The sequence below is a fragment of the Azospirillum terrae genome (assembly GCF_053470425.1).
In genome coordinates this window covers 246148-354919 of sequence record NZ_JBPXMR010000006.1, presented here as the reverse complement: position 1 = coordinate 354919, position 108772 = coordinate 246148, and the positions used below count along the sequence as shown (strand labels likewise).

General features: G+C 68.8%; 112 protein-coding genes (2 of these 112 running past the window's edge). 49 read left to right on the top strand and 63 right to left on the bottom strand.

Annotation, left to right across the window (positions count from 1 at the left end):
- On the bottom strand, positions 1-423 hold the 5' portion of the coding sequence (locus tag ACSVDD_RS18400; RefSeq protein WP_448190833.1) for a hypothetical protein. 63 nt of this gene lie to the left of the window's left edge; only the first 423 of its 486 coding nucleotides appear in the window; the start codon lies at positions 421-423; its stop codon lies off the left edge, out of view.
- Positions 424-508: 85 nt separating this feature from the next.
- Between ACSVDD_RS18400 and ACSVDD_RS18395 the strand changes: the two genes are divergently transcribed.
- The 3 genes from ACSVDD_RS18395 to ACSVDD_RS18385 all read left to right on the top strand — a co-directional run bounded on the left by ACSVDD_RS18395 (position 509) and on the right by ACSVDD_RS18385 (position 2158).
- Entirely contained in the window at positions 509-976 is a 468-nt protein-coding gene (locus ACSVDD_RS18395) for a flavodoxin family protein (RefSeq protein WP_448190832.1), read from the top strand.
- A gap of 150 nt (positions 977-1126) precedes the next feature.
- Positions 1127-1411: a hypothetical protein gene (locus ACSVDD_RS18390; protein WP_448190831.1), complete on the top strand. Its 285-nt coding sequence runs from the start codon at positions 1127-1129 to the stop codon at positions 1409-1411.
- Positions 1412-1501: 90 nt separating this feature from the next.
- Positions 1502-2158 (top strand): DUF47 domain-containing protein, encoded by a 657-nt coding sequence (locus ACSVDD_RS18385; protein WP_448190830.1) that lies wholly within the window; start codon positions 1502-1504, stop codon positions 2156-2158.
- 18 nt (positions 2159-2176) lie between these two features.
- Here ACSVDD_RS18385 and ACSVDD_RS18380 read toward each other — a convergent pair whose 3' ends face one another.
- From ACSVDD_RS18380 to ACSVDD_RS18365, 4 genes are read right to left on the bottom strand one after another with little or no spacing between them, the layout of a single operon-like run.
- A complete protein-coding gene (locus ACSVDD_RS18380; RefSeq protein ID WP_448190829.1) occupies positions 2177-2929 on the bottom strand; it encodes an ABC transporter ATP-binding protein in 753 nt (250 codons plus the stop codon).
- Complete coding sequence (locus tag ACSVDD_RS18375; protein WP_448190828.1) at positions 2917-3669, bottom strand: ABC transporter permease; 753 nt, start codon at positions 3667-3669, stop codon at positions 2917-2919. The genes ACSVDD_RS18380 and ACSVDD_RS18375 overlap by 13 nt, the downstream gene beginning before the upstream one ends.
- Complete coding sequence (locus ACSVDD_RS18370; protein WP_448190827.1) at positions 3666-4679, bottom strand: ABC transporter substrate-binding protein; 1014 nt, start codon at positions 4677-4679, stop codon at positions 3666-3668. The genes ACSVDD_RS18375 and ACSVDD_RS18370 overlap by 4 nt, the downstream gene beginning before the upstream one ends.
- Positions 4680-4717: 38 nt before the next feature.
- Positions 4718-5455 carry a phosphoadenylyl-sulfate reductase gene (locus ACSVDD_RS18365; RefSeq protein ID WP_448190826.1) on the bottom strand — a complete coding sequence of 246 codons (738 nt, stop codon included), beginning with the start codon at positions 5453-5455 and terminating at the stop codon, positions 4718-4720.
- Positions 5456-5674: 219 nt separating this feature from the next.
- On the opposite strand from ACSVDD_RS18365, the gene ACSVDD_RS18360 reads away from it, so the two are divergent.
- Genes ACSVDD_RS18360 through ACSVDD_RS18350 form a run of 3 tightly spaced genes read left to right on the top strand, consistent with a single transcriptional unit; the run spans position 5675 to position 8170 of the window.
- The gene (locus tag ACSVDD_RS18360; protein WP_448190825.1) at positions 5675-5983 is read left to right on the top strand and encodes a DUF2849 domain-containing protein; all 309 of its coding nucleotides are present in this window, start codon (positions 5675-5677) and stop codon (positions 5981-5983) included.
- 11 nt (positions 5984-5994) lie between these two features.
- A complete protein-coding gene (locus tag ACSVDD_RS18355; protein ID WP_448190824.1) occupies positions 5995-7683 on the top strand; it encodes a nitrite/sulfite reductase in 1689 nt (562 codons plus the stop codon).
- On the top strand, positions 7670-8170 hold the full coding sequence (locus tag ACSVDD_RS18350) for a DUF934 domain-containing protein (RefSeq protein ID WP_448190823.1): 501 nt from the start codon (positions 7670-7672) through the stop codon (positions 8168-8170). Before ACSVDD_RS18355 ends, ACSVDD_RS18350 begins: the two co-directional genes overlap by 14 nt.
- A 140-nt stretch (positions 8171-8310) precedes the next feature.
- On the opposite strand, the gene ACSVDD_RS18345 is transcribed toward ACSVDD_RS18350, so the two are convergent.
- The 8 genes from ACSVDD_RS18345 to ACSVDD_RS18310 form a co-directional block, all read right to left on the bottom strand.
- Positions 8311-9036: an ABC transporter ATP-binding protein gene (locus ACSVDD_RS18345; RefSeq protein WP_448190822.1), complete on the bottom strand. Its 726-nt coding sequence runs from the start codon at positions 9034-9036 to the stop codon at positions 8311-8313.
- Entirely contained in the window at positions 9033-9788 is a 756-nt protein-coding gene (locus ACSVDD_RS18340) for an ABC transporter ATP-binding protein (RefSeq protein ID WP_448190821.1), read from the bottom strand. Before ACSVDD_RS18340 ends, ACSVDD_RS18345 begins: the two co-directional genes overlap by 4 nt.
- Entirely contained in the window at positions 9785-10801 is a 1017-nt protein-coding gene (locus ACSVDD_RS18335; protein WP_448190820.1) for a branched-chain amino acid ABC transporter permease, read from the bottom strand. Before ACSVDD_RS18335 ends, ACSVDD_RS18340 begins: the two co-directional genes overlap by 4 nt.
- Positions 10788-11714 (bottom strand): branched-chain amino acid ABC transporter permease, encoded by a 927-nt coding sequence (locus ACSVDD_RS18330; RefSeq protein ID WP_448190819.1) that lies wholly within the window; start codon positions 11712-11714, stop codon positions 10788-10790. The genes ACSVDD_RS18335 and ACSVDD_RS18330 overlap by 14 nt, the downstream gene beginning before the upstream one ends.
- 159 nt (positions 11715-11873) lie before the next feature.
- Positions 11874-12983: an ABC transporter substrate-binding protein gene (locus ACSVDD_RS18325; protein ID WP_448190818.1), complete on the bottom strand. Its 1110-nt coding sequence runs from the start codon at positions 12981-12983 to the stop codon at positions 11874-11876.
- Positions 12984-13023: 40 nt separating this feature from the next.
- Positions 13024-13524, bottom strand: coding sequence for an L-2-amino-thiazoline-4-carboxylic acid hydrolase (locus ACSVDD_RS18320; RefSeq protein WP_448190817.1), 501 nt, complete (start codon positions 13522-13524; stop codon positions 13024-13026).
- A 6-nt stretch (positions 13525-13530) separates the two neighbouring features.
- Positions 13531-14850, bottom strand: coding sequence for an NAD(P)/FAD-dependent oxidoreductase (locus ACSVDD_RS18315; RefSeq protein WP_448190816.1), 1320 nt, complete (start codon positions 14848-14850; stop codon positions 13531-13533).
- Positions 14851-14972: 122 nt separating this feature from the next.
- Entirely contained in the window at positions 14973-16145 is a 1173-nt protein-coding gene (locus ACSVDD_RS18310) for a M20 aminoacylase family protein (RefSeq protein WP_448190815.1), read from the bottom strand.
- Between the two features lie 168 nt (positions 16146-16313).
- On the opposite strand from ACSVDD_RS18310, the gene ACSVDD_RS18305 reads away from it, so the two are divergent.
- The gene (locus ACSVDD_RS18305; protein ID WP_448190814.1) at positions 16314-16646 is read left to right on the top strand and encodes a MoaD/ThiS family protein; all 333 of its coding nucleotides are present in this window, start codon (positions 16314-16316) and stop codon (positions 16644-16646) included.
- 4 nt (positions 16647-16650) lie between these two features.
- Here the strand turns inward: ACSVDD_RS18305 and ACSVDD_RS18300 are convergent, their stop codons facing one another.
- The 6 genes from ACSVDD_RS18300 to ACSVDD_RS18275 form a co-directional block, all read right to left on the bottom strand.
- A complete protein-coding gene (locus ACSVDD_RS18300) occupies positions 16651-17901 on the bottom strand; it encodes a serine hydrolase domain-containing protein (RefSeq protein WP_448190813.1) in 1251 nt (416 codons plus the stop codon).
- Between the two features lie 73 nt (positions 17902-17974).
- Positions 17975-18274 carry a hypothetical protein gene (locus tag ACSVDD_RS18295; protein ID WP_448190812.1) on the bottom strand — a complete coding sequence of 100 codons (300 nt, stop codon included), beginning with the start codon at positions 18272-18274 and terminating at the stop codon, positions 17975-17977.
- The gene (locus ACSVDD_RS18290; protein ID WP_448190811.1) at positions 18271-18522 is read right to left on the bottom strand and encodes a MoaD/ThiS family protein; all 252 of its coding nucleotides are present in this window, start codon (positions 18520-18522) and stop codon (positions 18271-18273) included. Before ACSVDD_RS18290 ends, ACSVDD_RS18295 begins: the two co-directional genes overlap by 4 nt.
- 23 nt (positions 18523-18545) lie before the next feature.
- Positions 18546-19847, bottom strand: coding sequence for an NAD(P)/FAD-dependent oxidoreductase (locus tag ACSVDD_RS18285; protein WP_448190810.1), 1302 nt, complete (start codon positions 19845-19847; stop codon positions 18546-18548).
- A 55-nt stretch (positions 19848-19902) separates the two neighbouring features.
- Positions 19903-21750 carry an aldehyde ferredoxin oxidoreductase family protein gene (locus ACSVDD_RS18280; protein ID WP_448190809.1) on the bottom strand — a complete coding sequence of 616 codons (1848 nt, stop codon included), beginning with the start codon at positions 21748-21750 and terminating at the stop codon, positions 19903-19905.
- 12 nt (positions 21751-21762) lie between these two features.
- Positions 21763-22236, bottom strand: a complete 474-nt coding sequence (locus ACSVDD_RS18275; RefSeq protein WP_448190808.1) for a 4Fe-4S dicluster domain-containing protein — start codon at positions 22234-22236, stop codon at positions 21763-21765.
- A 253-nt stretch (positions 22237-22489) separates the two neighbouring features.
- Here ACSVDD_RS18275 and hppD point away from each other — a divergent pair, with 253 nt between their 5' ends.
- Positions 22490-23578, top strand: a complete 1089-nt coding sequence (gene hppD / locus ACSVDD_RS18270; protein ID WP_448190807.1) for a 4-hydroxyphenylpyruvate dioxygenase — start codon at positions 22490-22492, stop codon at positions 23576-23578.
- Here hppD and eutC read toward each other — a convergent pair.
- Both eutC and ACSVDD_RS18260 read right to left on the bottom strand, forming a co-directional pair.
- The gene (gene eutC, locus ACSVDD_RS18265) at positions 23550-24284 is read right to left on the bottom strand and encodes an ethanolamine ammonia-lyase subunit EutC (protein WP_448190806.1); all 735 of its coding nucleotides are present in this window, start codon (positions 24282-24284) and stop codon (positions 23550-23552) included. The genes hppD and eutC overlap by 29 nt on opposite strands.
- Entirely contained in the window at positions 24281-25669 is a 1389-nt protein-coding gene (locus ACSVDD_RS18260) for an ethanolamine ammonia-lyase subunit EutB (RefSeq protein ID WP_448190805.1), read from the bottom strand. The genes eutC and ACSVDD_RS18260 overlap by 4 nt, the downstream gene beginning before the upstream one ends.
- A gap of 221 nt (positions 25670-25890) precedes the next feature.
- Between ACSVDD_RS18260 and ACSVDD_RS18255 the strand changes: the two genes are divergently transcribed.
- The 9 genes from ACSVDD_RS18255 to ACSVDD_RS18215 all read left to right on the top strand — a co-directional run bounded on the left by ACSVDD_RS18255 (position 25891) and on the right by ACSVDD_RS18215 (position 35381).
- Complete coding sequence (locus ACSVDD_RS18255) at positions 25891-26319, top strand: response regulator transcription factor (protein ID WP_448190876.1); 429 nt, start codon at positions 25891-25893, stop codon at positions 26317-26319.
- Positions 26320-26398: 79 nt separating this feature from the next.
- Positions 26399-28336, top strand: coding sequence for a methyl-accepting chemotaxis protein (locus ACSVDD_RS18250; protein WP_448190804.1), 1938 nt, complete (start codon positions 26399-26401; stop codon positions 28334-28336).
- Complete coding sequence (locus ACSVDD_RS18245) at positions 28336-29862, top strand: chemotaxis protein CheW (RefSeq protein ID WP_448190803.1); 1527 nt, start codon at positions 28336-28338, stop codon at positions 29860-29862. The genes ACSVDD_RS18250 and ACSVDD_RS18245 overlap by 1 nt, the downstream gene beginning before the upstream one ends.
- 10 nt (positions 29863-29872) lie before the next feature.
- Positions 29873-31012, top strand: a complete 1140-nt coding sequence (gene cheB / locus ACSVDD_RS18240) for a chemotaxis-specific protein-glutamate methyltransferase CheB (protein ID WP_448190802.1) — start codon at positions 29873-29875, stop codon at positions 31010-31012.
- The gene (locus ACSVDD_RS18235) at positions 31003-31611 is read left to right on the top strand and encodes a HEAT repeat domain-containing protein (protein WP_448190801.1); all 609 of its coding nucleotides are present in this window, start codon (positions 31003-31005) and stop codon (positions 31609-31611) included. Before cheB ends, ACSVDD_RS18235 begins: the two co-directional genes overlap by 10 nt.
- A 5-nt stretch (positions 31612-31616) precedes the next feature.
- Positions 31617-32504, top strand: a complete 888-nt coding sequence (locus ACSVDD_RS18230; protein ID WP_448190800.1) for a CheR family methyltransferase — start codon at positions 31617-31619, stop codon at positions 32502-32504.
- Positions 32501-32914, top strand: coding sequence for a response regulator (locus ACSVDD_RS18225; RefSeq protein WP_448190799.1), 414 nt, complete (start codon positions 32501-32503; stop codon positions 32912-32914). Before ACSVDD_RS18230 ends, ACSVDD_RS18225 begins: the two co-directional genes overlap by 4 nt.
- On the top strand, positions 32911-35133 hold the full coding sequence (locus ACSVDD_RS18220; RefSeq protein WP_448190798.1) for a chemotaxis protein CheA: 2223 nt from the start codon (positions 32911-32913) through the stop codon (positions 35131-35133). Before ACSVDD_RS18225 ends, ACSVDD_RS18220 begins: the two co-directional genes overlap by 4 nt.
- Positions 35133-35381 carry a hypothetical protein gene (locus tag ACSVDD_RS18215; protein WP_448190797.1) on the top strand — a complete coding sequence of 83 codons (249 nt, stop codon included), beginning with the start codon at positions 35133-35135 and terminating at the stop codon, positions 35379-35381. The genes ACSVDD_RS18220 and ACSVDD_RS18215 overlap by 1 nt, the downstream gene beginning before the upstream one ends.
- Positions 35382-35466: 85 nt before the next feature.
- Here ACSVDD_RS18215 and maiA read toward each other — a convergent pair whose 3' ends face one another.
- On the bottom strand, positions 35467-36108 hold the full coding sequence (gene maiA, locus ACSVDD_RS18210; RefSeq protein WP_448190796.1) for a maleylacetoacetate isomerase: 642 nt from the start codon (positions 36106-36108) through the stop codon (positions 35467-35469).
- Positions 36109-36274: 166 nt separating this feature from the next.
- Between maiA and ACSVDD_RS18205 the strand changes: the two genes are divergently transcribed.
- The 4 genes from ACSVDD_RS18205 to ACSVDD_RS18190 are packed head-to-tail and all read left to right on the top strand — an operon-like array spanning position 36275 to position 40387.
- Positions 36275-37420, top strand: coding sequence for a homogentisate 1,2-dioxygenase (locus tag ACSVDD_RS18205; RefSeq protein WP_448190795.1), 1146 nt, complete (start codon positions 36275-36277; stop codon positions 37418-37420).
- 4 nt (positions 37421-37424) lie between these two features.
- Entirely contained in the window at positions 37425-38450 is a 1026-nt protein-coding gene (locus tag ACSVDD_RS18200) for a fumarylacetoacetate hydrolase family protein (RefSeq protein ID WP_448190794.1), read from the top strand.
- A gap of 27 nt (positions 38451-38477) precedes the next feature.
- Positions 38478-40199: an FAD-dependent oxidoreductase gene (locus tag ACSVDD_RS18195; protein ID WP_448190793.1), complete on the top strand. Its 1722-nt coding sequence runs from the start codon at positions 38478-38480 to the stop codon at positions 40197-40199.
- Positions 40196-40387 (top strand): DUF2783 domain-containing protein, encoded by a 192-nt coding sequence (locus ACSVDD_RS18190; RefSeq protein WP_448190792.1) that lies wholly within the window; start codon positions 40196-40198, stop codon positions 40385-40387. Before ACSVDD_RS18195 ends, ACSVDD_RS18190 begins: the two co-directional genes overlap by 4 nt.
- 11 nt (positions 40388-40398) lie before the next feature.
- Here ACSVDD_RS18190 and ACSVDD_RS18185 read toward each other — a convergent pair whose 3' ends face one another.
- Positions 40399-40956 carry a hypothetical protein gene (locus ACSVDD_RS18185; protein ID WP_448190791.1) on the bottom strand — a complete coding sequence of 186 codons (558 nt, stop codon included), beginning with the start codon at positions 40954-40956 and terminating at the stop codon, positions 40399-40401.
- Positions 40957-41376: 420 nt separating this feature from the next.
- Between ACSVDD_RS18185 and ACSVDD_RS18180 the strand changes: the two genes are divergently transcribed.
- The 7 genes from ACSVDD_RS18180 (at position 41377) to ACSVDD_RS18150 (ending at position 45367) form a co-directional block, all read left to right on the top strand.
- Positions 41377-41538 carry a hypothetical protein gene (locus ACSVDD_RS18180; RefSeq protein WP_448190790.1) on the top strand — a complete coding sequence of 54 codons (162 nt, stop codon included), beginning with the start codon at positions 41377-41379 and terminating at the stop codon, positions 41536-41538.
- A 79-nt stretch (positions 41539-41617) separates the two neighbouring features.
- Positions 41618-42151, top strand: coding sequence for a hypoxanthine phosphoribosyltransferase (hpt, locus tag ACSVDD_RS18175; protein WP_448190789.1), 534 nt, complete (start codon positions 41618-41620; stop codon positions 42149-42151).
- A 190-nt stretch (positions 42152-42341) separates the two neighbouring features.
- On the top strand, positions 42342-42689 hold the full coding sequence (locus tag ACSVDD_RS18170) for an HPF/RaiA family ribosome-associated protein (protein WP_448190788.1): 348 nt from the start codon (positions 42342-42344) through the stop codon (positions 42687-42689).
- 82 nt (positions 42690-42771) lie between these two features.
- Positions 42772-43665: a bile acid:sodium symporter family protein gene (locus ACSVDD_RS18165; protein ID WP_448190787.1), complete on the top strand. Its 894-nt coding sequence runs from the start codon at positions 42772-42774 to the stop codon at positions 43663-43665.
- Positions 43666-43675: 10 nt separating this feature from the next.
- Complete coding sequence (locus tag ACSVDD_RS18160; RefSeq protein WP_448190875.1) at positions 43676-44236, top strand: SCO family protein; 561 nt, start codon at positions 43676-43678, stop codon at positions 44234-44236.
- The gene (locus ACSVDD_RS18155; RefSeq protein ID WP_448190786.1) at positions 44233-44958 is read left to right on the top strand and encodes a class I SAM-dependent methyltransferase; all 726 of its coding nucleotides are present in this window, start codon (positions 44233-44235) and stop codon (positions 44956-44958) included. The genes ACSVDD_RS18160 and ACSVDD_RS18155 overlap by 4 nt, the downstream gene beginning before the upstream one ends.
- 97 nt (positions 44959-45055) lie before the next feature.
- Positions 45056-45367: a DUF1330 domain-containing protein gene (locus ACSVDD_RS18150; protein ID WP_448190785.1), complete on the top strand. Its 312-nt coding sequence runs from the start codon at positions 45056-45058 to the stop codon at positions 45365-45367.
- A gap of 26 nt (positions 45368-45393) precedes the next feature.
- Here the strand turns inward: ACSVDD_RS18150 and ACSVDD_RS18145 are convergent, their stop codons facing one another.
- The 13 genes from ACSVDD_RS18145 to nosZ all read right to left on the bottom strand — a co-directional run bounded on the left by ACSVDD_RS18145 (position 45394) and on the right by nosZ (position 57261).
- The gene (locus ACSVDD_RS18145; RefSeq protein WP_448190784.1) at positions 45394-45906 is read right to left on the bottom strand and encodes a TlpA family protein disulfide reductase; all 513 of its coding nucleotides are present in this window, start codon (positions 45904-45906) and stop codon (positions 45394-45396) included.
- The gene (locus ACSVDD_RS18140; protein WP_448190783.1) at positions 45903-46802 is read right to left on the bottom strand and encodes a 1,4-dihydroxy-2-naphthoate polyprenyltransferase; all 900 of its coding nucleotides are present in this window, start codon (positions 46800-46802) and stop codon (positions 45903-45905) included. The genes ACSVDD_RS18145 and ACSVDD_RS18140 overlap by 4 nt, the downstream gene beginning before the upstream one ends.
- The gene (locus ACSVDD_RS18135; protein WP_448190782.1) at positions 46799-47257 is read right to left on the bottom strand and encodes a type II toxin-antitoxin system RatA family toxin; all 459 of its coding nucleotides are present in this window, start codon (positions 47255-47257) and stop codon (positions 46799-46801) included. Before ACSVDD_RS18135 ends, ACSVDD_RS18140 begins: the two co-directional genes overlap by 4 nt.
- Positions 47254-48081 (bottom strand): ABC transporter permease, encoded by an 828-nt coding sequence (locus ACSVDD_RS18130; protein WP_448190781.1) that lies wholly within the window; start codon positions 48079-48081, stop codon positions 47254-47256. Before ACSVDD_RS18130 ends, ACSVDD_RS18135 begins: the two co-directional genes overlap by 4 nt.
- Positions 48078-48578, bottom strand: a complete 501-nt coding sequence (locus ACSVDD_RS18125; RefSeq protein WP_448190780.1) for a hypothetical protein — start codon at positions 48576-48578, stop codon at positions 48078-48080. The genes ACSVDD_RS18130 and ACSVDD_RS18125 overlap by 4 nt, the downstream gene beginning before the upstream one ends.
- Positions 48575-49429, bottom strand: a complete 855-nt coding sequence (locus tag ACSVDD_RS18120; RefSeq protein WP_448190779.1) for an ABC transporter ATP-binding protein — start codon at positions 49427-49429, stop codon at positions 48575-48577. The genes ACSVDD_RS18125 and ACSVDD_RS18120 overlap by 4 nt, the downstream gene beginning before the upstream one ends.
- A gap of 100 nt (positions 49430-49529) precedes the next feature.
- Positions 49530-50507, bottom strand: a complete 978-nt coding sequence (locus tag ACSVDD_RS18115; RefSeq protein WP_448190778.1) for a NapH/MauN family ferredoxin-type protein — start codon at positions 50505-50507, stop codon at positions 49530-49532.
- Positions 50504-51226, bottom strand: coding sequence for a 4Fe-4S dicluster domain-containing protein (locus ACSVDD_RS18110; RefSeq protein ID WP_448190777.1), 723 nt, complete (start codon positions 51224-51226; stop codon positions 50504-50506). Before ACSVDD_RS18110 ends, ACSVDD_RS18115 begins: the two co-directional genes overlap by 4 nt.
- A 14-nt stretch (positions 51227-51240) precedes the next feature.
- Entirely contained in the window at positions 51241-52503 is a 1263-nt protein-coding gene (gene nosD / locus ACSVDD_RS18105; protein ID WP_448190776.1) for a nitrous oxide reductase family maturation protein NosD, read from the bottom strand.
- Positions 52504-52512: 9 nt separating this feature from the next.
- Positions 52513-53208: a hypothetical protein gene (locus tag ACSVDD_RS18100; RefSeq protein WP_448190775.1), complete on the bottom strand. Its 696-nt coding sequence runs from the start codon at positions 53206-53208 to the stop codon at positions 52513-52515.
- Positions 53209-53422: 214 nt separating this feature from the next.
- Positions 53423-54160 (bottom strand): c-type cytochrome, encoded by a 738-nt coding sequence (locus tag ACSVDD_RS18095; RefSeq protein WP_448190774.1) that lies wholly within the window; start codon positions 54158-54160, stop codon positions 53423-53425.
- Between the two features lie 35 nt (positions 54161-54195).
- A complete protein-coding gene (locus ACSVDD_RS18090; protein ID WP_448190773.1) occupies positions 54196-54876 on the bottom strand; it encodes a c-type cytochrome in 681 nt (226 codons plus the stop codon).
- Positions 54877-54969: 93 nt separating this feature from the next.
- Entirely contained in the window at positions 54970-57261 is a 2292-nt protein-coding gene (gene nosZ, locus ACSVDD_RS18085; RefSeq protein WP_448190772.1) for a Sec-dependent nitrous-oxide reductase, read from the bottom strand.
- Between the two features lie 387 nt (positions 57262-57648).
- On the opposite strand from nosZ, the gene ACSVDD_RS18080 reads away from it, so the two are divergent.
- Positions 57649-58347, top strand: coding sequence for a Crp/Fnr family transcriptional regulator (locus ACSVDD_RS18080; RefSeq protein ID WP_448190771.1), 699 nt, complete (start codon positions 57649-57651; stop codon positions 58345-58347).
- A gap of 23 nt (positions 58348-58370) precedes the next feature.
- On the opposite strand, the gene ACSVDD_RS18075 is transcribed toward ACSVDD_RS18080, so the two are convergent.
- Both ACSVDD_RS18075 and rimO read right to left on the bottom strand, forming a co-directional pair.
- Positions 58371-58709: an HNH endonuclease gene (locus ACSVDD_RS18075; protein WP_448190770.1), complete on the bottom strand. Its 339-nt coding sequence runs from the start codon at positions 58707-58709 to the stop codon at positions 58371-58373.
- Positions 58710-58792: 83 nt separating this feature from the next.
- Entirely contained in the window at positions 58793-60115 is a 1323-nt protein-coding gene (gene rimO / locus ACSVDD_RS18070) for a 30S ribosomal protein S12 methylthiotransferase RimO (RefSeq protein ID WP_448190769.1), read from the bottom strand.
- A 349-nt stretch (positions 60116-60464) separates the two neighbouring features.
- Here rimO and ACSVDD_RS18065 point away from each other — a divergent pair, with 349 nt between their 5' ends.
- Positions 60465-60908, top strand: coding sequence for a MarR family winged helix-turn-helix transcriptional regulator (locus ACSVDD_RS18065; RefSeq protein ID WP_448190768.1), 444 nt, complete (start codon positions 60465-60467; stop codon positions 60906-60908).
- Positions 60909-60912: 4 nt separating this feature from the next.
- Here ACSVDD_RS18065 and ACSVDD_RS18060 read toward each other — a convergent pair whose 3' ends face one another.
- The 7 genes from ACSVDD_RS18060 to ACSVDD_RS18030 form a co-directional block, all read right to left on the bottom strand.
- A complete protein-coding gene (locus tag ACSVDD_RS18060) occupies positions 60913-61281 on the bottom strand; it encodes a response regulator (protein ID WP_448190767.1) in 369 nt (122 codons plus the stop codon).
- Positions 61259-63313: an MASE3 domain-containing protein gene (locus tag ACSVDD_RS18055; protein WP_448190766.1), complete on the bottom strand. Its 2055-nt coding sequence runs from the start codon at positions 63311-63313 to the stop codon at positions 61259-61261. Before ACSVDD_RS18055 ends, ACSVDD_RS18060 begins: the two co-directional genes overlap by 23 nt.
- 157 nt (positions 63314-63470) lie before the next feature.
- Positions 63471-63773 carry a ribbon-helix-helix domain-containing protein gene (locus ACSVDD_RS18050; protein ID WP_448190765.1) on the bottom strand — a complete coding sequence of 101 codons (303 nt, stop codon included), beginning with the start codon at positions 63771-63773 and terminating at the stop codon, positions 63471-63473.
- A gap of 184 nt (positions 63774-63957) precedes the next feature.
- Positions 63958-64671 carry a Crp/Fnr family transcriptional regulator gene (locus tag ACSVDD_RS18045; protein WP_448190764.1) on the bottom strand — a complete coding sequence of 238 codons (714 nt, stop codon included), beginning with the start codon at positions 64669-64671 and terminating at the stop codon, positions 63958-63960.
- Positions 64672-64784: 113 nt separating this feature from the next.
- Positions 64785-65528: a TfuA-like protein gene (locus ACSVDD_RS18040; protein ID WP_448190763.1), complete on the bottom strand. Its 744-nt coding sequence runs from the start codon at positions 65526-65528 to the stop codon at positions 64785-64787.
- Positions 65525-66778 carry a YcaO-like family protein gene (locus tag ACSVDD_RS18035; protein ID WP_448190762.1) on the bottom strand — a complete coding sequence of 418 codons (1254 nt, stop codon included), beginning with the start codon at positions 66776-66778 and terminating at the stop codon, positions 65525-65527. The genes ACSVDD_RS18040 and ACSVDD_RS18035 overlap by 4 nt, the downstream gene beginning before the upstream one ends.
- A gap of 107 nt (positions 66779-66885) precedes the next feature.
- A complete protein-coding gene (locus ACSVDD_RS18030) occupies positions 66886-67077 on the bottom strand; it encodes a hypothetical protein (RefSeq protein WP_448190761.1) in 192 nt (63 codons plus the stop codon).
- Between the two features lie 152 nt (positions 67078-67229).
- On the opposite strand from ACSVDD_RS18030, the gene ACSVDD_RS18025 reads away from it, so the two are divergent.
- On the top strand, positions 67230-67520 hold the full coding sequence (locus ACSVDD_RS18025; protein ID WP_448190760.1) for a ribbon-helix-helix domain-containing protein: 291 nt from the start codon (positions 67230-67232) through the stop codon (positions 67518-67520).
- Positions 67521-67548: 28 nt separating this feature from the next.
- Here the strand turns inward: ACSVDD_RS18025 and ACSVDD_RS18020 are convergent, their stop codons facing one another.
- The 6 genes from ACSVDD_RS18020 to ACSVDD_RS17995 all read right to left on the bottom strand — a co-directional run bounded on the left by ACSVDD_RS18020 (position 67549) and on the right by ACSVDD_RS17995 (position 76319).
- The gene (locus ACSVDD_RS18020) at positions 67549-70506 is read right to left on the bottom strand and encodes an ATP-binding protein (RefSeq protein ID WP_448190759.1); all 2958 of its coding nucleotides are present in this window, start codon (positions 70504-70506) and stop codon (positions 67549-67551) included.
- A 347-nt stretch (positions 70507-70853) separates the two neighbouring features.
- The gene (gene ilvD, locus ACSVDD_RS18015; protein WP_448190758.1) at positions 70854-72722 is read right to left on the bottom strand and encodes a dihydroxy-acid dehydratase; all 1869 of its coding nucleotides are present in this window, start codon (positions 72720-72722) and stop codon (positions 70854-70856) included.
- 175 nt (positions 72723-72897) lie between these two features.
- On the bottom strand, positions 72898-73269 hold the full coding sequence (locus ACSVDD_RS18010; RefSeq protein WP_448190757.1) for a DUF2934 domain-containing protein: 372 nt from the start codon (positions 73267-73269) through the stop codon (positions 72898-72900).
- A 227-nt stretch (positions 73270-73496) separates the two neighbouring features.
- Positions 73497-74141, bottom strand: a complete 645-nt coding sequence (locus tag ACSVDD_RS18005) for a c-type cytochrome (protein ID WP_448190756.1) — start codon at positions 74139-74141, stop codon at positions 73497-73499.
- 49 nt (positions 74142-74190) lie between these two features.
- Entirely contained in the window at positions 74191-75105 is a 915-nt protein-coding gene (locus ACSVDD_RS18000; RefSeq protein ID WP_448190755.1) for a glycosyltransferase family 9 protein, read from the bottom strand.
- Complete coding sequence (locus ACSVDD_RS17995; protein ID WP_448190754.1) at positions 75102-76319, bottom strand: O-antigen ligase family protein; 1218 nt, start codon at positions 76317-76319, stop codon at positions 75102-75104. Before ACSVDD_RS17995 ends, ACSVDD_RS18000 begins: the two co-directional genes overlap by 4 nt.
- Positions 76320-76470: 151 nt before the next feature.
- Here ACSVDD_RS17995 and ACSVDD_RS17990 point away from each other — a divergent pair, with 151 nt between their 5' ends.
- Genes ACSVDD_RS17990 through ACSVDD_RS17980 form a run of 3 tightly spaced genes read left to right on the top strand, consistent with a single transcriptional unit; the run spans position 76471 to position 80166 of the window.
- Positions 76471-77841, top strand: coding sequence for an MBOAT family O-acyltransferase (locus tag ACSVDD_RS17990; protein WP_448190753.1), 1371 nt, complete (start codon positions 76471-76473; stop codon positions 77839-77841).
- A 13-nt stretch (positions 77842-77854) separates the two neighbouring features.
- On the top strand, positions 77855-78955 hold the full coding sequence (locus tag ACSVDD_RS17985) for a hypothetical protein (RefSeq protein ID WP_448190752.1): 1101 nt from the start codon (positions 77855-77857) through the stop codon (positions 78953-78955).
- A 59-nt stretch (positions 78956-79014) separates the two neighbouring features.
- A complete protein-coding gene (locus ACSVDD_RS17980) occupies positions 79015-80166 on the top strand; it encodes a BMP family ABC transporter substrate-binding protein (RefSeq protein ID WP_448190751.1) in 1152 nt (383 codons plus the stop codon).
- A gap of 7 nt (positions 80167-80173) precedes the next feature.
- On the opposite strand, the gene ACSVDD_RS17975 is transcribed toward ACSVDD_RS17980, so the two are convergent.
- Entirely contained in the window at positions 80174-80743 is a 570-nt protein-coding gene (locus ACSVDD_RS17975; protein ID WP_448190750.1) for an Ntn hydrolase family protein, read from the bottom strand.
- A gap of 54 nt (positions 80744-80797) precedes the next feature.
- Positions 80798-81508: an RluA family pseudouridine synthase gene (locus ACSVDD_RS17970; RefSeq protein WP_448190749.1), complete on the bottom strand. Its 711-nt coding sequence runs from the start codon at positions 81506-81508 to the stop codon at positions 80798-80800.
- A gap of 132 nt (positions 81509-81640) precedes the next feature.
- Here ACSVDD_RS17970 and ACSVDD_RS17965 point away from each other — a divergent pair, with 132 nt between their 5' ends.
- The 5 genes from ACSVDD_RS17965 to pgmG all read left to right on the top strand — a co-directional run bounded on the left by ACSVDD_RS17965 (position 81641) and on the right by pgmG (position 86909).
- A complete protein-coding gene (locus ACSVDD_RS17965; protein WP_448190748.1) occupies positions 81641-82363 on the top strand; it encodes a VWA domain-containing protein in 723 nt (240 codons plus the stop codon).
- Positions 82364-82366: 3 nt separating this feature from the next.
- The gene (locus ACSVDD_RS17960; protein ID WP_448190747.1) at positions 82367-83068 is read left to right on the top strand and encodes a DnaJ domain-containing protein; all 702 of its coding nucleotides are present in this window, start codon (positions 82367-82369) and stop codon (positions 83066-83068) included.
- A 125-nt stretch (positions 83069-83193) separates the two neighbouring features.
- Entirely contained in the window at positions 83194-84063 is an 870-nt protein-coding gene (gene galU / locus ACSVDD_RS17955; protein WP_448190746.1) for a UTP--glucose-1-phosphate uridylyltransferase GalU, read from the top strand.
- Between the two features lie 108 nt (positions 84064-84171).
- Positions 84172-85515 carry a UDP-glucose dehydrogenase family protein gene (locus tag ACSVDD_RS17950; RefSeq protein WP_448190745.1) on the top strand — a complete coding sequence of 448 codons (1344 nt, stop codon included), beginning with the start codon at positions 84172-84174 and terminating at the stop codon, positions 85513-85515.
- Positions 85512-86909, top strand: a complete 1398-nt coding sequence (pgmG, locus tag ACSVDD_RS17945; RefSeq protein WP_448190744.1) for a phosphoglucomutase/phosphomannomutase PgmG — start codon at positions 85512-85514, stop codon at positions 86907-86909. Before ACSVDD_RS17950 ends, pgmG begins: the two co-directional genes overlap by 4 nt.
- Positions 86910-86990: 81 nt before the next feature.
- On the opposite strand, the gene ACSVDD_RS17940 is transcribed toward pgmG, so the two are convergent.
- From ACSVDD_RS17940 to msrB, 5 genes are all read right to left on the bottom strand, one after another.
- A complete protein-coding gene (locus tag ACSVDD_RS17940; RefSeq protein WP_448190743.1) occupies positions 86991-87158 on the bottom strand; it encodes a YdcH family protein in 168 nt (55 codons plus the stop codon).
- Between the two features lie 66 nt (positions 87159-87224).
- Positions 87225-88142 (bottom strand): alpha/beta hydrolase, encoded by a 918-nt coding sequence (locus ACSVDD_RS17935; RefSeq protein WP_448190742.1) that lies wholly within the window; start codon positions 88140-88142, stop codon positions 87225-87227.
- A gap of 43 nt (positions 88143-88185) precedes the next feature.
- Positions 88186-88815 carry a hypothetical protein gene (locus ACSVDD_RS17930; RefSeq protein WP_448190741.1) on the bottom strand — a complete coding sequence of 210 codons (630 nt, stop codon included), beginning with the start codon at positions 88813-88815 and terminating at the stop codon, positions 88186-88188.
- A complete protein-coding gene (locus ACSVDD_RS17925; protein ID WP_448190740.1) occupies positions 88812-89378 on the bottom strand; it encodes a hypothetical protein in 567 nt (188 codons plus the stop codon). Before ACSVDD_RS17925 ends, ACSVDD_RS17930 begins: the two co-directional genes overlap by 4 nt.
- Positions 89379-89577: 199 nt before the next feature.
- Complete coding sequence (gene msrB, locus ACSVDD_RS17920) at positions 89578-90084, bottom strand: peptide-methionine (R)-S-oxide reductase MsrB (RefSeq protein WP_448190739.1); 507 nt, start codon at positions 90082-90084, stop codon at positions 89578-89580.
- Positions 90085-90359: 275 nt separating this feature from the next.
- Between msrB and ACSVDD_RS17915 the strand changes: the two genes are divergently transcribed.
- Positions 90360-91565 carry a pentapeptide repeat-containing protein gene (locus tag ACSVDD_RS17915; RefSeq protein ID WP_448190738.1) on the top strand — a complete coding sequence of 402 codons (1206 nt, stop codon included), beginning with the start codon at positions 90360-90362 and terminating at the stop codon, positions 91563-91565.
- A gap of 10 nt (positions 91566-91575) precedes the next feature.
- Here the strand turns inward: ACSVDD_RS17915 and ACSVDD_RS17910 are convergent, their stop codons facing one another.
- Together ACSVDD_RS17910 and ACSVDD_RS17905 are read right to left on the bottom strand one after the other, a co-directional pair.
- Positions 91576-93903, bottom strand: coding sequence for a PAS domain-containing hybrid sensor histidine kinase/response regulator (locus ACSVDD_RS17910; RefSeq protein ID WP_448190737.1), 2328 nt, complete (start codon positions 93901-93903; stop codon positions 91576-91578).
- The gene (locus ACSVDD_RS17905) at positions 93900-94880 is read right to left on the bottom strand and encodes a BMP family lipoprotein (protein ID WP_448190736.1); all 981 of its coding nucleotides are present in this window, start codon (positions 94878-94880) and stop codon (positions 93900-93902) included. The genes ACSVDD_RS17910 and ACSVDD_RS17905 overlap by 4 nt, the downstream gene beginning before the upstream one ends.
- Positions 94881-95058: 178 nt before the next feature.
- Here ACSVDD_RS17905 and ACSVDD_RS17900 point away from each other — a divergent pair, with 178 nt between their 5' ends.
- The 3 genes from ACSVDD_RS17900 (at position 95059) to ACSVDD_RS17890 (ending at position 97775) form a co-directional block, all read left to right on the top strand.
- On the top strand, positions 95059-95898 hold the full coding sequence (locus ACSVDD_RS17900) for an SDR family oxidoreductase (protein ID WP_448190735.1): 840 nt from the start codon (positions 95059-95061) through the stop codon (positions 95896-95898).
- An 86-nt stretch (positions 95899-95984) separates the two neighbouring features.
- Entirely contained in the window at positions 95985-96581 is a 597-nt protein-coding gene (locus ACSVDD_RS17895; RefSeq protein WP_448190734.1) for a hypothetical protein, read from the top strand.
- Between the two features lie 261 nt (positions 96582-96842).
- Positions 96843-97775, top strand: coding sequence for a right-handed parallel beta-helix repeat-containing protein (locus ACSVDD_RS17890; protein ID WP_448190733.1), 933 nt, complete (start codon positions 96843-96845; stop codon positions 97773-97775).
- 64 nt (positions 97776-97839) lie between these two features.
- Here ACSVDD_RS17890 and polA read toward each other — a convergent pair whose 3' ends face one another.
- Complete coding sequence (gene polA, locus ACSVDD_RS17885) at positions 97840-100728, bottom strand: DNA polymerase I (RefSeq protein WP_448190732.1); 2889 nt, start codon at positions 100726-100728, stop codon at positions 97840-97842.
- A gap of 149 nt (positions 100729-100877) precedes the next feature.
- Here polA and ACSVDD_RS17880 point away from each other — a divergent pair, with 149 nt between their 5' ends.
- Entirely contained in the window at positions 100878-102296 is a 1419-nt protein-coding gene (locus ACSVDD_RS17880; RefSeq protein WP_448190731.1) for a diguanylate cyclase domain-containing protein, read from the top strand.
- A gap of 134 nt (positions 102297-102430) precedes the next feature.
- On the opposite strand, the gene ACSVDD_RS17875 is transcribed toward ACSVDD_RS17880, so the two are convergent.
- Complete coding sequence (locus tag ACSVDD_RS17875) at positions 102431-104485, bottom strand: putative bifunctional diguanylate cyclase/phosphodiesterase (RefSeq protein ID WP_448190730.1); 2055 nt, start codon at positions 104483-104485, stop codon at positions 102431-102433.
- A gap of 294 nt (positions 104486-104779) precedes the next feature.
- Here ACSVDD_RS17875 and ACSVDD_RS17870 point away from each other — a divergent pair, with 294 nt between their 5' ends.
- The 5 genes from ACSVDD_RS17870 to ACSVDD_RS17850 all read left to right on the top strand — a co-directional run bounded on the left by ACSVDD_RS17870 (position 104780) and on the right by ACSVDD_RS17850 (position 108599).
- The gene (locus tag ACSVDD_RS17870; RefSeq protein ID WP_448190729.1) at positions 104780-105103 is read left to right on the top strand and encodes an EscU/YscU/HrcU family type III secretion system export apparatus switch protein; all 324 of its coding nucleotides are present in this window, start codon (positions 104780-104782) and stop codon (positions 105101-105103) included.
- On the top strand, positions 105100-105426 hold the full coding sequence (locus tag ACSVDD_RS17865) for a hypothetical protein (RefSeq protein WP_448190728.1): 327 nt from the start codon (positions 105100-105102) through the stop codon (positions 105424-105426). Before ACSVDD_RS17870 ends, ACSVDD_RS17865 begins: the two co-directional genes overlap by 4 nt.
- Before the next feature lie 12 nt (positions 105427-105438).
- Positions 105439-105783, top strand: a complete 345-nt coding sequence (locus ACSVDD_RS17860) for a hypothetical protein (protein ID WP_448190727.1) — start codon at positions 105439-105441, stop codon at positions 105781-105783.
- Positions 105780-106526 (top strand): flagellar type III secretion system pore protein FliP, encoded by a 747-nt coding sequence (gene fliP / locus ACSVDD_RS17855; protein WP_448190726.1) that lies wholly within the window; start codon positions 105780-105782, stop codon positions 106524-106526. The genes ACSVDD_RS17860 and fliP overlap by 4 nt, the downstream gene beginning before the upstream one ends.
- A gap of 174 nt (positions 106527-106700) precedes the next feature.
- Positions 106701-108599, top strand: a complete 1899-nt coding sequence (locus ACSVDD_RS17850; RefSeq protein ID WP_448190725.1) for a potassium transporter Kup — start codon at positions 106701-106703, stop codon at positions 108597-108599.
- A gap of 15 nt (positions 108600-108614) precedes the next feature.
- Here ACSVDD_RS17850 and ACSVDD_RS17845 read toward each other — a convergent pair whose 3' ends face one another.
- Positions 108615-108772 carry the 3' portion of a hypothetical protein gene (locus tag ACSVDD_RS17845; protein ID WP_448190724.1) on the bottom strand. It continues 73 nt past the right edge of the window, so only the last 158 of its 231 coding nucleotides appear in the window; its start codon lies beyond the right edge, outside the window — the gene reads right to left on this strand; its stop codon occupies positions 108615-108617.

Genomic DNA, 108772 nt, shown 5'->3' with positions numbered 1-108772 from the left:
CGTGGCGGGACCCCATTTTTTCGGATCATCCTGGTTGATGAGCCTGTAGGGGCCGGCCTTCAGGGCCATTTCACCGTCGGCGCGGTTGATGGACAGGATCAGTGCGAAAAATGTGTTGTCCGGGTAATCACCCACCCGATTCCAAGGCCCTTTGTAGGCAACGAACACACTGGCGTCGTTCACGGACGACACCGCCCGCTCGACGCCGCTTGGCACGCCTTGCATGAACGTTGAGAAACTGGGCACGCTCACGGATTTCTTCGCCTCATCGACGCCGATCTGAAAGTGTCCACTTTTGAGAACGCCAGCCAAGCCCGCCCGCCTGATTTCCGAAACCGAACAATTGAACCAGATCGGATCGGCTTGTGCGCTGATGGACCACAGGGACGCCACGGCCAAAGCTCCGCAGATTGTCTTGTTCATCGCGCCCCTCAGGTGAGCGGCCCCGTATCGCCGCTCCGAGGCGAATGTTAGTGCATTTATCGCCACGGCGCAGCGAGGTTCGGTCATGGCATCCAAAACCCTGCTCATCGTCGCCCACGCCCCTTCGGCCAACACGCTTCGGTTGCGCGACGCCGTGCTGCGCGGGGCCTGTTCGCCCGAGGTGGAGGGGGTGGCGGCGCGCGTGCTTCCTCCACTGGAGGCCGGGCCGGACGACGTGCTGGCGGCGCAGGCCGTCATTCTCGGCACGCCGGAGAACCTCGGTTACATGAGCGGAGCGCTGAAGGACTTCTTCGACCGCATCTACACCCCCTGCCTGGAGCGCACGCAGGGCATGCCCTATGCCCTCTACGTCCGCGCCGGCCACGACGGCACCGGTACACGGCGCGCGGTGGAGACCATCACGACCGGCCTGCGCTGGCGGGCGGTGCAGGAACCGCTGATCTGCCGCGGCCCTTACCGCGACGACTTCGCGGTCCAGTGCGAGGACCTCGGCACGCTGATGGCCGCCGGCCTGGAGGCGGGGATCTTCTAGCCGGTCATCGGCGGGAATCGTTGTTGGTCATACAAATACGCCTATCGTGCTCGGCCGTTGCAGCCGAAAGTTGGACTTCCGCTCACGCGGCGGTGTGCGATCATCCCTGGAACCGCGGGGCGCGGGATTACGATCAAGAAGTGTTGCGTGATGGACCTTCCCGACTACCAGAAATTGGCCTGCGAGCTGGCGGAAGCGGCCTGGAAGCTGGAGGCCGAAGCCGCCCTGGGCGGCGACGAGGCGCGCGCCGCGATGGCCAACGAAATCGCCCGCCGCGCCATTGCGATGTGCAGCGACCTCGGCCTGGCTCCCCCGTGTCCGCCGAATCATCTCTGGTGTGCCTCCGGGTGCGGGAAGCGGGCCATGGCCGGCCGCTGCGCCTCCGTCGTCCCGGAGCCGGGCAGATCCGTGATCAGTCCGGCACTGCATGGCTGAATCGCCGGTCCGGCGCCGCAGGTCGGTTGACCCGGCGCGCGGGGTGGCTAGAGTGCGCCGGTCGACAACGGCCACATCGGACTGACCGGTATGCTGCGCACCTTCATCGGCCTCTTCCATCGTCTCATGCCGAAGGAGGAGCCCTTCATCGAGAAGTTCTGCGCGCACGCCGAGCGCGTCGCCGAGGCGGCGCGGGCGTTCCGCTCCATCGTCCACGGTGAGGGCTCGCGCGAGGATCTCGTCGCCATCATCCGCAAGATGGAGCGCGAGGCCGACCGCATCACCGAAGAGACCATCGAGGCGACGCACCGCACCTTCATCACGCCGTTCGACCGCTCGCAGATCCAGGAGCTGATCGACGGGCTGGACGATACCGTGGACACCATGAAGGACGCCTCGCGCCGCATCCTGCTGCGCGGCATCCACGACTTCACGCCGCAGATGAAGGAGATGGCCGACCACGTCGTGCGCTGCGCCGAGATCGTGCAGCGGAGCATGCCCCTGCTCGACGCCGTCAGCCGCCAGTCGGAGCCGCTGCTGGAGAACTTCAAGGCGGTCAAGCGCGCCAAGAAGGCGGTCAACGAGCTGCGCGACTCCGGTCTGGCGCAGCTGTGGAGCGCCGACAATCCCCTCGACCCCGGCCAGAAGCTGCTGATCGAGGAGACCTACGATCTGGTGACGCTGGTCGCCGACCGGCTGAAGGACGTGGCGAAGACCGTCACCGGGATCGTCAGCGAGCATGTGTAGAGGGGGCGTTTTGCCCCCTCAGATCTCGTAATCCCCGGCCAGCCCGGCGCGGATGCGCTCCACGTTCTCGGCGCTGGTGCCGTTCCGGGTGTCCAGATCCTGCGCGACCCGCGCCGGGGTGCCGGCCAGCAGCAGCACGCGGTCGGCGAGGAACACCGCTTCCTCGATGTCGTGCGTGACGAACAGCGTCGTCTTGCCGGTTTCGCGGTGGATGCGTTTCAGCTCGTCCTGCAAGCCGCGCCGCGTGATGGCGTCCAGCGCGCCGAACGGCTCGTCCATCAACAGGATGTCCGGGTCCACGGCCAGCGCGCGGGCGATGCCGACTCGCTGGCGCTGGCCGCCGGACAGCTCGTAGGGCCAGCGTTTCGCGTAGTCCTCAAGCCGCACCAGCGTGAGCGCGGCGTGCGCCCGCTCGGCCCGCTCGGCGCGGCTGACGGGGAGGCCCTCCAGGCCGAACTGAACGTTGCGGTCGACCCGGCGCCAGGGCAGCAGTCGCGGGTCTTGGAAGACCAGACCGAAGGGCCGGTGCTGCGGGCGATCCGACGCGTTCAGCACGACGGTGCCCGCGGTCTGGCGGTGCAGCCCGGCGACCACGCGCAGCAGCGTGGACTTGCCGACGCCGGACGGGCCGACGATGGCGACGAAACTGCCGCGCTCCACCTCCAGGTCGAGGCCGGCCAGCACCGGCGGCGCCCCCCGGCCATAGCCGATGGTGACGCCCTTCAGCGAAATCACCGGCGCGCCGCTTGCCGCCACCATCACCGCTGCCATGCCAGCACCTTGCTCTGCACGCGCACGAACACGAAGTCGGAGATGCCGTACAGCACGGCGATGGTGATCATGTAGAGAACCACGATGTGGGTGGCGAGCAGGCCCGAGGCCTCCATCATCCGCATGCCGACGCCGGGGATGCCGAACAGCTCGGCCGCAACCACGGTCATCCAGCCCTGGCCCAGGCCGGCGCGCAGCCCGGCGAAGATGCCGGGCAGGGCGCCGGGCAGGATGATCTTGAACAGGCGCGGGATCAGCCCGCCCTGGCCGAAGGCGTGGCCCAGCTCGATCAGGTCCTTGTCCACCGACGACACCGCGGCGTAGGCGGCGAAGTAGTTGATCCAGAACACCGTCAGCGCGATCAGGAAGGCGGCCGAGCCCTCCGACACGCCGAACCAGATGATGGCGAAGGGAATCCAGGCGATGGCCGGGATCGGCCGCAGCATGCGCACGATGCCGGCCTGGAACGCGTTGAACGTCGGCCACAGCGCCGCTGCGGTGCCCACCGAGATGCCGAGGAACGAGCCCAGCGTCAGCCCGGCCAGATAGTGCGACAGGCTGGCCAGCACCATTGCCTGCCACTGGCCGTTCTTCAACTCGGCGATCAGGGTGGCGGGGACGGCGCTGGGGGCGGGCAGCAGGAGCGGCGGCACGAAGCCGCTGCGCGTCACCCCCTCCCACGCCAGCAGGAAGACGATGACTCCGACGGCGGAGAGCAGGGCGTCGTTGCGACCGTTCATTTGGCGGCGTCGTAGAAGCGGAAGTCGAAGGCCTCCTCGACCGCGGCGCTGTTGCCCTGGGCGGAGCCGGTCTCCTGCTGGAACGCTTGCATGCGCTTGACCGCCTCGACGATGGTGTGCGGGTCGGCGGTGAACTTGCTGGCCGGCGAGGTGAGTGCCGCCTCCAGCACCGCCGGCTCGACGAGGCCCTTGCCGAGGTGCTCGTTGGACAGCGCGGCGGCGCGCTTCGGGTCCTTGGTCACCACGTCCACGGCGCGCTTGTGGATCGCCACGAAGCGGCCGACCGCGTCGGTGTGTTGGCGCAGCACCTCGCCGCGGGCGGCGACCACGGTGCCGGGCTGGCCGGGGAACATCTCGCCGCCCAGCGCCAGGATGGCGGCGGCCGGGTCGGTGTTCTTGACGATGGTGATGGTCGGCTCGCGGATGTCGGCGGCGTCGAGCGCGCCAGCCATCAGCGCCTGCTGCGTCTTCTCGATGCCCATGGGCACGATCTCGACGATGGCCGGGTCGAGCTTGGCGACCTTGAACAGCCAGTGGCGCAGCACGGTGTCGGGCACCGAGCCGGCCGGCTGTGTGCCGAATTTCACCTTGCGGCCGGCCGTCGCCGCCAGTTCCTTGACCGCCTCGGCGGCGGGCTTGTCCTTGGCGAGCTTGGCCAGCGGCCCGCGGGCGACCAGCACCAGTTCCTCGATGCCGGAATTGGCGATGACCGAGACGTCCACGCCCTTGGACCGGGCGACGATCACCGGTGCCACGCCGGCATAGATCATCTCCACCTGTCCGGCGGCCAGCGCCTGGATGGCGGCCGGGCCGTCCACGAAGCGGGTGAGCTTGACGTCCAGCCCCTCCTGCGTGGCCCAGCCCTCGCCGGTCAGCACGAACAGCGGTGCGGCGGCGAGGATCGGGATGTAGCCGATCCGCAGCGTCACCGGGTCGGCGGCGCGGGCCGGAGTGGTAAACGCGGCCACGGCGGCGAAGGCGAGCGCCAAGGCGCGGGTCTTGAAGGACATGGGAGTTCCTCTCGGTGCAAGCGTCCCGCTGACGGCAGTCAGATCGTCCACGCGTCGCTGTAGTTCGAATTGGTGGTGTGGATGCCGCACTCGGTCTTGCCCAGGCCGGCCCAGCGGCCGGAACGCGGATCGGCGCCGGGCGCCACGCGCTCTGTGCAGGTGTAGCAGCCGATGGACAGGAAGCCGTCCTCCTCCAGCGGGTGGTGCGGCAGCTTGCGCCACGCGAACTCCTCGTCCAGGCGTTCACGGTCCCACGGCGCCAGCGGGTTGACCTTGACCCGGCCGTCCTGCGCCTCGAACACAGGCAGTGCGGCGCGGGTGGAGGCCTGGAAGCGCTTGCGCCCGGTGATCCAGGCGCCGAACCCGTTCAGCGCGTCGCGCAACGGCAGCGTCTTGCGCAGATGGCAGCAGGCGTCCGGCGCCTTCTGCCACAGCAGCCCGTCGCGGTCCGCCGCCGCCATGTCGCCCTTGCCCGGCCCCACTGTGCGCACGTCCGTCAGCCCGAGCAGTTTCACAAGCTGGTCGCGGTAGCGCAGCGTCTCGCCGAACAGCTTGCCGGTGTCCACGAAGATCACCGGGATCGTCGGATCGACCTCGGCGGCCAGCGCCAGCAGCACGGCGGACTCGGTCCCGAAGGATGAAACCAGCGCGATGCGGCCGGGGAACGCCTGCTTGATGACCGCTTCCATCAGCGCGGTGCCTTCAAGAGCGCCGAACCGCTCCACCATTTCGGCCGCGCGGAGAACTTCGGGGGGAGAGCTGGTTCCTTCGGGCATGGCGATCTATTCTACATATCTGAAGGGTTGATTGCATCTGTTGGCACACTACCACCGGCAAGATACTGTTGCAATGCATTTACACTTATCTACTTGTAGAATAGGGAATTGAGCGGTGAATTTGGTGTTGAAATAGTCGAGCGCGGCGGGTTAAATACCCTCACACAGCGTGTTAATACCACTTTCGGCTTGTGGAATGTGGTTCAGGAGACGGCACCAATGGCGTTGAAGGCGATCACCGCAAACCGGCTGCGCGACGGCGCCGTCGTTTGGCTTGGGCCACAGAACGACTGGGTGGAGCGGATCGAGGCCGCCGCCGCGTACGAGGACGCGCGCGCCGCGCAGGCGCTCGTCATCGCGCAGGAGGACGAGGCGCGCAACATCGTGGTGGCGATCTACACGCTGGAGGTGGAATTGGCGGACGGCGCACCGGTGCCGCTGCGCACCAAGGAGCGCATCCGCGCGCTGGGCCCCAGCGTGCGCGCCGACCTCGGCAAGCAAGCCGACACCCTCGCCCGCGCCGCCTGAGGATTCACACGATGAACTATGTGCAACCGCGCAACCACGCCGGCATCTACCACTACGACGAGCTGGACCGCCGGTTCGTCCAGGAGCGGGTGGAGCAGTTCCGCTTCCAGGTTGAGCGCCGCCTGAGGGGCGAGCTGAGCGAGGATGAGTTCAAGCCGTTGCGGCTGATGAACGGTCTGTACCTCCAACTGCACGCCTACATGCTGCGCATCGCCATCCCGTACGGCACGCTGACCGCGCACCAACTGCGCGGGCTGTCGGCGATCGCGCGGACCTACGACAAGGGCTACGGCCACTTCACCACGCGCCAGAACCTTCAGCTCAACTGGATCAAGATGGAGGACACGCCGGACATCCTGGGCAAGCTGGCCGAGATCGACATGCACGCGATCCAGACCAGCGGCAACTGCGTGCGCAACGTCACCACGGATCAATTTGCCGGCGCCACGCCGGACGAGGTGGTGGACCCGCGCGTCTATGCCGAGATCCTGCGCCAGTGGACGAGCATCCACCCCGAATTCACCTTCCTGCCGCGCAAGTTCAAGATCGCCATCAGCGCCACGACCAACGACCGCGCCGCCGTGCGCATCCACGATGTCGGGCTGGTGGTGAAGAAGAACGCCGAGGGCAAGGTCGGCTTCGAGGTGTACGTCGGCGGCGGTTTGGGCCGCACGCCGTTCATCGGGCCGAAGACCCGCGACTGGCTGGACGAGGAGGATCTGATCGCCTACCTCGAGGCGGTCCTGCGCGTCTACAACCAGGCCGGCCGCCGCGACAACGCCTTCAAGGCGCGCATCAAGATCCTGGTGCACGAGACCAAGCTCGACAAGTTCATCGCCCTGGTCGAGGACGAGTTCGCGCGCATCCGCGGACCGAAGTTCCGCCTCGACCCCGCCATCGTCGAGTCCATCCGCAGCCACTTCGCGCCTCCCCCGTTCGAGGAGCGGGCGCCGGTGTCGGAGGCTTACGCGCGACGCCGTTGCGAGGACGCCGCCTTCGGCGCCTGGACGAAGACCAGCGTGCACGCCCACAAGGCGCCGGGCTACGCCAGCGTCACCATTTCGCTGAAGCCCGCCGGCGGCGTGCCTGGCGACATCTCGTCCGACCAGATGGACGTGGTGGCCGACCTCGCCGACCGCTTCAGCTTCGGCGAGATCCGCGTGACGCACGAGCAGAACCTCGTGTTCGCCCATGTCAAACAGGACGATGTGTTCGCGCTGTGGCAGGCGCTGGCGGCGGTCGGGCTGGCGACGGCCAATGTCGGACTGATCGGCGATATCATCGCCTGTCCGGGGCTGGACTATTGCTCGCTCGCCAACGCCCGTTCGATCCCCATCGCGCAGTCGCTGTCCGACCGCTTCGCCGACCCCGAGCGGCAGGCGGAGATCGGCGACCTCAAGATCAAGATCAGCGGCTGCATCAACGCCTGCGGCCACCACCACGTGGGCGCCATCGGCATCCTGGGCGTGGATAAGAAGGGCGAGGAGTTCTACCAGATCACGCTGGGCGGCAACGCCGAGCTGAACGCCTCCATCGGCGACATCCTCGGCCCGGCGCTGAAGGCCGACGAGGCGGTGGATGCGGTGGAACGCATCGTCGAGCGCTACCTGGAGCGCCGCCAGCCCGGCGAACGCTTCCTCGCCACCCTGGCCCGCATCGGGCAGGCACCTTTCAAGGAGACGGCCTATGCCGCTGATTGAGCAGGGGCGCGCCGTCGCCGACACCTGGGTTTCGCTGGCCGATGACGCGGCGGCGCCCGCTGGGGATTCCGTCGTGGTCAGCTTCGAGCGCTGGCAGGCCGAGCGCGACACGCTGTCGGCGCGCAACGCGCCGCTGGGCGTGCGGTTGCCGAGCAACCTCCCGGCCGGCGCTATCGCAGCGGACCTCGAGCGCTTCGCCTTGGTGGCGGTGGAGTTCCCGAAGTTCCGCGACGGCCGGGGCTTCTCGACGGCGCGCGAGCTGCGCGAACGCTATGGCTACACGGGTGAGATCCGCGCGGTGGGCGACATCATCGCAGACCAGTACCCGCTGCTGGTCCGCTGCGGGGTGAACACGGTGGAGGTGCCGGAGGGCACCGATGTGGAGACCTGGGCGCGGACGCTGAACACGGTGACCATCGCCTATCAGGCGAGCATCGGCGCGGACGAGCCGCTGGGGCTGCTGCGGCGTCGGGTGGTGGCGGCTTAAGTTTCGTCGCCTCTCCCCTCTGGGGAGAGGTCGGCCGGCCCAGCCGGCCGGGTGAGGGGGTTTTCGGGGGACCGGATACGTGCGCTGTGCAAAAACCCCCTCACCCTAACCCTCTCCCCAGAGGGGAGAGGGGATTCGTGCTAATGCACATGCCCGCCCAGATACGCTTCGGCAATCCGCGAATCGTCGCGCAGTTGCTCGGTTGGGCCGGCGAGCACGATGCGGCCGTCCTCCATCACCGCGGCGAAGTCGGCGATGCGCAGCGCCGCGCGGGCGTTCTGCTCGACGATCAGGATCGACACGCCCTCGGCACGGATGCGCTGCACCAGATCGAAGATCAGCGCCACCAGCTTGGGCGCCAAGCCGAGTGACGGCTCATCCAGCAGCAGCAGCTTCGGCCGGCGCATCATGGCGCGGGCGATGCACAGCATCTGCTGCTCACCGCCCGACAGTGAACCGGCGTTCTGCTTCAACCGCTCACCGAGCACCGGGAACAGCGTCAGGATGCGCTCCAACTCGCCCAACCCGACATCGCCGCCGCCCAGCACGAGGTTCTCGCGCACGCTCATGTTGGAGAAGATCTGCCGCCCCTCCGGCGCCTGGAGCAGGCCCATGTCGACGATGCGGTGCGCCGGCAGGTTTTCAATCGGCTGGCCCTGGAAGGTGATGCTCCCCTGGCGCGCGCGGTAGATGCCCGAGATGGCGCGCATCAGCGTCGTCTTGCCGACCCCGTTGGAGCCGAGCACGGCGACGATGGACCCCTCCGGTACCGCGAGGCTGACGCCGTGCAGGATTTCCTGCGGCCCCATGGCGACGTGCAGATCGGCAATCTCAAGCAACGGGGCGGCAAGCAGCGGCGTGCTCATGCGTCCACTCCCAGATAGGCTTCCAACACCGCGGGGTCCTTGCGGATGACCTCCGGCGGGCCGTCGGCGATCTTGCGGCCGGTCGCCAGCACCAGCACGCGCTGGCAGATGCCCATAACCAGGGTCATGTCGTGCTCGACCAGCATGATGGTGAGGCCGCCGCCGTGCAGGCGCTGGATGAAGGATGCCAGCTCGCGCGTCTCGGTGTCGTTGAGGCCGGCGGCCGGCTCGTCGAGGATCAGGAAGCGCGGCTGCATGGCGAGCGCCCGCGCGATCTCCAGGTACTTGCGCCGGCCGTAGGGCAGGTTGGCGGCCAGCTCGTCGGCCACGCTGGTCAGGCCGACCGCTTCCAGCGCCTGCCATGTGCGCTCGCTGATCTCGTCGGCCCGCCGTCCGCCGCCGAACAGCGCGCCGAGCGGCCCCTGCGGCAGGGTGCCGACCGCGCCCACCGACACGTTGTCGAACACCGACATGTTCGGGAAGACGCGCAGGTTCTGGAACGTCCGGCTGATGCCGAGCCGCGCCACTTGGTTGGTGCGCAGGCCGTTGATGGTGTGCCCGGCGAAGCGCACGGTGCCCGACGACAGCGGCGTGAAGCCGGAGATCAGGTTGAACAGCGTCGTCTTGCCGGCCCCGTTCGGGCCGATCAGGCCGACCAGCTCGCCCTCGTCCACGTGCGCGGTCACGTCGTTGACGGCGACCACGCCGCCGAACCGGCGGGTGGCCTTGTCGATGTCCAGGAGGTGCGTCATCGCCAGCCGATCCCGATGCCGTTGTCGGTGCGCCGCCACGCGGCCCCCAGTTGCTGGCGCACGAGCTTGAGCGCCGAGACCTCGCCCAGCAGGCCCCTGGGCAGGAAGAGGATGGACAGGAACATCACCATGCCGACCATGAGATTGCGGAAGTCGCCCATGCCGCGCAGCCCCTCGGGCAGCAGGATCAGCAACAGGGCGCCGATGATGGCGCCTGGCAGGCTGCCGAGCCCGCCCACCACCACCATCGCCAGGATGAGGATGGATTCGGAGAACTTGAAGTCGCCCGGCGAGATGTAGCCGGTCATGTGCGCCCACAGGCTGCCCGCCACGCCGGCGAAGAAGGCCGACAGGGTGAACACCTCCATCTTCAGGCGCACGGTGCGCACGCCCATGGCGTCGGCGCACTGGTCGTCCTCGCGGATCGAGCGCAGCGCGTTGCCGTAGTAGGAATGGCTGAGCCGCGAGATGGCGACCACGCACAGCACCACCACCGCCGCCACCGTGTAGTAGCTGGCGAGCCGGCCCGACAGGCTGATGCCGAACAGCTCCAGCCCCTTGGTGACGATGATGCCGTTGGGGCCTTTGGTGAACTCGACCCAGTTGAGCATCACCAGATAAAGCATCTGCCCGATGGCGAGCGTCGCCACGGCGAAGTAGATGCTGACCAGTCGCATGGTCGGCAGCGCCACCAGGAACGCCACGCCAGCCGCCACCAGCCCGGACAGCGGCAGCGTCCAGGTGAAGCCGAGGCCGAGCTTGCTGGTCAGCAGCGCCGTGGTGTAGGCGCCCACCCCGTAGAACGCCGCGTGGCCCAAATGCAGCAACCCGGCAACGCCGGTCACCAGATGCATGGAGGCGGACAGCAGCACGAAGATCAGCGCCAGATTGGCGATCTGGTAGAAGTACCCGCGGTCAAACGCCGCCAGCACCATCGGCAGCGCGGCGAAGACGATGAGCCCGATCAGCGCCGGGACGAGCCACTCCGGGCGGCGGGGCTTAGACACGCTCACGGCCGGCTCCGAACAGTCCGTTGGGGAAGAAGATCAGCGTCAGGATCAGGAAGCCGTAGGCCACCATGTCCGACCAGCCGGACGAGACGAAGGTGGTCGCCATGCTCTCCGAGACACCGAGGATGAGGGCGCAGATGACGGCACCGGGGATCGACGACAGCCCGCCCATGACCATGGCGACGAACGCCTTGATACCGGGCACGAAGCCCATGGCCGGGAAGATCGCACCATAATACAGCCCGACCAGGATGCCGGCGGCGGCGCCCATCATGGAGCCGACCACGAAGGTCATGATGATGGTGCGGTCGGTGTCGATGCCCACGTACTTCGCACCCAGCGGGTTGTTGGAGACGGCGCGGATGCTCAGGCCGATGCGGGTGCGGGTCAGCAGGTATTGCAGGCCGATCAGCATGGCGGCGGAGACGCCGAAGATGATGAAATCGCCGGTCACCAGGATGACCGGGCCGACGCGCACCGGCGTGTTGATCAGATATTCGAACGGCACCGAGCGCATCTGCGAGCCGAAGACGATCTCCAGCGCCTCGCGCACGACGATGGACACGGCGAGCGAGGAGAGCAGGGTGGACTCGCGCATCGCCCGCGACTTCAGCGACGCTTCGTCGGTGAAGCGGCGGAACGGCTTGAACGCCAACCGCTCCAGCGAGAAACCGGCGAAGGCACCGATGGCGAGGGCGGCGAAGACCACCGCGGCGATGGGCGGCGCGGTTGCGGTGATCAGCACCAGCCCGGCGAAGGCGCCCAGCGTATAGACCTCGCCATGGGCGAAGTTGACGACGTTCAGCACGCCGAAGATCAGCGTGAAGCCGATCGCCATCAGCGCGTACGTCATGCCCAGCGACAGGCCGATGGCGAGCTGCTGGAGGTAGTAGGGGTCGATCATGGGGCTCCACATCAAAGCCCTCCCCCGGCTCCGCCGGGGGAGGGAGGGGACCCAGGCGAAGCCTGGGGAGGGTGGGGGCAGCGGCCTGCCCGAGAATCAACGCCTGCCACTCAGGCCGCTGCCCCCACCCAACCCTCCCCCGCCGGGGGCGGGGGAGGGCACCGAAACACCTTACTCCGTCACCGGCACAAATTGCCCGCCCTTGACTTCGACCTTGGTCAACTCCTTGTTGGCCTCGCGGTCGGCGTCGAAGCTGGTCTTGCCGGTGATGCCGGGGAAGTCCTTGGTCTGCGCCAGCGCGTCGCGCACGCTCTCGCGCGTCACGTTCGGCTGGGCCTTCTCGACCGCCGCCAGCATGATGCGCACCGCATCATAGGCCTGCGCCGGGAACTGGCCGGGCTCGGCGCCGTTCGAGCGCTTCTTCCACTCGGCCACGAACTTCTGCACCGCCGGGTCCGGGTTGGTCGGCAGGAAGTTGGACGTCAGGTGCAGCCCCTCCGCCGCGTCGCCGGCCAGTTCCAGCAGCTTCGGGCTGTAGGCGGCCGAGGTGGAGTAGACCGGCGTCTTGACGCCGAGCTGCTGGAGCTGCTTGAGGAACTGCGCGCCGTCCTCGTAGAAGAAGCCGGTGTAGATGGCGTCGGGCTTGGTGCGCTCGATCTTGCTGATCAGCGAGCGGTAGTCCTTGAGGCCGCGGTTGAAGAACTCGCTGAACGCCACCTTGCCGCCATTGGCCTTCACCGCGTCGGTGTAGCCGCCGACCACCGACTGACCCCAGTCGGTCTGCTCGGCGATCACCGCCACGTTCTTATAGCCCTTGGACGCCATCCACTTGGCGTTGTAGGGGCCTTCTTGCGCCTGGGTGGCGATGTTGCGGAACTGGTACTTGGAGATCTTGGTGTAGTCGGGGTGCGACGCGGTCTGCGACAGCTGCGGCATGCCGGCGTCCTTGTAGACCTGCGCGGCGGCCATCGACACGCCCGAGGTGAAGTCGCCGAGCACGCCGACGATGTCCTTGTCGTCGACGAACTTGCGGGCGATGTTCACGCCTTCCTTGGCGTCGGAGCGGCTGTCTTCGAAGGCGATCTCCACCTTGAACGGCTTGCCGGCGGCCTTGAACTCGTCCAGCGCGATCTCCGCGGCCTTGCGGAAGTCCTGGCCGTACTGGGCGGTGTCGCCGGTCAGCGGCAACTGGTAGCCGAGCTTGACGCTGTCGGCGGCGAAGGCCGAACCGGCCAGACCGATGGCGGCGACGGTGGTGAGGGCGGCAAGGCGAAGGGTCATCGTTGCGGTTCCCTGAGGTCGTTGGCGTTTATTCGGTGGTTTATTTCTCGGAAGCGGGGCCGGGCACCACCTTGAGGCGGCAACACCCCTCGTCGCCGGGCTTCCAGGTCTCGCCCTGGAAGATGAAGCCGGCGGACTCGAACAGGCCGCCGTCGATGGCGCCGGCCATCCGGCACAGCAGCTCCACGTCGGTGTCGTTGCGCCCCTGCGCCTGCCAGGCTTCCTTCAGCGGGCAGCGGTGGAAGTGGATCTCCAGGGCATCGCCGTCGCAGCGCTTGATCTCCGGCGCGAACATCTCGTCGCGGTTCGGAATGCCGTCGAGGAAGGCGTTGCACAGCCCCTCCAGGTCGGCCGGGCCGTGGACGGCGTACTTGACGCCCATCTGTTCACCGAGACGGCGGGTCGACTCGCGGCCGACCTCCAGCGCCGTCTCGACGCCGAAGCGCTCGCGCAGCACGTCGAACATGTGCGCGTAGGCCGCGGCACGCATGGCGAAGGAATTGCGCAGCAGGGTGGGGTAGTCGGGGGCGTCGGTCATCATGCTCTCTCAGATCTCGCGGGAATCGTTCCAGCGGTATTGCAGCAGTTTCAACGGCCCGATGCGTTGCAGCAGGCTGTTGAAGGGCAGCGGCGTCGGTTCGGTGAAGGGCAGCGCCAGTTCGTTCGGATCGCGGCCCGCCGCGGCGGCGGCCAGTTCACGGCCCAGCGAGATCGACAGCGCCACGCCGCGTCCGTTGCAGCCCGCCCAGCCGAAGCCGTTCGGCCCCAGCCGGTGGACGCGCGGGAAATAGTCGGTGGTCATGGCGATGCGGCCGTTCCACACATAGTCGAACGTCAGGCCGTCGAGCTGCGGGAACAACTCCGCCAGCCGCGCGCCGACGATGCGCTTCAGCCGCTCCGGCCCGTTCACCGGGATCAGCAGGGCGCCGCCGGTCACCAGCCGGTTGTCGGCGGTCCAGCGCATGAAGCGCAGATCGCCGTGCGTGTCGGACATCGCCTGCCGGCCGGGAATCACGGTCTTGCGGACGTTGTCGCCCTGCGGTGCCGTCGCCATCTGCCAGGACAGGATCGGCACCACCTCGGTGCGAATCCTCGGGAAGACGCTGGCGGCGTAGCCGTTGGTGCCGAGAATCAGCGCGTCAGCCGTCACCTCGCCGTCCGGCGTGCGCGCTACCCAACGGTCGCCACGACGCTCGACTGACAGGGCGGGGGAGTTGACGAAGATCCGCGCGCCGGCCTCCACCGCCTTGGCGGCCAGCCCGCGCACGAGCGCCAGCGGGTTGATGTGCCCGCCGGTGCGGTTGATCCAGCCGCCGTAATAGGCGTCGGTGCCCAGCAACGCGCTGACCTGCGCGCGGTCCAGCAGTTCCACCGGGGCGCCGCGGCGGCCCCATTGCTCGACGCGGCGTTCGGCGATCTTGATGCGTCCGGGCGAGTGCGCCGGCTGCATCCAGCCGGTCTGCTCGGCCGCGCAGTCGATGCCCAGCCGGCGGACGGTGTCGAACAGGTACGCCGCGCTGTCGCGCACCAGCGCCACGAATCGCTCCCCGGCTTCCGGCCCGAAGCGGGCGACGAGGTCGTCGGGGTCCGGGCGGGTCAGCGTCGGGATCACCTGCCCGTTGTTGCGGCCCGAGGCGCCACGGCCGAGTTCGGACGCCTCCAGCACCACGGCGCGCTTGCCGGCCTCGGCGAGGTGCAGCGCCGCCGACAGGCCGGTGAAGCCGCCGCCGATCACCAGCGCGTCGGCTTCGACCTTATCCTTGAGCGTGGGCAGGGCCGGCGGCGGCGGAGCCGTCGCCTCCCACAGCGAGTTGGGGCGTTCCCAGATGCCGCCGCGTCCGGGGATGTTCTGCGATGTCTCTGCCACGCGCGCCGTCCGATTGGTCCGACCAATTTCCTTCAAGGTCGAACTATGGGACAGAATTGTAGCCTATGCAATTCCCCGGTTCATCATGCACAAACAAGGGCGGTATTCACTGAATTGATTTGTTAAACTGCTCTCGGCAGCACCGTCTCGGCCAGCCGCACCCAATAGCTGGCGCCGATGGGCAGCACCGCGTCGTTGAAGTCGTAATGCGGGCTGTGCAGGTTGCGCCCGCCATCGGACGGCCCGGCGCCGAGCCAGACATAGCACCCCGGCCGCTTTTGCAGCATGAACGCGAAATCCTCCGCCCCCATGCTGGGCATCGGATCGAGGTCGAGCGCCGACTCGCCGACCACGCGGGCCGCCGCTTGGCGGGCCTTTTCCGCGGCGTCGGCGCTGTTGATGGTGGATGGGTAGCGGCGCTCGTAGCGGAACGAGGCCTCCACGCCCATCATGCCGGCAATGGCCGAGGCGACCTCGCGCATGCGGCGCTCGATCATGTCCTGCACCTCGGCACGGAAGCTGCGGGTGGTGCCGCGCAAGGTCGCGCTGGCCGGGATGACGTTCCAGGTGTCGCCGGCATGGAACTGCGTGACGCTGACCACCGCCGCGTCCACCGGGTGGACGTTGCGGCTGGGGATGGTCTGCCACGCGTTGATGATCTGGGTGCCGGCAACGATCACGTCGGTGCCCAGGTGCGGCATGGCGGCGTGCGTTCCCTTGCCGGTCAGGGTCAACTCGAAGATGTCGTAGGACGCCATCATCGGGCCCGAGCGCAGCGCCATACGGCCGACCTCCAGGCCCGGCCAGTTGTGCATGCCGTAGACCTCCTCGACCGGGAACCGTTCGAACAGGCCTTCCTCGACCATGACGCGGCCACCGCCTTCGTTCTCCTCGGCGGGCTGGAAGATGAAGGCGATGGAGCCTTGGAACGTGGGGTTCTCGGCGAGGTGGCGCGCGGCGCCCAGCAGCATCGTGGTGTGGCCGTCGTGCCCGCAGGCGTGCATGCGGCCGGGATTGCGCGAGGCGTGCGGCAGGTTGGTCTGCTCGTCCATGTGCAGCGCGTCCATGTCGGCGCGGAACGCCACCGACGGCCCCTCGCCGTTGCGCAGGATGCCGACCACGCCGGTCTTGGCGAGGCCGCGATGCACCTCCAGCCCGAAGGAGGCCAGCTTCTCGGCGACGACGTCGCTGGTGCGCTGCTCCTCGAAGGCGGCTTCCGGGTGGGCGTGCAGATCGTGCCGCCACGCCGTCATGTCGCCGGTCAGCTTGTCCATGCCCGGCACCGTCTCGACCATTCCCCGCTCTCCCTGGTTTGCGTCAGCCCAGTCAAATATGGGGGCCAATATGGGGCATGATACTTTGGTCGACCACCGCCGCCCAAGCGGGGCAGCCTTGATTGCGGTCAAGGTTCGGGGGGCCGGGCACGGCAATCGTTCGCGCGGGTGATCAAGGCGGAGGGTGACGTGCACGACCTCGTTCAGGACCGTTCCATCGGCGACAATTCCGGGGCGATCCAGATCATGGTGGAGGTGCGGCTGTTCAACAGCCTCGTGCCGCATGGCGGCGGGCATCCCTTCCAGCATCTGAAGCTCCCGGCCGGCAGCACGGTGGGCGACGTGATCCGCCACTTCGGCATCCCGCCCAAGGACGTCTATCTGGTGCTGATCAACGGCCGCGACCCGAGCCCGCGGCTCGGCGACATGGTCAACCAGGACCGCACGCTGGAGGACGGCGACGTGGTGGCGCTGTCCGGCCCGGTGCCGTTTTCCTGGGGGTACGGCGCGCCGGTGGTGTGAGGGTTCAGCCGCCGAAGCGCTCCACCAGGGCGTTCCACAGCACCGGCAGTTCGCGGGCGGACGGATCGTTGGACGGCAGCCGGCGCGCTGCGGTGTGGACCAGCACCAGCTTCGACGCGGGGTCCACAAAAATCACCTGTCCGTACACGCCGCGCAGCGCGAACATCCGCCGTTTGCCCGGCAGCAGCCAGACCTGATAGCCGTAGCCGCTGAAGGGTGTCGCCGTGCCGGGCGCCAAATATTCCTCGCCCGCGTGCACGGTGGTGGCGTCGAGCAGCCAGGAACGAGGGATGATCTGCCGGCCTTGCCACGCCCCGTCGTGCGCCAGCAGCAGGGCGAAGCGGGCATAGTCGCGCAGCACCGCGTTGAAGCAGCAGTAGGCCGCTTCCTGCCCGGTGGAATCGACCACCCAGCTGGCGTCGGCCTCCGCCCCCATGGGCTGCCAGATGCGGGTGCGCAGATAGTCGGCGACCGGCATGCCCACCGCGTTGCGCAGCACGAGGCCGAGGATTTCCGTCTCGATGCTGGCGTAGCGGAAGCGGGTGCCGGGCGGCGCTTCGCGCGTGTTGAACTGCGCCACCGCGGCGGCCGGATCCATCGGCTTCTTGCCGAACAGGGCGCGGCCCATGCGGGCGATGTCGTCGGAGCCGCTGTACTCCTCGCGGAACGCCACGCCGGAGGCCATGTGCAGCAGCGCGCGGATCGGCGTGGCGCCGTACTCCGTGCCGGCAAGGCCGGGCACGTAGGCCGACGCCGGCTCGTCGATGGAGCGGATGGCGCCCTCGGACACGGCGATGCCCATCAGCATGCCGGTGATGGTCTTCGCCATGGACTGCGAGACGAAGCGGTCGCGGTCGGTGCGGCCGTACTGGTAGCGCTCGTCCAGAATGGTGTCGCCCTTGGCGATCAGGAAGCCGGTGACGGGGTGCTCGGCCAGATAGTCCTCGATGCTGCGGTCGCGGTGCTCGTAGCGGTATGTCAGCGTGACGCCGTGCTCCACTCGCTTGAGCGGTGCCGCGACCGGAGCACGCGCCACCGGGTGGCTGTCATAGAGTTGGTCGTAATGGCTGAAGGTGCCCACCAGCACCCGCTGTTCGCGCGAGCCACGGCGCCCGACCGGATAGCCGTCCGTCGCGCCGTAGGCTTCGGCGTCCGGGCCGGTGGGCGAGAAGCTGGGGATGTCCACCGCCGCGGCGCCGAATGCCGCCAAAGACAGAGACGCTGCAACGGAGGCCGCCAGGAGGAACACGCGCATGGCTGGAGCCGCCTCTTCGGACATTCGCGGGTACCAGCGCAGTTTCGGCCATTCGCCGCGGTTTGCAAAGGGCTCAGCCGCCGCCCTTCTGGAACGCCCGGTCGAAGCGCTGCACGAAGGCGCGCACCTCCTCGTCGCCCCAGTCACAAAAGCTCAGCGTCACCCGCATCACCGGAATTTCGAACAGCCCCAACCGGCGCGGCGGCAGGGGTTCCAGCGTGATGGCGACCGTCTCGCCGACGCGCACCACCGCCCCCTCGTCCCGCCACGGCACACCGTCCAGCGCGCCGGGCAGCAGGCGCAGGAACTCCGCGCGGGTCAGCGCCATCTCCTTCACCAGCGGAGCGGTCCTATTGACGAGCGGGCCGGTCATCCCCCGGCGACGGGCGGCCACATCGCCAGCGTGTCGCCGGGCTTGAGCGTCTGCTGCTCCAGCAGGCTCGGCACCACGTAGACGCCGTTGATCAGCACCAAGTGGCACTTCTCGCGCGGCAGGTTCAGCCGCTCGATGATCGACGCCGGGGTGGCGTCGTCGGGCACCTCCAACGCGGCGGCGTTGGCCTTTGCCCCGGCCGGCAGATAGCCGGCCAGGGTGGCGAACAGCTTGACCGTGATGTCCATCGGCCTCCTCGTGTCCAGGTCTCTCATCTTACCTGGGAGTGCGCGACGTAGGCTTCCATGAGCCGGTGCGGGTCTTTCTTCAGCCGCTCCTTCCAGGGGCCGAGCCGGGTCTCGGCCTGGATCAGGCCGCGCAGCACGCCGACGTGCTGCGTCAGGCCGATGGCGGTGCCGCCGACCAGCACGTCGTCCTGGAATTGCAGGCTGAGGTACTTGTAGGCCGCGTGGTCCACCACCTCGACGCTGTCGCCGCCGTCCACCCCGGCCCACAGGCCGAAGGAGCTGGAGATCAGACCCACCGTGTCCAGCACGTTCATCTGCAGGCTGCCGTTGTACTGCACGTTCTGCCCGGCCATGTTCATGGCGGCGATGCGGCCGTGCTCCGACGCGGTCGGCTGGATGGCGTGCACGTCGTGCTCGCGGGTCGAGAAGTCGTAGCCCTGCGCCACGTCGCCGGCGGCGTAGACGTCGTTGACGCTGGTGCGCATGTAGCGGTCCACCAGGATGCCGCGCCCGACCTTGATGTCGCTGTCCTTGAGGAAGTCGGTGTTGGGCGCGACGCCGGCCGCGACCACGACGAGGTGCGCGCCGATGCGCTCGCCGCTGTCCAGTTCGACGTCGATGGTGTCGGACGAGGCCACCGGCTCCTTGCGCTTGAGGAAGCCGAAGATGCCGCGGCTCTTCTCGGCGGTCACCGATTGCAGGCTCTTGATCTTCGTCGAGGTAAGGACGCGGATGCCCTTCGTCTCGCACCATGTGCGAATCATGGTGCCGGCCGTGGAGTTCATCATGCGCGGCACCATGCGGTCGCCCATCTCGACCACCGTCAACTGCACGCCGCGCGCCGCCAGCGCCTCCAGCACGATGCAGCCGATGAAGCCGGCGCCCATCAGCACCACGTGCGCACCCGGCTCGGCCAGACGGGCGATGTTGCGCGAATCCTCCAGCGTCCAGCAATGATGGACGTTCTTCAACTCCAGGCCTGGGATCGGCGGGCGCACGGGGCGGGCGCCGGTGGCGATCAGCAGCCGGTCGTAGCCAATGTGGCCGCCGTCGCGGAACTCGATGCGCTTGTGGTCGGGGTCGAGGCGGGTGGCGACTCCGTGCCGCACCTCGATGCCCAGCGCCGCGTAGTGGCCGGGGGCCTTGCGCAGATAGGTGCCGTCCTCGCCGACCTTGCCGGTCAGCACATAGGGGATGGCCATGCGCGAGTAGGGCGGCTCGTTCTCGCCGCTGATCAGCGTGATGGAGCCGTTGGGATCGGCCTTGCGCAGGGTCTCGGCGGCGACGACGCCCGACGGCCCCGCACCCAGAACGACGTAGTGCATGGAAGTCTCCAAGCTTTGAAAAACCCCTCCCCCGCGAGGGGGGAGGGGCTTCAGGTCACAGCGCCAGACGTTCCAGCGTCTCGTTGGACGGCACGCCGTCCGCCGTCCAGCCGCGGAGCGCGTAGTACTCCGGCAGCATCTTCGGCAGGCCGTTGACCAGACCCTTGGCCGGGCCGGTCTTGGCCGCCTCGGTCAGCAGGCGCTTGGGCAGCGTGTCGTCCTTGGCGGTGAAGCCGGCCGCCAGATTGAACTGGCGCTCCAGCGTCCAGATGCGCTCGCCGGTCTCGACCATGCGCTCCACCGACCAGCCGCCCTCGATGGCCGCGTCCACCTGCGGGGCCACGTCCTGCAAGGTCCAGGCGAAGGAGGTGAAGATGCAGATGCCCGCCGCGTCGAACGCCGCGGTGGCGTCCTGGAAGGCCTTCACCAGACCCGCCTTGCCGTCGGTGGCGAGCGGATCGGTCTTCTCCGGGATGCCCAGGATCTCCGAGGCCACGGTGTAGCTGCGCAGATGGCAGGCGCCGCGGTTGGAGGTGGCGTAGGTGAGGCCCATGCCCTGAATGCCGCGGCTGTCATAGGCCGGGAACTCCTGGCCCTTGACCGACATGGAGAACTCCGGATGGCCGTACTTCTCGCACAAGCGCTTGGAGCCCAGGCCCAGTTCGGCGCCGAAGCCCTCGGCCTTGCCGGTCAGCTCGACCGCCTTGACCAGCGCCTCCGCCGAGCCGAAGCGCAGTTCGAGGCCGCCGGTCTCCTTGGTGGTGATGGCGCCGATCTCGAACAACTCCATCGCCGCCGAGACGGTGGCGCCGAACGAGATCGGGTCCATGCCCTGCTCGTTGCAGATGTAGTTGACGTAGGTCAGCGCCTCGAGGTCGTCGATGCCGGTGTTGGAGCCCAACGCCCACGCCGCCTCGTACTCCAGGCCGCCCGACGCGCCCCAGTACTCGGGCTTGTTGGAGACCGAGAAGTGCCCCTTGTCCATCTGCGAGATGCGACCGCACGCGATGGTGCAGCCGAAGCAGGCAGCGTTGCGGGCGAGGTTCGCCTTGTTGTCGGTCGGCCGCTTCTCGACCATCGCCTCGGCCGAGATCTTGCGCGCGCCCTCGAACTGCACCTCCTGGTGGTTGCGCGTCGGCATGGCGCCGGTCTCGTTGATGACGTTCATCAACACCTGGGTGCCGTAGGCCGGCAGGCCCTGTCCGGTCACCGCGTTGCCGGCGAGCACCGCCTTGCCGGCTTCCGCCGCCTTGAGGAAGGCCGGGAAGTCGCGGATCTTGACGCCCAGCGTGCCGCGGATGGCGACCGCCTTGAGGTTCTTCGAGCCCATGACGGTGCCCACGCCCGACCGGCCGGCGGCGCGGTGCAGGTCGTTGACGATGCAGGCGTACTTGACGCCCTTCTCACCGGCGACGCCGATGGACGACACGCGGATCTGCGGATCCTGGTGCTTGGCCTTGATCGCCTCTTCGGTGTGCCAGACCGTGGTGCCCCACAGGTCGTCGGCGGGCAGCAGCTTGGCCACGCCGTTCTCGATGAAGAGGTAGACGGGCGACGGCGACCGGCCCTCCAGGATGATCATGTCCCAGCCGGCGTTCTTCATCTCGTTGCCGAAGAAGCCGCCGGAGTTCGAGCAGGCGATGGCGCCGGTTAGCGCACCCTTGGTGATGACGGTGTAGCGGCCGCCGGTCGACGCCATGGTGCCGGTCAGCGGCCCGGTGGCGTAGATCAGCTTGTTGTCCGGCGACAGCGGATCGACCTTCGGGTCGATCTCTTCCACCAGATACTTCGTGCCGAGACCACGGGAGCCCAGGTACTTCTGGGCCCACTCCATGTTCAGCGGTTCGCTCTTGGTCGTGCCGGCGGTCAGGTTGACGCGCAGGATCTTACCAGTCCATCCCATCGTCGGGCTCCCTCAATTCGCCGTGGCGGACGTGGTCTTGGAGGCCCAGGCGCGCATCTTGTCGAGCCCGGTCCATTCCGCGTCCACGAAGGTGATGGCCTGCGTCGGGCAGGCCTTGGCGCAGGCGGGATCACCCCCGCACAGGTCGCACTTCATCACCTTGCCGGAAGTGGCGTTGTAATTGATGGTGCCGAAGGGGCAGGAGATCGTGCAGACCTTGCAGCCCACGCACAGCTCGTTGTGGACCTCTTTGGCGCCGGTAGCCAAGTTGACCTTGATGGCGTCCACCGGGCAGGACTGCATGCACCACGCCTCGGCGCACTGCGTGCAGGTGTAGGGGACGAAGCGCGCTTCGGCGTCGAAGGTAAAGACGCGGATGCGCGACTTGGAGGGGTTGAAGACGCCTTCGTTCTCATAAGAACAGGCCATCTCGCATTGCCGACACCCGGTGCATTTACCGGGGTCGATGTTCAGCGAACGCTGCATCGGCGCACTCCTCGGACGGTGAGACCAGTAACCCTAGTGGGCAGTCTCTTTTCCGGCGCGCCTTGTCACGGGCTGGCCGGACGGCTGCCCTTTATCGATGTTTGTGGCGGAAAGCCTATACGCGCAACCAAAGCGCCGCAAGGCGTACAGGGGCATGGAGGGCTCATACTATCGACCAATGGACGGTCCCCTGTTTGCCGCGCGGCCGGCCGCGCCCCAGATAATCGATAGGGCATCCCAGGGAGAGACACGCATGAGCACGCGACGGATGGCGGAGATGATCTCCGACATCAACCCGATGGGCACCGACGGGTTCGAGTTCATCGAGTACACCGCCCCCGACCCCGGCCAGTTCACCGGCCTGTTCGAGAGGATGGGCTTCCGCCCGGTGGCGCGGCACCGTTCGAAGAATGTCACGCTGTGGCGGCAGAACGGCATCAACTTCATCGTCAACGCCGAGCCGGACAGCTTCGCGCAGGCGTTTGCGAAAGTGCACGGCCCCAGCGTCTGCGCCATCGCCTTCCGGGTGGCCGATGCGGCGCACGCCTACAAGCGCGCCTTGTCGCTGGGCGCCCGGCCGGGGCCGAGCACCGCCGGTCCGATGGAACTGAACATTCCCGTCATCCAGGGCATTGGCGGCAGCCTGATCTATTTGGTGGACCGTTACGGCGACCGCAGCATCTACGACGTGGACTTCGAGTTCGCCGAGGATGAGCCGCTGGAACCGCCGGGCGTCGGGCTGCTCTCCATCGACCACCTGACGCACAACGTTCACAAGGGCCGCATGGACGAGTGGGCCGATTTCTACACCAAGCTCTTCAATTTCCGGGAGATCCGCTACTTCGACATCGAAGGCAAGCTGTCCGGTCTCAAGTCGAAGGCGATGACCAGCCCGTGCGGCAAGATCCGCATCCCGATCAACGAATCCGCCGGCCACGGCGGCAAGGACCAGATCGAGGAGTACCTGGACGCCTACAACGGCGAGGGCATCCAGCATGTGGCGCTCAGCACCGGCGACGCCTACGCCACGGTGGAGAAGATGCGCGCGCAGGCCAATGAATTCATGCCGCCGCCGCCCGACACCTATTACGAGATGCTGGCCGAACGCCTGCCCGGCCATGGCGAGGACGTTGCGCGGCTGAAGGCGGACGGGTTGCTGATCGATGGTTCGCCGGGTGGGGGCCTGCTGTTGCAGATCTTCACCAAGACGGTGATCGGCCCGATCTTCTTCGAGGTCATCCAGCGTAAGGGCGACGAGGGCTTCGGCGAAGGCAACTTCCGCGCCCTGTTCGAGAGCATCGAACGCGACCAGATCACGCGGGGGGTGCTGAAGGAGGTGTGACGTACTTCAGCCCCTCGTCCTTCAGCCCGACCCCCGTCAGCTTCCGGGCTCGCGCCTCCGTCATCAGCCACGCCAGCCGGTCTGCCGCGGCTTCATAGCCCAGTCCGTCCGGCGGGTGGATGTTGGAGAGGCAGTTGCGCTCGGCATCCGTGCGGCCCGGCTTCGGGTCCCAGGTCAGATAGACGCCGAGGCTGTCGGCCGCACTCAACCCTGGCCGTTCGCCGATGAGCATGGCCACCATCGCCGCACCCAACCGCGCGCCGACATCGTCGCCGAGCGCCACGCGCGCCTGCCCGGCCAGCACCACCGGGGCGATCCGCCAGCCGGACAGCCGGGCCAGCACGGCCTTCAGCGTCGGCACGGCGTGCGCGTGCACCCCCGTGGCCGACAGCCCGTCGGCGATGACGAACACCGCGTCGTACTCCCCCGGAACCAAAACCGTCGTCGGGTCGAGCCGTCGCCCGAGGTCGGGGCGTTGCAGGTAGGTGGCGCGGTCCGTGGCCTGACTGCGCACCGTCACCACCTCCATGCCATCCAGAGCCGCAGCCATTCCCGCGGCATCGAAGGGCGTGTGCACGGCGTCCCTTGCCCTCGCGTGCGCCAGCTGGAAATCCAGCAGCGCGGCCGTCGGCAACCCGTCGCCGCAGCGCCCCAGCCCGATGCGCGCCCGCGTCGTCCGCCGCAGCGCTGTCCAGGGATCGCTCATGCCGCTTCTCCGCCGAGGAGGCGAAGCAGCGCCGGGCTGGCCGGCGGCAAGTCCTTGATGCGGCCGTCTTCGCTCAGCATCCCCATGCCGTCCAGCCAGGCTTCGAACTCCGGTGCCGGGCGCAGACCCAACGCCGAGCGCAGGTACAGCGCGTCGTGGTACGACGTGCTCTGATAGTTCAGCATCACGTCGTCCGCCCCCGGCACGCCCATGATGAAGTTGACCCCGGCCACGCCCAGCAGCGTGAGCAGGCTGTCCATGTCGTCCTGGTCGGCCTCGGCGTGGTTGGTGTAGCAGACGTCCACCCCCATCGGCAGGCCGAGCAGCTTGCCGCAGAAGTGGTCTTCCAGTCCGGCGCGGGCGATCTGCTTGCCGTCGTACAGGTATTCCGGCCCGATGAAGCCGACCACGCTGTTGACCAGCAGTGGCTGGAACGCCCGCGCCACCGCGTAGGCCCGCGCCTCCAGCGTCTGCTGGTCCACCCCATGGTGCGCGTCCGCGGACAGCGCCGAGCCCTGGCCGGTCTCGAAATACATGACGTTGTCGCCCACCGTGCCGCGCTTCAGCGACAGCGCCGCCTCGCGGCCCTCCTTCAGGATGGCGAGGTCGATGCCGAAAGCATGGTTGGCCGCCTCGGTCCCGGCGATGGACTGGAAGACGAGGTCCACCGGCGCGCCGCGCTCGATGGCGGATATGGTGTTGGTGACGTGCGTCAGCACGCAGCTCTGCGTCGGGATGGCGTAGCGCTGGCGGATGCCGTCCACCAGTTCCAGCAGCGCCATGCAGCCGGGGATGCTGTCGGTCGCGGGGTTGATGCCTATCACCGCGTCGCCGCAGCCCATCAGCAGCCCGTCGAGGATGGCGGCGGCCACGCCCTGCGGGTCGTCGGTAGGGTGGTTGGGCTGGACGCGCACCGACAGCCGGCCGGGCAGGCCCAGACTGTTGCGGAACGCCGTCACCACGCGGATCTTGCGCGCCACCGCGATCAGATCCTGGTTGCGCATGAGCTTGCAGACCGCCGCCGCCATCTCCGGCGTCAGCCCCGGCGCCAGATCGGCCAGCGCCGCCCCATCCGCGGCGTCCGACAGCAGCCAGTCGCGGAACTGCCCGACCGTCATCGACGCCACCGGGGCAAAGGCCGCCGCGTCGTAGCTATCAAGGATCAGGCGCGTCACCGCATCCTTCTCATAGGGAACGGCCGGCTCCTCCAGAATCGCCGTCAGCGGCAGGTCGGCGAGCACCCGGCGGCCGGCGACGCGCCGCTCGTCGCTTTCCGCCGCCAGTCCGGCCAGCGCGTCGCCCGAACGGTGCGGGCTGGCGGCGGCCAGCACCGCCTTGAGGTCGGCGAAGCTGTGGCGGGTGTGGCCGAGCGTGGTGGCGAGCATGCGGTCTCTCCGTCCTGCGGCCACCAGCCTAACGCAACCCGGCGGCCTCGGCAAAGCCGCCCGAGTCGGGCGGAAGGCGCCGCGCACCGGGGGCGCATGCCCATCGGTGCAGGTTACAATCCGGTGGCGGAACCGCGTCGGCGCCCCCATATCGTTGAGAGTTGCGCCGCTTGGTTGCGGAATACTGGTTTCCCGACTTTCTTGCGGGCTATAGTTCTTCCGTGAGGCAATCCTCCGTCACGTGGGTCCATTGGAGTGCTCCTGTGAGCAGAACGGTAATAATAGTCGATGACAGCAAGCTGTCCCGTATGCATTTGCGTGGAATTGTTCTGCGCCATCGTCCCGATTGGACGGTCAGGGAGGCGGGAAGTGGCGATGAGCTTTTCAAGGAACTGGCCGAAAGTTCTATCCAGATCGCCATAATAGACTACAACATGCCGGGCATGAACGGCCTGGACGTCGCCGCAGAGTTGCGCCGCCGCCTGCCCGACGTTCACATCGCCATGGTCACCGCGAACGCCCAGGATTCGGTGGTCGTCGGCATCCGCGAGTTGCACGCCGCCTTCCTGCCGAAGCCGGTGGACGAGGAGCAGGTGGCGCGGTTTCTCGCCTCCACGCTGCTGCCGCGCCGGCCCAGCGCACCGTCCTGACGCGCGGCGCCCCCGCCCGCACAAGATCCCTGGCAACAAGATTACCGGCCGAACGCCGGACACTGAGGACCATCGTTCCATGGCTCTTGTGAAGAAGACGCAGATCGCCAAGCCCGGCGCCGTTCCCGCAGCGGTCAAGGCGCCCCCGGTCATCGAGGACGTTGCCGCCGACGCCGCGGGCGAGGCGCAGAAGCGCCGCGTGCGCGCCACCTCCCGGCGGCGCAAGGCGGCCGAAGGCATCGCCGCGGCGTCCGCCCAGCTGGCCGGCGGCGTCGCCCAGGCGGCGGCGGCGGCGGAGCAGCTGCGCAAGTCCATGGGGCAGGTCTCGGCCAGTGCCGAGGAGGCGGCCTCCGCCACCCAGCAGTCGCAGCGCGCCATCAACCGTTCGGCCGAGCAGGTCACCCGCGCCCGCGCCAACGCCGAGACCTCCATCGTCAAGATCGAGGCTTTGGACACGCTGATCGGTGGCCTCAGCACGCGCATCCTCGCCTCGCTGAACGCCATCGTCCGCGCCGGGGAGCGGCAGGAAGGCGCCGTGGTTCTGGTCGGGCAGCTGGAGCGTCAGGCCCTGGAGATCGGCGACATCGTCCAGGGCGTGGCGCGCATCGCCGACCAGACCAACCTTCTGGCGCTGAACGCCGCCATCGAGGCGGCGCGGGCCGGCGACGCCGGCCGGGGCTTCGCGGTGGTTGCCGACGAGGTGCAGGCGCTGGCCGAGCGCTCGGAGCGCTGCACGCGCGACATCCAGTCGCTGGTGGCGCAGATCCAGCAGGCGGTGGGCTCCATCGCCGAGGGGATCGTCGGTTCCGCCAACGCCGCCAAGGCCGAGGTGGAGCGCGGCCGGCAGGTGGCCGGGCAGCTTGAGCGCGTGCGCACGGACATGGCCGCGGTGTTGCGCGGCAGCCAGGAAACCGTCAAGGCCGCCATCGAGGCCGAACAGGCCGTCCGCGAGGCGCAACGCGGCGCCGAGACCATCGCCGCCGCCGCCGAGGAACAGTCGGCCGCCGCCGACGAGGCGCTGAAGACCGTCGGCCAGCAGGCCGAGGCGCTGAACCAAAGCGAGACCGCCGCGTCCCAGCTGTCGGAGATCGCCGACGAGCTGACCGGCAGCACCGACGTGCGCCGCAGCGCCGAGGAGGTGGCGTCCGCCGCCGAGGAACTGTCCGCCGCCATCGAGGAGATCAACCGCGCCGCCGCGCAGATCACCATTGCCATCTCCCAGATCTCCCGCGCTGCGGAGTCGCAGTCGGCGGCGACGCAGCAGTCCTCCTCCGCCATCGCCGAGATCGAGGCGGGCGCCAAGCTGGGCGTCAGCCGCGCCACCGACGCGCTGGAGCGCAGCCGCTCCATGGCCGCACTGATGGGTGAGATGCGGGAGTCGGTGACCAAGCTGGCGGCCGGCGTCACCCAGACCGTTGAGGCCGGCCGCGAGAGCGCCGCGCAGATCGGCGATCTGGAACTGGCGGCGCGGCGCATCGACAAGATCGTCGACGCCATCACCGTCATCGGCATCCAGACCAGCATGCTGGCGGTCACCGGCTCGGTCGAGGCGGCGCGCGCCGGGGAGTTCGGGCGCGGCTTTAACGTCGTGGCTTCGGATATCCGCAACCTGGCGCAGGACGCCTCCGACAACGCCGACAGGGTGAAGGATCTGGTCCGGGGCATCCAGGACCAAGTGGCGCGCGTGCGCCGCGACGTCGAAGAGATCGCCGCCGCCTCCCTGGCCGAGGCCGCCCGCCACAAGGAATTCGCCGCCAACCTCGTCACCGCGACCGACGAGCTGGGCGTCATCGTCGAAGGCAGCCGCGAGATCCTGTCCAGCGCCGAGGAGATGATGGGTGCCGTGCAGGAGACGCAGCGCGGCGTCGAGCAGATCGCCACCGGCGCCTCCGAGGCCAACATGGCCGCCGGCGAAGCTGCCAAGGCCGCGCGCGAGCAGGCCAAGGGCGCTGAGGAACTGGCCGCCGCCATCGAGGAGATCGCCATGATGGCCGACGAGTTGCAGGGCGCTGCGTGATGGCGCCCCGCGCTCCGCGCAGGAAGGCAGGGGCTGCCCCGGTGGACGGCGCGGACGGTGGGGCCGCAACCCGCTTCGTCACGCTGCGCGTCGGCGAGGCGGCGCTGGCGTTGCCGCTGGTCGATGTGATGGAGATCGTCCGTCGCCCCGACATCGTCCGCATCCCCCTGAGCCCGCCGAGCCTGGAGGGCTTGGCCCGGCGGCACGGCGCGGTCCTGCCGGTGATCGCGCTGCGCAGCATCCTGGGCCTTCCGGCAATCGCGCCGGACGCCGCCGCCCGCGTGGTGGTGGTCAACCATCGCGGCCAGCCGGTCGGCCTGGCCGTGGACCGCGTCGAGGGCATTCTCACCGTCGAGGGCGGGCGCATCGACCGCGACGCCGATGGGACCGGGGTGGATGCGGCGCTGATAGCCGGCGTGATCCGCGACCCCAAGGGCGATGCCGCCGCCATCCTTGACGCCGGGCCGCTGATCGAGCGGCAGTTCGCCGAGCTGGTGAAACCCGCCGAGGGACCGGCGGCAGGGCCTGACGCGACGGCCGCCGTGGCGGTTGCGGCGCAGGCGCCCACCGTGGGGCTGGTGTCGTTCGCCGTCGCCGGACAGGAGTTCGCGCTGCCCATCGCCAACGTCGAGCGCATCGTGCCCTTGCCCGACCGCGTATCGCGCATGCCTAAGGCGCGCGCCCACCTGCTGGGCGTCATGGCGGTGGCCGACGGACTGCTGCCGCTGGTCGGTCTGCGCGAACTGTTCGGCCTCGGCGGCGATCCCGTGGACGGCGGCCGGGTGGTGGTCGTGCGCCTGGGCGACGGTGCGCAGGTCGGGTTGGCGGTGGACGGCGTGCGCGAGATCCTGCGCGTCGATCCGGCGCTGGTCGCCCCGGTTCCCGCCATCCTGGCGCGCGAGGCCGAGTTCGAGGACATCCAGTCCATCGTCCGCCTGGACGAGGGCAAGCGGCTGGTGTCGGTGCTGTCGGCCGGGCGCATGCTGGCGCACGCGGCCGAGGCGGCGGCGGCGCCCGGCCATCACAACGGGGAGGCTTCCATGGCCGGGCAGGGCGCGGAGCAGACCGCGGGCGGCGCCGACGAGCTGTTCGTCGTCTTCCGCCTGGGCGAGGCGGAGTACGGCCTGCCGGTCTCCACCGTTCAGGAGATCCAGCGACGGCCGGAAAAGCTGTCGCCGCTCCCCAAGGCGCCGGAGTTCGTCGTCGGGCTGGTGAACCTGCGCGGCAGCGCGCTGCCGGTGGTGGATCTGCGCCGCATCCTGCGTTTGGGCGCGGTCGCGCGCGACGACCGTCAGCGTGTCGTCGTGCTGGCCGTGCGCGAGTTCCGCGCCGGTCTGGTCGTCGACGCTACCAGTGGCGTTCTGCGCATCCCCCCATCCTCCATCGAGCCGGCGCCCACCGTGTCGGAGGCGCAGCGCCAGCTCATCGGCCGTGTCGCCCACCTCGACAAGCGCATGGTGCTGCTGCTGGAGGTCGAAGCCCTGTTCGATATGGAGCAGCTCGCGGCACTGCTCGAAGCCGCCTGAGGCGTCCTCCATGAAAGTGCTCGTTGTGGACGATTCGGCGCTGATGCGCCGCCAGCTCTCCGACATCCTGACGGGCGCCGGGCTCGCCGTGGAAACGGCGCGCAACGGTGCCGAGGCGCTGGAGTTGCTGGCATCCTTCCAGCCCGACGTGGTGACGCTGGACATCACCATGCCGGAGATGGACGGGATCGCCTGCCTCAAGCGCATCATGGCCGAGAACCCGCGGCCGGTGGTGATGATCTCGGCGCTGACCGAGGCCGGGGCCGAGGCCAGCATGGAGGCGCTGCGCCTGGGCGCCGTGGATGTCGTGCACAAGGTGGGCGTCGGCGGTGTCGGCCTGCGCCGCATGTCCGACGAACTGGTGCGCATCGTCCGCGGGGCGGCGGGCGCCAAGCTGCGCCGCGCACACGGCCTGCGCAAACGCCTGGAGCGCACACGCGCCAGCATCATCGGCGACGCGGTGCTGCCCGAACCGCTGGAGGCGCCGGGGGCCGCGGCGTCCGACGCATCCGGCCCCGGCGTGGTGCTGATCGGCGTCTCGACCGGCGGCCCAAGCACGCTGGAAGAGATCCTGCCGAACCTGCCGCAGGGATTCCCCTGGCCGGTGGTGGTGGCGCAGCACATGCCGCCGACCTTCACCGCCACGCTGGCGCACCGGCTGAACGACATCTGCCCGTTGACCGTCGTCGAGGCGGCGCAGGCCATGGCGCTGGAGCCCGGCACCGTCTACATCGCCCGCGGCGGCGCCGACGTGGTGCTGAGCCGGCGCGGCGGCGCACTGATGGTTATGCCGGTGCCGCCGGACGAGGCGCGCCCCTGGCACCCGAACGTGGATCGGCTGGTGGAAAGCGCGTCGCAGCACGTGGAGGCCGGCCGGCTGGTCGGCGTGCTGCTGACCGGCATGGGCGTGGACGGCGCAGCCGCCATGGCCGAGATGCACGGGCGCGGCGGTCGCACCATCGCGGAATCGGAGGCGAGCGCCGTGGTCTTCGGCATGCCCGCCGAGCTGATCCGCCGCCAGGGTGCCGACGCCGTGCTGCCGGCCGAACAGATCGCAACGCAACTCATCCGCTGGGTCCGCCCGGCGGGGCGGGATGAAGGAAACAGAAGGAATCGGCAAAAGCCGATAGGGAGCGATGCATGGGACTGATTAAGGCCAAGAAGGACCCGGCCGCGGACGCGCCGTCGTCCGGCGATCCGCTGGTGCTGATCGACAGCGCCGACCCGGCCGACCGGCGGCGGGCGGCGCACCAGCTGTCGTCGCGGCCAAGCGCCGCGGCGATGCTCTGTGCCCGGCTGGCGCACGAGGATGATTTGAGCGTGCGCGAAGCGATCCTCACGGCGCTGGTGCGCGGCGGTGCCCCGGAGGCGGTGTCCGGCCTGTTGCCCTTCCTGGAGAGCGAGGACGCCGGCCTGCGCAACGCCGTCATCGAGACGGTGCAGCAGATGCCGGCCGACCTCGTCATGCCGCACATGGACGCGCTGCTGGCGCACGAGGATTCGGACGTGCGCATCTTCACGGTGCAACTCGTCGCCAAGCTGCCACACCCCGAGCGCATCGCCCGCCTGACCGCGGTGCTGGAGCGCGAGCCGCACGTCAACGTCTGCCTCGCCGCAGTGGAGGGGGTGGTGGAGGCCGGGCGGCCGGACGCGCTGCCGGCGCTCGACCGGTTGAAGGAGCGCTTCCCGGACGACCCCGTCGTCGCCTTCTCGGTCGAGGCGGCGCACCGCCGCTTCGCCCAGGGCTGACGCGTTTGACCCCGCGCGACGTCAAGGATGCGAAACAGCTCTCCGGCGCCTCGCCGGAAGAGTACGGGGCGTTTTGCGAGTTCCTGCGCGAGCGCACCGGCCTGTCGTTCGGTGAGAACAAACGCTATTACGTCGAGCGCCGCGTGATGGAGCGCATCGCGGCGGTTGGCGCGCGGGGCTTCCGCGACTATCTGGACCTGCTGCGCTTCCAGGCGTCGGGCGAGGAATTGCAGCTTCTCGTCAACCTGATGACGGTCAACGAGACCTACTTCTTCCGCGAGAAATACCAGTTCGACTGCTTGGTGAACTCGGTGTTGGACGAGGTGGTGCGCACCCGCAAGCCGGGCGACCGTATCCGCGTCTGGTCGGCCGGCTGCTCGACCGGCGAGGAGCCGTACTCGCTGGCCATCATGCTGCTGGAGTTCTGGAAGCGGGTGGACGATTTCGAGATCGAGCTGCACGCCTCCGACATCGACAGCCGCGCGCTGGCCCGCGCCCGCGAGGGCATCTACGATGAGCGCTCGCTGCAATTCCTGCCGCCGGACCTCGTCTCCAAGTACTTCACGTTGGCGGCGCCCGGCCGCTGGCGGATCATCGAGGATCTGCGCTACTCCATCGACTTCTCGCACATCAACCTGATGGACCCCGATCAGGTGCGCCGGTTCCATGATCTGGATGTCATCTTCTGCCGGAACATGCTGATATACTTCGACGATCTCGGGCGGCGGGAGGTCGCGGCGGGGTTTTACGACGCGCTTGCTCCGGGCGGGTTCGTCTTCCTCGGCCACTCGGAGAGCATGAGCCGCATGTCGTCGCTGTACGTGCCGCGCCGGTTCCCGGAGGCGATCATCTACCAAAAGCCGGGCCAAAAGCCCGGCGGAGAAGACCAATGAGCGAGGGCAGCAAGAGCGAGGCGACCCGCCGGGTCCTGGTGGTGGACGACGCGGTGACCATGCGCGCCTATACCCGCCAGGTGCTGGAGGCCGACGGCTTTGCGGTCGAGGAAGCGGTCAACGGCATCGAGGGGCTGGAACGCGCGCTGAGCAACCCGCCGGACCTGCTGGTGGTCGATGTCAACATGCCGAAGATGGATGGCTACACCATGCTGCGCGCCGTGCGCCGCGAGGAGAGCCTGCGCGCCATCCCGGCGCTGATGGTCAGCACCGAGGCGAAGGAGGCCGACCGCCTGAAGGCGCTGACGGCCGGCGCCAACTGGTATCTGGTGAAGCCGGCCCGCCCCGCCGCGCTGACCCTGGCAGCGCGGCTGATGACAGGACGGCCGGTGGCGGAGACGGCGTCATGAGCGAGCTGTTCGACCAGTTCCTCATCGAATCGCGCGAGCTGCTGGACACGGTCGGCGCCGGGTTGCTGCGGCTGGAGCGCAACCTCGACGATAAGGCGACGATCAACGAGCTGTTCCGCGCCTTCCACACGATGAAGGGCGCCACCGCGCTGTTCGACTGGCCGGCCTTCACCCACCTCGTGCACGCGGCGGAGGATCTGCTGGCGGCGGTGCGCTCCGGTGACGTGGCGGTGACGCCGGACCTCATCGACCGGCTGTTCGCTGCGGCCGACCAGAGCGCGCGCTGGGTGGACCACATCGAGGCGCACCGCGACCTGCCCGCCGACGCAGGCGAGCAGGCCCGCCGGCTGGAGGAAAGCCTGCGCGCCGCGCCCGAAGCCGGGCCGGACGCGGCGGTCCTGCCCGACGCCTTCGCATGGCTGAAGGATCTGTCCCACGAGGAGCGCGAGGCGCTGCGCACCGCCGGCCCGGCGCTGACCGCCGTCGCCTACGACCCGGACCCCGAGTGCTTCTTCAACGGCGACGACCCGCTGGCGCTGTGCCGGCGCATCCCGCGCCTCGTGCTGCTGCGCGTCGAGTCGGTAGCGCCGCTGCCGGAGTTGGCGGCGCTCGACCCCTACCGCTGTCTGCTGCGCTTCCGCGCGGTCAGCGCCGCTCCGGTCGGCGACGTGGCGCCGGTGTTCCGCACCGCGCCCGATCAGGTCCGCATCGCCCCGGTGCCGGCCGATTTGGCTGGCGCGCCGCCGACGTCGGCCCCGGCCGTGGCTCCCGTTCACAGCGCCGCGACGATGGCCGAGGCGATCCTCGGCGAACAGCGCCGCATTCTGGCGCTGGAGGCCACGCCGGCCGAGCTGGACGGGCGCCTCGCCTCGGTGGCGCGCACGGCGGGGAACGTGCTGACGGCGCTGGGGCGCGAGGGCGAAGTGGCGGCGGTGCAGGCCGCCGCGGCGTCGGCGCAGGCGGTGGGGCGGCCGGGGCCGCTGGCCAACCACCTTGCCACGCTGCTGGCCGCCGTGGCGGCCGAGGCGGTGGAGGCCAAGCTGGCCGAACCGCGCGCCGCCCGCCGCGCGCTGCGCGTTGAACCGGAGCGGGTGGACCGGCTGCTGGCGCTGGTGGGCGAGCTGGCGGTGGCGAAGAACCGTCTGCCGCCGCTGGTCCGCCAGGCGGAGAGCGGTCGCGGGCTGGCCCGCACGCTGCGCGAGGTCGCCGACACCATCGACGGCCTGTCGGCCGAATTGCAGGACGCCGTACTGCGGCTGCGCATGCTGCCGCTGGCGACCGTGCTGCAACCGCTGCCGCGCTTGGTGCGCGACCTCGGCCAGCGGCTTGGCAAGCGGATCGAACTCCAAGTCAGCGGCGAGCGCACCGAAGCCGACAAGGACGTGCTCGACGTGTTGGGCGAGCCGCTGATTCACCTCGTGCGCAACGCTGTGGATCACGGCATCGAGCCGCCCGAGCGGCGCACCGCGGCCGGCAAGCCGGAGGCCGGCACCATCCGCATCGATGCCCGCCAGGACAAGGACCGCATCGTCGTCGAGATCTCCGACGACGGCGGCGGCATCGACGCCGCTGCGCTGCGCCGCAAGGCGGTGGAGAACGGCGTGCTGGACGTCGCGCGGGCGGAGGCGCTGTCGGATGCCGAGGCGCTGCCGCTGATCTTCCTGCCGGGCGTCAGCACCGCGAAGGCGGTGTCCGAAATCTCCGGCCGCGGCGTCGGCATGGACGCGGTGCGCACCGCGGTGGAACTGGCCGGCGGGCGGATCGAGATCGCGTCGGACCTCGGCCGCGGCTCGCGGGTGCGGCTGATCCTGCCGCTGACCATGGTCATTACCCCGGTCATGGTGGTGGAGGCCGCCGACGGCCTGTTCGGCATCCCGACATCCATGGTGGCCGAGGTCGCCAAGGTGCCGGCACCGGACATCCGCCAGGTCAAGCACGCGGAGAGCATCGTGCTGCGCGGCCAGCTGATCCCGGTGTTCCGCCTGCGCCGGCTGCTGGCCTTGCCGGACGGCGAGGGCGGGGACGCGGTGGCGACCGTGCTGGTGCTGCGCCTGGACCGCGAGCCGGTCGGCCTCGTGGTGGACGGCATCCGCGAGCGGCTGGACGCGGTGCTGAAGCCGCTGTCGGGGGTGCTTGCCACGTTGCGCGGCTACAGCGGCACGGCGGAACTGGCGGACGGGCGTTTGCTGCCGGTCATCAACCTCAGGGAGTTGCTGTGATGCCGATCCGCTTCGACGGCGCGGTGGCGCGGTTTGAGGGGGCGTGCAGCGTGGAGGAGGCGTTGCCGCTCAGCGACTGGCTGCTGGCGACGCCGGACGCCCGGCTGGATCTCGGTCCCTGCACCGAACTGCACACCGCGGTGCTGCAAGTGCTGATGACGGCGAGACGGCCGGTGGAGACGCCGCCGGAAGATGCGTTTCTGAAGCGGTGGGTGTTCAAGGGCTCTCCCCCGCCTCCGGTGGGGTGAGGGAGGGGATCCACGACGTGGGGAGGGGGGCGACGGCTTCTCGGGAAAGCCGTTGCCCCCATCCATCCTCCCCCGGACGGGTCGATCACTCCGCGTCCGGCTGTTTTTCTGGCGCCGCGTCGGCGAACGCGGGCAGGGCGCGCGCCGCCGTGGCAATGCGCACGATGGTCGGGTAGGGCGTCAGGTCGCAGTCCACGCGCTCGGCGTTCGCCACCTGCGGCACCAGGAGGACGTCGGCCAGCGTCGGCTGGTCGCCGTGGCAGAAGCGCCCGGTGCGCGGATCGTTCGCCAGCATGGCCTCCAGCGCCGTGAAGCCCTCGGCGATCCAGTGCCGGGACCATGTGTTGCGCGCCTCTTCGTCCAGGCCGAGCGCGCGGTTCAGGTGCTTCAGCACCCGCAGATTGTTCAGCGGGTGGATGTCGCAGGCGACCACCAGTGCCAGCGCCCGCACCCGCGCCCGGTCGAGCGGGTCCGCCGGCAGCAGGGCGGGGTGCGGGTGCACCTCGTCCAGATACTCGATGATCGCCAGCGACTGGGTGAGCAGCGCGCCGTCGTCGGTCTCCAGGGCCGGGACGAACTTCTGCGGGTTGAGCGCAGCGAAGGGTCCCGCCTTCTGCTCGCCCTTGCGCAGATGGACGGGGATGTGCTCGGCGGCAAGGCCCTTGAGATTCAGGGCGATGCGCACGCGGTACGCGGCGGACGAACGGAAATAGCCGTAAAGCTTCATGGGGCACCCCGCATCAGGGACGGCAGCGACGACATGGTTGGGAACAGCGTGGCGCCACGGGCGGAGAAGCGCAATGGAGGTCTTGCGAATTGTCCTGTTTAAAACAATCCTACTAACGATGCATGCAGCGTCAAGCCCCACCGGGATGGGGCAGGGGAGGGTACCCGTGAAGAGCTACATCAACGTCCCGCGCGTCGAGGGCAGCGCGTCGCGTCAGGCGCACGCCGACCTGCCCGCCGGCACGTACGAGCGCGAGCTGGGCAAGGAAGGCTTCTTCGGTCCGGCCACCCACATGTACCACCGCCACCCGCCGACCGGCTGGACCCGCTGGGACGGCCCGCTGAAGCCGCGCGCCTTCGACCTGACCAAGCTGGAGGGCGAGCAGCCCAGCCCGTGGGACGCCGGGGCCATCCTGCACAACGCGAACGTCCGCATACGCCTGTGGCGGGCGCCCGAGCGCATGGACCATCTCGCGCGCAACGCCGATGGCGATGAGCTGATCTTCGTCCACACCGGGCGCGGCGACCTGTTCTGCGACTATGGCCACCTGCCGTTCCGCTCCGGCGACTACATCGTGCTGCCGCGCTCGACCATGTGGCGGATCAAGTGCGCGGAGCCGGTGACGGCGCTGCTGATCGAGGCGACCAACTCCACCTACCGGTTGCCGGACAAGGGGATGCTCGGCCCGCACGCGATCTTCGATCCGGCGGTGCTCGACGTGCCGCAGCTCGACGATGCCTTCAAGGCGCAGCAGGGCGAACGCGAGTGGCAGGTGCGCATCAAGCGCCGCAACGCGCTGACCACCGTGACCTACCCGTTCAACCCGCTGGACGCCGTGGGCTGGAAGGGTGACCTCAGCGCGGTTCGCTTGAATGTCGCGGACATCCGGCCCGTGATGAGCCACCGCTACCATCTGCCGCCCAGCGCCCACACGACGTGGGTGGCGGACCGCTTTGTGGTCTGCACCTTCGCCCCGCGCCCGTTCGAGAGCGATCCGGGGGCGCTGAAGGTGCCGTTCTACCACAACAACGACGACTTCGACGAAGTGCTGTTCTACCACGCCGGCGACTTCTTCTCGCGCGACAACATCCATCCCGGCATGGTGACCTTCCACCCCTGCGGCTTTACTCATGGGCCACACCCCAAGGCGCTGACCAACGCCTTCACGCCGAAGAAGCCGGCCACCGACGAGTACGCGGTGATGCTCGACTCCCGCGACGCGCTGGAGGTCGGCGAGGCGGCGGCGAGCGTCGAGTTCGCCGGCTACGTGGACAGCTGGAAGGCGCCCGCCCCACCCAAGGCGGCGGAGTGAGGCCATGAAGCTCGCATCCCTGAAGGCCGGCGGGCGCGACGGCACCCTGATCGTCGTGTCCCGCGACCTGACCCGCGCCATGGCCGTGCCGGAGATCGCCGAGACCCTGCAATCCGCCCTCGACCGCTGGTCCGAGACCGAACCGGCCCTGCGCATCATCGCCGAGCGCCTGGAAGGCGGGCACGCCGAGGGCGCCATCGCCTTCGATCCGACGCAGTGCGCGGCGCCTCTGCCGCGGGCGTACCAGTGGTGCGACGGCTCGGCCTACGTCAACCACGTGGAACTGGTGCGCAAGGCGCGCGGCGCCGAGATGCCGCCGAGCTTCTGGACGGATCCGCTGATGTACCAAGGCGGGTCCGACCGCTTCATCGGCCCGTGCGACCTCATCGAGGCGCTCTCGGAAGACCACGGCATCGACCTGGAGGCGGAAATCGCCGTGGTCACCGACGACGTGCCGATGGCGGTGACGCCGGAGGATGCGGGGGCGCACATCAAACTCCTCATGCTGGTGAACGACGTGTCCCTGCGCGCCCTGATCCCGGCGGAGCTGGCGAAGGGCTTCGGCTTCTTCCACTCCAAGCCGGCGTCGAGCTTCTCCCCCGTGGCGGTCACGCCGGACGAGTTGGGCGCGGCGTGGCGGGGCGGCAAAGTGCATTTGCCGCTGCTGTCCTGGATCAACGGCAAGGCGTTCGGGCATCCTGACGCGGGCACCGACATGACTTTCGACTTCGCCCGCCTGATCGCCCACGCCGCGGCGACCCGGCATTTGGGGGCGGGCACCATCGTCGGTTCCGGCACGGTGTCCAACAAGCTGAACGGCGGGCCGGGCAAGCCCATCGACCAGGGCGGCGTCGGCTACTCCTGCCTCGCCGAGGTGCGGACGGTGGAGACGATCCTGAACGGCAAGCCTGCGACCCCCTTCCTGCGTTTCGGCGACCGCGTGCGCATCGAGATGAAGGACGCGACCGGCCAAAGCATCTTCGGTGCCATCGACCAGTCCGTCGTGAGTTACCAACAAAGTCCGCGATAAAAAGAAGCGGTGGGGAAGGGACCATCCATGCACCAGCACAAGATCAAACTGCCCTACGCGCCGCCGCCCGAACTGCGCGCTCCCGGCCCGCGGCGGCCGGTGGTGGTGATCGGTGGCGGGCCGGTGGGACTGGCGGCGGCCATCGACTGCGGGCAGCACGGCATCCCCGTGCTGCTGCTCGACGACGACGACACGCTGTCGGCGGGCAGCCGCGCCATCTGCTGGGCCAAGCGCACGCTGGAGATCTTCGACCGCCTGGGCGCCGCCGAGCGCATGGTCGCCAAGGGCATCACGTGGCGCGTCGGCAAGGTCTTCCACCAGGACCGCGAGATCTATTCCTTCGACCTGCTGCCCGAGCCCGGCCACAAGCACCCGGCCTTCATCAACCTCCAGCAATATTACGTCGAGGAGTACCTGTTCGAGCGCGCCCGCCAGCTCAAATCCGTCGAGATGCGCTGGCGCAGCCGCGTCGTCGGCCTGACCCCCAACGCCCGCGGCGTGACGGTCGAGGTGGAAACCCCTGATGGACGCTACAGCGTCGAGGCCGACTGGGTGCTGGCCTGCGACGGGGCCAAGAGCCCGGCGCGCAAGATGCTCGGCCTCGGCTTCGAGGGCAAACTGTTCGAGGACCGCTTCCTCATCGCCGACGTGCGCATGATTTCGGACTTCCCGACCGAGCGCTGGTTCTGGTTCGACCCGCCCTTCCACCCCGGCCAGAGCGCGCTTCTCCACCGCCAAGCCGACGACGTGTTCCGCATCGACCTGCAACTGGGCTGGGGCGCCGATCCCGAGCAGGAAAAGAAGCCCGAACGCGTCATTCCCCGCCTGAAGGCCATGCTGGGCGAGAAGACTAAATTCGATCTTGAGTGGGTGTCCGTCTACACCTTCCAGTGCCGCCGGATGGAGCGGTTCCGCCACGGCCGGGTGCTGTTCGTCGGCGACAGCGCGCATCAGGTCTCGCCCTTCGGCGCCCGCGGAGGCAACGGCGGCGTCCAGGACGCCGACAACCTCGTCTGGAAGCTGGCCCTCGTCCTGCGCGGCAAGGCGCCGGACAGCCTGCTCGACAGCTACGACGAGGAGCGTATCCGCGCCGCCGACGAAAACATCCTGCACTCCACCCACGCCACCGACTTCATCACGCCGAAGGGGCCGGGGGCGCAGGCGTTGCGCAACGCGGTGCTGTCGCTGGCCGGGGACAACGACCATGTCAGACGCTTCGTCAACCCCGGCCGGCTGTCCACGCCGTGCGTGCTGGGCGGGCTGAGCCTCCAGACGCCCGACACCGATCCCTGGGTCGGCGGCGCCGGCCCCGGCGCGAACTGCCCCGACGCCCCGGTGTGGGAGCGCAATGGCAAGGACGCGTGGCTGCTCGACAAGCTGGGCAACCAGTTCGCCCTGTTGGTCTTCGCCGATGGCCCCGGCGACGTGCCGGACCGCGCCGCGCTGGAACGTCTGCGCAGCCACCCCGCGGGCCTGCGCGAGCTGATCGTCGCGTCCTCCGGCACGCCGTTCGCGCCGGCCGTGCCGCTGGTGGTGGATATGCAGGGCTTGGCCCGCCAACGCTTCGGCGCCCGGCCCGGCTCGGTGCATCTGATCCGGCCGGACCAGCACCTCGCCGCGCGCTGGCACCGCTTCGACCTCGGCCGGGTGCTGGAGGCGCTCGACCGCGTTACTGGCCTGGGGAGCGGACTCGGCGCCGATCAGAAGGCCGCCGCCGCCCCGGTCCCCGCGGAAGGAGCCGCCGCATGACGCACGACGAACTCTACGAGGCGCTGGTCGAGATGCACCGCGGGCTCGACGCGCAGCAGAGCCTGCTGGTGGACAGCCGGCTGATCCTGCTGCTCGCCCAGCACATCAAGGACGATTCCGTGCTGACCCGTGCTATCGCCGAGGCGCGCGGCAGCATCGGTGACCCCGGCGGCGCGATGCTGGCGTAAAGCCTGACGGCTCAGCCCAGTTCCTGCCTCAGCGCATCGCGGGCTTCGGGCGTGAGCACCGGCGTTCCGTTGCGCGCCTCCAACACGTGAACGTCCGAGGCGTTGAGCGTCTTCAGCGCGAAACCCGTCACCTTGGGCGGCGTGCCGTCGAACAGGCCCGGCCGCGTGTCGTAGATGGGCGAGAAGCTGCACCCGGCGATCATCGCCCGCAGCATCAGCGCCTCGTCCGACCCGGCCGCGTGCGCCATGCCCGCCGGGGTGCCGAAGACCAGACGCTCCGCCTCGTCGTCGCTGAGCAGGCCGCGCTCGTTCAGCACGTCCACCATGGCGGTGGAGACCACCACGGGGGTGGCCTTGCCCTTCCAGTAGAAGCGCCCGTCGTCCCAGCCGACGTCGAGCGAGCGGAAGATGATGTGGGGTTCACGTCCGCCGATGGCGCCGGCGACCACATAGTTGAGGCGGACCAGCCCGTTCCAGGCGTCCGCCGGTGCCAGGATGCACGAAACCACGTTGCGCGTGATGCGCAGATAGGTGTCGTTAACGCCCGAAGGCTCGAATTCGAAGAGCATGCCTGCCAGCCTCTGCCGCGATCGCCCGTGCCGCGATCGCAATGATCCGATCGGAAGATTCAGGTGATGCGCGGCTCCTTGCGCGGCAACATCTTCAAGTGGGTGAACCACTTTTGACACTGCTCGTTCGGGGAAGCCTCGCCGGATTGCCGAACGCACGGCCTGTAAACAGCTCCAAAGCGCAGAAGGCCCCGGTGACCGGGCGAGAAAGCGCTGTCCGCCCCGGCTACCCTTGGAATCGTTCTCGTGCGCGGCACCGTGACGCAGGATGCCTGCATTGGTCCTACCAACAGAATACGATACCGTGCTGTGGTTCGGTGGGGCGCCCGCCGGACGGCCGGGGCAAGATCAGCATAAAAAAGGGAGAGACTCCGGCCAGCGGGCCCCCAATCCCACCGGATGTGAAGGGGAGTAAACGCCATGTCGACAAGCGACCATGCGGCCACACTGGCCGAGGTGTTGAACGATCCGATCCTCGACCTGCTCCTGGAAGGCGATGGCCTGAGCCGTGACGACCTCGCCACGGTGATCGAGGACGTCCGCCACAAATTGCACCACGACCACGTCGAGCCTGCCGGGTAAAGGGTGTTCGGCGTCCATTGACAGCGGGCACCGGGCTTCGGCACAACGGGCGACTTCACGCCCGGCCGGAGAGAGAGCCATGCCGACGCCCGACGCCACCGTCACCACGCTGTTCGACGCCCCGACCATCGCGCGCCGCATCGACGAGCTGGCCGCCCAGATCGCCGCCGCCATGCCCGGCGATTTGACGGTCATGGTGCTGCTGAAGGGCAGCTTCGTGTTCGCCGCCGACCTCGTGCGGGCGATGGGCCGTGCCGGGCTGACGCCGCAGGTGGACTTCCTGCGTCTGGCGAGCTATGGCGCCAGACAGGAAAGCTCGGGCATCGTGCGGATCATCGGCGACGTGCCGGAAGGGCTGGCCGGGCGGCGCATCCTGCTGGTCGACGACATCGCCGATTCCGGCCGCTCGCTGGACGCCGCGGTGCGCCTGATGGAGGAGGCGGGCGCCGCCGAGGTGCGCATCTGCGCGCTGCTCGACAAGCCGAGCCGCCGCGTGGTCCCGGTGCCGGTGGAGTTCGTCGGCTTCCCGGTGGACGATCTGTTCGTCGTCGGCTACGGCATCGACTATGCCGAAAAGTACCGCTACCTCGATTTCGTGGGTGCGGTTGTGTGACGCGGCCCGGGCCGGGTCCTATATCGGTGGAAAAATAGCAAATGTCCCGCGACTGAGTCATACTGACCCTGTTCCGTCGTTCCGACGAAGCGAGGTCCGCGATGACGGCACCCGATCTCGACGACCAGCGGTGTCCCTGCGGCCTCAATCTCTTCCGTCCGGCGGAAGTCAAAGGCAAGGAGACTGCATCATGCAGCTGCCGCTTCAGGTGACGTTCCGCAATTTGCACCCGTCCGAATTCCTGGAGGCCAAGATCCGTGAAAAGGCCGCGAAGCTCGAGCGAGTCTTCGACGGCATCACCCGCTGCGACGTGGTGGTCGAGCGGCCGCACCATGATCACCGCAAGGGCTGGATGTACCACGTGCACATCGATTTGACGGTGCCCGGCGGCCGCCTAGCGGTCCGCGGCGACGACAGCCACGCCCACACCGATGCCCGCGCCGCGGTCCGCGACGCCTTCGACGCCGCCCAGCGCCAACTGAGCGGCTGGATCGCCCGCAAACGCACCGTCGAGGTGCTGGAGGAAGCGGCGGACTGATACCCTGCAGCCTTCCCACTTGACCACAGTCAACGGTGGCTGGACCTCGGCGGGGCATAGTACGGTCGTTCAGCAGTATCCCTTGACCCGAGGTCCCCCGTTGACTGTCGCGGTGTTGCTTCCCGCCGGCCTGATGATCATCATGTTCACCGTGGGCCTGCGCCTGACCATGCAGGACTTCGTGCGGTTGATCGGGCAGCCGCGCGCGATGCTCGTCGGGCTGGGCAGCCAGATGGTGCTGCCGCCGGTGCTGGCGCTGCTGGTCCTGAAGCTGTACCCGCTGCCGCCGGAGTTCGCGGTCGGGCTGATGGTGATGGCCGCCACCCCCAGCGGCATCACCTCCAATCTGCTGACCCTGCTTGCCGGGGGCGACGTGGCCCTGGCGGTGTCGATCACCGCGGTGACCAACACCGTCTGCGTGCTGACGCTGCCGTTGATCGCCAGCGGCGCCACCACGCTGTTCCTGGGGGCGGGCAGCGACGTGGCGATCCCTCTTCTGCCGACGCTCGGCGGCGTGCTGGCGGCCACCGGGTTGCCGCTGGCGTTCGCCATGCTTCTGCGCCGCCACCGGCCGCAGTTCGCCGACCGGCTGGGCGATGCCTTGCGGCGGGTGGCGGTGGCGGTGTTCGGTGCCATCGTGCTCGGTGCGTTCTGGAGCCAGGCGCCGCAGATCGCGGCGCACGCGATGCAGGTCGGGCCGGTGGTGGTGGTGCTCAACGCCGGCGCCATGGCGCTGGCCTTCCTGTGGGCGCGGCTCATGCGCCTGGACGACCGCCGCATCACCGCCATCGTGCTGGAGTGTGGCTTGCGGAACGCTGCCACGGCGATCACCGTCTGCACGGTGCTGCTGGGGAACCAAGCGATGGTTGTCCCGGCCATCATGTATGCCCTGATCATGAACGTCACCGCGGTGGGCGTCGTGCTCGCCCGCCGCCTCCGCCGCCCGCGTCTGGTGGCGGCCGAGAGTGGAGCCTGAGGTGTCCCGCATGCGTGCCTTCCTCGCCCTGATCGTGCTGCTGGCCGGCTTCGCCGCCCCGTCCGTCGCCGCCGACGATGTCCGCCCGCGCTTTGCGCTGACCGACCACACCGGCCGCGCGGTCACCCAAGCCGACTTCGCCGGCCGTTTCCTGCTGCTCAGTTTCGGCTACACCGCCTGTCCGGACGTCTGCCCCACGGGGTTGCAGACCATGGCCACGGCGTTGGACGCGTTGGGAGGGGAGGGTGATCGGGTGCAGGCCGCCTTCGTCACCGTCGATCCGCAGCGCGACACGGTCGCGCATCTGGCCGGCTACGTGGCGCTGTTCCACCCCCGCCTGCTCGGCCTGACCGGCAGCGAGGCGGCCATCGCCGACCTCGCCAAACAGATGCGCGTGAAGTACGCCAAGGTGGTGGTGCGACCCGAGGAGCCCGACGCCTACGCCATGGACCACACCGCGGCGTTCTTCCTGATCGGGCCGGACGGCCGGTTGCTCGACCGGCTGTCGCACCGCCTGACGCCCGAGAAGCTGGCCGAGAAGATCACCCAGCGCATCCGGGGTGGCGCATGACGCACGATCTGTCCACCAGCTTTGGTTTTCAGGACGTCTCGTCCGAGGAGCGGCGCGCCCGCGTGCGCCGGGTGTTCACCGCCGTGGCGCCGCGCTACGACCTGATGAACGACCTGATGAGCATGGGCATCCACCGGCTGTGGAAGCGGACCTTCGCTCGCATGGCGGCATCGCGCGACGGCCAGGTGATCCTCGATGTGGCCGGTGGCACCGGCGACATCGCGCGGCTGCTCGCCGGGCCTGCGCGGCACGTGACGGTGTGCGATCCCAGCGTCCCCATGATGACCGCCGGGCGCCGACGCGGTTCGGCCGGCATCGAATGGCTGGCCGGCGAGGCGGAGCACATCCCGCTGGCCGACGCCTCGGTGGACACGGTGACCATCGCCTTCGGCATCCGCAACGCCACCCACCTGGACCGCGCGCTGGCCGAGATGGCGCGCGTGCTGAAGCCCGGCGGGCGGCTGCTGTGCCTGGAGTTTTCGCGGCCGGTGGCGCCGCTGCGGCCGTTCTACACGGCGTTTTCCTACGCGGTGATTCCGGCGCTGGGCGCCCTGGTGGCGCGCAATCCCGAAGCCTACGTGTATCTGGTGGAATCGATCCGCCGCTTCCCCGACCAGCACACGTTCAAAACGATGTTCGAGGCGGCCGGGCTGGTCGACGTGCGGTTCAGGAACCTGAGCTTCGGCATTGCCTGCATCCATGAGGGGACGAAGCCTCTATAGGGCGTGCCCGAAGGTCGTCATCTTCCTCCGAATGCGCCACTCCCCATGCGCCTTCCGCACCGATACGCTGGCTGCGAAGCACAAGGGGGAAGGGCTCATGGCCAAGGGTTACTGGGTCGCGTTCGCCGACGTGACGGATCCCGAAGGGTACAAGGCCTACATCGCCGAGAACGCGAAGGCCTTCCGCAAGTACAAGGGGCGCTTTCTCACGCGCGGAGGCGCCTCCGAAACCCCGGAAGGGCAACCCCGCTCGCGCGTGGTCGTGATCGAGTTCCCGACCCACGCCGCCGCTCTCGAATGCTACCGGTCACCCGAGTATGCCGCGGCGATGGCCCTCAGACAGGGCAAGTCGGTGATGGATCTGGCGATCGTCGAGGGCTACGAGGGTCCGCAACCCATGGACACCTGACGGTCTGGTCGCGCAGGCCAGCGCGGCTACGGCTTCAGCGCTTTCGCCAGCAGATCCTCGGCCTGCAAGCCGGACCAGTCCAGCGAGCCTTCGATGCGGGCGACCTCGCGGCCCTCGCGGTCGAGGATCAGCGTGGTCGGCAGCGCCCGGACACCCAGCAGAGTGCCGACCGTGCGGTCATTGTCCAGATAGCGCTTGAGATGCGCGACACCGGTGTCGGTGTAGAATTTCTCCACCGCCGGCCAGCCCTTGCGGTCCAGCGAGATCGGCACCACCACCAGCCCCTCCGCCCCGCGGCGCTCCTGGAGGCGGTCGAAGTCGGGGAACTCGGCGCGGCAGGGCAGGCACCACGTCGCCCAAAAATCGAGCACCACCGCCTTGCCGCGGAAGTCCTCAAGGCCGCGGCGGGTGCCGTCGTCGGCGTGGAAACTGATGGCGGGCACCTCGCGCGGCGTCTCGTGGACGGTGACGCGGCCTCCGGCAGCCAGCGCTGGCAGCGCTGTCGCCAGCACGAACAGCGCGGCAAGCCCTGTCCTCACAGCAGGGCCCCCAGCGACAGCAACGCGCCGAACACCGCCTGCACCTTGGCGGTTTCGGCCAGGAAGCGGTTGAGGCCGCGGCCCGGCGGCTCGGCGGCGAAGCCGCGGATGGCGCGCACCACCAGCGGCAACGCGCCGAGCGCCAGCCACACAGCCGAGTGCGGCAGCAGCACCGCCATCGGCAGCAGCAGCCCGAACGGGGTCAGCAGGAAGCCGGCGTAGATCGCGGTGGCCGCCTCCGGCCCGGCGACGATGGCCAGCGTGCGGCGGCCGGCGCGGGCGTCGGACTCGCGGTCGCGGTGGTTGTTGACGTGCAGCACCGCCGCGGCCGGCAGGCCGATGGCCGCCCCCGCCGCCAGCGCCGCCCACGACACCGTGCCGGCTTGCAGGCAGAAGGTGCCGCACACCGCGGCAACGCCGAAGAACAGGAAGACGAAGATTTCGCCCAGCGGCGTGTAGGCGATGGGCAGCGGCCCGCCGGTATAGGCCCAGCCGGCCAGGATCGACAGGACGCCGACCAGCAGGATCGGCCAGCCGCCCACGGCCGCCAGATACAGCCCGATCAGCGCCGCCAGCGCGAAGCACGCCCACGCCCCGCGCTTGACCTGGGCGGCGCTGGCCCAGCCCTCGGCGGTGATGCGCGGCGGGCCGACGCGGCCGGCCTTGTCCAGCCCGCGCTCGCCGTCGGCGGCGTCGTTGTAGAGGTTGGTGCCGGCCTGGATCAGCACCGCGCCCAGCAGCGTCGCCAGCGCCACCATGGGGTGGAACAGCCCGGACTCCGCCCAGGCGAAGGCGAGGCCGGTCACCACCGGCACCACCGAAATGGTCAGCGTGCGCGGCCGGACAGCCTGGAGCCACAGGGAGAGCCCGGAGGGGCGAGCGAAAGCGACGGTCATGGGAGTGTCCTCCGGGCGCGCTCTTCGAAGGCTCGGATGATGCGCGGTTCGGCCCGCGGCAGGGCGGTGCGGGCCAGCGTTGCGAGCAATGGCGAGCGGAACGCCACGGCGAGGTCCACATCGACCCGGCTGCCTTCGGCCTCCGGCGTGAAGCTCCAGAGCATGGCAAAGCGCCGCCAGGGGCCCTCCTGCGACACGATTTCCAACCGGTGCGGCGCGTCGAACTCCGCGGTGCTGCGGAAGTGCCAGCGCAGCGGGCCGGCGCCGAAGACGTTGTCCACCAGCCAATTGCCGTTGGCGCCGCGCTCCACGATGCGGGTGGCGACGCAGCCGGGGACGAACTGCGGGTAGCTCTCGATGTCCGACACCAGCGCGAAGAGCTGCTCCGCGGTGAAATCCGGGAAGCGCATCCGCCAATGGCGCTGGAGCGCCGGCTCGGTGTCCGCGTCGATCACGGCAGGTCGCCGCGGCGGAACAGCACGAAGCCCAGGCCGGCGGTGGCGGTGCCCAGCGCCGCCGGGTAGGCCAGCGCCCATGCGATGTAGCCGGTGGTGCCGAAATGGTCGAGGATCACGTAAGCCGCCGGGCCGAGCAGCACGAGTTGCGGGTCGAACAGCAACATGGAGGCTGTGCGGAACACCTGCAATGGGTTGGCGAGCGCCACCGCCAGCACGGCGTCGGGCGGCAGGTTGCTGCGCAGCAGCACGCCCAGCAGCACGAGGTCGAGGAAGCAGACCAGCACCAGCCAGACGACGAACGCCGCCGTCTGCGCCACATCCGACGAGCGCGCCAGCACCGAGATCAGGAACCCGATGCCCAGAAAGCACCACGTGAGCGACAGCAACAGCGCCACGTCGGTGACCAGGTGTCCCCACGGCACCGCCACGCCCTGCGTGGCGCCATAGCCCACGGCGGCCAGCAGCGCCAGCGCCACCGGCACGAACACCACGGCGAAACGGCCCAGCAGCCGGCCCCAATACCACGCGCCCAGCGGCACGGGCAGGGAGAGCATGTACTCGAACACCCCCGCCTCGCGGTCGCCGGCCACGCTGCGCACGGTGGTGATGAGGATGAACAGCGGCAGGATCGCCATGGCGAGCTGGATGTAGGTGACCAGCAGCCGGCTCAACCCCGTGAAGCCCATGACGCGCGACTCGGTCAGGCCGAACATCAGGAGGCCGACGACGATGCCGCCGAACACGAGGCTGTACAGCAGGAACCAGCGGGCGCGGGTCGATTCCGCGATGTCTAGGCGGACGGCGGCGAGGAAGGCGGTCATCGCGCGGCTCCCGCATCGGCGCTGGCATCGGCCGTGGAGGTGGGAGCGCATTCGGTGCGCTTGACGGCCGCAGTCTTCATGACGTCGAAGGATACCGTGTCCGGGCTGCCGGCGGGCAATGCTGCGAAGCCATAACCCATCGGTGTGGGCAAGCCCTGGCGGTAGGCGGCCTGCCGGGCGTCCAGCCACGTCTTGCCGTCCTGGTGGTTCATCGCCCAGAACTTGACGGACGGCTCGGCGGCCCAGGCGTTGCGCATGGTGAAGTGCACCGCGCAGCCGACGTCGTCGAATTTGTAGAGCTTATTGTTCGAGCCGCCGCGGATCTCGGCGACGTACGGCATCTCCGACACGATCATGCCGCAGAAGTCGCAGGCGTCGCGGCCGAGCTTGATCGGGCCGGGGCCGTCGTCGGCGCCACCGCAGCCGGCCGGCAGCCAGGGCAGCGCCACGCCGGCGGCGGAGAACTTCAGGAATGCACGCCGGGGCAGGACGCTCATGCGCGGGGTTCCTCCAGATTGACGGCGGTGATCAGGCCCGAATAGCGCGACAGCGTGCCGAGGAAACGCAGCCGGTCGGGGCCGGGCACCTCGCCTTCCCAGACCAGCCCGGTGTCGGCGTCACGGAAGCCCCACTCGGTCATGGCGCGGGTGAAGGCGTCCTCGCGGCGCACCACCGCCAGCCGACAGGTCAGCACACAGGCGCGGTCCAGCGCGTCGGCCACACTGTCGTCCAGCGCCACGCGGCCGCCGTCCAGCTCGATCACGCGATCCACCAGCGGCGCCACCTCGTCCAGGCGGTGGCTGGTGATGATCATCGTGGTGTCGGGCATCTCGGCCAGCAGCGCGAACAGCGCCTTGCGGGCCGGCGGGTCGAGGTTGGCGGCCGGCTCGTCCATGATCAGCAGGCCGACGTCGCGGCCGAGCGCCATGGCGATCAGCAGCTTCTGCTTCATGCCGCCCGACAGCTTGACGAAGGGGCGGTTGCGGATCGGCTCCAGCGTCAGGCCGAGGCGGCCGGCCACCAGTTCGAATCGCTTGGGATCGGCGCCGGTGACGTGCGCGGTGAAGCGCATCAGCTCGGCCACCGGCATCTTGAGGGGAGGGGGCAACTGCGGCACGAAGCCGACGCCTTTCAGCACGGCGGCGCGCTCGGCGCGCGGGTCGCGGCCGTCGATCAGGACGGAGCCCTGGTGCGCGTACTCGCCCAGCAGGCAGCGGATCAGCGTCGTCTTGCCGGCGCCGTTGGAGCCGATCAGCGCCACCCGCGACCCCTTGGGTATGGCGAGCGACAGCGCGTCGAGCACCCGTGCGCCCTTGAAGATTTTGGTCAGGTTCTCGATGCGGATCATCGACGGCGGTGTCCTTCGCCTGCGGGGTGCAGCGGGGTCATTGGAAGGCGGACGGAGGGTGTTCGCCTTGACGAACGTCAAGTTGGCGGAGGGGGAAGCGTTACAGAAGCTTCCCCACCCCCTTGATATCGAACTTCAGCGCTCCGGTCGGGCAGACCTCGACGCACATGCCGCAGCGGGTGCAGTCGGCGCCGATCTCCTGCTTCACGTCCTCGTTCCAGCCGAACCGCGTCATCGACAGCACGTGCGGCACCATGCAGACGCGGCGGCATTCGCCCTCGTGCAGGCAGGCTTCGGCGTCGTAGCGCACGTGCACCGGCGAGACGGCGCCGACGACCCCGTACGTCAGGCCGATCGGGCACATGTACCGGCACCAGAAGCGGCGCGAGTAGAACACCTCGATCAGCAGCAGCACCGCCACCCACGCCACCGACAGCGTGATCCCGTAGGTGAAGGCGCGGCTGAGGATGCCCACCGGGTTGATGGCCTCGAACACCGTGTAGCCGGTGACCGCCGCCAATGCCGCGAACACCACGTACAGCACCGTGCGCGTGCCGCGGTGGAGCGGGTGATCCTTGACCCAGCCCTTGGCGGCCAGCTTCAGGTGCAGCATCTCGGCCAATTCGCCCAGCAGATGGTACGGGCACACCCAGGAACAGAAGCTGCGCCCGCCGAACAGCCACCAGACGACCAGCACCGTGGAGGTGCCGATCACCAGATTGATGACGACCTCCTTGTAGGCCAGCATCACCTGCAGCGCCGAGTTCAGGTCGGCCATGTGGAAGCCGACGAAGCGCGACGCGGTCAGCGCTCCCTCCACCACCTGGATGTCGGCCTGATAGGACAGCACGAACAGCAAATTGATCAGGACGATGGAGATCCAGCGGCGGATGCGCCAGCGGTTGCCCGGCTTGAAGTGGGTCTTCTCGTCCTTGATGAACTGCTTGCGCTTTTGCACCTGCTCCGGCTGGCGCTTGAACTGGAACAGCGCCTTGGCGGCGTCGGTCTGCTGATCGGGCGCCGGCTTGGCCGGCTCGCGGCCGAACATCACGGCGAAGGAGTCGAGAAGGCGGCTCATTTGGGCGCACTCCCACCCAGGCGGGCGTCTATGACGATGGCGGCGGGCTCGGCCGGGCAGATCATCTCGCACATGCCGCAGCCGACGCAGCTTTTCTGAACCACTGGGGTGCGGCGCTTGTCGTTCGGATCGGCACTCATGGGTTCCAGCGTGATGGCGCCCTTCACCGGGCACTCGCGCACACACAGGTCGCAAAGGTCCAGGTCGTAGGGGTGGTCGGAGACCGGAATCGGCTTCCAGCGGTCGACCTCGGCGTAGCGGTGCAGGCCGTCATAATCCTCGCCGCGCGCCGCTCCCTTGAAGCCCAGACCCTGGCGGGCGAGGCAGGCGTCCGGCTTGGCGAGGCGCGCGAAGCCCATGCGCACCTCCTCGGGCTTGCCCGGCACGTGGCTCAAGGCCCCGGTCGGGCAGGCGAGGATGCACTGGAGCGCGTCGCAGGAGAAGTCGCAGGCCTGCTCGCGGGCGTCGATGTACGGCGTGCCGACGCCGAAGCCCTCGTCGATGTCGGCCAGCACGATGGCCTGCACCGGGCAGACCTGCACGCACTGGCCGCACTTGATGCAGGCGGCGAGGAAGTCGCGTTCGGTGATGGCGCCGGGCGGGCGCAGCCGGGACTCGGCCAGCGCGGCGAGCGGGAAGAACCCGCCCAGCGCCGCGCCCACGACGGCGGTGCCGAGCAGGGCGCTGCGCAGGAACTCCCGCCGGTCGGAATTGCTCATGGAAGCGGGTCTCCTCAGGATGCGGGCTTGGCCGCGTCAGATTTGCCAGCGACGGGGTGCAGCGACGGGGCGGAGTCGCGCAGCACCAGCTTCGGCGTGTTGAACGGCGCCAGACGCTCCATGAAGTCCAGCAGTTCCAGCATGGGCGAGGCGCGGAAGAACTGCGCGTCGCGCACGTCCATCCACAGCCGGTCGGCGTAGGCGTACACCTCGAACGGGCTGTCGCCAATGCCGTCGTGGTTGCGGTCGAAGCCCTCGTAGCCATCCCAGTGATTGCCGGCCCATTCGTGGCGCAGCGCGCTGCCGCCACCCTGCACGGCCACCGAGCCGAAGTTGCCGATGAAGTCGTTGCGCCGCACCAGCACACCTTCCCAGTCGCTGTGGAACATCATTGCCATGCCGTTGTAGGCGATGCGGTTGCCCTCCACGGTGATCGGGTGGTCGGGGTCGTTGGGCGACAGGTCCGTGTAGATGCCGGTGGCGTTGGACAGGATGTCGTTGTCGACGATCACCATGCCGCTCGACTCCTTCATCCCGATGCCGATGCCCGATGGGCCCTGGCTCTGGATGATGCGATTGTGGCGGATCTCCACGTCGTCGGCGTACATTAGGAAGATGCCGACCGTGTTGCCCTCGAACACATTGTCGCGCGCCAGATTATACTTGGAGAACATGAAGTGGAAGCCGTAGCGGCCGCCCACCAGACGGTTTCCGGTCAGCGTGTTGTTCTGTGAGTACCAGATGACGGTGTCGCGCGCGTTCTCGACGACGTTGTTCTGCACGACGTTGTCCATGCTGTACCACAGCCGGATGCCGTCGCCGCGCAGGCCGATGTCCTCGTTGCGCGGGCGGATGTGGTTGCGGCGGATGACGTTGTGGTCGGAGCGGCTGAGGTCGATGCCGATCAGGCAGTCCTCGATCACGTTGTCTTTCAGGACGTTGGTGCGGCCGCGCACCTGTACCCCGGCGTCCAGCTTGTCGTGCAGCATGCCGGAGTTGACGATGCGCAAGCCCGCCAGCGTGGCGCCGCTGGTGGCCAGCGTCACCACCGTCCCCTTGCCGCCGCCGTTGATGGTGGCCTTGCCGCCGCCGTCGATGGTGATCGGCCGCTCGATGGTGACCGGGCCGGCGTAGGTGCCCGGCGGCAGCGTCAGCGTGCCGGCCGCCGGGGTGGCGTCGATGAGCGGCTGAAGCGGCGTCGGCGCGGTGTCCGCCAAGGCAGGGAGGGCGGCGAACAGCGGCAGGACGAGGAGGTGCCGGAAACGGAGCATGGACATGCCGGGGCCTCAGCGCTGGCCCGCCTCCTCCGAGAGTTGCTTGCGGCGGATCAGCGTGGCGAGCACCAGCGCGACCGAAGCGCCGAGCATCAGCGCGAAGCCGTAGTGCGGGTAGGAGTAGGTGAAGAACTGCGCCACCTTGCCCTCGCCGAACACGGTGGGCATGAAGGGCTTCACGGTGAAGGCGCCCCACGGGCTCAGATGGTGGCCGAACCACCACAGCCAGAACGAATAGTCGGCGACGAAGGCGACCGGCACGATGATGCCGCCCAACGGCAACAGCCACCAGAACGGCCCGCGGTAGACCAGGAACGCCGCCAGCATCAGCCCCACCAGACCGAAGGCGTAGGGGGCGAGCATCAGCTCGTAGCGGGCGCCGTGCTCGATGGGCTCCATGCCGATGTAGTGGTTGATGGTGTTCATCTCGTGGACGCAGTCGAGCGCCTCGTCCTCGATGATTTCCTTGTTCTTGCGCATCTCGCAGCCGTTCATCACGCCGTTGACGTGAAAGTGGATGCGCACGCCGTCCGGGAAGGTCTCGGGCGGGTAGTTCGGCGCCTTCAGCGACACCCACCAGATCGGCGACATGTACGCGGCGACGAGAAGGACCATCGCCATCAGCGTCAGCGTGCGGAACACCATGGCGCGCCGGCTCTGAAGGCCGGTGTCGGGCGCGGTGGCGGCTTGGAGGGTGGCGGTGCTCATGGCGGGAGTCCTTTTCTGCCTTAAGCCCCTCCCCCCTCGCTCTCGGCGGATGCCAGAGGCATCCGTCTGACGCGACAGGCGGGGCTCTTAGCCCCGCCGAGAGCGGGGGAGGGGTTTGGGGAGAGGGGGCGAGCGGAAGACTTTTCCGGCCATCCGGCCGTAACGACCCTCTCCCTCAACCCCTCTCCCTTTACGGGAGAGGGGCTTCTTTTCGTTACTGGAAGTCCGGGTTCTTCCAGCCCTTCGGGCCGACCAGCTTGGCGTCCGGCTTCAGGCGCGAGACGTAGTCGAGCACCGCCACCGTGTCCTTTTCGGAGAAGTTCTTGATCTGCTCGACCATCTCCGGGTTGGCGTTGCGGCGCTTGCCTTCCTTGATCCACTGGTACTGGCGGAGCAGGTAGGCGTAGTGCTGGCCCTGGATGCGCGGGTAGTACTTGGAGGCCTCGCCCTCGCCGTTGGCGCCGTGGCAGCGCACGCAGTTGTCGGCGAACAGCTTCTTGCCCAGCTCCAGGTCGGTGCCGGGGCCGATGCCGTTCTCCGGGTTCATCGGCAGGCGCGAGATGTACTCGGTCACGTCCGCAACCGCCTGCGCTCCGCCGATCTCGGACGGCAACGCGAAGGGGTACATGGTCGGGTTGTCGCGGTTGCCCTCGCGGATGTCTTCGAGCTGCTTGATCAGCACGGTGCGGTGCTGGCCGGCGATCTCCGGGAAGGTGCCCTCGGTCTGTCCCCAGCCTTCCGGCAGGTGGCAGGCGCTGCACACCTCGTAGATCTCCTTGCCCTTCGCCAGGTCGGGGGTCAGCTTGAGCGCCTCGTCGCGCTCCGAGCCTTCGGACATCCACACCTTCTTGTCCGACTGCGGCGCCTGAACCGGGCCGGCGGCCTGAACGGCCGACACGGCAACCAGGACGGCCAGCGCCGAAGCGGTGGCAAGCCAGTGCACGGTCTTCATCGTAAAAACTCCCACTTCTCTTGACTGTGTGTGCGTTACTTCTGCGACCGGTCGACCTGCGCCAGATAGTCGGCGACCAGATCGGCCTGTTCGTCTGTCAGCTTCTGGGCGAAGGGCGCCATGCTCTCGGCCATGCCGTTCTTGCGGATGCCGTCGCGGATCTCGCGGATCTGGAGGGCGATGTATTCCCGCTTCTGGCCGCCGACGGCGGGCATCTCGGCCTGCGGCTCCTTGCCGTCGGCGCCGTGGCACGCGACGCATTCGGAGGCTTCGTACAGAGCCTTGCCCTTGGCGACGCGCTCGGCATCGGCAGCCGGAGCAGTGAGCTTCGGCGGGGGCAGGGTGGACAGCCAGTCGGCGATGCTCTTGCGCTCATCGGCGCTCACCAGATGCATGACGTCCTTCATGCTCTGGGTGCGCGGATAGCCGCGGGCGTCATTGCCGGACAGCCGGTCGCCCGACGCGATCTCGTCCATCTGCCGCAGCAGATAGGCGGCATCGAGCCCGGCAAGGTTCGGGTACATCTGGATCGCCTTGGAGCCGTCGCGGCCGTGGCAGGCGACGCAGGTCTTGGCGAGGAAAAGCTTCTTGCCTTCGGCCTGGGGGGCCGGTGCGGCGGCCGGAGCGGCGGCCGGCGCCTGCTGGGCGGAGGCCATGCCGGGCGCGACCAGCATCAGGCCGGCTGCAAGCAGCGCCGAGCGGAGGGGGGCGGTCATGGTCGTTTCGTCCTCTGCGGCATTTTTATTAGATTTATCTGATGTTCTGAGGGGAAAACGGGAGGGGGCAAGCCCCCTCCCGCCGTTAGTCGATTACTTCGCCGGCTTGGCGCCGTTCTGCTCCAGGTAGGTCTTGGCGCGCAGACCGATGTCCGCGGCCTTGACCTGGTACTGCCACCACTGGCCGGCCCACAGCGTGGCCTGCTGCCAGTCCTGCTTCTTCGCCGCCTCGTCCGCCTTGGTGCGGGCGTCCTTGGCGAAGTTCAGCTGGTCGGTCGCGTCTTCGACCAACGCCACCACCGACGGGAAGTCCTTGAAGTTCGTCGAGGTGATGTAGCCGACGACCTGATCGATCACCGCCTGGGTGTCGATGCAGGACTTGTACTGCTTGTCGAAGTCGGCCTTGGCGTAGGTGACGCCTTCCTCAGCCTTGCCGGCGACCTGCTGGGCGCCCTTCGGCTTGACCAGCACATAGCCTTCCATCTCCAGGTGCAGCGCCGAGCAGAACTCGGTGCAGTAGAAGGGATAGACGCCGGCGCGGTCGGCCTTGAAGCTGGCGGACGAGGTCTTGCCCGGTTCCAGCGACAGGTTCACGTCCATGCCGGAGACGGCGAAGCCGTGCACTTCGTCCTCGGCGCGTTCCATGTTGGTGATGTGGAACGTCACCTCGTCGCCTTCTTCGACCTCGACGATTTCCGGGGTGAAGTGCGAGCGGATGGCGGTGCCGAAGACCTCGACCTTGTTGCCGTTCTTGACCACCTTCTCGCCGCCCGGACGGACCGCCGAGGCGCTCTGCTGGTCGGTGCGGCTGTTGGTGCCGAACTTGTAGCGGATGGCCGGCTTCACCTTGTCGGCGGCGATGGCCATCGAGTAGTGCGGCTCACCCAGCGGCAGCGGCATGTCGTACAGCAGCTCCATCTTGTCGCCGCTGATGTCGATCAGCTGATGGTTCTGCGGGTGCAGCGGGCCGACCGGGTTGAAGCGGTCGATGGCCAGCTTGTTCAGCGCCACCAGATACTTGCCCTTGGGGTGGGCGGTGTCGCCCTCCATGGTCATCAGGTGGCCGATGTTGTAGTGCACCGAGATCTTGTCGAGGACCTTGCCCTCGCAGTAGTCGTACTTGGCGACCTGGCTATCCACATACAGCGAGGTGTAGGCGATGCAGGGCTTGCTGTCGTACTGCGTGTGCAGCGGGCCGAGACCCAGCGGCACCTGCTTGTGGATGGCGTCCTTGATGTCGATGATCGGAACGCCGTAGCTGTCCTTGCCCGAGAACTTCTTGCCGGCAATGGCAGCCTGGATCTTGTCGAAGCTGTAGACGTGGGCGTGGCTGTCCAGCTTGCCGCCGACGATGATGTACTTGCCGTCGGGGGAGACGTCGACGCCGTGCGGGCTCTTCGGCTCCGGCACCAGGACCAGCAGACCCTCTTCGATGGCGGTCTTCAGCGTGATGACCGGGTGGTCGTTGATCTTGGTGACCTTGCCGGCCTTGTAGACCTCTTCGGCCTTCTTCCAGTTGATGACGTGCATGTAGTCGTGGTCGTTGGCCGAGCAGCCCGCCTCGTACGGCGGACGGCCCTTCTCGATGCCGCCGACGTAACGCTCGGAGCACAGGGAGTTGGTGAACGACCAGCCGTCCGACACGAACTTGCCGGCGTCCGACAGATCCTGGGTGTAGGGCGGCAGCTCGACCGAGAAGGACTGCGACGGGTCGATGCGGCCCTTCGACTTGTCGAACTTCCAGTAGGTGACGGCGCCGCGGTACTTGTCGTTGAACTGCTCCAGCGGCACATAGCCGCCGCCCAGCGGGGCGGGGTACTGCGAGGCCTCGATCACGTAATCGGTGTTCGGCGTGACGAAGGCGCCGCCGTGCTCCGACTGCATGATCGGGTTGACGACGATCTGCTTGGTCTCGAAGTCGTGCAGATCGATGACGGCGATGCGCGGGTTGTTCTTGTCGTTGATGAAGACGAACTTGCCGTCGCTGTCGCCGTTGGTCTCGGAAGCCGCCGGGTGGTGGGTGTCACCCCAGGTGATGTCCTTGCCGTTGATCTTGCCCTGAGCCAGCACCGCCTTGGACTCGTCGTCGAAGCCGTAGCCCTGCCAGGGCTCCGGCGTGAAGACGCCGATGTACTTCAGGATGCGCATGGACGGGATGCCGTAGACGATGACCTGACCCGACTGGCCGCCCGAGGAGAACGCGATGAACTCGTCGCGCCCGCCGGTGGGGGTGTAGGTCTTGGCCGCCGCCAGCAGGTCCTTTTCGCTGAGACCGCGGCGCTTCATAACGTCTTGCAGGCTGTCCGCAGCGAACGCGCCTCCGGCGACCGTGGTCGCCATGATGAGCGCGCCGAAGGCCGCCGAGGCTTTCAAAGCCGATTTCATGTGGTTCCTCCGCGTGAGTTGAGTACGCACTTCCTTGACGCCAGGGGCCTGACATCCGTCGACTTGCAATTGACGATCGTCAAACAGAGGGTCGGGGCAACGAGCCGTCTGGAAATCGTCCGTCAATCCCGGAGCGTGTTGGCGTTCCACTCCCTAGCCAATTCGACTGGTCGGAACCTGAGCGCCCTTAGGGGTGGTTGCCTTGACCACGGTCAAGCTGGAGAGGGCTGCGGCATCAGGTCACTTCTACTTCTGGACGGGACATCATTCATTCGGCGGTGGGCTTTCGTCGGTCATGTCCGGCCTTGACCATCGTCAAGCTCTTCGCCGCGCCGCTGGGGCACAGTTGGCCGGGCAATCATTCTCCGGCCGGAACGGTGTTCGACCATGCAGTCGCAGCTATTCTCAGCGCTGGCGCGCAATCCGCTCATCGGGTCCATGCCGGTGGCGGACCGTGAGCGGGTGCTCAGCTACGCGCGGCCAGCGGTGTTCGCCGAGGGCGAGGTGCTGTTCCATGAGGGGGAGGAGCCGCAGGCGTTCTTTCTGATCGTCTCGGGCACGGTGGAGTTGTCCATCGCTGCGGGCGGCAAGCGCACCGGCGTCATCGGCGTGTTGAGCGAAGGCGACACCGCGGGCGAGGTGGCGGTGCTGGACGGCGGCCCGTATCCCGTCAGCGCCCGCGCGCTGGAGCGCGTGGTGACGCTTGCCATCCCCGGCGGTGTGTTCGTGCGTCATGTGGAGGAGCGGGCGGAACTGCTGCGCGGCGTCATGGTCGGCGCTTCGATCACGGTGCGCGCGCTGATGCGCGAGAACGGCGAATTGAAGGCGATGCCCACGGTGGAGCGGCTGTGCGGCTTCCTGCTGCGTCTGGTCGATCAGCCGGCGGGCACGGCGATGATCAAGCTGCCCTACGAGAAGCGCGTGCTGGCCGGCACGCTGGGGGTGAGCCCGGAGAGCCTGTCGCGCGCCTTCGGCCGGCTGCGGCGGGTCGGCATCACCACCGGCCGCACCGACGTGGTGGTGATCCGCGACGTGGCGTACCTGCGCGAACTGGTGGTCGCCGGCGGACTCGGCGACGCGGCGTAGAAGGCCCGGCGGCGGCCGGCTGATCAGCCGCGCGGCAGGTCGGCGATGGCGCGGGCGACGATGATCCACGCCTCGTCTTCGTCCTCGACGCCTTTCAGCGCGGCGATGGGCGGCCAGACGCCGAGGCGGCTGGCGCGGCGCTGGGACAGGAAGCGGTCCACCTCCTCCGGCGTCGGCAGGCGGTCGCTCTTGGCCTGATTGCAGCGGCGGTGCGCCAGCACGATGTTCGCCGCCACGTCCGCCCCGCCGTAGGCCTGCGGGATGACGTGGTCGAAGGTCGCGTTCGCCCCCACCGGCTCGCCGCAATAGAAGCAGCGCCCGCCCTGGAGAATGTCCATCACCTGAGCATCGTCGCGGGTCATTTACATTTTCCTCAGACGGCGGGCGGGCGCATCCGCGCCCTTGCCTTCGCGCCCATGGGGGCGCGGGGCCGCCGTCGCGGCCCTTATTCCCGCTCCACCGAACCCCACAGATCGTACTCGTCGGCGTGCTCGATGGTGACCTGCACGATGTCGCCGGCCTTCAGCCCGGTCTCACCGTTGAGGAAGACGTTGCCGTCGATCTCCGGCGCGTCGGCGTAGCTGCGGCCGATGGCGCCTTCCTCGTCCACCTCGTCGATCAGCACGCCCAGCGTCCAGCCGATCTTGGCCTTCAGCCGCTCGGCGCTGATGCGCTGCTGCGCCTGCATGAAGCGCTCCCAGCGCTCCTGCTTGACCTCTTCCGGCACGGCGCCGGGCAGGTCGTTGGCCGCCGCACCCGACACCGCCTCGTACTTGAAGCAGCCGACGCGGTCGAGCTGCGCTTCCTCCAGCCATTGGAGCAGGAACGTGAAGTCCTCCTCCGTCTCGCCGGGGAAGCCGACGATGAAGGTGGAGCGCAGCGCCAGATCCGGGCACTCCGCGCGCCAGGAACGGATGTGCTCCAGCGTCTTTTCCTGCGCGGCCGGGCGGCGCATGGCCTTCAACACGGTCGGGCTGGCGTGCTGGAACGGGATGTCGAGGTAGGGAAGAATCCGCCCCTCGGCCATCAGCGGCAGCACCTCGGCCACGTGCGGGTAAGGGTAGACGTAGTGCAGCCGCACCCAGACGTCGAAATTCGCCAGCTCGCGACACAGGTCGGCGAAGCGCGTCTTCACTTGACGGTCGTAGAACGGCCGCTCGGCGTATTTCAGGTCGATGCCGTAGGCGCTGGTGTCCTGCGAGATGACCAGCAGTTCCTTGACGCCGGCGGTCGCCAGCTTCTCCGCCTCGCGCAGCACCTTGTCGATGGGGCGGCTGGCAAGGTCGCCGCGCAAGGATGGGATGATGCAGAAGGAGCAGCGGTTGTTGCAGCCTTCGGAAATCTTCAGATAGGCGTAATGCCGCGGCGTCAGGCGGATGCCCTGCGGCGGCACCAGATCGACGAACGGGTCGTGCGTCGGCGGGGCCGCCTCGTGCACCGCCTCGACCACCGCCTCGTACTGGTGCGGGCCGGTCACCGCCAGCACGCCGGGGTGCACCGAGCGGATGGCGTCGGCGTCGCCGCCCATGCAGCCGGTGACGATGACCCGCCCGTTCTCCTTGATCGCCTCGCCGATGGCGTCCAGCGATTCCTTCTTGGCGCTGTCGAGGAAGCCGCAGGTGTTGACGATCACCGCGTCGGCGCCGTCATAGGAGGGGGAGATCTCGTACCCCTCGGCGCGCAGACGCGTCAGGATGCGTTCGGAATCGACCAGCGCTTTCGGGCAGCCGAGGCTGACGATACCGACTTTGGGAGTGGCCTTGCTCATGGCGCGTCTATATAGGCAATCGGGCGAGGCACGCCAGCCGAATCGGCAGCACCAAACGGGTGGGGTGCGCAGCCCCGCCAGCGGCTTGCCGACGGTGCGTCGCCGGGCGATCCCATCCCTTGTGTCCTCTACCGCCTCGGGTGCGACATTTGGTTCCCGTCCGCGGCCACGTTGACGCATTTTCCCGGTTGCGGGATTGGAAACAATTCGTTAACGATTTCTTGCGGAACGGCCGCGCTCACGCATTGTCGAGCTGGACATTCCACACACTAAACGGTTTTGACTCGCGCCCGGCGACAGCGTATCATGGTATGCGTTCCGAAGGGTTCTTCGAAAGAGGCCGGCCGGCATGTCGAACAGCCATTCTCCGCCCGCATCCGCCCAGGCCATCGCCGAGGTGATGATGCACATCGGGCACATCGCCGACAGCCTCGGCTATTCGCGGGGTCTGAAGCCGTCGCAGTGGACGGCGTTGCGCTATTTCGCCTCGGCCAACCCCAGCCAGCGCACGGTTTCCGCCTTTGCCGACTTCCACGCCACCACCCGCGGCGCTGCCTCGCAGACGGTTGAGGTGCTGGTGGGCAAGGGTCTGCTGACGCGCGTGCCGGTGCCCGAGGATCGCCGCGTCGTCCAGCTTCATCCCACCGACGCGGCGCTGGAGCTGTTGCAGCACGACCCGTTGCAGGAGTTTTCGGGGGTCATCGCCGGGCTGGCGCAGGACGACCAGTTCCACCTTGCTGACACGCTGTCACGGGTGCTGCGCGGCTTGCTGATGAAGCGGCAGGCGGCCTGAGGGGCTACCCCACCAGTTCGCCGACGCACTTGCGCAGCTCGTCGTTCATAAACGGCTTGTAGAGCACGGCGTCGGCGCTGAACATCTCGGTAAGCTTCAGGGCATAGCCCGCCGGCAGGTTGGGCGCGCCGCCGGAGATCGCCAGGATCTTGGTCTCGGGACGGGTGCGGCGCACCGCCTTGATGACCTCGATGCCGTCCATCTCGGGCATCAGGACGTCGGTGACCACGAGGTCGAAAGGCGCATCGTCCAATCGCTCGATGGCGAGGCGGCCGTTCTCCGTCTCGGTCACCGCGTGGCCGAGGTCTTCCAGCACTTCCACGATCGCCAGACGGACCGCGGGGGAGTCCTCAACCACCAATATATTCGCCATGGGCGGGCTCCTTCTCGTGCTGCGATGCGTTCCGCGGTTCCGGTTCCAACTTGGCCTTGCCCTTGGCGATGGGCAGGTCGATCATCACCGCGGTGCCGCGGCCGATGGCGCTGTCCACGGCGATGACACCGCCGCCGTTGCGCACGATGCCGTACACCACCGACAACCCCAGCCCGGTGCCCAACCCCACCGGCTTGGTAGTGAAGAACGGCTCGAAGACGCGCTGCCGGGTCGCCTCGTCCATGCCCACGCCGGTGTCGGCCACGGTCAGGCGGACGTAGTCGCCCTCTGCGATCTCCAGCCGGCTTGCCTCCGGATCCCTTAGCGTGACGATGCCGGTGGACAGTGTCAACGTGCCGCCCGTGGGCATGGCGTCGCAGGCGTTGCGGATCAGGTTGAGCAGGATCTGCGACAGCTCGGTCACCGTGACGGTGACCGCCGGCAGCCGGTCAGCGAGGTCGGTGTCCACGGTGATGCGGGGCGGCAGGTCGGCGCGCGCCAGTTCCACCGCCGCGCGCACCGCCTCGTTCGCCTCGGCCGGTGGCGAGACGGCGACCTCGGTGCGGGCGAAGGCCAGGACGTCGCGCATGATGATGCGCGCCTTCAACCCGCTGTCGCGCACCAGTGTCAGGTAGGTGCGCAGCCGCGCGTCGGTGCCGGCGCGGTTCAGCGCCAGCTCGCTCAGGCTGATGACCGGTTGCAGCAGGTTGTTGATCTCGTGCGCCAAGCCGCCGACCAGACCACCCAGCGCCGCCATGGTCTGCTTCTGGCGGGCGGCCTCGGCGGCGCGGCGGCGCTCGGTGATGTCGCTGGCGGTGCCGCGGAACCCCAGGAACCCGCCGTCCGGCGCAAAGCGCGGCATGCCGCTGAACATCAGCCAGCAGCCGGTCGGCGCCCCGGTGGCGATGGGGAAGGACAAGCGGCGGAACGGCCGGTGCAGGCGTAGCGCGTCCTGAAGCACCGCGAAGTCGTCCGGCGGACGGGCGGCGTCCAGCAGGTCGGCCGGTCGGTGGCCGATCAGTTCGGCCGCCGGGCGGCCGGTCGATTCCTCGGCGCGCGGCGACACCTCGATCAGCCGGCCCTCGGCGTCGGTGGCCCAGAACCAGTCGTTCGAGCAGTCCAGCAGCGCCTTCCAGCGCGCTTCGCTCTCGCGCAGTTCGGCGGTGCGCGCCGCGATCATGGCCTCGGCGCTGCCGAGATGGTCGCGCACCGCCTGCTCGCTGCGGCATAGCCGCAGGAACATCACGTCGTAGGGGTTCTTCAGCGCGGCGACGACGATGGCCTTGTAAAGCAGGTAGTAGGACAGGATCTTCAGGAAATGCCCCAGCGCGTTGGTCAGCCCGTGCGGGTCCTGGTACAGGGTGAAGGTCATCTCCTGCGCGATCAGCAGCGCGAAGCCGCCGAGCACCAGCGGGAAGGTGCCGCCCTCGAAATGCCGCCGCCGGGCGACCAGCGCCACGCAGGCCAGCGCCACCAGCCCGGAGATGACGTACTCGCTGACGATCTTGAAGGTGGTCAGGCCCACCCCCTCGACATAGCAGGCCGGCATGGCGCCGAGCGGGAAGATGACGAGCACCGTCAGCGAGAACAACGCTGTCTGCAGCCCGAGCACCCAGCCCGTCGGCAGCCGCGCGTGGGGCAGCAGCAAGGGGGCTGCCAGGAAGCTCGCCGCCTGCACGTAGCGGGCGGCGATCCACAGCTGGGTCGGCAGGTCGGAGCCGGAGTCGGCAAACACCGACATGCCCGGAAAGGCCAGGGTGTGCAGCAGGTCGAGGGCGGCGATGGACGGGAAGGACAGGCCGATGAAGGCAAGGAACTGCGACTGGTTCACGTGCCGCGTGTTCCACGCGATCATGAAGATGGCGATCGCCACGGCGATGCTGAACAGTTCGGCGATGGTGTGGAACAGCAGGTAGTTCGCCCGCATGCCGCCGAACAGCACGATCAGGCTGCCGCCGAGAAGCGCCAGTTCCGGCAGCCGGGACTCCCGTCCGGTGCGCCGCTGCGCGATGGAAATCGAAGTGTCGGCCATGGCCCTGCGACGGCTACGGTTTTTTGGCGCCCGTTGGGAGTCTTAACAAGGCGCGGGCCGCCGGAACAGATCCTCGGTTAGGCCTATTACCAAAAGGATAGGCTGTGGCGCTCCGGGCCGGACGCCGTCACGGCTTAGCCCGTCACAGCTTGGCCCGTCACAGCTTGGCGTTGAACGGCGTGCTGACCAGCGGGTCGCCGCGGCCATGACCGGCGCGGTTGTGTCCGGTCTCGGTGGCGGCCTGGCGGAAGTAGCCGACGATGAACACGCGCACGGCGTTGGCCAGCGACACGCCCGACTCGGCATGGCGGGTCTGTGCGTCCAGCCGCTCCTTGAGGTCGGTGCACAACTCGTCGACGCTCAGTTCCTCCCGCCGGCTGATCTCCTCAAGCGCCTCCCAATAGGAGGGCTCGATCCGAAGCTGGCAGCTTTGGCCGGCAATTGTGACGGTACGGCTCACCAGGGGGCTGATCCCTTGGGGATGGCTGGCTTGCCGCGTCTGCGACCCGCGTTCAGGCATGCGTCTCTAGTCCCCTGGTTGCGAGGATAGGGGGTTACTGACTGCACTATAGCGTGATTGCAGCCTGGAAGGGGGATAAAACTTTTCGGCTGCGAAGGGAAAGAGATTTTCGCAGGAGATGCTCCTACAGCCGCCCGGTCTCGCCGGCCATGTCGCGGACGAGGCGGATGTCGGTCAGCACGATAAAGCCCTTGGCGTAGGTGATGGCGTTGGAGGATTTCAGCGCCTTCAGGCTCTTGTTGACCATCTCGCGGGTCACGCCGAGCATGCTGGCGAGGTTTTCCTGGGACACCGGCTGGGTGATGCGCAGGCCAGCCGGGGTCGGCTGCCCGTAGGACTCCGCCAGCCGCAGAAGCCGCCGGGCGAGCCGGCGCGGCACGTCGTGGAACACGGCGTCCTCGATATTCTCGCTGACCCAGCGCAGCCGTTCGCATAGCACGCCCAGCAGACGAATGGCCAGCCGCGGGTGACGCTCCAGGAAGGTGATGAAGGCCGCGCGGTCGATGCGGAACAGCTCCGACGGGCGCAGCGCGGTGGCGCCGGCGGTGCGCTCCTTGCCGTCGATCAGCGCGATTTCCCCCAGCACGGCGCCGGGATCGAGGATGTTCAGCATCATCACCTTGCCGTCCTCGGACGAGGTGTGGATGCCGATCTGGCCCTTGAGGATGGCGTACAGGCAGTCGCCGGGGTCGCCTTTTTGGAACACCATGATGTCGGTGCCGACATGCACCACGTGGCCGAGCCCGAGCAGCTCGTCCATCTCCCGCTCGTCGAGTTCGCCCAGCAGTTGGTTGCGCCGCAGCACGTCGGCCACGGCAATCGCACCGTCCATCCGCATCGGCAGCTCCGCCCCATCCGCATCTTCCTTCGGTATCTTATTGTATACCGGAGTATGCGGAGTAGCGTCTTGTCGCTTTTTCCCGCGCGACGGGAATTGGAGTGGGCGGGGGCTCAGGTTGCCAGCGCCGCTTCGCGGAAGGCGCGATCGAACAGCGCGGTGTGCTCGAAGTGGAAGCGCGGCTCCGGCGCGGCGGCGTCCTGGCCCAGCCAGCGGCGCACGGTGCGCAGCATCAGCTTGGCGTCCTCGCGCTTCTGGTCGACGCGGCCGGTCGGCAGCCAGCTGCGGAACCGCGCCAGCTCCTGCGGGTCGGCGCTCATCTCCAGAGCCAGACGCAGCACCCGGCCGTAGTTGCGCTCGCGGTACGGCAGCTCCTTGGCGATGCCCTCCAGGGTCTGGGTGTCGGCGGGTGTCAGCACGCCCTCGGCCTCGGCGTCGGCCAGCGTGCGGCGGATGTTGACCATCGCCTCGGACAGCATGGGAAAGCCCAGTTCGGCCGGACCGTGCACCACGGCGACCTCGTCGTCGTCCTCCAGCCGGCCGTCGCGGTACGCCTCGAAGATGGAGCCCACGCCGACCATGCCGAACGGGTGCAGCTCGGCGGCGCGCAGCGCGCCCATGCTGGAGGCGCCGAACACCGCGATGCCCTGGCGGATGGCGAACAGGATCTCCTTGTGCCAGACCGCCGGCACGCATTCGAAATAGCCGTCGACGATGGCGATGGCGGCCGGCTTGCGTTCGGCGATGCGGATCACGTCGCCCTGGGCGACGGGGGGCAGGAAGACGGCGTCCAGTTCACGGGCCGCATCGTCGCGCGGCATGGTCGGGCCGAGGAAGACGTAGACGTTGCCGCTCATGACCGGTTCTCCAGAACGCGCTGCGCCCGTTGGCCCAGCAGGTAATCGGGTGATTCGTCGATGCCTTCCAGGCCGGGGATGACCACCCGGACCACGGGGATACCGAACTCGGGCTTGGTCAGGTCCACCGCCACCACCTCGTCGATGCCGACCGCGCGCAAGCGGCCGAGCTGGTAATCCAGGTCGTCGCCGATGGTGCGGCCGGAGAAGGTCGGGCAGGTGGCGAAGTCGCGCCCGCCGGAGCCGGCACCGATGCACGCCTTCCAGCGAGCGTGCAGCGTGTTGTCCAGGTGCTTGAGGTACTCGGCGCGGGACATGTCGTCGCGCGCCCCGGCGATGAAGGTCAGCCGGCTCTGCGCGGCTTCGGTCAGCGCGCGGCTCAGCGCCACTTCGCGGGCGGTGTGGCAGCCCCGGCCAACGGCTGGGCGGATGGTGTGCTGCGGCGACTCCGCGCGCGCCACGATGCGCGCCATGAAGGCGGGCACGCCGACGTCGCTGGAGATTTCCCACACGCCGACGTCCACGCCCGCGGCGTCCAGCCGGTCGAGCAGCGCCCGGCAATGCGGATCGGCCACCGTGGACAGGTCGACGCGCGTGGCTTCCTGCGCGTTCGCGTCCAGCAGGCGCCACAGCGTCGAGGCGTCGCGCTCGATCAGTTCGCCGACGGCGTGGCTCGTCGCCTCCAGCCGGTGGTTGCCGGACGCCAGACCGTTGGAGCTGGCGACGAAGCAGCCGTGGCCCGGCGGCAGCGGCAGGGTGTAGTTCAGGTGCACCATCTCGAACGGCACCCAGGTCGGCTCGCCGCTCAGCAGGTCCTTGCCCTCTATCCACATCAGCGGCGTGTCGGGGGTGAAGCGGCCGGTGGACAGGCGCGGCAGGCGCCACACGTCGCACACCCGGTGCGACCAGCGCAGCTCTTCATAGCTGGCGTACTTGAGCGGCAGGGTGATGCGTTCGGCGTGGTAGGACTCGATGGATTCCATCACGCCCGACGCCTTGGCGGCGGCCAGCGTGACGCCCTTGCCCTGTGAGACCGCGACCGAGCGCGAATTGGGCCGGGTCACCATGACGACCGGGATGCCGACGGTGTCGAGCCCGGTGACGTTGGCGACGCGGGTGATGCCCATGACGGGCAGAAACGGGGTGACGCGGGCCAGCGTCTGCTCCGGCGGCACGATGCGGTGCGTTCCGGCCGTGTGGGCCTTGGACGTGTCGGCGACAAGCGGTTGGGCGATCGCGTCGAGGGGCATCGTGGTCTACCCGGAGTGCGGTTCGGTGTACGGGCGGGGCCGTGGCGGGCTGGCCGGGTGAAGGCCGGCCGCCACGGACCTGAAGAACGCGGGAGGTCTCCCGGCGATCAGAAGCCCGGGGAGATGACGTCGCGAGCCGCCTCGTGATCGGCGGGGTCGAACGGCGAGCAGTCACCGGCGCGGAGCGACGAGCGAACGGAAGCGCTGGACTCGGCGACGGCGGTGACGCCGGCGGCGCCCACGGCGTACAGGCGGCCATCGGCGCCGCGGATCATGGAGGTCTGGGAGATCGCGGTCATATTGGTTTTCCTCGGTTTGTGGGTGACAAGGTGAGGGGACTGTGGACCGGAGGGGTGGTTCGGGCTGTGAAATCCTTCACTGCCTGAACGGCCGCCAGCGGCTAGCAATGACGCACGGGCGGCAACCCCGCGCCGCCAAGGAGGTCCCCGTCATGCAGGTTGAAAACAAGGTCCACCGCTCGGCTTCGCGGCTTGCCGATCTGGCTTCGCTGATGTCGGCGCCGATCATGTCGGAACGCACGCTCGCTCTGGCCGATGGGCAGAGCCGGCTTTCGCTGGAAACCACGGTGTGGGAAGGGCTCGACGAAGCGGCGCGCCGCGAGGGGAAACCCGTGTCGGAATTGTGCGGGGCACTGGACGCAGTGAAGCCGTCGGAGGTGGAATTGTCCACCGCCATCCGCACCTTCGTCCTCCATTATTACCGCGAGGCGGAAGGCGCCTGACCGCCGCAGGCGCGTTCCGCGACCCGGTTCAGGAGTGGACGACGCTCCGGAGACGGGCGCGCTTGCTGAAACCGTTGGCGCAGAGGTCGCCCAGCGGCGCCATCGAGAGGCGCCGTGCGAGCGCGTCGGCGTTCTTCAGCGCCTGCGCCGCTGCGGCGTCATACCGGCCGGCGGTCCATGCCGCCTCGGCCAAGGCGTAGGACGCACGCGCCTCATACCCGAGCCTGCCCGTCCGCTGCGCAAGCCGATAGGCCCGTTGCGCCTCTTCCAGCGCGTCATCCGTCCGTCCGAGGCGAAGCAGTGCCTCAATTCGCCAGATGCGCGTCAACTCCTCGCGGAACGACACGCCTTGCTGCTGGAGGCTGTTCAGGCTGCGGTCCAGCAGTTCCAGGCCACGGGCCTCCTCCCCCAACAACACGTGCCCATACCCCAGCGCCGCTATGATCAGCGGCCGGTGCAGCCGCGAGCGCGTCAGCTCGCACATCGTCAGCGCCGTCTCCAGCACCGGAACGCTGCGTTCGGCGTCGCCGATCAGCAGCAGGGCCCAGCCGAAGTATGTGTGGGCATAGGCTTTCGAGAAGCCATGCCCGCCTTCTTCGGCGGAATCGATGGCCCGCCGGCCGAATCGCAACGCTTCCTCGACCTGCCCCAATTCGGCATAGCCGCGTGTCAAACCGCTGCTGGCGGCGACGATGCCTATGGCTGCAAGCCCGTACTGCGCGAAGCGTGGCCCCTCTTGCATCAGGGTGTGCGCCTCGTCAAAGACGATGCAGGCCTCACGGAACAGGCCCTTCTCCGCCAGTGCGCCGCCCTGACGGCAGAGCAGCTGGGCACGCGTGTCGAGATTGTCGGCCTGTCCGATCGCCGCGAGGCCTTCGCGGGTCAGCCGGATCGCTTGGTCGATGTCGCCGTGCACCCATTCAAAGGCGGCGTGCAACGAGGAGGCGCGGGCGAAACGGATGCGGTCGCCGGTCACCTGCGCCAGGTCGCGGGCACGCGTCAGATGGTCATCGACTCCGGTCACTCCGCGCGGCAGCAGGGTGCGCGGCAGCAGGGTGGACAGGTCTATGTGGCGCAAGACGTTGCGGCGGGTCTCCGGCATCCGCTGGATGGCGGCCAGCGCGTTGTCGTAGAGTCGGCTCGCCTCCTCCAGCTTGGAGCGCAGCTCGGCCCGGCGCCCGGCGGCGCGGCCGTACGCGTAGGCGGCCGGCCAGACTTCCGCCAGGAAGGCATGGTGGGCCAGCAGTTCCATGCGGCCGGGCAAATCGTGGTCGTGACGCTCGCACAGCGCTTCCAGGATGTTGGCGTGCAGCGTGCGGCGGTCGTTGCGCGTGATGGTGCCGTACGCCACCTCCTGGATCAGGCCATGCCGGAAGCTGTATTCCAGGTTCGGCATCAGGCGCGACCGCCGAATGAACGCCGCCGCTTCCAGGTCGGCGAGGCGCTGCGACAGTGCGGCGTCCGGCAGCGGCTGCAGCCGGTGCAGCAGGCCCACGTCGAAGGTCGCTCCGATGACCGCAGCCGTCAGCAGGGTGTGGCGCACGTCGGCGTCCAGCGAGTCGATGCGCGCGGCGAGCAGCCCGTGGATGGAGGCCGGCAGCTCGACCTTGCCGGCGTTGCCGCCGAGCCGGTAGCGCCCCGGAACGCCGGTGATGGCGCCGGCCGTCTCCAGCGCGCGCAGCGACTCTTCCAGGTAGAGCGGGACGCCCTGGCTCTTGGCCGCCACCACCGCCTTGATGTCGCTCAGCAACGGATCGCGGCCCAGCCAACGGTCGAGGAACTCGTTCGTCGGCTCCGCGGACAGTGCCTCCAGCGGCAGGCGCAGGGCATCCACATCGTGCGCCCATGCCGTGCCGCACTCGGGGCGTGCGGTGGCGATGAACAGGATGCGACTCTGGCCGACGAGCGCACGGGCGAAGCCTTCCAGCAGGCGCCGCATCACCGGGCTGGCCCAGTGGACGTCCTCGACGAGCGCCAGGATCGGCGTTTCCCACGACAGTGCGACGGCGGTCGCGACCAGTCCCTCGATGGCGGCGGTCAGGCGTTCGGCCGCCTGCAACCCGTCCCAGATGCGGTCCGCGACCGGCAGGCCCAGAAGGTCGCGCACCGCGGCCAGCGCCAGCGTTCCACCGACGCTCTCGGCCACCCGGCCCAAGCCGTCGCGGTCGCCGGCCAGTGGAACGAGGCTGGCGGCCACGCGCTCCAGATCGTCCGGCTCGCCGAGGCGGCGGATCGGCGCCTGCGGCCACAGCAGCTGCGCGTGTTCGGTCTTGCGCAACGCCCGCATCGCCTCGCCGACCAGCCGCGACTTGCCGATGCCGGCCTCGCCCGACAGCAGCAGCACGGTGCCGATCCCGTCGCTGGCAGATTCGAAGGCGGCCAGCAGGGCTTCCAGCTCGCGCTGGCGGCCGACGAACGGGCCGGTGTTGGCGGACACCAGATCGGCGGCGGTGCGCCGCCGGGCGCGCACGCCGGCCAGGGCGAACGCCGGATAGGGATCGGCGGTCGGTGCCAGCCGCAGCTGGCCCGCGGGTTGCACCGTCAGGCCGACCGGCACCAGTTCCACCGTCTCGTGGTTGAGCAGGACGGTGTTCGGCTCGGCGGCCTGTTGCAGTTTGGCCGCGAGGTGGACGCATTCGCCCACCGTGCGGTAGTCGGCCCAGACGCCGTTCTCGATGACCTGCGCCAGCACCTCGCCCGACGCGACGCCGATGCGCACGGCGAAGCCGGAACCGGCGGCATTGGCGGCGTTGCGGATGTCCTGGGCGGCCAGACAGGCGCGCAGTGCGTGGTCCTCCAGCGCGTTGGGCGCGCCGAAGACGGCGAGCACGCCGTCGCCCAGCACCTGTCCGATGGTGCCGTGATAGCGCTCCACCGCGCGGGTCAGCACCTGCAGCACCGCGCGCAACGCGCGGTCGGCGTCCTCCGGGTCGCGGCCGGACACCATGGCCGAGGAGCCGACGATGTCGGCAAACATCACGGACACGAGCTTTCGCTCCGCCGCTGTCTTCCGGTTCGCCTGCTGTTCGGCCCTGCTGGGCATCATCCCGTCTCCCGGCCGGAACCGCTCTCATCAACGGTTCGCCATTGCCGAAAACATATTACTGCATGCAGGCGCAGGTTTGTAGAGACCGATGTGCATTCGTCGTGAATCTTTAACATCGCTCCGCAATTCGTGCACACGTTTGTATGCGGCCGGTAACCGTGCTGTGTTGCATGGCGTGGCCGTGTGCAGTGCCGCAGAGACTCGGGGAGCCGGAAACGGGGGTTCGGGCATGAAAAAAGCCGGGACGGCGGACCGTCCCGGCTTTGTATTTCGGTTTAACGAGCGCTTCAGCGCGGCACGGCGACCGTCTCGACCTGAGAGACGTCGCGCACCGCGCCGCGGTCGGCGCTGGTGGTGAGCGCGGCATAGGCGCGCAACGCCGGGGTGACCACGCGGCTGCGCGGCGCCGCCGGCTTCCAGGCCTGCGCTCCCTTGGCGTTCATGGCGTCGCGGCGGCGCTTCAGTTCCTCGTCCGACACCGCCAGGGCGATGGTGCGGTTGGGGATGTCGATCTCGATGCGGTCGCCCTCCTCGACGAGGCCGATGGCGCCGCCCTGCGCCGCTTCCGGCGAGGCGTGGCCGATGGACAGCCCCGACGTGCCGCCCGAGAAGCGCCCATCGGTGACCAGGGCGCACGCCTTGCCCAGCCCCTTCGACTTCAGATAGCTGGTCGGGTACAGCATCTCCTGCATGCCCGGACCGCCGCGCGGCCCTTCGTAGCGGATCACCACCACGTCGCCCGCGACGATATGATCGCCGAGGATCGCCTCGACCGCCGCGTCCTGGCTCTCGAACACCCGGGCCGGGCCGGCGAAGACGAGGTTGGAGGCATCCACACCGGCGGTCTTCACGATGCAGCCGCGCTCGGCGATGTTGCCGAACAGCACGGCGAGGCCGCCGTCCTTGGAGTGCGCGTGCTCGACGTCGCGGATAACGCCCGTCTCGCGGTCCAGGTCCAGCTCCGGCCAGCGCTTGGACTGGCTGAAGGGCACGATGGTCGGGATGCCGCCGGGGGCGGCCTTGAACATCGTGTGCGTGGCCTCGTCGGCGGTGCGCTTGACGTCCCAGCGGTCCAGCGCGTCGCCCAGCGTCTTGGCGTGCACGGTGGCGGCGCCGCGGTTCAGCAGGCCGGCGCGGTCCAGCTCGCCGAGGATGCCCATGATGCCGCCGGCGCGGTGCACGTCCTCGATGTGCACGTCTGACACGGCGGGCGCCACCTTGCAGACGTTGGGCACGCGGCGCGAAAGCCGGTCGATGTCGGTCATCGTGAAGGGCACGCCGCCTTCCTGCGCGGCGGCCAGCAGGTGCAACACCGTGTTGGTCGAGCCGCCCATGGCGATGTCCAGCGTCATGGCGTTCTCGAACGCCTCGAAGGTGGCGATGCCGCGCGGCAGCGCGGTGGCGTCCTCCTCCTGGTACCAGCGCTTGCACAGCTCCACCGCGACGCGGCCGGCGGCGAGGAACAGTTCCTTGCGGTCGGCGTGGGTGGCGAGGATGGTGCCGTTGCCCGGCAGCGACAGGCCCAGCGCCTCGGTCAGGCAGTTCATCGAGTTGGCGGTGAACATGCCCGAGCACGACCCGCAGGTCGGGCAGGAATTGCGCTCCATCTCCGCCGCTTCCTCGTCCGACACGGTCGGGTCGGCGGCGGCGACCATGGCGTCGATGAGGTCGACGGCCTTGGTCTTGCCGCGCCACTTCACCTTGCCGGCCTCCATCGGCCCGCCGGATACGAACACCGCCGGGATGTTGAGGCGCATGGCGGCCATCAGCATGCCCGGCGTGATCTTGTCGCAGTTGGAGATGCACACCAGCGCGTCGGCGCAGTGGCCGTTCACCATGTACTCCACCGCATCGGCGATCAGCTCGCGCGACGGCAGGCTGTACAGCATGCCGTCGTGGCCCATGGCGATGCCGTCGTCGATGGCGATGGTGTTGAATTCCTTGGCGACGCCGCCGGCCTTCTCGATCTCGCGCGCCACCAGCTGGCCCATGTCCTTCAGGTGGACGTGGCCGGGGACGAACTGCGTGAACGAGTTGGCGATGGCGATGATCGGCTTGCCGAAATCGCCGTCCTTCATGCCGGTCGCGCGCCAGAGGCCGCGGGCGCCCGCCATGTTGCGGCCGTGCGTGGAAGTGCGGGAGCGGTAGTGCGGCATCGGGTTCACCTCGGAAAGACGGTCAGGGCTTGCGGGCAACAAAATGGGCCGCAAGACTAGCAATCCGAGGGCAATGATTCCAAGCGCCGAGATTCGCCGCCCGTGCAACCCTGCCTCGCCCCGTCCCCGGCCGGTGCCGGCGGAACGGGGAGGGTGCGGTGGAGCGGAGAGGGACTCAGCCGGTGGCGTCTTTCTTGGAGGGGCCGGATTTGCGGGTTTTGCCGCTGGCCACCGCCGAGAGGTTCTCGGCCGCCGCGCGGGTGCTGCCGGCGCCGCCGACCGCAGTCTTGGCCCGCGCCGAGCCTTGCGACGCCGAGCCGCCAGCCTTCGTGGCCTTGGCGGCCTTTGCAGTTCCGGTCTTGGCCGTCTCGGCTTTTGCGGGACGTTTGGCGGTGCCGGCCTTGGCCTTCGAGCCCTTGTCGTCCTCGGCGGCGATCTCCGCCGTCGCCTGTGCCCAATGTTCGTCGTGCTTGCCTGACGGTTGCCCCTCGCGCTCCCAGATCTCGTGCGCGCGGCGGCGGATGCGGTCTTCGCGGTCGTCCTGCATCGTCTCCTCCCAGTTGCCGAACCCTCGGCTCCCCCACGGCGGGAGGCCAACGGGTTCCCGCCTTCAACGCCGAAGTAGTGACCGTGTTGCGCCGCGCCAAGTCATAGACGCCACAAATCCGGGATAAAGACGGCCCTTGGCCGGACCGGCCAGCCGGCGCGCAGCGATGTCGACCGAGGATTCTTATAAAAAGCAGGAATGCCTTCTCGGGCTCGGGAAGCCGGGGATCAATCCTGCGGCAGTTCCACGACCAGATCCATGACCTCGCGGTAGAAGGCGGCGACGGCCTTGATGTCGGCGTCCTTCAGCTTGGACGCCACGGTCTGCATCATGCTGAGCGAGTCATTGGAGCGCTTGCCGTCGCGAAACGCCTGGACCTGCGCGGCGATGTAGGAGGGGTTCTGGCCGGCCAGCGCCACGATGTCGTTGCCGCCGTTGCCGCCCTTACCGTGGCAGGTGTCGCACGAGGTCACGGTCTCGCCCAGCACCGCCAGTTCCGCACCGCGCTCCAGCAGGTCCATGGAGGCGCCCGGCCCCGGCGCCTTGCGCGAGGGCTGCGACGAATAGAACGCCGCGACCGCCTCGGCCTGGCTCTCGTTCAGCGCCTTGGCGATCGGCGCCATCATCGCGCTCTGGCGCTTGCCTTCGCGGAAGTCCTTGAGTTGGCGGGTGATGTAGTCCTTGCGCTGGCCGGCCAGCAGCGGGAACGGGCCAGTGCCCGCGGTGTGGCAGGTGTCGCAGGCGGCGACGGCGGGCTTCAGCCCGTCCTTGGCGATGCTGGCGCCTTGCGCCGCGGGATCAGCCGCCGATGCGCCGTTCGCCATCAGCATTCCAGTGATCGACACCAGGGCCAGGAGCGTGTTGCGGAGCATGGCGAAATCCTCGGTGAAAGCAGCAGTCTTGCCTTCACAGCAGCAAGGATCATGCCAAAGCGCGCGCCCGCTCGATGGCCTCCATCACGCCGTCCACATTCATGGTGTCGAAGGAGGGGCGGTGGTGCACCAGCACGCGCCGGCCGCCGGCGTGGATCGGGTTCGACGCGTCGGAGAACAGCGCCACCGTCGGCCCGCCCACCGCGGCGACGAGGTGCGTCGGCCCGGTGTCGTTGCCCACCGACACCCAGGCGCGCCGCGCCAGCGCGCCGATTTCGGGAATGCCCGTGCCATCCGTGAGATCGAGGGCGCTCGGGCAGGCGGCGGTGATGGCGGCGGCCAGATCCTTCTCGATGGCGGTGCCCAGCACCACCGGGCGCACGCCGCGCCCCGCCAGCGCCTGCGCCAGCGTGGGATAGAGCGGCCAGCGCTTGTCCGGCCGCCCGGCCGAGGAACCGGGGATCAGCAGCGCGTAGTCGCCGTCCAGGCGGAATCGGCTCACGTCGGCGTCCAGCCAGGACAGGTCGGGGTGCGGCGCCAATTCGATGCCGAAGGGCCGCAATTGGCGGGCGTAGCGCTCCAGCACCGGGACCTTGCGGCGCTTGGGATAGGAATCGTTGTGCGAGGCGAAGCGCGCGGTGCCCGACCACTCCGGCCACGGGCCGGGGAACAGCAGCCAGTAATAGCGGTCGGTGCGCCCCGTGCCTTGCAGGTCGTAAACCCGGTCGAAGCGCGCGCCGCGCATCCGGTGCGGCACCGTCAGATAGGAGGAGAGGGAGCGCGGGTCCTCCCACACCTCGTCGAAAAGGCCGCTCATGCGGGCGAGCGGGGCCAGTTGCGGGATGGTCAGCAGGGTCAGCCGGTCGCCGGCATGGCGGCGGCGGATCGCCTCGAACGCGGTCTGCGCCAGGAAGAAGTCACCGAAGGCGCCGAGCTTGACGACCAGGATGTTCCGACCGCTCACCGCTCTCTCCGCGGAACGCGCGATGCCAGCAGCACCATCAGCCCGGCCGCCAGCATGCCGGCCATCCACCATGCCTGCCAGATGCCGTACGCCGTGGACACCATCCCCAGCGCCGCCATGAAGGAGGCCAGCGCGTAGGGCTGGTCCGCCCGCTCCAGCCGCCGCGTGCCGCCCAGCACCATCAGCGTCACCGCCAGCGCCAGCGCCGCGCCCAGCCCGCCCAGCTCCAGCCACACCTGGATGAAGGCGTTGTGCGGGTGCAGCGGCAGCAGGCTCTCGGCCAGCGTCTCGAACTGCGAGGTTTCGCCCATCGGCTTCAGCGCCCGCGCCGCGTCGATGCCCTGACCGAGCAGCGGCGTCTCCAGCGCGCGGTTCGCCGCGCGCCACCAGATCTCGACCCGGTGGCGGGCCGAGGTGAACAGCCACGGCGCGTGGTCGAGATCGAGCACGCGCTCAAGCAGATAGGCCAACGGGATGGCTCCGGCGAAGGCCGCCGCCAGCGCGCCCGCCAGCGCCCGCCGCGTCGCCGTCGCCCACCAGGACGCGAGCGCGAAGGCCACCAGCCCGATCGCCACACCGGCAATGGCCGACCGGCTCGACTGCAACAGGCTGAGCGCCGCGAAGCCGAGCGGCAAGGCGGGTGCCAGCAGGCGATAGCCCAGTCGCCGCACCACCAGCGCCGCCGGCCACACCAGCAGCGCCAGCAGCGCCGCCGCGCGCTTCGGCACGTTGCCGATGGACACCGGAACGTCGGCGGGCGTGTGGTTGACCCAGCGGTGCAGCGGGTAGTCCAGCGCGTTTTCCACCGAGAAGATCAGGATGCCGACCATTAGCCCGCCGACGAACAGCCGGCCGAGCCGCCCGGCAGCCTCTTCCGGCAGATCGGCGATGCAGGCGCCGGCCAGGGCGGCGGCCAGGGCGATGTAGCCGATCTCCACGAACGTCAGGCCGGCGCGCGGCGACGGGCTCCAGGCGACGCTGGCCCCGGCCAGCGCCAGGAACGCCAGCACCGAGGCGGCGGCCCAGCGGTCCGGCCGCAACAACCGGGCGAGCCCGCCCGTGCGCGCCAGCAGCGCCGCCGACAGCACGAGCATGGTGATCGCCCACACCGGCATGCCGCGCGGCACCACCCCGGCCAGCGGCCCGAGCAGGGCGATGGCGGCGGCGAACGGGAAAGCCAGGAGCGTGTCGGGAAACGCGGCGCGTCGCGCCATGGGGGCATGCATGGCATGCGGCTTAACAGGAGGGGAGGGGGAAACACAAGGCCCTCCCTCGCCCCCGGCGGAGCCGGGGGAGGGAAGAAGTTTTCCCCCATCCACCGTTCCGGTGTACAAGTCCGCCGGTCACAGGAAACATCGGTTCCGCATGCTCTTCCACACGCAGGCTTTCGTGCTCGGCTTCCTGCCGGTGGTGCTGGCGCTGTTCTATCTGGCCGCCAGGCACGAGGCGGCGCGCGAATGGGTCATGGTGGTGGCCTCGGTCGTCTTCTACGGCTGGTGGGACCCGCGCTTCGTGCCGTTGCTGCTCGGCCAGACGCTGGCCACCTGGGGGCTGGCGCATGCCTATCGGAAATGGCGCTTCGGCTGGGTGGTGCCGGCCGGCGTGGCGGCGAACCTCGCCATCCTCGGCTATTTCAAGTACGCCAACTTCTTCCTGGACACGGTGACCGGCCTGCTGGGCGCCGATCTGCCGCACAGGGACGTGTTGCTGCCCATCGGCATCAGCTTCTTCACCTTCGAGCTGATCTCCTATCTGGTCGATCTGCGCCGCGGGCGCGTGCCGGCCTATCCGCTGCGCGGCTTCTGCCTGTTCGTCTTCTTCTTCCCGCACCTCGTCGCCGGCCCCATCGTCCGCCACAACGAACTGATCCCGCAACTCGCCGATGACCCGTTGCGGCCGGGCTGGGCGGAGCGCTTCGGCAAGGGGCTGACGCTGTTCATCCTCGGCTTCGCCAAGAAGGTGCTGCTGGCCGATCCGCTGGCGCGCTCCGCCGATCCGCTGTTCGCCGCAGCGGTCGGCGGCGTGCCGGCGCTGGGCGATGCGTGGTCGGCGGCGCTGGCCTTCTCGCTTCAGCTGTTCTTCGACTTCTCCGCCTACACGGAGATGGCGCTGGGCATCGCGCTGCTGTTCGGCATCCGCCTGCCGGCCAATTTCGACGCGCCCTACCGCGCGGCCTCGCTGCGCGACTTCTGGCGGCGCTGGCACATGACGCTGTCGCGCTACATCCGCGACTACGTCTACATCCCCCTGGGCGGCAACCGGCAGGGCTTCGTCGGCTACGCGCTGACCACGCTGGTCACCATGGGGCTGTGCGGGCTGTGGCACGGGGCGGCGTGGACCTTCGTCGCCTGGGGACTGATGCACGGCGCCGGGCTGGTGGTCTGCCATGTCTGGCAGGGGCTGAAGCGGCCGCTGCCGCTGCCCGTCGCGTGGCTGCTCACCATGCTGTTCGTGGTGGTTGGCTGGGTGCTGTTCCGCGCGCCGGACTTCGCCACGGCCTGGAACGTGCTGGCCGGCATGGCCGGGGCCGGCGGGATGGGCGGTGAACTGGCCCGCCCGCTGACCATGGCCGCCGCGGTGGCGGTGGCGCTGCTCGGCCCGACCAGCCTGGAGTTCATCGACCGCCGCCTGCCGGCCCGCCGGCCGGTGGCCGCGGCGTTCGCGGTGCTGGCGGTGGTCTGCGTCCTCGAGGTCGGCAAGGGCCAGCCGATCAGCTTCATCTACTTCCAGTTCTGACGGGGGACGGACGGTGAGCAATTCCTCCTCCCGGCCCCCGACCTGGAGCGGCTACGTCAAGACGCTGGCGACGACGGCCCTGGGCCTCGTCGGCGCGCTGATGCTGTTCGTGCTGCTGATGGACCCCTACCGCGACGTGCCGTTCTCGCTGCCCATCGAGCGGCCGCTGATGGACGACAACCAGCGCTTCCTCTATCCGGGCGTCGTGCGCTCCGGCCGGTTCGACAGCGCGGTGTTCGGCACGTCTACGGGGCGGCTGCTGCAACCGGCCCACCTCGACCGGCTGCTGGGCGGGCGCTTCGCCAACCTCGCCATGAACAGCGCCATGGCGTGGGAGCAGTACAAGCTGGCCGACCTGTTCCTGCGCACCGTGCCGGCGCCGCGCACGGTGGTCTTCACGCTGGACGGCGTCTGGTGCGCCGCCAACGCCGACGTCGAGCGCACCACCTTCCGGCCGTTCCCGCCGTGGATGTACGACGACGACCCGTGGAACGACCTTGCCTATCTGCTCAACGGCAAGACGCTGGAGATCGCCTGGAGGCTGGCCGAGTACCATCTCGGCCTGCGCCGGCCGCGACTGGGCAGCGACGGCTACGAGCGGTTCGTGCCGCCCGACGACCAGTGGGACCGCGCCAAGGTCGAGGACAAGATCTACGGCGGGCCGAAGCGCGCCGTCCAGCCGGTGGTGCCGCCCTATGCGCCCAGCGAGGCGGAACGGCAGGGCTGGCGCTTCCCGGCGCTGGTCTGGCTGGCCGAGCTGCTGAAGCGCCTGCCCGCGGAGACGCGGCCGGTGCTGGCCTTCATGCCCGTGCACGTGATCGCGCAGCCGGCGCCCGGCTCGCACGCCGACGCCTACGAGCGGGCGTGCAAGGACCGCGTCGCCAGCCTGGGCGCCGAGGCCGGCGCCTATGTGGTCGATTTCCGCATCCCCTCGCGCGTCACCGCCGATGACGCCAACTATTGGGACAATCTGCACTACCGCGTGGGCATTGCCGACTGGATCGAGGACTCGCTGGCGTCGGTGCTGCGTGGGCAGGGCGACGCACCCGACGGTGCATGGCGGCTGCTGGCCGTTCCGCCGGCCGGTTCGCCGAGACGCGCGCCAATTTCCTAAAATGCTTGCGGTTCCGGCCTCCCCCGAAGGTATAGTCCTATCCCAACGGGAGGCGGCCAATGAAGCAAGCGACCAGACCTGACGCGGCGGTGACTCGCCGACGCGTTCTGACCGGCTTGGCCCAGGGGTTGGTTGGGGGGATAGGCGCTGCCGCGCTGCTGTCGGCGTCTCCGTTGCGCGCGCAAGGCGCGGCGCCCAACACACCACTTGGCGTCGGTTTCCTCTACGGCGGCCGGCGCGCCGACTACGGCATCATCCAGGCCCACGCCGAGGCCGCCCGCGCCATCGCCACGCTGCCGGGCATCCGTGTCGAGGAAATCGAGACCGACGCCGCCGGCCTGCCCGCCGCCACCGAGCAACTGGCCGGCGCGCGCGGCTGCCGCGTCGTCTTCGTGACCGCGCCGGGCGATGCGGTGCCGGCGCTGCTGGCGCAGGCGGACGCGCACCGCGACACGATGTTCCTGCTGTGCGGCAGCGCGCATGCCGATTTGCGGCTGCCGGGCAATGTCGGCGTCTACGACGCCTACCTGGACGAGGGGCAGCACATTGCCGGCATCGTCGCCGGTTACGCTTCGCGCTCCAAGCGGGTGGGGCTGGTGGCGGCCCAATCGTCGCCGCGGGTGCTGCGCTGTGTGAACGCGTTCGCGCTGGGCGTGCGGCGCGCCGACCCGGCGGTGGGCGTGCGGCTGGCCTTCGTCGGCGCCGACGCCACGCCCGACGCGGTGACCGCCGCCGCCAAGGCGCTGGTCGCCGATGGCGCCGACGTGCTGTCCGGCCAGCTGGATTCGGTGCGCCCGCTGTGCGAGGTGGCGGAAGCCGCCGGCGTGCGCTGCTGCGGCCTGCACGTGGACCTCTCGGCGCTGGCGCCGGAGGGATTCCTGACCGGCACCCAGCCGGACTGGACCCGCATCTGCGCCGACACGGTCCTGCGCATCCAGTCCGGCCGCCCGTGGGAGCGCAAGCAGTGCGGCGGCTTCGGCGGCGGCTACGTGCGCAGCACCGCCTACGGCCGCGGCGTCGGGGTGGAGGCGCGAGCGCACGCCGACGCCGCGCGCATGCAGCTCGCCAACGGCAACGCGGCGGTGTTCCGCGGCCCGATCACCGACAACACCGGACGCACCGCGCTCGCCAAGGGCAAGTCGCTGCGCAGCGACGACCCGGCGCTCAACCGCCTCGTGTGGCTGCTGGAGGGTATCGAGGTGGTGCGCTGATCGCCGCCTACGCCGCTTCGCTCAGCGTCAGATGCGCGCGGGTGGGCAGGCACTGGACGGTGAAGGGGGCGCGCACGCCGCCGTTGAACAGCTCGGCGCATTCCAGCGCCTTGCGCACCCGTTCCTCGGGCGGCAGGTGCTCGGTGGAGGCCAGCGAACCCAGCGCGTAGTCGGCGCCGCAGCCGATGGCATGGTAGCCGCGGACCGCCTCGCCAACCTGATAGTCGGACTGTATCGAGAACAGTCGGCCCTCGTGCGCCACCAGGAAGCTGCCGCCGGTCTCCACGTCGTTGGAGCGCTGCGCCCAGCCGCCGTCCTTCAGGCAGGTGCGCACCGAATCCACGAAGTCGGTCACCATGTAGCGGAACAGGTCGGCGCCGTGCGGGCGTGCCGGCGGGTCCAGCCGGTAGGCCAGCAACTGGCCCATGCGGAAGGAGTTCGTGAAGCCGATCATGTATTCGCCGTTGCGAAACACTTTGGTGTCGGCCCGCACCGTGATGTCGAGCCCCGAAACCCCGGCGCTGTCGCCGCCCATCCACACGCGATCGCCGTCCACCAAGCCCACGATGCAGGTCATTGCTCGTCCCGTCCGCCATGAAGAAGAACCGAGCGGAAAGGTGGCTGATTATGGTTAACGAATGGTTTCCATAATCCGCTCCGGGGTCCACCCGCAGGCGGCGAGGGCGTCCTGCATGTGCGCCGGCGGCGGGGCGGTGACGGAGAGGGTGGGGGAGTCCTTGTCGAGCCGGAAGGCGATGGAGCGTGCCAGCAGATGCAGGTTGCCGGGTGGCAGCCGCTCCGGGCCGTAGTAGGGCTCGCCGACCAACGGGCAGCCGATGGCAGCGCAGTGGACGCGCAGCTGATGGGTGCGGCCGGTGCGCGGCTTCAGCTCCAGCCACGCCCGCCCGGTGCCGTCGCTCCCCAGCACGCGATAGTCGGTCTGCGCTGTCCGTCCGTCCGGGTGGACGAGGATGTTCCACGACCCCGGCACCTGGATCTTCAGGAGCGGCAGGTCGATGGTCCCTTCGGTCCGCTCCGGCACGCCGTCGCTGACCGCCCAGTAAATCTTATCCACCCAGCCCCCGGCGAACAGCTTGCCGAGCCGGGTGGCGGCTTCCGGCGTGCGCCCCATCACCAGACAGCCGGCGGTGTCGCGGTCGAGCCGGTGGGCGAGCCGCGGCGCCTCCGGCGCGTCGAAGGCGAGGTCCTGCATGTACTGGCCCAGATGGTGCTCGATCTTGTGTGCGGCGTGCACCGCCAAGCCGGCGGGCTTGTCGAGCACCAGCACGTCCGCATCGCGGTGCAGGACGAGGGAGCGGATCTGATCGGGAGTGTACGGCATGGCGCCAACCAAGCACGGCGCCGGCCTGCGGCGCAACGGCGCAGGCATTGGGCTGTATCGTCCGGGCAGTCTGGTTCCCGGTGGCTCGGCCCCCCATTTTTCCAGCAGGAGTTTCTCCAGAGAGGCAATTCCATGGCGGATGGCGACAAACTGCCGGCGCAGCGCTCCTCGCAGGCCGATGTGGATGCGTTCCTGCGCAAGGTGGCGGCGATCCCGCGAACGGGCGGCGGGCGGCGCGGGCGGCTGATGTTCGCCATGGACGCCACCGCCAGCCGTGAACCCACCTGGGACCGCGCCTGCCGCATCCAGGGGGAGATGTTCGAGACCACCGCGGCGCTGGGCGGGCTCGACGTGCAACTCGTCTTCTACCGCGGCTTCCGTGAGTGTCAGGCCAGCCCATGGGTCACCAACGCGCAGGATCTGCTGCGGCGGATGACCGCCGTGCATTGTCTGGCCGGGCAGACGCAGATCGGCCGGGTCCTTTCGCACGCCATCAAGCAGACCAAGGCGGAACGGGTGAACGCGCTGGTCTTCGTCGGCGATTGCATGGAGGAGGACATCGACGCCCTGGCGCACAAGGCGGGTGAACTGGGGCTGCTCGGCGTGCCGGCCTTCCTGTTCCACGAGGGCGCCGACCCCGCGGCGCGCAAGGCGTTCGAAACCATCGCCAAGCTCAACGGCGGCGCCTGCTGCCCGTTCGACGCGTCCTCGGCGCAGCAACTCCGCGACCTGCTGGCGGCGGTGGCGGTGTTCGCCGCCGGCGGGCGGGCGGCGCTGGAGGATTTCAGCCGCCGCCGCGGCGGGGTGGTCGGGCTGCTGACCAGTCAGGTCTCCCGGTCACAATCCGGCCCCTGATCCATGCTGCCGCTGCTCCTCACCATCGCGGTCGCGGCGCTCGGCCTCTATTTGCTGGCCCGCGCCTTCCTTGCCGTCAACCCGCGGGCGCTGGCGCAGGGCGTGCGCTACGGCGGCTTCGGCTTGGGGGCGGCGGTCTTCCTGTTCATGGCGGTGCGCGGCGAATTGGGTCCGCTGCTGGCGCTGAGCGCGCTGGTGGTGCCGCTGCTGGCCCGCGCCCGCAGCCGCCGGGCGGAGTCGGCCCGCGCCCGGCCTTCCGGCGGGCAGGCATCGAGTGTGGAAACGCTGTACCTGCGCATGACGCTCGACCACGACACCGGCGCCATGGGCGGCGAGGTTCTGCACGGTGCGTTCAAAGGACGCACGCTCGGCCAGCTGGCGCCGGCCGAGGCGGCGGCCCTGCTGGACGAGTGCCAGCACCACGATCCGCAGTCCGCCGCGGTGCTGGAAGCGTGGCTCGACCGCACGCACCCGGACTGGCGCGAGCGCTTCGCCGGGGCCGAACAGCCCCCCGGAAAAGGCGGTGGCGGCGCCATGACGCGGGACGAGGCTTATGAAATCCTCGGCCTGTCGCCGGGGGCATCGGCCGAACAGGTGAAGGAGGCTCACCGCCGTCTGATGATGGCGGTGCACCCCGATCATGGTGGGTCCACCTATCTCGCGGCGAAGATAAATCATGCGAAGGACTTGCTGTTGCGCCACTGACCTTTTGCCAAGCCTCCGAAGGGTGTGTTGCGCCACCCCCGACCGTGTGGCAGAAAGCGGTACGGTCCGGCGATTCCCTAACGCCGGCTGCCTCGAATGGTCCTTTGACAAGATAAGAGACCCAAATGCGAAAACCCGTGCGCAAGGTCGTGTTCCCCGTCGCGGGACTGGGCACCCGCTTCCTTCCCGCCACCAAGGCGATTCCGAAGGAGATGATGCCGCTGGTCGACCGGCCGCTGCTCCAGCACGCCGTCGAGGAGGCGCGCGCCGCCGGCATCGAGGATTTCGTGTTCGTCACCGGCCGCTCCAAGCGCGCCATCGAGGACCACTTCGACGCCGACACCGAGCTGAACCGCACCCTTGAGGAGCGCGGCAACGCCGCCGCCCTGGAAGAGGTGCGCGGCAGCGAGCTGGCGCCGGGCCGCTGCTTCTACACCCGCCAGCAGGTGCCTCTGGGCCTCGGCCACGCGGTGTGGTGCGCCCGCGCCGTCATCGGCAACGAGCCGTTCGCCATCATCCTGCCCGACGATTACGTGCTGGCCGACCGCGCCTGCCTCAAGCAGATGGTCGAGGCGTACGAGGAGACCGGCGGCAACGTCGTCGCCGTCGTCGATGTCCCGCGCGAGCACACGCGCCGCTACGGCATCCTGGACGTGGAGAAGGACGACGGTCGACTCGCCACCGTCCGCGGCCTCGTCGAGAAGCCGAAGCCGGAGGACGCGCCGTCCACGCTGTCGATCATCGGCCGCTACATCCTGATGCCGGAGATCTTCGACCATCTGGAGAACCAGCAGCGCGGGGCCGGCGGCGAGATCCAGCTGACCGACGCCATGGCCAAGCTGATCGGCAAGCAGCCGTTCCACGGACTGCGGTTCGAGGGCACGCGCTACGACTGCGGCGACAAGATCGGCTTCATCGAAGCCACTCTCGCCTACGCGCTCAGCCGCCCGGACCTGTCCGACAAGGTGCGCGAGCTGCTGGGCAAGTTCGGCTGATCCCCTCCGTGTAGGCACGGCCAGCCCGTCGCTCCCTTGACTGGGAGCGGCGGGCATGGCTTGTCAGCTTATGTCCAGGGACCGGGTTAAAGGAAGCGAGGATCGTCTATGCGCATCGCCATGATCGGCACCGGGTACGTGGGGCTGGTGTCCGGGGCCTGTTTTTCGGAATTCGGCGTGCACGTCTGCTGCGTCGACAAGGATGAGGGCAAGATCGAGCGCCTGAAGCGCGGCGAGATCCCCATCTACGAGCCGGGCCTGGACGAGCTGGTGTCGCGCAACGTCGCTGCCGGACGCCTGTCCTTCACCACCGATCTGGCCGAGGCCATGAAGGGCGTGGACGCGGTGTTCATCGCCGTGGGCACGCCGTCGCGCCGCGGCGACGGCCATGCCGACCTGTCCTACGTCTACGGTGCTGCCGAGGAGATCGCCCGCAACCTCGACCACTACACGGTGGTGGTGACCAAGTCGACCGTGCCGGTCGGCACCGGCCGCGAGGTCGAGCGCATCATCCGCGAGACCCGTCCCGACGCCGAGTTCGACGTGGCGTCGAACCCGGAGTTCCTGCGCGAGGGCTCGGCCATCGGCGACTTCATGCGCCCGGACCGCGTCGTCATCGGCACCGAGACCGAGCGCGCGCGCGCCGTGATGCGCCAGCTCTACCGGCCGCTGTTCCTCATCGAGACGCCCATCGTGATGACCGAGCTGGAGACGGCCGAGCTCATCAAGTACGCGGCGAACGCCTTCCTGGCGGTGAAGATCACCTTCATCAACGAGATCGCCGACCTGTGCGAGAGGGTCGGCGCCAACGTGCACGACGTCGCCAAGGGCATGGGGCTGGACGGCCGCATCGGGCGCAAGTTCCTGCACGCCGGGCCGGGTTACGGCGGCTCGTGCTTCCCCAAGGACACGCTGGCGCTGGTGCGCACCGGCCAGGACCACGAGAGCCCGATCCGCATCGTCGAGACGGTGGTGGACGTCAACGACAAGCGCAAGAAGGCCATGGCCCAGCGCATCGTCGATGCCTGCGGCGGCTCGCTGAAGGGCAAGATCGTGGCGGTGCTGGGCGTGTCGTTCAAGCCGAACACCGACGACATGCGCGACGCGCCGTCGCTGGACATCATCCCCGCACTCCAGCAAGCCGGCGCCACCGTGCGCGCCTTCGACCCGGCCGGCATGCACGAGGCGAAGAAGCTGCTGTCCGACGTGACGTGGTGCGACGACTCGTACAAAGCGCTGGACGGCGCCGACTGCGTCGCCATCCTGACGGAATGGAACGAGTTCCGCGCGCTGGACCTGAAGCGCGTCAAGACGCTGCTGAAGCGGCCGGTCATGATCGACCTGCGCAACGTCTACAATCCGGGCGACATGGCGGCGGCCGGGTTCATCTACACCTCGATCGGACGGCCCGCCAGGATGGCCGCCGTGTCTCAGGAGGACGTTACCCCGTGACCCAGGCCCACACTTTCCACCCCACGGTCCTGCGCGAGTACGACATCCGCGGCATCGTCGGCACGACGCTGACCGAGGCCGACGCCCGCGCCGTGGGCCGCGCCTTCGGCACCGTCGTCGTGCGGGGCGGCGGCAAGACCGCCTGCGTCGGCTACGACGGCCGCCTCAGCTCGCCGGCCCTGGAGGCCGCCCTGGTCGAGGGGCTGGTCTCCACCGGCCTCACGGTGTTCCGCATCGGCCTGGGGCCGACGCCGATGCTGTACTTCGCCACCCGCGACCGGCACGCCGACGCCGGCATCATGATCACCGGATCGCACAACCCGCCGGAGTACAACGGCATCAAGATGATGCTGGGCAAGGGCCCGGTGTACGGCGAGATGATCACGAACCTGGGCGTCATCGCCGGCAAGGGCGACTACGCCGTGGGCGAGGGCTCGTCGGAAAAGATCGACGTGCAGGACGCCTATGTGGCGCGCATGCTCCAGGACTATGACGGCACGCGCGACCTCAAGATCGCCTGGGACGCCGGCAACGGCGCCAGCGGCGAGATCCTGCGCCGCCTGACCGCCAGGCTGCCGGGCAAGCACATCCTGCTGTTTGACGAGATCGACGGCAACTTCCCGAACCACCATCCGGACCCGACCGTCGAGAAGAACCTCGTCGATCTGAAGAAGGCGGTGGCGGAGCACGGCTGCGATCTGGGCATCGGCTTCGACGGCGACGGCGACCGCATCGGCGCCATCGACCACAAGGGCCGCGTGGTGTGGGGCGACCAGCTGGTGGCGATCTACGCCACCGACGTGCTGAAGAGCCACCCCGGCGCCACCATCATCGCCGACGTGAAGGCCAGCCAGACGCTGTTCGACGAGATTTCCAAGCACGGCGGCAAGCCGCTGATGTGGAAGACCGGCCATTCGCTGCTGAAGGCCAAGATGGCCGAGACCGGCTCGCCGCTGGCCGGCGAGATGTCCGGGCACATCTTCTTCGCCGACAAATGGTACGGCTTCGACGACGCGCTGTATTGTGGCGTGCGGCTGATCGGGCTGGTGAGCAAGCTCGGCGTGTCGCTGGCCGACCTGCGCGACCGCCTGCCCGACGTGGTCAACACGCCGGAGACCCGCTTCCAGATCGACGAGGAGCGCAAGTTCGCCGTGGTCGAGGAGGTCAAGGCCCGCCTGAAGGCCGAAGGCGCCACGGTCAACGACATCGACGGCGTGCGCGTCAACACGCCCGATGGCTGGTGGCTGCTGCGCGCCTCCAACACCCAGGACGTGCTGGTCGCCCGCGCCGAGGCCTTCAACACTGAAGCGCTGGAACGGCTGAAGGCGGCGCTGGTCGTGCAGCTCAAGCAGTCGGGCCTGACCGAGCCGTCCTGGGACGGCGGCGGGCACTGACGGGCAAAGCGTCCCGCATAAAGAAAGGGGCTGCCCACCGGCAGCCCCTTTGTCGTTCCGGGGAGTTCGGAAGGAGGGCCTTCAGGCCCTCGCCAGGCGTTCGATCTCTTCCTTCGTATAAAGCTTGTCGAGCTTCATGCGCGCCAGCGACTGGGTGTCGGGCATCGCACGGGCCTGCTCGAGGCGGATCTTGTCGTCGAGGGCGGAGTGGCGATTGCGGAGAGAGGCGAGGCGAGACTCAAGGCTCATGATGGCTCTCCTTCGTTAGCCGGATGCGGCTAGGCGTAGGAGCGTAGCCCGACTCGCGGGCTCGGTCTATGGGATTACATTCGCGTGACGGTTCGATGTCACAGCATCGAAATCGGCCCCCTTAACGCAACTTTCTGTCGGTGCAGCCGCCAGGAACCGGTCCACATCGTCGAGCACCGGCGCCAGCCAGCGCAGTGGACGCGCCAGCGCGGCCACCGTCTGGACGTGGCCAAGCCCCTCGTACACCACGGTTTCCGCCCGACCGCCGCGCTGGCGCACGCGCCCGGCGAGGTTGGCGCTGTTGCGTGGCCGAACACGCGTGTCGGCGTCGCCAGTCAGCAACAGCAGCGGCGGTGCCCGGCCGTCCGCGTGGGTGATGGGTTGGGTGAGCGGACGCGTGTCCTCTGGCCCGAAGATTTCCATCAAATTGGGCTCGGTCAGCGGCAGGAAATCGTATGGCCCCGACAGCCCGACGGTGGCGGCGACGGCGGCGCACGGACTGGTGCTCGCCGCCTTCAGCCAGCGCCCATCCACCGTCAGCATGACCGCGATGTAGGCTCCGGCCGAGTGCCCCATCAACGCCAGCGGCCCTTCGGTTAAGCCGTACCGTGCGCCGTTTTGCCGCAGCCAGACGACCGCCGCGGCGCCGTCTTCCAGGAAGGCGGGGTAGCGCACCTGCGGGTAGAGCCGGTAGTCCGGCACCACCACCGCATAGCCGCGCGCCGTCAGCGCCTGCGCCACGAAGCGGTAGTCGCCCTTCTCGCCGAATTCCCAGGCGCCGCCATAGAAGAACACCACCGTCGGCGCGCCGGGCCTTGGCTGCGTCGGCCGGTACAGGTCGAGTCGCTGGCGCGGCAGCGCGCCGTAAGGGATGTCCGTCTCGACGCTGTAGCCGTCGCGTGACGTCAGCGCGTCGACGAGGCCCATGGGCGAGCAGGCGGGAAGCGCTGCCAGGACGGCGGCAAGCGGAGCGAAGCGGCGCATGGCGAATGAGGTAGGGCGCGCCCGCGGGGTGGAAAGCGTCCTCTTACGCCCTTGCGGGTGCTGCGGCGCGGCGGGCCGGGCGGCGGGTGGAGGTGTCCTCCTCCTCGGCGGTGCCGGGGCGGCGGAAGGTGCTCAGCTCGGCGATGCGGTTGATCGACAGGCCGGCCAGCCGGCACGACGTCACTTCCACCACCTCGAAGCCCAGCTTGCGGGTGAAGCGCGCGCCGATGCGCTCGCGCGCCTCGCGCTCGGTTTCGGCGACCAGCAGGTAGCGGCGCACGCCGCTCCAGGCGCGGTGCGCCATCCGGTCCTCCGACGCGGCGTTCGGGTCGAAGCGCACCGCCGCTTCGTAAAAGCGGCCCTGCCGCGGCTCCAGCCGGTCGAAGATGAAGTAGCGCTGCACGGGCGCGGTCTTCTTGGTCTCCAATTCGGCGACCGCCGCCGCAAGATCCTGCTCGGCCTTGGCGGCGCGCCGCTCGGTGTCGGCGACGTGCTGGTTGACCGAGGTGTATTCCCTGGACGCGTCGGACAGTTTCTTGGCGACCTCCTCGGCGGCCTCCTTCAGCTTGCTCAGCGAGACGCGAGCCGTGGACAGCTGCCGTCGCCAGAAGCGGTTCGACAGCACGGTCAGGATCATCAGGCCCAGCGCGCCGTAGAGCAGCATCGCCGTCATGCGGCGGCTCCGTCGGGGCCGTCCGGGGCGGACGACAGCGGTATCAGGTTGGTGCCCGCGATTCCGCTGCGCGGGGTGAAGGCGGTGCGCAGCAGGCTGGCGGCGTGGTCGGCCGACCCAGCCCAGATGTGCGCGGCATTCCGGTAATCCCAGATCTGCCGCGAGAAGATGATGTCGCGCCGATCGACGCCGGTGGAGTCCGGGTTGACCGCCAGCAGCGACCAGAAGCCCAGCGCCGAGCCGTCGCATTCGCCCAACTCGTGCACCATCTCGATCTTGGTGTACTCAAGCGCCTTCAGTTCGGCCTGCACCTTCTGGCGGCGGTTGACGAAGTCGGTCAGGCGGGCCTGGATGGCCATCAACTCGCTGCCGCGGGCGTTGGTCTTCGACGTCCACTCCCGCAGCGCGGCCTTCCTCTTGTCGGTCTGGCGTTGCAGCACGGTGGCGCGCGTCCGCTCGGCGCTGACCCGCGCCACGTCGAAGACGATGGACAGCCCAAGTGCCGCGGCGCTCGCCACCAGCAGCAGCAATCCCAGCAGCTCACCGTTGAAATTGAAGTTCATCCCGTGCGCCCTGCACGTTGCGCAAACCGAAATGGTACACGCAAAGGCGGCGCTGCCGCTGCGGCACTGCGTCGCAGGAAGTTCTGCGGTGTCATGACTTTGCCGGGCGGCCGGAAATAATAGCCCAGTATTCCCAAAAGAGCCGCCGCGCCGCTTGCCTTTTGTTAACTTGCGGCGCGGCGGCGTCATCCAATCGGCGTCAACCGGTCGTCGCCGGATCGCGGGGCTCGAATCGCATGGCGACTCCGTTCATGCAATAGCGCTTGCCGGTCGGCGGCGGGCCGTCGTTGAAGACATGGCCGAGGTGGCCGCCGCAGCGTGCGCAGTGCACCTCCGTGCGCGGGTAGATCAGCTTGTAATCGGTGGAGGTGGCGACGCCGCCTGGCAGCGGCTCGTAGAAGCTTGGCCAGCCGGTGCCGCTGTCGAACTTGGCGGCCGAGCTATACAGCGGCTGGTCGCACGCGGCGCACAGGAACGCGCCGGTGCGCTTCTCGTGGTCGAGCGGGCTGGAGCCGGCGCGCTCGGTGCCGTGGTCGCGCAGCACATAGTACTGCTCGGGCGTCAGCACCTGCTTCCACTCGGCGTCGGTCTTGTTCACCAGGAAACGCTCTGCCGCGGCCTCCGCCGGGCCGCCGGTAAGGTGCCGGGCCAGCAGCCCGCCGCCGAGCAGGCCGAGTCCGGCGCGCAACAGGGTGCGTCGTGTCATGGCGTGGGTCCTCCCGAAATGATCGCTCGTCATGCACAAGAGTATCGGTGCGCCGCCCCGCTCCGGCCAGGGCCTCGCGCGCCGCTCACGGCGAAGTGAGGGCGCGCGGGACGGAAGGTTGCGCGCGGCGGGCCGCTACCATCCGACGCACTCTCCCGTGTGGATAGGATCTTTCCCTTGGTGTTTCGTTTTCGTAATCTGCGTGGGAAGCCACGTGCCTCCCGGTTGCGAGAGAAAGGTGCGGGCCTTGTGGGGAGGCCGGCGCGAGAAAATCCATGTCGGGGCACGATGAAAAGTATTTGCGGGCGGTCCGCGACGCGCTGCTTCAGCACCAACAATGGTTGAAGCGCGACCCGCCGGGCAAGGGCCGGCGGGCGGATTTGAGCTTTCACAACCTGTCCAAGCTGGGCCTCAACCGCATCAACCTGACCGGCGCCAAGCTGGCCGGCGCCAGCCTGCACAGCTCGCGTCTGGTCGGCGCCGACCTGCGGCAGGCCGACCTGTTCTGCGCCGACCTCTCGCACGCCAACATGACGGGCGCCAAGCTGATGGGCGCCGACCTGCGCGGCACCCGCGCCGATGGCGCGCACCTGTCCGAGGCGGACCTCAGCGGCGCCGACCTGCGCAAGGGCGCCCTCTCGCCGTGCGAGACGCGCCGCCCGGCCGGGAACCTGGACGGCAGCACCACCTTCATCGGCTCGCGTCTGACCCGCGCCGTCCTGGTGGAATGCCGCATGGCGCAGTGCGACCTGTCCGGCAGCGACCTGGGCGACGCCAACCTGACCGGCGCCGATTTGTCGGGGGCGCTGCTGATCTCCACCAACCTGACCGGGGCGGTGCTGCGCAAGGCCACCCTGACCGGCGCGTTGCTGTGCGGTGCGCGCCTCGACGAGGAACTGCGCCTGGTGCTGGAGCGCCGCGGCATCGACGTGGACGGCAGCGGGCTGCTCAGTCTGGCCGAGCGCATGGCCGACGCCCTGTCGGAGCATCAGCGCTGGGTGGATTTCGGGGGTAAGGCGGGGGTGCGGCTGGAACTGCAACGGGCCGACCTGCGCGGCTACAGCTTGGCCAACCAGATGCTGTCGGGGGCGGCGCTGCGCTTTTGCGGGCTGCGCGGGGCGGACTTCTCGGGCGCCAGGCTGGTGATGGCGGATCTGTCCTACAGCGACCTGCGCGACGCCGACTTCACCAGCGCCGACCTGTCGGGGTGCAATCTGCGCGGCGCCAATCTGGCGGGGGCGAAGCTGTGGCGGGCGCGGCTCAACGCGGTGGACGTCATCGGCGACGGCAGCCGCATGTGGCCGACCAACCTGGAGGGCGCCAGCCTGAACGGCGCCGACCTGCGCGACGTCAGCCTCGCCCGCGCCGTCCTGCACGGCACCGACCTCACGGCCATCAAGTCCACCACCCAAACCTTGAAGGGCGCCGACGTGTCGCTGGCGCTGGGGCTGGGGAGCGCACCGGCGGCGGGGCGGGCGTGAGGCTGGACGGCTAAACCGCCTCCACCACCCCCACCTCCGGGTACGCCTTGTGCAGCGCGTCCACCGAGCGGGCCAGACGGTCGGGCAGGGCGGCGCACAGGGATTGCGTCTCCGGCGGGCGGTTCTCCAGGCAGGCGTGCTCGATGGCCTCCGCCAGCCGGCGCAGGCTCAGCAGCCCCAGCGTCGAGGCGGTGGATTTCAAATCGTGCACGGCCAAACGCGTGGCGAACAGATCGCTGCCGTCGCCGATCGCCGCGGCCTTCGCGGTGGCGTCCTCTACGAACTCCTGCACGAGCTGCCGCAACTCCTCCGCACCCAGCACCTCGGTCAGCGACTCCAGCGGCTGCGGGTCGAGCAGCGCTTCACCGTCCACATCGTCCATCAACGCGAAGCCGGCGGCGGCCTCGGCGCGCGTGCCGCATTGGCGGGCCAGGGCGGCGGCCAGCACCTCCGGCACGATGGGCTTGGGGACGTGGTCGTTCATGCCCACCGCCAAGCAGCGCTCGGCGTCGCCGGCCAGCGCGTTGGCGGTCAGGGCGATGATCGGGATGGTGCCGCGCAGGCCGGGCATCGCGCGGATGCGCCGTGCCGCCTCCAGCCCGTCCATGCGCGGCATCTGCATGTCCATCAGCACCACGTCGAAGCGGCCCAGCCGCACGTGTTCGAGCGCTTCGGCGCCGTCGTTCGCCACCATCACCGCGTGCCCCTGGCGGGTCAGCAGCGCCACCGCCACCTTGCGGTTGACCGGGTTGTCCTCGGCCAGCAGCACGCGCAACGGGCGCAGGCGGACGGCCACCGGCTCCGGGGCGTCGGCCTCGCCCGGTTCGGCTGCGGTCTCCAGCGGCACGGTGAACCAGAAGACGCTGCCCGTGCCGGGCCGGCTTTCGACTCCGATGCGGCCGTTCATCAGGGTGACGATGCGCTTGCAGATGGCGAGCCCCAGGCCGGTGCCGCCGAAGCGCCGGCTGATCGAGCTGTCGGCCTGGAAGAACTCGGTGAACAGGTCCGGCTGCACCGCCTCGGGCACGCCGATGCCGGTGTCGGTCACGGCGAAGCGCACATCCATCCCGCCGGCCGGTTCCACCGTCAGGGTGATGCCGCCGCGCTCGGTGAACTTGACGGCGTTGGAGACGAGGTTGAGCAGCACCTGCCGCAGCCGGGTCGGGTCGCCGCGCACGAAGCACCGCGCATCCGGCGCCACGCGGGTTTCCAGCGTCAGCCCCTTCTCCGCGGCGCGCGAGGACATCAGCGCCGCGACGCTGGCGATCAGCCGCTTGAGGTCGACGTCGACACACTCCAGCCCCAGCCGCCCGGCGTCCAGCTTCGACATGTCGAGGATGTCGTTGAGGATGGTCAGCAGCGCCTCGCCGGAATACAGCACGGTCTGCCCATAGTCGCGCTGTTCGGCGTTGAGCGGCGTGTCCAGCAGCAGGCGCACCATGCCGAGGATGCCGTTCATCGGCGTGCGGATCTCGTGGCTCATCATCGCCAGGAAATCGGCCTTGGCGCGCGCCGCCTCCTCGGCCTTGAGGCGGGCGGCCTGCAACTCCGCGGTGCGCTCCTCGACGCGCTGCTCCAGGTAGAAGTTGGCGTCCACCAGCGCCTGCTGGGCGCGCTTGCGCTCGGTGATGTCGCGGATCACGCCGGTGTAGAAGCACCGGTTGTTCACGCGCACCTCGCTGATGCTCATCTCGATCAGCACTTCCGAGCCGTCCTTGCGCCGCGCCACCAGCTCGCGCGAGCGCCCGATCACGTCGTACTGCTCGGACCGCCGGCTGGCGCGCATCAGGTCGTCGTGGTGGACGGCGTGATGGCTGGGCATCAGCCGATGGATATTGGCGCCCAGCATCTCCGCGGCCGTGTAGCCGAACATCGTCAGGCACGCGGGGTTGACCGACTGGACGAGGCCGCGGCCGTCGATCGTGATGATCGCATCCACCGCGTTCTCCAGCATCGCGTTCAGCCGTTCCTCGCTCTCGCGCAGGCGGGCCAGCTCGGCGCGCTGTTCGGTGACGTCGGCCATGTGCACGCCGACGCCGCCGTCCACCGGGAACGCGGTCACCCGATACCAGCGCTCCAGTGGCGGGTAGAAGCCTTGGAAGCGCTCCGGCGTGCCGGACGTCTTCACGTGCGTCAGCGGCCGGTGGAAGAAGCTCGCCAGCTCGCTCGCCTCGTCCCACAGCCCGAGCCCGAGCACCGCCGCGACCGGCTTGCCGAACAGCGCCTCCGCCGTGCGGTTGGCGTAGACGATGCGCCACTCCCGGTCAGTGGCCAGCACGATGGCCGGGATGTGGTCGGCCAGCGCGTCCAGCCGCAGCCCTGATGGGGTTGGGGTCACGGGGCGCCGCCCCCTTCCACGCGCAGCCGGCCGGCGACGATGTCGCGCCGCGCCGCCTCGACCGCCTCCAGCATGGCCGGAGTCAGCAGCGCGCGGTTGTTGTCGTCCACCGCGTAGTCCACCCCGCCCTCGGCGAGGCCGAGCGCCACCGTGCCCGGTGTCCAGGTGCCGTCGCGGCCGGCGCGGAACGCCTGCTCCACCGCCAGATCGACGCGCTTCAGCATGGAGGTCAGCATGCTGCCGGGGTAGAGGTGGTTCTGGTTGCTGTCGACACCGATGGCGAGGCGGCCGGCGTCGTGCACGGCGCTGAACACGCCGAAGTTGGACACGCCGGCCCCGGCGAACACCACGTCGGCGCCGCGCTGGAACTGGCTCTTCGCGACCTCCGCCCCGGTGGTCGGGTCGTTGAAGGCGGCCGGCGTGGAGCCGACGAAGTTGACCAGCACCTGCGCATCGGCGCGGGCGTGCTTCGCCCCCTGGGTATAGCCGGCGATGAACTTGCGGATCAGTGGGATGTCCAGGGCGCCGACGAAGCCCACCGTCCCGGTCTTCGACGCCAGCGCCGCCAGCATGCCGACCAGGAACGAACCCTCCTGCTCCTTGAAGGCGATGGAGCGGACGTTGGGCGCCTCGACCACCGCATCGATGATGGTGAAGCGCACCTTCGGGTGCTTGGGCGCCAGCGTCGCCAGCGGGGTGGCGTAGTAGAAGCCGATCATCACCACGTCGGTGGCGCCGCGGCGGACCAGCGCCTGCACCGCCTGCTCGACCTGCGCCGGGCTCTGCGGCTGGAACTCCAGATAGGGGGTGCCGGTGGCCGCCTTGAACCGCTCGGCACCGGCGAAGGCGCCCTCGTTGAAGCTCTTGTCGAACTTCTGGCCTACGGCATAGACCAGCCCCGGCACGGACTCGGCCGCCCATGCCGGCACTGCCACAAGCACGAACAGCGCAACCAACAGCCGCAAGGCGATGGGCAAGGCTCTCTCCCCGGAAGGTCCACCCCCGGAAGTGTAGGCGCGATCTTCATGAATAAACCAGCATGTTCGCGTCTTCCTTTTGGCTCGGGGGTGTGCGACTGGACGCCGCGGGGGCGGGCTGCTATGGTTGACGTATACGTCAACCAATCGCAACGAAGACATAGGGGAGGGAACCGCCATGGCCGCAGCCGGGACGCTGAAGGGCAAGACGCTGTTCATCACGGGCGCCAGCCGCGGCATCGGCAAGGCGATTGCGCTGCGCGCTGCGCGCGACGGCGCCAACGTTGCTATCGCCGCCAAGACGACCGAACCGCACCCGAAGCTGGAAGGCACCATCCACACGGCGGCGGCGGAGATCGAGGCGGCCGGCCGGGATCACGGTGGCCGGGCGCTCGCCATCCAGTGCGACATCCGCGACGAGGCGCAGGTCGCGGCGGCCATCCAGCAGACGGTGGAGGCGTTCGGCGGCCTCGACGTGCTGGTCAACAACGCCAGCGCCATCAGCCTGACCGGCACGCTGGAGACTCTCCCGAAGCGCTGGGACCTGATGATGGGCGTCAACGGCCGCGGCACCTTCGTGTGCTCGCAGGCGGCGATTCCGCATCTGCTGAAGGCGGCGAACCCACACATCCTGACGCTGTCGCCGCCGCTGAACCTGAACCCGCGCTGGTTCCAGCACCACACCGCCTACACCATCGCCAAGTACGCCATGAGCCTGTGCACGCTGGGCATGGCGGCGGAGTTCAAGGGGCGGATCGGCGTCAATTCGCTGTGGCCGCGCACGATCATTGCCACCGCGGCCATCGGCATGCTGAAGGGTGCGGCCGAGTTCGACAACTGCCGCAAGCCGGAGATCCTCGCCGACGCCGCGCACGCCATCCTGACGCGCGACGCCAAGGCGTGCGGCGGGAACTTCTTCATCGACGACGAGGTGCTGCGCGAGGCCGGCGTCACCGACTTCGACGCCTACGCCGTGAAGCCCGGCGCGCCGCTGGCGCCGGACATTTTCCTGGACTGAGGCTGCCTCGCAAGAGGTATGTCGCCGCCCCGTCCCAGCCCCGATCTTGAAGAAGACCAACGGGATTGCTGGGATAAGGGGGCGGCATGGCCTCGGTCCGCGTCTTTGCAGTGGCGTTGCTGGTCTGGAGTCCTGCGGCGTCGGCCGATCCCGTCAGCGTCGCCGGGCTGACGTTCAGTGACGAGTTGGGCGGCTTCCGCATCCTGTCCGCCTCGGGCGGCGGCACGCTGGCGGATCCGTTCGTGGTGGTCGAGGAGGTCACCGCGCCGGAGCAGGTCGTGCTGGTCATCCGCGGGGAACTGGAGGCGTGGTCCGGCCGTCTGGCCCACAACCGCATCGGCAGCGACCATCCCTACGGCTACGCATTGCGCAAGGTGGTGATCAACCGCACCGACAGCGTTTGGACCGGCTATGACCTGGAACTCCAGCAGCCGCTCGGCCAGGCGAGTACCCAGGACGACGGGCTGAGTTTCGGGGAGGGCAGCGCCTACCAGCGCTACGCCCAGGCCGACCTGTTCCGGGTGGCGCGGGTGATCTCGAAACCGTTGGACAGCATCACTTTCAGCCTCGGCGACGTGCCGCCCGGCGGCCGCATCGTGCTGGACTTCGTCATCACCGACATCCAGGAACGCCCGGCCGTCTATCTGGCGCAGCGCCGGCCCTGGATGGTGTCCGGACGGTAAACCCGTTCCTCTTCCTTCTTCGCTAATTCGTTTCGAGCGGCGCGGTGTGCGTCTGCCATAGGCGCCGTGTGCGGTGCGGCGTATACCATGTGCAGGTGCAGCATAAGGTTGCTCGCAAGTAGATCCATGGTCATTGATGGGCTCCTGCGCTGCTGCTGATTGAAACGCAGGCAGTGCAATAATGATGTGGATTAAAAAGACCCGGCCTTCGGCGGGGTTATCCCATCTAACATCCCAAAATGACCACAGAAGGATTGAGGAATGGCTGATATTTATGTCTCGACAAACGGCTCTGATTCGAATTCAGGTACAAAGAACTTGCCATACAGGACGATTCAACAGGCGTCGAGCGAAGCCAGGGCGGGAACCACCGTCCATGTCGCGCCCGGAACCTATGAGGGCGGATTCACCACCACGACGGACGGCGTCACCTATGTCTCGGACGTGAAATGGGGCGCGAAGATCACCTCGGGCGACGGTGACGTGGCCTGGGAAAACAAGGGCGCCAACGTCACCATCAACGGCTTCGAGGTGGACGGCTCCAAGGCGAACTGGCGCATCGGCATTCTCACCGACGGCAGCAACTCGACCGTCAAGAACAGCAAGGTGCACGACATCGCGAACAATCCGGATACCGCCGGCAGCAGCAACGGCGGTGCGGGCATTTTTGGTGACGGCTACAACGGCGGCACCAACATCAGCATGGACGGCAACGAAGTCTTCAACATCGGCCCGGCCGGGCAGAACAGTAGCCTGATCCACGGCATCTATCAGGGCACCAGCGGCACCATCGACAACAACAAGATCCACGACAACGCCGGCGTCGGCATTCACCTTTGGCACGACGCCCATGACGTCGATATCCTCGACAACACGGTCACCGGGTCGAACATGGGCATCTGGGTCGGCAGCGGCGACAGCTACGGCTATTCCAGCACCGCGGACGGTGTGAAGGTCGCCGGCAACGACATCCACAACAACCGGAGCACTGGCGTCGCCGAGGGCGGCAGCACCGGCACCGACAACGTCTACACCGGCAACAGCGTGCACGACAACGGCACGAACTGGAGCCTCCAGAACGGTCTGAAGCCGCAAAACGCCGCCGCCGCGGCGCAGGCCTTCACGGACGCGATGATTTTGCCCGACCAAACCCCGCGGGAGGATACCTGGGAGGCGCTGGTCAACAAGGTCTGACAAGCGTAGACGGAGCCCGGCGTGTCCACCATCCCGGACACGCCGGGCTTCCCGGCGAACGCGCTCAATGCGCTTCGGCCCAGCTGTCGCCGATGCCCGCCTCGGCCACCAGCGGCACGCCCAACTGGGCGGCGCCCTCCATCACCCGCTGAACGATCTTCGCCGTCTCGGCCGCTTCGGCCTCGGGCACTTCGAACAGCAGTTCGTCGTGCACTTGCAGCAGCATGCGGGCGCTGGAGCCGGCGGCCTTCAAAGCGTCCGGCACGCGGGTCATGGCGCGCTTCATGATGTCGGCCGCCGTGCCCTGGATCGGCGCGTTGATCGCTTGACGCTCGGCGAAGGCGCGGCGCGCGGCGTTCTTGTCGTGGATGCCGGGGATGAAGCAGCGCCGGCCGAACAGCGTGCACACATGCCCGTGCTGGCGGGCGAAGACCTTGGTCGCCTCCATCCACTCGCGCAGTTCGTGGAAGCGCTCCAGATAGGTCTTGATGAAGGCGTTCGCCTCGCCCGGCGCGATCCCCAACTGACGGCCCAGCCCGAACCCCGAGATGCCGTAGATGATGCCGAAGTTGATGGTCTTCGCCTTGCGGCGGATATCCGGCGTCATCTGGTCGAGCGGCACGCCGAACACCTGACTGGCGGTCATGGAGTGGACGTCGATGCCCTCGCGGAAGGCGTGCTTCAGCGCCTCGATGCCGGCCATCTCGGCGACCAGCCGCAGCTCGATCTGCGAATAGTCCACCGACACCAGCTTGCAGCCCGGCTCGGCGACGAAGGCGCGGCGGATCTTGCGGCCCTCCTCGTTGCGGATGGGGATGTTCTGCAGGTTGGGGTCGGTCGAGGACAGCCGCCCGGTGTTGGTCAGCGCCATGGAGAAGCTGGTGTGGACGCGGTCGTGCGCGTCCGCCTGCTCCTGCAAGGCGTCCGTATAGGTGCTCTTCAGCTTGGCGAGTTGGCGCCAGTCGAGCACGCGCTGGGCGATCTCCGCCCCCTGCTCGGCCAGCGCTTCCAGAACGCTGGAGTCGGTGGAATAGGCGCCGGTCTTGCCCTTCTTGCCGCCGCCCGACAGCTTCATCTCATCGAACAGGATCTCACCCAGTTGCTTGGGCGAGCCGACGTTGAAGGGGCGCGGGGCGAGCTTGTGGACCTCGGCCTCCAACTGCACCAGACGTTCGGCGAAGTCCTGCGACAGGCGGCGCAGCTCGGCACGGTCGATGCGCACGCCGGCGCGTTCCATGTCCGCCACGATGGGCGTCAGCGGCCGTTCCAGCGTCTCGTAGACGGTGACCATGCGGTGGTCCACCAACTGCGGCTTCAGCACCTTCCACAGGCGCAGCGTGATGTCGGCGTCCTCGGCGGCGTAGTCGCGCGCCTTGTCCAGCGCCACCCGGTCGAAGGTGATCTTCGTCTTGCCGGTGCCGCAGACCTCCGCGTACTTGATCGTCGTGTAGGCGAGGTGCAACTCGGCCAGTTCGTCCATGCCGTGGCCGTGCGCGCCGCCCTCCAGCACGTAGGACATCAGCATGGTGTCGTCGGTCGGCGTTACCCGCACGCCATAGCGCGCGAACAGCTGGTGGTCGAACTTGAAATTGTGGCCGATCTTGAGGATCGACGGGTCTTCCAGCACGTCCTTCAGCGCCGCCATGGCCTGTTCGGGCGAGAGCTGCTTCGGCCCGTCGCCGCCCAGCGCCAACTGGCCGTCGGCGCTGTCGCCGTCGCGGTGGCCGACGGGGATGTAGCAGGCCAGCCCCGGCTCGGTGCTCAGCGAGATGCCGACCAGCGCCGCCGTGGACGGGGTGAGCGAGTTGGTCTCGGTGTCCACCGCCAGAATGCCGTCCGCGCTGGCGCGCTCGATCCACACCTGGAGGGCGTCCAGATCCTGCACCAGTTCATAGCGCTTCTCGACGTCGCGTAGGGCGTGGGTGCGGACGCGCGGAGCCGTTGACGTGTCGCCCCCACTCTGAGCCTCAGCCGCCGTGGGGACCGGAGCCGGGTCCGGCGAGGGCGCAAACGCCCCATCCGCCACCGTGCCGTCCCTGGCGATTTCGTTCTCCAGGCGGGTGACGATGCTGCGGAAACCCTGCGCCCGCAGGAAGGTCAGCAGCTTCGCGTGGTCCGGCTCGCGGACCTTCAGCTCGTCCAGGGGCTTGGGCACCGGCACGTGCTGGTCGAGCAGGACGAGCCGCTTGGAGATGCGCGCCAGATCGGCGTTGTCCTGGAGCTTCTGGCGGCGTGCCGGCTGCTTGATCTCTCCCGCGCGCTCCAGCAGCGTTTCCAAATCGCCGTACTCTGTGATGAGCTGGGCGGCGGTCTTGACGCCGATGCCCGGCACGCCCGGCACGTTGTCGACGCTGTCGCCGGCCAGGGCCTGCACGTCCACCACCTTCTCCGGCGGCACGCCGAACTTCTCGATCACCTCGTCGCGGCCGATCATCCGGTTCTTCAGCGGGTCGAGCATGCGCACGCCCGGCTGCACGAGCTGCATCAGATCCTTGTCCGACGACACGATGGTCACCTCGCGCCCGGCCTCGACGGCGAGGCGGGCGTAGGTGGCGATCAGATCGTCGGCTTCAAAGCCCTCCAGCTCCAGGCAGGGCAGGCAGAAGGCGTCGGTGGCCTCGCGGATCAGCGCGAACTGCGGCTTCAGCTCCTCCGGCGGCTCAGGGCGCTGCGCCTTGTAGAGCGGGTAGATGTCGGAACGGAAGGTCTGGCGCTTGGAATCGAACACCACCGCTACCGCCTGCGCGTGCAGGTCGGCCAGTAGCTTGGTCAGCATGTTGGCGAAGCCCATGACGGCGTTCACCGGCGTGCCGTCCGGCCGGGTCAGGATCGGGATCGCGTGGAAGGCGCGGAAGATGAACCCGGACCCGTCCACCAGATACAGCGCGTTCCGGTTGGGCGCGGCGGTGGTCGGCGTCCCGGCGCCGGGAAGTTCGGTGGTCTGGTCGGTCATGCATCCCTCTCCCTTGGGACGCTAACTTGGCGGATGAGGGTCGAAGAGTCGAGAGCGCGGCACCTTGCGACGGAAGGGCGCAGGCCTGCGCGGTGTTCTTCGCTCGTCCGTAGGCGTATCATTACTTTATCATATAAAGGAGTACGCGCATGGACACGGCAACCGACGCCTCGCTGTCCCGCGCCCTGGCCGACCTCTGGCGAGGCTCCGCCACCCTCGGCGTCAACGACGCGATCCAGCATGGACTCGAGCTGGCGGTCAGCATGACCGGCAGCGCGATCGGCTACTTCCACTTCGTCAACGACGATCAGGAAACGCTGGAGCTTGTCACCTGGTCGAAGGCGACGCAGGCGTTCTGCACGGCCGCGGTCACCCGCCATTACCCGGTGTCGGCGGCTGGCGTCTGGGTGGATTGTCTGCGCACGCGCGCCCCGGTGGTTCACAACGACTATCCGTCGCTGCCCGACAAGCACGGCTATCCGGAAGGGCACGCTCCCCTCGTCCGCCACATGAACGTGCCGTTGGTCGAGGGCGCGCTGGTGCGCTTCATCCTCGGCGTCGGCAACAAGCCCACCGCCTACACCGACGACGACGTGGCGGCGCTGAGCGCGCTGGCCTCCGACCTGTGGCTGCTGATCCAGCAGAAGCAGGAGCTGGCGGTGCTGCGGCACCGCACCGGTTGGCTGTCGCGCATCCAGCGCGTCACCCGCAGCGCCAGCTTCGAGTGGGACATCGGCGACGACGCGCTGTGCTTCGAGGGGGATGCCGGTGTGCTGACCGGCGGCCACACCCCGGTGCCGCGCACCATGGCGCACCTGCGCCATCTGGTGGTGGAGAGCGACCGCGGCAGCTTCTCCGCCGCCCTGGACGAGGCGCGCTGCGCCCCCGGCCAGCTGGTTGGCGAGGTGGTGCGGATGGAGCGGCCGGACGGCAACCGCTGGACCGCCCGCCTGATGCTGCGCGCCGACCCGCGCGAGCGCGGCTCGGGGTTGATGCTGCGCGGCGTGATCCAGGACATTTCCGAGGAACTGAGCGCTGAGGAATACCGCCACAAGGCTTTCCACGACTACCTGACCGAGCTGGCGAACCGCGAGATGCTGGTCCACCGCCTGTCCGCCGCCGTCGCCCAACTGCCACACCACGGTGGGAGCGGGCTGGCGCTGCACATGCTCGACCTCGACCGCTTCAAGCCGGTGAACGACACGTACGGGCATGGGGTGGGCGACGGCGTGCTGAAGCAGGTCGCCCAGCGGCTTCAGAACATCACCCGGCGCAGCGACGTGGTCGCCCGCGTCGGCGGCGACGAGTTTTCCATCCTCCAGCTCGACGTGTCGTCGCCGGACGACGCCGCCGTTCTGGCCGGCAAGATCGTCGCCACGCTGTCGGAGCCCTACGAGGTCGAGGGCCTGACGCTGACCATTGGCGTCAGCATCGGCATCGCGCTGGGCCGCGAGGGCGGCGGCAACCCCGATCTGCTGCTGCGCGACGCCGACGAGGCGCTCTACTGCTGCAAAGCGGCGGGGGGAGGGCGGTTCGCGTTCCACGGGGCGGCGCCAAGGGTGGTGTAAGTCGTCTCCTCTCCCGTCCCGGGAGAGGGAGGGGCCCACGCGAAGCGTGGGAGGGTGAGGGTAAATCCAAGGATCCTTGCACTTACCCTCACCCGGCCGCTGCGCGGCCACCCTCTCCCCGGAGGGGAGAGGGTTTACCCCCCCATCGTCTCCCGCACGAACACCTCGAACGCGTCCACCGCCAGCGGCCGGCTGATCAGGTAGCCCTGGATCTGGTGGCAATTCTGCTGCTTCAGGATCTCGGCCTGCTCGTTGGTTTCCACGCCCTCGGCGATGGTGGCGAAGCCTAGCGAGTCCGCCAGGTTCACGATGGTGCCGACGATGGCCGGGTCGGTGCTCGACTTCACGATGTCGCGCACGAACGAGCGGTCGATCTTCAGCGTGTCGATGGGGAAGCGCTTCAAATAAGCCAGCGACGAATAGCCGGTGCCGAAATCGTCGATCGACAGCTTGACGCCGATGTCCTTCAGCCCGTTGAGGATCGCCACCGCCTTCTCGATGTCGCCGATCATGGCGCCCTCGGTCAGCTCCAGTTCCAGCCGTTCGGGCGGGACGCCGGCCTGCTCGATGACCGAGCGCACGAAGCCGACCAGCCGCGCGTCCTGGAACTGGCGCGGCGACAGGTTCACCGACACCACGCCGACGTTGAGGTCCTGGGCGATCCACTCCGCCAGCGACTGCGCCGCCGAGTACAGCGTCCAGGCGCCGATGTCCCAGATCATGCCGGTGTCTTCGGCGAACGGGATGAACTCGGCCGGCGAGACGATGCCGCGCGTCGGGTGGCGCCAGCGGATCAGCGCCTCCGCACCGACGATGCGGCGCTCCGCCAGATCCACCTTGGGCTGGTAGAACAGCTCGAACTCGCCGTTGTTGACGGCGCGGCGCAGGTCCGCCTCCATACCCAGATGGAAGCCGGTCTGCTCGCGCATGCCCTGGTCGTAGAAGGCGTAGGGGTGCTCCGGGTTGCGCTTGGCGTGGTACATGGCAAGGTCGGCGTTGCGCAGCAACTGGTCCGCCGTGTCGCCGTCGTCGGGGAAGAAGGCGATGCCGATGGCGCCGCCGCAATAGAACTCCTGCCCGCGCACCAGAAACGGCTCGCTCATGGAATACAGGATCTTCTCGGCCAGCCGCGCCCCGGCGTTGCGGTCGGCAGCGTCGGGCGCCACCACCAGGAATTCGTCGCCGCCCAGCCGGCCCACCGTGTCGGACACCCGCGTGCAGTTGCGCAGCCGCCGCGCCACCAGCTTCAACAGTTCGTCGCCGGCGTGGTGGCCCAGGGTGTCGTTGACCTGCTTGAAGCGGTTGAGGTCGATAAAGGTCACTGCCACCTTGGACTGCAACCGCTGTGCGCGGGCGATTGCCTCCACCAGCCGTTCGCAGACCAGCCAGCGGTTGGGCAGGTCGGTCAGGCGGTCGAAGCTCGCCTGATAGCGGATCTGGTGCTCCTGGTACTTGCGCTGGCTGATGTCGGCGATGGTCAGCACATAGTGCTCGAGGGCTCCGCCGGGCGCCCGCACCGCGGTGACCGCCAGCGCCGCCGCGAAGCTCTCGCCGTTGCGGCGGAAGCTGGTCACCTCGCCCTGCCAGCGGCCGGCCTTCGACGCGGTGTCCCAGATGTCGGCGATGAAGGTGCGCTCGTGCGCGCCGTGGTGGAACAGGGTGAGCGGCTGGCCGACCAGCTCCTCCATCTCGAAGGCGGTCATGGTGATGTAGGCGGGGTTCACCGCCTGGACGTTCAGTTCGGGATCGGCGATCAGGATGCCGTCGGCGACGCTGGCGAACACGGTGGCCAGCAGGCGGATCTTCTCCTCGTGCTGCTTGCGCTCGGTGATGTCCTGGACGGTGCCTTCGTAAAAGCGCGTGGCGCCCGAGCCGTCGCGCACGCAGCGCGCGTTCTCCGAGATCCAGATGATCGAGCCGTCGCGGCGGAAGACCCGCGCCTCGAAGTTCTGCACCACGCCCTGGCTGTCCATCAGCGCGGCGAACGCCTCGCGCCGGCCGGGATCGACGTAGAGCTGGCCGGCGATGTCGGTGAGGTTGCCGATCAGCGCGTCCACCGAGTCGTAGCCGTAGATGCGCGCCAGCGACGGGTTGACCCGCAGATAGCGGCCCTCCGTCGTCGTCTGGTAGATGCCCTCGACGGCGTTCTCGAAGATGCTGCGGTACTGGGCCTCGGTGTCCTGGCTCATTTGCAGCGCTCCGTGCGACGCGGCGGGCATTCCTTCGGCGAATAACATGTCGTGACTCGAACTGCTGGACCGAACTGTGGTCTTACTTAAGTCATAGCATAGCCCGAAATCGCGCCGGAGTGTGTTTCAAAAACGCAACCCAGGGGAAGGTTTTGTTACGGGCTTTTCGTGCGGCAAACCGGCGCGGCGGCGATTTTTCACGGTTCGTTAAGCATGTTCGGCAAGGATGCGCGGACTTGCCCAGATCCATTGGCCCCAGATCCATCGTCCCCAGATCCATCGGCGGGAAGCAGAGTGTCCGAGCCGTCCCCCAACCTCCGCTCCAAGCCCCGCCGCCCCGTCGCGGTGGCGCTGTCGTACGAGCTTGGCGCGCCGGGGCTGCCGAAGGTGGTGGCGAGCGGGCGCGGCCATGTGGCCGAGCAGATCCTGGAGCTGGCCTTCGCCAACGACGTGAAGGTGCGCGAGGACGCCGATCTGGTGGAAATCCTCTCCGTTCTCGACCTGGACAGCGAGATTCCGGTCGAGGCCATCGTCGCGGTGGCGGAAATCCTCTCGCACGTCTACCGTGCCAACGGCAAACTGCCGCCCAGTCCCCCCGTTTCGGAGCCTCAGCCATGAACGCCGCCACCCTGCACGGCGATCTGGCCGCCGTCGCCGCCGCCCTGGCCGAGGCCGGCGCGCAGGCGGACTCGGGCGCGCTGGTCGATCTCTCCGGGCTGGACGCGCGCGTCGCCACGCTGTGCGCGGTGGCCGAGGCGCTGCCCCGCGATCAGGCGCGGGCGCTGCTGCCGGACCTGGAGGCGATGATCGCCGCGCTGAACGCGCTGTCCGCCACGCTGTCGCGCCAGCGCGAGCTGTCGGATGGCGAGGAGACCCACACCGCCCGGCAACGGGCCGCCGCCGTCTACCGGCGCCCGGCCCCCCCTTCCGACAAGAGCTGAGCCGCCGGCCCCATGAACATCGACATGTATTTCCAATTTTCGCTGGCGCTGGTCTTCGTCATCGCCCTGTTCTTCGTGGTGGTGCTGGTGCTGCGCCATTTCGGCCTGGGCGGCGTCGCGGCGCCGCGGCGCCAGCGGGTGCGCCGCGTGTCGGTGGTGGAGGTGACGCCGCTCGACGCCAAGCGCCGTCTTGTGCTGGTGCGCCGCGACGAGGTGGAGCACCTGCTGCTGCTCAGCCCCAGCGGCGACCTGACGGTGGAGGCCGGCATCCGCGGCGGCTTCCGCGACGCGGTCGCGACGGTTCAAGGCGCGGCGGTTCAGGCTGCGCCTCCGCAGCCCAAGGGAGACGCGGCATGAGCCGCATGCGCCTGCTGCTGGCGGTGCTGCTGGCGCTGGGGGTGGGGGTGCTGGCCGGGCCGGCGCTGGCGCAGAGCCTGACCTTCAACATGGGCGAGGCCGGCGGCTCGACCACCGGCCGCATCGTGCAGATGGTGGCGCTGATCACGGTGCTGTCGCTGGCGCCGTCGATCCTCATCATGATGACGGCGTTCACCCGCATCGTCATCGTGCTGTCGTTTCTGCGTCAGGCGCTGGGCGTCCAGCAGGTGCCGCCCAACACGGTGCTGGTGTCGCTGGCGATGTTCCTGACCTTCTTCATCATGGCGCCGGTGATGGAGCGTTCCTACAACCAGGGCATCCAGCCGCTCATCAACGAGGACATCAGCGAGGCCGAGGCGGTCACCCGGACCTTGCTGCCCTTCCGCGAGTTCATGCTGCGCCACACCAGCGAGAAGGATCTGAAGCTGTTCGTCGACATGGCGCGCATCGAGAAGATCGAGGAGCCCATCGCCACGCCCATGCAGGTGCTGGTGCCGGCCTTCATGATCTCGGAGATCAAGCGCGCCTTCGAGATCGGCTTTCTGCTGTTCCTGCCCTTTCTGATCATCGACATGGTGGTGTCGTCGATCCTGATGTCCATGGGCATGATGATGCTGCCGCCGACCATGGTGGCGATTCCCTTCAAGATCATCTTCTTCGTGCTGGTGGACGGCTGGTACCTGATCGCCGGTTCGCTGGCGCGCAGCTTCGGGACGCTGTAGAGCGGGCACACGTCCCCCGTGTGGCGTTCTGACGCTTGACATTCGAGCCGAATTGTCGCGTTACAATAGGGTCATAGATCGACCTACGGCCAGGGTGCCGTGCCTGACACCGACCGTTCCGCCCGACGGGCACAAGGCTCTTCCCCACCACTCCACAGGTCCATTCCCCCCTCCATGTCCGCCATCATCTCGAAGACCGCGGAGCCCGCCTCGGGCCGTTTTGCGGCGCTCACACTCGGTGCGCTCGGCGTCGTCTTCGGCGACATCGGCACCAGTCCGCTGTACACGCTGCGCGAATGCTTTTCCGTGGAGCACGGGCTGCCGCTCACGGCCGGCAACATCATGGGCATCATGTCCCTGATCGTCTGGGCGCTGGTGATGACGGTGTCCGTCAAGTACGTGCTGTTCGTCATGCGCGCCGACAACAAGGGCGAGGGCGGCATCCTGTCGCTGCTGGCGCTGGCCACCAGCAGCCGGCCCGACGCCACCGGGCGCCTGTCCAAGATCATGGCGCTGGGCCTGTTCGGCGCGTCGCTGTTCTATGGCGACGGCATGATTACCCCGGCCATCTCCGTGCTCTCCGCCGTGGAGGGTCTGGAGGTGGCGCAGCCCGGCCTGCACGAGGTGGTGGTGCCGGTCACCATCGCCATCCTGATCGGCCTGTTCGCCATCCAGAGCCACGGCACCGCCAAGGTCGGCACGCTGTTCGGCCCGGTGATGATCGCGTGGTTCACCGTGCTCGGCCTGTCCGGTCTGGTCGAGGTGGTGCGGGAGCCGCAGATCCTGGCCGCGCTCAACCCGCTCCACGCCGTCAGCTTCTTCCAGCGCAACGGCGTGCTGGGCTTCCTGGTGCTGGGCGCGGTGGTGCTGGCCGTCACCGGCGGCGAGGCGCTGTACGCCGACATGGGCCATTTCGGCCGGATTCCGATCCGCACCGCGTGGTTCTACGTGGTGCTGCCGTCGCTGCTGCTGAACTATTTCGGCCAGTGCGCGCTGCTGCTGAGCGAACCGGAGGCGGTGCGCAGCCCCTTCTACCTGCTGATGCCGGACTGGGGCCTGTACCCGATGATCGGGCTGGCGACCCTGGCGACGGTGATCGCCAGCCAAGCGGTGATCTCCGGCGTCTTCTCGCTGACCCGGCAGGCGGTGCAGTTGGGCCTGTGCCCGCGCCTCGACATCCGACACACCTCCAGCGAGGAGGAGGGGCAGATCTACATCCCGCGCGCCAACTGGGGCCTGCTGCTGGGCACCATCGGGCTGGTGGTGTGGTTCCGCTCGTCGTCGAACCTCGCCGCCGCCTACGGCATCGCGGTGACCGGCGACATGTGCATCACCACCATCCTGGCGCTGGTGGTGGCGCACCGCCGCTGGCATTGGCCGGTGCCGGCCTGTCTGGCGCTGGGCAGCCTGTTCCTGTCGGTGGATCTGTCCTTCTTCTCCGCCAACATCATCAAGATCCCGCACGGCGGCTGGGTGCCGCTGGTCATCGCCTCGCTGACGCTGGGCCTGATGTCCACGTGGCGGCGCGGGCGGGCGGTGCTGGCGCGCCGGCTGGCCGAGGAATCGCTGCCGCTGGAGAAGTTCATCAAGCGCTCCGCCAAGTCCGAGGAGATCATCCGCGTCAAGGGCACCGCCGTGTTCATGACGTCGGCCAACGACACCGTGCCGATCGCGCTGCTGCACAATTTGAAGCACAATCAGGTCATGCACGAGCGCGTGGTGTTCGTGACCGTGCTGGTGGACGACGTGCCGCGCGTGCCGGCCAAGGACCGCGTGCTGGTCGAGGGCCTGGCCGAGGGCTTCTACCGGCTGACGGTGCGCTACGGCTTCTCGCAGGAGCCGAACATTCCCAAGGCGCTGCGCCTGTGCAAGGCGTTCGGCCTGGAGTTCGACCTGATGGCGACCTCGTTCTTCCTGGGCCGCGAGACGCTGATCCCGCGCATGAACCCGGCGATGGCGCAGTGGCGCGAGAAGCTGTTCGTGGTGATGTCCCGCACGGCGGTGTCCGCCACCGACTTCTTCAAGATCCCGCCCAACCGCGTGGTCGAATTGGGAACGCAGGTGCAGTTGTAGGGGAGGGGCGGCGGCTTATGCCGCCGGCTTGCGCGGCGGATTGACCGGCGCCATCAGCGCCGAGAAGCGCTGATCCATGGACTGGAGCCATGTCAGCATGATGGACAGCTGGCCTTTGACCTCGCGGATATCGCCTTCCATCGCTGTTTGGCGTTCCGACTGGCGTTCCAGGC

Excerpts from the sequence above, each read along its gene's own strand:
- ACSVDD_RS18395 (WP_448190832.1), top strand. The coding sequence starts at position 509 with ATGGCATCCAAAACCCTGCTCATCGTCGCCCACGCCCCTTCGGCCAAC.
- ACSVDD_RS18390 (WP_448190831.1), top strand. The coding sequence starts at position 1,127 with ATGGACCTTCCCGACTACCAGAAATTGGCCTGCGAGCTGGCGGAAGCG.
- ACSVDD_RS18385 (WP_448190830.1), top strand. The coding sequence starts at position 1,502 with ATGCTGCGCACCTTCATCGGCCTCTTCCATCGTCTCATGCCGAAGGAG.
- ACSVDD_RS18380 (WP_448190829.1), bottom strand. The coding sequence starts at position 2,929 with ATGGCAGCGGTGATGGTGGCGGCAAGCGGCGCGCCGGTGATTTCGCTG.
- ACSVDD_RS18375 (WP_448190828.1), bottom strand. The coding sequence starts at position 3,669 with ATGAACGGTCGCAACGACGCCCTGCTCTCCGCCGTCGGAGTCATCGTC.
- ACSVDD_RS18370 (WP_448190827.1), bottom strand. The coding sequence starts at position 4,679 with ATGTCCTTCAAGACCCGCGCCTTGGCGCTCGCCTTCGCCGCCGTGGCC.
- ACSVDD_RS18365 (WP_448190826.1), bottom strand. The coding sequence starts at position 5,455 with ATGCCCGAAGGAACCAGCTCTCCCCCCGAAGTTCTCCGCGCGGCCGAA.
- ACSVDD_RS18360 (WP_448190825.1), top strand. The coding sequence starts at position 5,675 with ATGGCGTTGAAGGCGATCACCGCAAACCGGCTGCGCGACGGCGCCGTC.
- ACSVDD_RS18355 (WP_448190824.1), top strand. The coding sequence starts at position 5,995 with ATGAACTATGTGCAACCGCGCAACCACGCCGGCATCTACCACTACGAC.
- ACSVDD_RS18350 (WP_448190823.1), top strand. The coding sequence starts at position 7,670 with ATGCCGCTGATTGAGCAGGGGCGCGCCGTCGCCGACACCTGGGTTTCG.
- ACSVDD_RS18345 (WP_448190822.1), bottom strand. The coding sequence starts at position 9,036 with ATGAGCACGCCGCTGCTTGCCGCCCCGTTGCTTGAGATTGCCGATCTG.
- ACSVDD_RS18340 (WP_448190821.1), bottom strand. The coding sequence starts at position 9,788 with ATGACGCACCTCCTGGACATCGACAAGGCCACCCGCCGGTTCGGCGGC.
- ACSVDD_RS18330 (WP_448190819.1), bottom strand. The coding sequence starts at position 11,714 with ATGTGGAGCCCCATGATCGACCCCTACTACCTCCAGCAGCTCGCCATC.
- ACSVDD_RS18325 (WP_448190818.1), bottom strand. The coding sequence starts at position 12,983 with ATGACCCTTCGCCTTGCCGCCCTCACCACCGTCGCCGCCATCGGTCTG.
- ACSVDD_RS18320 (WP_448190817.1), bottom strand. The coding sequence starts at position 13,524 with ATGATGACCGACGCCCCCGACTACCCCACCCTGCTGCGCAATTCCTTC.
- ACSVDD_RS18310 (WP_448190815.1), bottom strand. The coding sequence starts at position 16,145 with ATGGTCGAGACGGTGCCGGGCATGGACAAGCTGACCGGCGACATGACG.
- ACSVDD_RS18300 (WP_448190813.1), bottom strand. The coding sequence starts at position 17,901 with ATGCGCGTGTTCCTCCTGGCGGCCTCCGTTGCAGCGTCTCTGTCTTTG.
- ACSVDD_RS18295 (WP_448190812.1), bottom strand. The coding sequence starts at position 18,274 with ATGACCGGCCCGCTCGTCAATAGGACCGCTCCGCTGGTGAAGGAGATG.
- ACSVDD_RS18290 (WP_448190811.1), bottom strand. The coding sequence starts at position 18,522 with ATGGACATCACGGTCAAGCTGTTCGCCACCCTGGCCGGCTATCTGCCG.
- ACSVDD_RS18285 (WP_448190810.1), bottom strand. The coding sequence starts at position 19,847 with ATGCACTACGTCGTTCTGGGTGCGGGGCCGTCGGGCGTCGTCGCCGCC.
- ACSVDD_RS18280 (WP_448190809.1), bottom strand. The coding sequence starts at position 21,750 with ATGGGATGGACTGGTAAGATCCTGCGCGTCAACCTGACCGCCGGCACG.
- ACSVDD_RS18275 (WP_448190808.1), bottom strand. The coding sequence starts at position 22,236 with ATGCAGCGTTCGCTGAACATCGACCCCGGTAAATGCACCGGGTGTCGG.
- hppD (WP_448190807.1), top strand. The coding sequence starts at position 22,490 with ATGAGCACGCGACGGATGGCGGAGATGATCTCCGACATCAACCCGATG.
- eutC (WP_448190806.1), bottom strand. The coding sequence starts at position 24,284 with ATGAGCGATCCCTGGACAGCGCTGCGGCGGACGACGCGGGCGCGCATC.
- ACSVDD_RS18260 (WP_448190805.1), bottom strand. The coding sequence starts at position 25,669 with ATGCTCGCCACCACGCTCGGCCACACCCGCCACAGCTTCGCCGACCTC.
- ACSVDD_RS18250 (WP_448190804.1), top strand. The coding sequence starts at position 26,399 with ATGGCTCTTGTGAAGAAGACGCAGATCGCCAAGCCCGGCGCCGTTCCC.
- ACSVDD_RS18245 (WP_448190803.1), top strand. The coding sequence starts at position 28,336 with ATGGCGCCCCGCGCTCCGCGCAGGAAGGCAGGGGCTGCCCCGGTGGAC.
- cheB (WP_448190802.1), top strand. The coding sequence starts at position 29,873 with ATGAAAGTGCTCGTTGTGGACGATTCGGCGCTGATGCGCCGCCAGCTC.
- ACSVDD_RS18235 (WP_448190801.1), top strand. The coding sequence starts at position 31,003 with ATGGGACTGATTAAGGCCAAGAAGGACCCGGCCGCGGACGCGCCGTCG.
- ACSVDD_RS18225 (WP_448190799.1), top strand. The coding sequence starts at position 32,501 with ATGAGCGAGGGCAGCAAGAGCGAGGCGACCCGCCGGGTCCTGGTGGTG.
- ACSVDD_RS18220 (WP_448190798.1), top strand. The coding sequence starts at position 32,911 with ATGAGCGAGCTGTTCGACCAGTTCCTCATCGAATCGCGCGAGCTGCTG.
- ACSVDD_RS18215 (WP_448190797.1), top strand. The coding sequence starts at position 35,133 with ATGCCGATCCGCTTCGACGGCGCGGTGGCGCGGTTTGAGGGGGCGTGC.
- maiA (WP_448190796.1), bottom strand. The coding sequence starts at position 36,108 with ATGAAGCTTTACGGCTATTTCCGTTCGTCCGCCGCGTACCGCGTGCGC.
- ACSVDD_RS18200 (WP_448190794.1), top strand. The coding sequence starts at position 37,425 with ATGAAGCTCGCATCCCTGAAGGCCGGCGGGCGCGACGGCACCCTGATC.
- ACSVDD_RS18195 (WP_448190793.1), top strand. The coding sequence starts at position 38,478 with ATGCACCAGCACAAGATCAAACTGCCCTACGCGCCGCCGCCCGAACTG.
- ACSVDD_RS18190 (WP_448190792.1), top strand. The coding sequence starts at position 40,196 with ATGACGCACGACGAACTCTACGAGGCGCTGGTCGAGATGCACCGCGGG.
- ACSVDD_RS18185 (WP_448190791.1), bottom strand. The coding sequence starts at position 40,956 with ATGCTCTTCGAATTCGAGCCTTCGGGCGTTAACGACACCTATCTGCGC.
- ACSVDD_RS18180 (WP_448190790.1), top strand. The coding sequence starts at position 41,377 with ATGTCGACAAGCGACCATGCGGCCACACTGGCCGAGGTGTTGAACGAT.
- hpt (WP_448190789.1), top strand. The coding sequence starts at position 41,618 with ATGCCGACGCCCGACGCCACCGTCACCACGCTGTTCGACGCCCCGACC.
- ACSVDD_RS18170 (WP_448190788.1), top strand. The coding sequence starts at position 42,342 with ATGCAGCTGCCGCTTCAGGTGACGTTCCGCAATTTGCACCCGTCCGAA.
- ACSVDD_RS18160 (WP_448190875.1), top strand. The coding sequence starts at position 43,676 with ATGCGTGCCTTCCTCGCCCTGATCGTGCTGCTGGCCGGCTTCGCCGCC.
- ACSVDD_RS18155 (WP_448190786.1), top strand. The coding sequence starts at position 44,233 with ATGACGCACGATCTGTCCACCAGCTTTGGTTTTCAGGACGTCTCGTCC.
- ACSVDD_RS18150 (WP_448190785.1), top strand. The coding sequence starts at position 45,056 with ATGGCCAAGGGTTACTGGGTCGCGTTCGCCGACGTGACGGATCCCGAA.
- ACSVDD_RS18140 (WP_448190783.1), bottom strand. The coding sequence starts at position 46,802 with ATGACCGTCGCTTTCGCTCGCCCCTCCGGGCTCTCCCTGTGGCTCCAG.
- ACSVDD_RS18130 (WP_448190781.1), bottom strand. The coding sequence starts at position 48,081 with ATGACCGCCTTCCTCGCCGCCGTCCGCCTAGACATCGCGGAATCGACC.
- ACSVDD_RS18125 (WP_448190780.1), bottom strand. The coding sequence starts at position 48,578 with ATGAGCGTCCTGCCCCGGCGTGCATTCCTGAAGTTCTCCGCCGCCGGC.
- ACSVDD_RS18120 (WP_448190779.1), bottom strand. The coding sequence starts at position 49,429 with ATGATCCGCATCGAGAACCTGACCAAAATCTTCAAGGGCGCACGGGTG.
- ACSVDD_RS18115 (WP_448190778.1), bottom strand. The coding sequence starts at position 50,507 with ATGAGCCGCCTTCTCGACTCCTTCGCCGTGATGTTCGGCCGCGAGCCG.
- ACSVDD_RS18110 (WP_448190777.1), bottom strand. The coding sequence starts at position 51,226 with ATGAGCAATTCCGACCGGCGGGAGTTCCTGCGCAGCGCCCTGCTCGGC.
- nosD (WP_448190776.1), bottom strand. The coding sequence starts at position 52,503 with ATGTCCATGCTCCGTTTCCGGCACCTCCTCGTCCTGCCGCTGTTCGCC.
- ACSVDD_RS18100 (WP_448190775.1), bottom strand. The coding sequence starts at position 53,208 with ATGAGCACCGCCACCCTCCAAGCCGCCACCGCGCCCGACACCGGCCTT.
- ACSVDD_RS18095 (WP_448190774.1), bottom strand. The coding sequence starts at position 54,160 with ATGAAGACCGTGCACTGGCTTGCCACCGCTTCGGCGCTGGCCGTCCTG.
- ACSVDD_RS18090 (WP_448190773.1), bottom strand. The coding sequence starts at position 54,876 with ATGACCGCCCCCCTCCGCTCGGCGCTGCTTGCAGCCGGCCTGATGCTG.
- nosZ (WP_448190772.1), bottom strand. The coding sequence starts at position 57,261 with ATGAAATCGGCTTTGAAAGCCTCGGCGGCCTTCGGCGCGCTCATCATG.
- ACSVDD_RS18080 (WP_448190771.1), top strand. The coding sequence starts at position 57,649 with ATGCAGTCGCAGCTATTCTCAGCGCTGGCGCGCAATCCGCTCATCGGG.
- ACSVDD_RS18075 (WP_448190770.1), bottom strand. The coding sequence starts at position 58,709 with ATGACCCGCGACGATGCTCAGGTGATGGACATTCTCCAGGGCGGGCGC.
- rimO (WP_448190769.1), bottom strand. The coding sequence starts at position 60,115 with ATGAGCAAGGCCACTCCCAAAGTCGGTATCGTCAGCCTCGGCTGCCCG.
- ACSVDD_RS18065 (WP_448190768.1), top strand. The coding sequence starts at position 60,465 with ATGTCGAACAGCCATTCTCCGCCCGCATCCGCCCAGGCCATCGCCGAG.
- ACSVDD_RS18060 (WP_448190767.1), bottom strand. The coding sequence starts at position 61,281 with ATGGCGAATATATTGGTGGTTGAGGACTCCCCCGCGGTCCGTCTGGCG.
- ACSVDD_RS18055 (WP_448190766.1), bottom strand. The coding sequence starts at position 63,313 with ATGGCCGACACTTCGATTTCCATCGCGCAGCGGCGCACCGGACGGGAG.
- ACSVDD_RS18045 (WP_448190764.1), bottom strand. The coding sequence starts at position 64,671 with ATGCGGATGGACGGTGCGATTGCCGTGGCCGACGTGCTGCGGCGCAAC.
- ACSVDD_RS18040 (WP_448190763.1), bottom strand. The coding sequence starts at position 65,528 with ATGAGCGGCAACGTCTACGTCTTCCTCGGCCCGACCATGCCGCGCGAC.
- ACSVDD_RS18035 (WP_448190762.1), bottom strand. The coding sequence starts at position 66,778 with ATGCCCCTCGACGCGATCGCCCAACCGCTTGTCGCCGACACGTCCAAG.
- ACSVDD_RS18030 (WP_448190761.1), bottom strand. The coding sequence starts at position 67,077 with ATGACCGCGATCTCCCAGACCTCCATGATCCGCGGCGCCGATGGCCGC.
- ACSVDD_RS18025 (WP_448190760.1), top strand. The coding sequence starts at position 67,230 with ATGCAGGTTGAAAACAAGGTCCACCGCTCGGCTTCGCGGCTTGCCGAT.
- ilvD (WP_448190758.1), bottom strand. The coding sequence starts at position 72,722 with ATGCCGCACTACCGCTCCCGCACTTCCACGCACGGCCGCAACATGGCG.
- ACSVDD_RS18010 (WP_448190757.1), bottom strand. The coding sequence starts at position 73,269 with ATGCAGGACGACCGCGAAGACCGCATCCGCCGCCGCGCGCACGAGATC.
- ACSVDD_RS18005 (WP_448190756.1), bottom strand. The coding sequence starts at position 74,141 with ATGCTCCGCAACACGCTCCTGGCCCTGGTGTCGATCACTGGAATGCTG.
- ACSVDD_RS17995 (WP_448190754.1), bottom strand. The coding sequence starts at position 76,319 with ATGGCGCGACGCGCCGCGTTTCCCGACACGCTCCTGGCTTTCCCGTTC.
- ACSVDD_RS17990 (WP_448190753.1), top strand. The coding sequence starts at position 76,471 with ATGCTCTTCCACACGCAGGCTTTCGTGCTCGGCTTCCTGCCGGTGGTG.
- ACSVDD_RS17980 (WP_448190751.1), top strand. The coding sequence starts at position 79,015 with ATGAAGCAAGCGACCAGACCTGACGCGGCGGTGACTCGCCGACGCGTT.
- ACSVDD_RS17975 (WP_448190750.1), bottom strand. The coding sequence starts at position 80,743 with ATGACCTGCATCGTGGGCTTGGTGGACGGCGATCGCGTGTGGATGGGC.
- ACSVDD_RS17970 (WP_448190749.1), bottom strand. The coding sequence starts at position 81,508 with ATGCCGTACACTCCCGATCAGATCCGCTCCCTCGTCCTGCACCGCGAT.
- ACSVDD_RS17965 (WP_448190748.1), top strand. The coding sequence starts at position 81,641 with ATGGCGGATGGCGACAAACTGCCGGCGCAGCGCTCCTCGCAGGCCGAT.
- ACSVDD_RS17960 (WP_448190747.1), top strand. The coding sequence starts at position 82,367 with ATGCTGCCGCTGCTCCTCACCATCGCGGTCGCGGCGCTCGGCCTCTAT.
- galU (WP_448190746.1), top strand. The coding sequence starts at position 83,194 with ATGCGAAAACCCGTGCGCAAGGTCGTGTTCCCCGTCGCGGGACTGGGC.
- ACSVDD_RS17950 (WP_448190745.1), top strand. The coding sequence starts at position 84,172 with ATGCGCATCGCCATGATCGGCACCGGGTACGTGGGGCTGGTGTCCGGG.
- ACSVDD_RS17940 (WP_448190743.1), bottom strand. The coding sequence starts at position 87,158 with ATGAGCCTTGAGTCTCGCCTCGCCTCTCTCCGCAATCGCCACTCCGCC.
- ACSVDD_RS17935 (WP_448190742.1), bottom strand. The coding sequence starts at position 88,142 with ATGCGCCGCTTCGCTCCGCTTGCCGCCGTCCTGGCAGCGCTTCCCGCC.
- ACSVDD_RS17930 (WP_448190741.1), bottom strand. The coding sequence starts at position 88,815 with ATGACGGCGATGCTGCTCTACGGCGCGCTGGGCCTGATGATCCTGACC.
- ACSVDD_RS17925 (WP_448190740.1), bottom strand. The coding sequence starts at position 89,378 with ATGAACTTCAATTTCAACGGTGAGCTGCTGGGATTGCTGCTGCTGGTG.
- msrB (WP_448190739.1), bottom strand. The coding sequence starts at position 90,084 with ATGACACGACGCACCCTGTTGCGCGCCGGACTCGGCCTGCTCGGCGGC.
- ACSVDD_RS17915 (WP_448190738.1), top strand. The coding sequence starts at position 90,360 with ATGTCGGGGCACGATGAAAAGTATTTGCGGGCGGTCCGCGACGCGCTG.
- ACSVDD_RS17900 (WP_448190735.1), top strand. The coding sequence starts at position 95,059 with ATGGCCGCAGCCGGGACGCTGAAGGGCAAGACGCTGTTCATCACGGGC.
- ACSVDD_RS17895 (WP_448190734.1), top strand. The coding sequence starts at position 95,985 with ATGGCCTCGGTCCGCGTCTTTGCAGTGGCGTTGCTGGTCTGGAGTCCT.
- ACSVDD_RS17890 (WP_448190733.1), top strand. The coding sequence starts at position 96,843 with ATGGCTGATATTTATGTCTCGACAAACGGCTCTGATTCGAATTCAGGT.
- polA (WP_448190732.1), bottom strand. The coding sequence starts at position 100,728 with ATGACCGACCAGACCACCGAACTTCCCGGCGCCGGGACGCCGACCACC.
- ACSVDD_RS17880 (WP_448190731.1), top strand. The coding sequence starts at position 100,878 with ATGGACACGGCAACCGACGCCTCGCTGTCCCGCGCCCTGGCCGACCTC.
- ACSVDD_RS17875 (WP_448190730.1), bottom strand. The coding sequence starts at position 104,485 with ATGAGCCAGGACACCGAGGCCCAGTACCGCAGCATCTTCGAGAACGCC.
- ACSVDD_RS17865 (WP_448190728.1), top strand. The coding sequence starts at position 105,100 with ATGAACGCCGCCACCCTGCACGGCGATCTGGCCGCCGTCGCCGCCGCC.
- ACSVDD_RS17860 (WP_448190727.1), top strand. The coding sequence starts at position 105,439 with ATGAACATCGACATGTATTTCCAATTTTCGCTGGCGCTGGTCTTCGTC.
- fliP (WP_448190726.1), top strand. The coding sequence starts at position 105,780 with ATGAGCCGCATGCGCCTGCTGCTGGCGGTGCTGCTGGCGCTGGGGGTG.
- ACSVDD_RS17850 (WP_448190725.1), top strand. The coding sequence starts at position 106,701 with ATGTCCGCCATCATCTCGAAGACCGCGGAGCCCGCCTCGGGCCGTTTT.